The sequence below is a fragment of the Enterococcus sp. DIV1279b genome, from assembly GCF_050531515.1.
Taxonomy (GTDB): domain Bacteria; phylum Bacillota; class Bacilli; order Lactobacillales; family Enterococcaceae; genus Enterococcus_D; species Enterococcus_D casseliflavus.
Window position 1 is genome coordinate 1,622,072 of record NZ_CP172891.1, and the last position, 115,343, is coordinate 1,737,414.

The 115,343-nt window shown below is 41.1% G+C and carries 116 protein-coding genes and 1 tRNA gene (2 of these 117 running past the window's edge); 97 read left to right on the plus strand and 20 right to left on the minus strand.

Features of this window, described 5'->3' with window-relative positions; translation table 11 throughout:
• The 6 genes from nifJ to IGI71_RS07565 all read left to right on the plus strand — a co-directional run.
• On the plus strand, positions 1-3,244 hold the 3' portion of the coding sequence (gene nifJ / locus IGI71_RS07540; RefSeq protein ID WP_430616285.1) for a pyruvate:ferredoxin (flavodoxin) oxidoreductase. Its footprint begins 440 nt before the window's first position; the window shows 3,244 of its 3,684 coding nt (coding positions 441-3,684); its start codon lies beyond the left edge, outside the window; it ends in the stop codon at positions 3,242-3,244.
• Positions 3,245-3,512: 268 nt separating this feature from the next.
• Positions 3,513-4,394 (plus strand): diadenylate cyclase CdaA, encoded by an 882-nt coding sequence (cdaA, locus tag IGI71_RS07545; protein ID WP_005235688.1) that lies wholly within the window; start codon positions 3,513-3,515, stop codon positions 4,392-4,394.
• Positions 4,391-5,482: a CdaR family protein gene (locus IGI71_RS07550; protein WP_005225958.1), complete on the plus strand. Its 1,092-nt coding sequence runs from the start codon at positions 4,391-4,393 to the stop codon at positions 5,480-5,482. The genes cdaA and IGI71_RS07550 overlap by 4 nt, the downstream gene beginning before the upstream one ends.
• A 39-nt stretch (positions 5,483-5,521) precedes the next feature.
• On the plus strand, positions 5,522-6,877 hold the full coding sequence (gene glmM / locus IGI71_RS07555) for a phosphoglucosamine mutase (RefSeq protein WP_005225959.1): 1,356 nt from the start codon (positions 5,522-5,524) through the stop codon (positions 6,875-6,877).
• Between the two features lie 282 nt (positions 6,878-7,159).
• Positions 7,160-7,726, plus strand: coding sequence for a helix-turn-helix domain-containing protein (locus IGI71_RS07560; protein ID WP_016249835.1), 567 nt, complete (start codon positions 7,160-7,162; stop codon positions 7,724-7,726).
• The gene (locus tag IGI71_RS07565) at positions 7,696-8,571 is read left to right on the plus strand and encodes an IS3 family transposase (RefSeq protein WP_430616350.1); all 876 of its coding nucleotides are present in this window, start codon (positions 7,696-7,698) and stop codon (positions 8,569-8,571) included. The genes IGI71_RS07560 and IGI71_RS07565 overlap by 31 nt, the downstream gene beginning before the upstream one ends.
• Before the next feature lie 143 nt (positions 8,572-8,714).
• Here the strand turns inward: IGI71_RS07565 and glmS are convergent, their stop codons facing one another.
• The gene (gene glmS / locus IGI71_RS07570) at positions 8,715-10,526 is read right to left on the minus strand and encodes a glutamine--fructose-6-phosphate transaminase (isomerizing) (RefSeq protein ID WP_074934005.1); all 1,812 of its coding nucleotides are present in this window, start codon (positions 10,524-10,526) and stop codon (positions 8,715-8,717) included.
• 446 nt (positions 10,527-10,972) lie between these two features.
• Between glmS and IGI71_RS07575 the strand changes: the two genes are divergently transcribed.
• The 9 genes from IGI71_RS07575 to IGI71_RS07615 all read left to right on the plus strand — a co-directional run bounded on the left by IGI71_RS07575 (position 10,973) and on the right by IGI71_RS07615 (position 20,287).
• On the plus strand, positions 10,973-11,263 hold the full coding sequence (locus tag IGI71_RS07575) for a hypothetical protein (protein WP_086338272.1): 291 nt from the start codon (positions 10,973-10,975) through the stop codon (positions 11,261-11,263).
• Positions 11,264-11,294: 31 nt separating this feature from the next.
• Positions 11,295-12,326, plus strand: a complete 1,032-nt coding sequence (gene sppA / locus IGI71_RS07580) for a signal peptide peptidase SppA (protein WP_015509610.1) — start codon at positions 11,295-11,297, stop codon at positions 12,324-12,326.
• Between the two features lie 2 nt (positions 12,327-12,328).
• Positions 12,329-13,159: an RDD family protein gene (locus IGI71_RS07585; protein ID WP_086338271.1), complete on the plus strand. Its 831-nt coding sequence runs from the start codon at positions 12,329-12,331 to the stop codon at positions 13,157-13,159.
• 37 nt (positions 13,160-13,196) lie between these two features.
• Positions 13,197-14,144: a hypothetical protein gene (locus IGI71_RS07590; protein ID WP_430616286.1), complete on the plus strand. Its 948-nt coding sequence runs from the start codon at positions 13,197-13,199 to the stop codon at positions 14,142-14,144.
• Between the two features lie 119 nt (positions 14,145-14,263).
• A complete protein-coding gene (gene tig / locus IGI71_RS07595; protein ID WP_086338269.1) occupies positions 14,264-15,547 on the plus strand; it encodes a trigger factor in 1,284 nt (427 codons plus the stop codon).
• 226 nt (positions 15,548-15,773) lie between these two features.
• Positions 15,774-17,018 (plus strand): ATP-dependent Clp protease ATP-binding subunit ClpX, encoded by a 1,245-nt coding sequence (gene clpX / locus IGI71_RS07600; protein WP_010748174.1) that lies wholly within the window; start codon positions 15,774-15,776, stop codon positions 17,016-17,018.
• 69 nt (positions 17,019-17,087) lie between these two features.
• Positions 17,088-17,672, plus strand: coding sequence for a ribosome biogenesis GTP-binding protein YihA/YsxC (yihA, locus tag IGI71_RS07605; protein WP_430616287.1), 585 nt, complete (start codon positions 17,088-17,090; stop codon positions 17,670-17,672).
• A gap of 171 nt (positions 17,673-17,843) precedes the next feature.
• Positions 17,844-18,725, plus strand: coding sequence for a helix-turn-helix transcriptional regulator (locus IGI71_RS07610; protein ID WP_016610131.1), 882 nt, complete (start codon positions 17,844-17,846; stop codon positions 18,723-18,725).
• 260 nt (positions 18,726-18,985) lie between these two features.
• Positions 18,986-20,287, plus strand: a complete 1,302-nt coding sequence (locus IGI71_RS07615) for an ISL3 family transposase (RefSeq protein ID WP_201705159.1) — start codon at positions 18,986-18,988, stop codon at positions 20,285-20,287.
• Positions 20,288-20,350: 63 nt separating this feature from the next.
• Here IGI71_RS07615 and IGI71_RS07620 read toward each other — a convergent pair whose 3' ends face one another.
• The gene (locus IGI71_RS07620; RefSeq protein WP_010748176.1) at positions 20,351-20,527 is read right to left on the minus strand and encodes an SPJ_0845 family protein; all 177 of its coding nucleotides are present in this window, start codon (positions 20,525-20,527) and stop codon (positions 20,351-20,353) included.
• Positions 20,528-20,656: 129 nt separating this feature from the next.
• On the opposite strand from IGI71_RS07620, the gene IGI71_RS07625 reads away from it, so the two are divergent.
• Entirely contained in the window at positions 20,657-21,988 is a 1,332-nt protein-coding gene (locus tag IGI71_RS07625; RefSeq protein ID WP_413153360.1) for a hypothetical protein, read from the plus strand.
• 42 nt (positions 21,989-22,030) lie between these two features.
• Here IGI71_RS07625 and IGI71_RS07630 read toward each other — a convergent pair whose 3' ends face one another.
• The 3 genes from IGI71_RS07630 to IGI71_RS07640 are packed head-to-tail and all read right to left on the minus strand — an operon-like array spanning position 22,031 to position 25,639.
• Positions 22,031-23,956: a PTS fructose transporter subunit IIABC gene (locus IGI71_RS07630; protein ID WP_034857806.1), complete on the minus strand. Its 1,926-nt coding sequence runs from the start codon at positions 23,954-23,956 to the stop codon at positions 22,031-22,033.
• Between the two features lie 13 nt (positions 23,957-23,969).
• Positions 23,970-24,887, minus strand: coding sequence for a 1-phosphofructokinase (gene pfkB / locus IGI71_RS07635; protein ID WP_015509619.1), 918 nt, complete (start codon positions 24,885-24,887; stop codon positions 23,970-23,972).
• On the minus strand, positions 24,884-25,639 hold the full coding sequence (locus IGI71_RS07640) for a DeoR/GlpR family DNA-binding transcription regulator (RefSeq protein ID WP_005225973.1): 756 nt from the start codon (positions 25,637-25,639) through the stop codon (positions 24,884-24,886). Before IGI71_RS07640 ends, pfkB begins: the two co-directional genes overlap by 4 nt.
• Positions 25,640-25,844: 205 nt before the next feature.
• Here IGI71_RS07640 and IGI71_RS07645 point away from each other — a divergent pair, with 205 nt between their 5' ends.
• From IGI71_RS07645 to IGI71_RS07720, 16 genes are all read left to right on the plus strand, one after another.
• Complete coding sequence (locus IGI71_RS07645; protein WP_015509620.1) at positions 25,845-27,311, plus strand: alpha-amylase; 1,467 nt, start codon at positions 25,845-25,847, stop codon at positions 27,309-27,311.
• Positions 27,312-27,522: 211 nt separating this feature from the next.
• Positions 27,523-29,766, plus strand: a complete 2,244-nt coding sequence (gene pcrA / locus IGI71_RS07650; protein WP_034857801.1) for a DNA helicase PcrA — start codon at positions 27,523-27,525, stop codon at positions 29,764-29,766.
• Positions 29,767-29,779: 13 nt separating this feature from the next.
• Positions 29,780-31,810 (plus strand): NAD-dependent DNA ligase LigA, encoded by a 2,031-nt coding sequence (ligA, locus tag IGI71_RS07655; RefSeq protein ID WP_081117063.1) that lies wholly within the window; start codon positions 29,780-29,782, stop codon positions 31,808-31,810.
• A gap of 214 nt (positions 31,811-32,024) precedes the next feature.
• Positions 32,025-32,330 (plus strand): Asp-tRNA(Asn)/Glu-tRNA(Gln) amidotransferase subunit GatC, encoded by a 306-nt coding sequence (gatC, locus tag IGI71_RS07660; protein ID WP_005225977.1) that lies wholly within the window; start codon positions 32,025-32,027, stop codon positions 32,328-32,330.
• Positions 32,330-33,802: an Asp-tRNA(Asn)/Glu-tRNA(Gln) amidotransferase subunit GatA gene (gene gatA, locus IGI71_RS07665; protein WP_010748184.1), complete on the plus strand. Its 1,473-nt coding sequence runs from the start codon at positions 32,330-32,332 to the stop codon at positions 33,800-33,802. The genes gatC and gatA overlap by 1 nt, the downstream gene beginning before the upstream one ends.
• The gene (gene gatB / locus IGI71_RS07670; RefSeq protein WP_005225979.1) at positions 33,799-35,229 is read left to right on the plus strand and encodes an Asp-tRNA(Asn)/Glu-tRNA(Gln) amidotransferase subunit GatB; all 1,431 of its coding nucleotides are present in this window, start codon (positions 33,799-33,801) and stop codon (positions 35,227-35,229) included. The genes gatA and gatB overlap by 4 nt, the downstream gene beginning before the upstream one ends.
• 10 nt (positions 35,230-35,239) lie before the next feature.
• Positions 35,240-36,274, plus strand: coding sequence for a diacylglycerol kinase (locus IGI71_RS07675; protein WP_010748185.1), 1,035 nt, complete (start codon positions 35,240-35,242; stop codon positions 36,272-36,274).
• 370 nt (positions 36,275-36,644) lie between these two features.
• Positions 36,645-36,944, plus strand: a complete 300-nt coding sequence (locus tag IGI71_RS07680) for a YlaN family protein (protein WP_010748186.1) — start codon at positions 36,645-36,647, stop codon at positions 36,942-36,944.
• A gap of 2 nt (positions 36,945-36,946) precedes the next feature.
• Positions 36,947-38,110: an FtsW/RodA/SpoVE family cell cycle protein gene (locus IGI71_RS07685; RefSeq protein WP_430616288.1), complete on the plus strand. Its 1,164-nt coding sequence runs from the start codon at positions 36,947-36,949 to the stop codon at positions 38,108-38,110.
• Between the two features lie 22 nt (positions 38,111-38,132).
• A complete protein-coding gene (locus tag IGI71_RS07690; protein WP_430616289.1) occupies positions 38,133-41,561 on the plus strand; it encodes a pyruvate carboxylase in 3,429 nt (1,142 codons plus the stop codon).
• A gap of 15 nt (positions 41,562-41,576) precedes the next feature.
• Positions 41,577-42,707: a CAP-associated domain-containing protein gene (locus IGI71_RS07695; RefSeq protein WP_015509623.1), complete on the plus strand. Its 1,131-nt coding sequence runs from the start codon at positions 41,577-41,579 to the stop codon at positions 42,705-42,707.
• A complete protein-coding gene (locus IGI71_RS07700; protein WP_005225985.1) occupies positions 42,694-43,122 on the plus strand; it encodes a YlbF family regulator in 429 nt (142 codons plus the stop codon). Before IGI71_RS07695 ends, IGI71_RS07700 begins: the two co-directional genes overlap by 14 nt.
• Positions 43,109-43,453, plus strand: a complete 345-nt coding sequence (locus IGI71_RS07705; protein WP_005225986.1) for a YlbG family protein — start codon at positions 43,109-43,111, stop codon at positions 43,451-43,453. The genes IGI71_RS07700 and IGI71_RS07705 overlap by 14 nt, the downstream gene beginning before the upstream one ends.
• Before the next feature lie 100 nt (positions 43,454-43,553).
• Positions 43,554-44,108, plus strand: coding sequence for a 16S rRNA (guanine(966)-N(2))-methyltransferase RsmD (gene rsmD, locus IGI71_RS07710; RefSeq protein WP_430616290.1), 555 nt, complete (start codon positions 43,554-43,556; stop codon positions 44,106-44,108).
• A gap of 1 nt (position 44,109) precedes the next feature.
• Positions 44,110-44,604, plus strand: a complete 495-nt coding sequence (gene coaD, locus IGI71_RS07715) for a pantetheine-phosphate adenylyltransferase (RefSeq protein ID WP_128488720.1) — start codon at positions 44,110-44,112, stop codon at positions 44,602-44,604.
• A complete protein-coding gene (locus tag IGI71_RS07720) occupies positions 44,594-45,646 on the plus strand; it encodes a SepM family pheromone-processing serine protease (RefSeq protein ID WP_005235759.1) in 1,053 nt (350 codons plus the stop codon). The genes coaD and IGI71_RS07720 overlap by 11 nt, the downstream gene beginning before the upstream one ends.
• Positions 45,647-45,751: 105 nt before the next feature.
• Here the strand turns inward: IGI71_RS07720 and IGI71_RS07725 are convergent, their stop codons facing one another.
• A complete protein-coding gene (locus tag IGI71_RS07725) occupies positions 45,752-47,047 on the minus strand; it encodes an ISL3-like element ISEfa11 family transposase (RefSeq protein ID WP_430616291.1) in 1,296 nt (431 codons plus the stop codon).
• Positions 47,048-47,260: 213 nt separating this feature from the next.
• Here IGI71_RS07725 and IGI71_RS07730 point away from each other — a divergent pair, with 213 nt between their 5' ends.
• The 11 genes from IGI71_RS07730 (at position 47,261) to coaE (ending at position 58,720) form a co-directional block, all read left to right on the plus strand.
• On the plus strand, positions 47,261-47,674 hold the full coding sequence (locus IGI71_RS07730) for a DUF1149 family protein (RefSeq protein ID WP_005225990.1): 414 nt from the start codon (positions 47,261-47,263) through the stop codon (positions 47,672-47,674).
• A gap of 22 nt (positions 47,675-47,696) precedes the next feature.
• Entirely contained in the window at positions 47,697-48,068 is a 372-nt protein-coding gene (locus tag IGI71_RS07735) for a VOC family protein (protein ID WP_015509625.1), read from the plus strand.
• A 165-nt stretch (positions 48,069-48,233) separates the two neighbouring features.
• Positions 48,234-48,968 (plus strand): metallophosphoesterase family protein, encoded by a 735-nt coding sequence (locus tag IGI71_RS07740; protein ID WP_005231330.1) that lies wholly within the window; start codon positions 48,234-48,236, stop codon positions 48,966-48,968.
• Between the two features lie 137 nt (positions 48,969-49,105).
• Entirely contained in the window at positions 49,106-51,292 is a 2,187-nt protein-coding gene (locus IGI71_RS07745) for a Tex family protein (RefSeq protein WP_430616292.1), read from the plus strand.
• Positions 51,289-51,753 carry a SprT family protein gene (locus tag IGI71_RS07750; RefSeq protein ID WP_128431929.1) on the plus strand — a complete coding sequence of 155 codons (465 nt, stop codon included), beginning with the start codon at positions 51,289-51,291 and terminating at the stop codon, positions 51,751-51,753. Before IGI71_RS07745 ends, IGI71_RS07750 begins: the two co-directional genes overlap by 4 nt.
• A 114-nt stretch (positions 51,754-51,867) precedes the next feature.
• Positions 51,868-53,202 (plus strand): UDP-N-acetylmuramate--L-alanine ligase, encoded by a 1,335-nt coding sequence (murC, locus tag IGI71_RS07755; protein WP_430616293.1) that lies wholly within the window; start codon positions 51,868-51,870, stop codon positions 53,200-53,202.
• Positions 53,203-53,343: 141 nt separating this feature from the next.
• The gene (locus IGI71_RS07760; protein ID WP_005225996.1) at positions 53,344-53,817 is read left to right on the plus strand and encodes a MaoC family dehydratase; all 474 of its coding nucleotides are present in this window, start codon (positions 53,344-53,346) and stop codon (positions 53,815-53,817) included.
• Positions 53,810-54,502 carry a Bax inhibitor-1/YccA family protein gene (locus IGI71_RS07765; protein ID WP_010748195.1) on the plus strand — a complete coding sequence of 231 codons (693 nt, stop codon included), beginning with the start codon at positions 53,810-53,812 and terminating at the stop codon, positions 54,500-54,502. The genes IGI71_RS07760 and IGI71_RS07765 overlap by 8 nt, the downstream gene beginning before the upstream one ends.
• Before the next feature lie 124 nt (positions 54,503-54,626).
• Positions 54,627-57,272 (plus strand): DNA polymerase I, encoded by a 2,646-nt coding sequence (gene polA / locus IGI71_RS07770; protein WP_005225998.1) that lies wholly within the window; start codon positions 54,627-54,629, stop codon positions 57,270-57,272.
• Between the two features lie 15 nt (positions 57,273-57,287).
• On the plus strand, positions 57,288-58,130 hold the full coding sequence (gene mutM / locus IGI71_RS07775; protein ID WP_430616294.1) for a DNA-formamidopyrimidine glycosylase: 843 nt from the start codon (positions 57,288-57,290) through the stop codon (positions 58,128-58,130).
• Positions 58,127-58,720 carry a dephospho-CoA kinase gene (gene coaE, locus IGI71_RS07780; protein ID WP_221692991.1) on the plus strand — a complete coding sequence of 198 codons (594 nt, stop codon included), beginning with the start codon at positions 58,127-58,129 and terminating at the stop codon, positions 58,718-58,720. Before mutM ends, coaE begins: the two co-directional genes overlap by 4 nt.
• 174 nt (positions 58,721-58,894) lie before the next feature.
• Here the strand turns inward: coaE and IGI71_RS07785 are convergent, their stop codons facing one another.
• Positions 58,895-59,674 carry an ABC transporter ATP-binding protein gene (locus tag IGI71_RS07785; protein WP_221692990.1) on the minus strand — a complete coding sequence of 260 codons (780 nt, stop codon included), beginning with the start codon at positions 59,672-59,674 and terminating at the stop codon, positions 58,895-58,897.
• Between the two features lie 168 nt (positions 59,675-59,842).
• Between IGI71_RS07785 and IGI71_RS07790 the strand changes: the two genes are divergently transcribed.
• The 12 genes from IGI71_RS07790 to IGI71_RS07845 all read left to right on the plus strand — a co-directional run bounded on the left by IGI71_RS07790 (position 59,843) and on the right by IGI71_RS07845 (position 70,073).
• A complete protein-coding gene (locus IGI71_RS07790; RefSeq protein ID WP_016609515.1) occupies positions 59,843-60,181 on the plus strand; it encodes a hypothetical protein in 339 nt (112 codons plus the stop codon).
• 248 nt (positions 60,182-60,429) lie between these two features.
• Positions 60,430-61,071, plus strand: a complete 642-nt coding sequence (locus IGI71_RS07795) for a FusB/FusC family EF-G-binding protein (protein ID WP_005226003.1) — start codon at positions 60,430-60,432, stop codon at positions 61,069-61,071.
• Between the two features lie 203 nt (positions 61,072-61,274).
• Complete coding sequence (gene nrdR / locus IGI71_RS07800) at positions 61,275-61,745, plus strand: transcriptional regulator NrdR (RefSeq protein ID WP_005226004.1); 471 nt, start codon at positions 61,275-61,277, stop codon at positions 61,743-61,745.
• Positions 61,746-61,758: 13 nt separating this feature from the next.
• Positions 61,759-63,135 (plus strand): replication initiation and membrane attachment family protein, encoded by a 1,377-nt coding sequence (locus tag IGI71_RS07805; RefSeq protein ID WP_430616295.1) that lies wholly within the window; start codon positions 61,759-61,761, stop codon positions 63,133-63,135.
• Positions 63,135-64,064: a primosomal protein DnaI gene (gene dnaI / locus IGI71_RS07810; protein ID WP_005226006.1), complete on the plus strand. Its 930-nt coding sequence runs from the start codon at positions 63,135-63,137 to the stop codon at positions 64,062-64,064. The genes IGI71_RS07805 and dnaI overlap by 1 nt, the downstream gene beginning before the upstream one ends.
• A 24-nt stretch (positions 64,065-64,088) precedes the next feature.
• Entirely contained in the window at positions 64,089-64,550 is a 462-nt protein-coding gene (locus IGI71_RS07815; RefSeq protein ID WP_430616296.1) for a hypothetical protein, read from the plus strand.
• A 95-nt stretch (positions 64,551-64,645) separates the two neighbouring features.
• Positions 64,646-65,341 carry a tRNA (adenine(22)-N(1))-methyltransferase gene (locus IGI71_RS07820; protein WP_430616297.1) on the plus strand — a complete coding sequence of 232 codons (696 nt, stop codon included), beginning with the start codon at positions 64,646-64,648 and terminating at the stop codon, positions 65,339-65,341.
• On the plus strand, positions 65,338-66,456 hold the full coding sequence (locus IGI71_RS07825; protein WP_288722814.1) for a Nif3-like dinuclear metal center hexameric protein: 1,119 nt from the start codon (positions 65,338-65,340) through the stop codon (positions 66,454-66,456). Before IGI71_RS07820 ends, IGI71_RS07825 begins: the two co-directional genes overlap by 4 nt.
• Positions 66,457-66,467: 11 nt before the next feature.
• Positions 66,468-67,700: a peptidase T gene (gene pepT / locus IGI71_RS07830; RefSeq protein ID WP_005226010.1), complete on the plus strand. Its 1,233-nt coding sequence runs from the start codon at positions 66,468-66,470 to the stop codon at positions 67,698-67,700.
• 99 nt (positions 67,701-67,799) lie between these two features.
• Positions 67,800-68,708 carry a diacylglycerol/lipid kinase family protein gene (locus IGI71_RS07835; protein ID WP_430616298.1) on the plus strand — a complete coding sequence of 303 codons (909 nt, stop codon included), beginning with the start codon at positions 67,800-67,802 and terminating at the stop codon, positions 68,706-68,708.
• Between the two features lie 33 nt (positions 68,709-68,741).
• Entirely contained in the window at positions 68,742-69,014 is a 273-nt protein-coding gene (locus IGI71_RS07840; protein ID WP_010748207.1) for a DUF1294 domain-containing protein, read from the plus strand.
• 27 nt (positions 69,015-69,041) lie between these two features.
• Positions 69,042-70,073, plus strand: a complete 1,032-nt coding sequence (locus tag IGI71_RS07845; protein ID WP_005231344.1) for a lysylphosphatidylglycerol synthase transmembrane domain-containing protein — start codon at positions 69,042-69,044, stop codon at positions 70,071-70,073.
• 38 nt (positions 70,074-70,111) lie between these two features.
• On the opposite strand, the gene IGI71_RS07850 is transcribed toward IGI71_RS07845, so the two are convergent.
• Positions 70,112-71,638, minus strand: a complete 1,527-nt coding sequence (locus tag IGI71_RS07850) for an ABC-F family ATP-binding cassette domain-containing protein (protein WP_430616299.1) — start codon at positions 71,636-71,638, stop codon at positions 70,112-70,114.
• Between the two features lie 309 nt (positions 71,639-71,947).
• Here IGI71_RS07850 and clpB point away from each other — a divergent pair, with 309 nt between their 5' ends.
• The 4 genes from clpB to lepB all read left to right on the plus strand — a co-directional run bounded on the left by clpB (position 71,948) and on the right by lepB (position 77,946).
• Positions 71,948-74,551: an ATP-dependent chaperone ClpB gene (clpB, locus tag IGI71_RS07855; protein WP_430616300.1), complete on the plus strand. Its 2,604-nt coding sequence runs from the start codon at positions 71,948-71,950 to the stop codon at positions 74,549-74,551.
• Positions 74,552-74,718: 167 nt separating this feature from the next.
• On the plus strand, positions 74,719-76,260 hold the full coding sequence (locus IGI71_RS07860; protein WP_010748212.1) for an ABC transporter permease/substrate-binding protein: 1,542 nt from the start codon (positions 74,719-74,721) through the stop codon (positions 76,258-76,260).
• A complete protein-coding gene (locus IGI71_RS07865; RefSeq protein ID WP_010748213.1) occupies positions 76,257-77,210 on the plus strand; it encodes an ABC transporter ATP-binding protein in 954 nt (317 codons plus the stop codon). Before IGI71_RS07860 ends, IGI71_RS07865 begins: the two co-directional genes overlap by 4 nt.
• A gap of 166 nt (positions 77,211-77,376) precedes the next feature.
• Positions 77,377-77,946: a signal peptidase I gene (gene lepB / locus IGI71_RS07870; RefSeq protein ID WP_005226018.1), complete on the plus strand. Its 570-nt coding sequence runs from the start codon at positions 77,377-77,379 to the stop codon at positions 77,944-77,946.
• Positions 77,947-78,007: 61 nt separating this feature from the next.
• On the opposite strand, the gene IGI71_RS07875 is transcribed toward lepB, so the two are convergent.
• The 4 genes from IGI71_RS07875 to IGI71_RS07890 all read right to left on the minus strand — a co-directional run bounded on the left by IGI71_RS07875 (position 78,008) and on the right by IGI71_RS07890 (position 80,887).
• Entirely contained in the window at positions 78,008-78,193 is a 186-nt protein-coding gene (locus IGI71_RS07875; protein ID WP_005226019.1) for a hypothetical protein, read from the minus strand.
• 276 nt (positions 78,194-78,469) lie between these two features.
• Positions 78,470-79,135 carry a hypothetical protein gene (locus IGI71_RS07880; protein ID WP_005226020.1) on the minus strand — a complete coding sequence of 222 codons (666 nt, stop codon included), beginning with the start codon at positions 79,133-79,135 and terminating at the stop codon, positions 78,470-78,472.
• The gene (locus IGI71_RS07885; protein WP_010748216.1) at positions 79,136-79,621 is read right to left on the minus strand and encodes a nucleoside 2-deoxyribosyltransferase; all 486 of its coding nucleotides are present in this window, start codon (positions 79,619-79,621) and stop codon (positions 79,136-79,138) included.
• A gap of 51 nt (positions 79,622-79,672) precedes the next feature.
• Positions 79,673-80,887, minus strand: coding sequence for a GNAT family N-acetyltransferase (locus IGI71_RS07890; RefSeq protein WP_005226022.1), 1,215 nt, complete (start codon positions 80,885-80,887; stop codon positions 79,673-79,675).
• Between the two features lie 145 nt (positions 80,888-81,032).
• Here IGI71_RS07890 and lepA point away from each other — a divergent pair, with 145 nt between their 5' ends.
• Positions 81,033-82,868, plus strand: a complete 1,836-nt coding sequence (lepA, locus tag IGI71_RS07895) for a translation elongation factor 4 (RefSeq protein ID WP_074535928.1) — start codon at positions 81,033-81,035, stop codon at positions 82,866-82,868.
• Between the two features lie 109 nt (positions 82,869-82,977).
• Here the strand turns inward: lepA and IGI71_RS07900 are convergent, their stop codons facing one another.
• The 4 genes from IGI71_RS07900 to IGI71_RS07915 form a co-directional block, all read right to left on the minus strand.
• Positions 82,978-84,129 (minus strand): tyrosine-type recombinase/integrase, encoded by a 1,152-nt coding sequence (locus IGI71_RS07900; protein ID WP_430616302.1) that lies wholly within the window; start codon positions 84,127-84,129, stop codon positions 82,978-82,980.
• Positions 84,130-84,228: 99 nt separating this feature from the next.
• Positions 84,229-85,101, minus strand: a complete 873-nt coding sequence (locus tag IGI71_RS07905) for an Ltp family lipoprotein (protein ID WP_430616304.1) — start codon at positions 85,099-85,101, stop codon at positions 84,229-84,231.
• Between the two features lie 11 nt (positions 85,102-85,112).
• Positions 85,113-85,586 carry an ImmA/IrrE family metallo-endopeptidase gene (locus tag IGI71_RS07910; protein ID WP_430616305.1) on the minus strand — a complete coding sequence of 158 codons (474 nt, stop codon included), beginning with the start codon at positions 85,584-85,586 and terminating at the stop codon, positions 85,113-85,115.
• An 8-nt stretch (positions 85,587-85,594) separates the two neighbouring features.
• Positions 85,595-85,963, minus strand: a complete 369-nt coding sequence (locus tag IGI71_RS07915; protein ID WP_231436059.1) for a helix-turn-helix domain-containing protein — start codon at positions 85,961-85,963, stop codon at positions 85,595-85,597.
• Positions 85,964-86,104: 141 nt separating this feature from the next.
• On the opposite strand from IGI71_RS07915, the gene IGI71_RS07920 reads away from it, so the two are divergent.
• From IGI71_RS07920 to IGI71_RS07975, 12 genes are all read left to right on the plus strand, one after another.
• Entirely contained in the window at positions 86,105-86,335 is a 231-nt protein-coding gene (locus tag IGI71_RS07920; protein ID WP_231436057.1) for a helix-turn-helix transcriptional regulator, read from the plus strand.
• Positions 86,332-86,586 (plus strand): hypothetical protein, encoded by a 255-nt coding sequence (locus IGI71_RS07925; protein ID WP_121261465.1) that lies wholly within the window; start codon positions 86,332-86,334, stop codon positions 86,584-86,586. The genes IGI71_RS07920 and IGI71_RS07925 overlap by 4 nt, the downstream gene beginning before the upstream one ends.
• 63 nt (positions 86,587-86,649) lie before the next feature.
• The gene (locus tag IGI71_RS07930) at positions 86,650-87,177 is read left to right on the plus strand and encodes a helix-turn-helix domain-containing protein (protein WP_142967516.1); all 528 of its coding nucleotides are present in this window, start codon (positions 86,650-86,652) and stop codon (positions 87,175-87,177) included.
• 2 nt (positions 87,178-87,179) lie between these two features.
• On the plus strand, positions 87,180-87,428 hold the full coding sequence (locus IGI71_RS07935) for a hypothetical protein (protein ID WP_060792029.1): 249 nt from the start codon (positions 87,180-87,182) through the stop codon (positions 87,426-87,428).
• Positions 87,429-87,430: 2 nt separating this feature from the next.
• Entirely contained in the window at positions 87,431-87,622 is a 192-nt protein-coding gene (locus IGI71_RS07940) for a hypothetical protein (protein WP_060792028.1), read from the plus strand.
• A 151-nt stretch (positions 87,623-87,773) separates the two neighbouring features.
• Positions 87,774-88,715 carry a YqaJ viral recombinase family protein gene (locus tag IGI71_RS07945; protein WP_430616306.1) on the plus strand — a complete coding sequence of 314 codons (942 nt, stop codon included), beginning with the start codon at positions 87,774-87,776 and terminating at the stop codon, positions 88,713-88,715.
• A gap of 1 nt (position 88,716) precedes the next feature.
• Positions 88,717-89,616, plus strand: coding sequence for a recombinase RecT (locus IGI71_RS07950; protein WP_430616307.1), 900 nt, complete (start codon positions 88,717-88,719; stop codon positions 89,614-89,616).
• Positions 89,617-89,654: 38 nt separating this feature from the next.
• The gene (locus IGI71_RS07955) at positions 89,655-90,560 is read left to right on the plus strand and encodes a Lin1244/Lin1753 domain-containing protein (protein WP_430616308.1); all 906 of its coding nucleotides are present in this window, start codon (positions 89,655-89,657) and stop codon (positions 90,558-90,560) included.
• A 14-nt stretch (positions 90,561-90,574) separates the two neighbouring features.
• The gene (locus IGI71_RS07960; RefSeq protein ID WP_430616309.1) at positions 90,575-90,916 is read left to right on the plus strand and encodes a RusA family crossover junction endodeoxyribonuclease; all 342 of its coding nucleotides are present in this window, start codon (positions 90,575-90,577) and stop codon (positions 90,914-90,916) included.
• Between the two features lie 12 nt (positions 90,917-90,928).
• A complete protein-coding gene (locus tag IGI71_RS07965; RefSeq protein ID WP_413159612.1) occupies positions 90,929-91,204 on the plus strand; it encodes a hypothetical protein in 276 nt (91 codons plus the stop codon).
• A gap of 383 nt (positions 91,205-91,587) precedes the next feature.
• Positions 91,588-91,758, plus strand: coding sequence for a hypothetical protein (locus tag IGI71_RS07970; protein ID WP_413159613.1), 171 nt, complete (start codon positions 91,588-91,590; stop codon positions 91,756-91,758).
• A gap of 37 nt (positions 91,759-91,795) precedes the next feature.
• Complete coding sequence (locus IGI71_RS07975) at positions 91,796-92,074, plus strand: hypothetical protein (protein ID WP_194185987.1); 279 nt, start codon at positions 91,796-91,798, stop codon at positions 92,072-92,074.
• 291 nt (positions 92,075-92,365) lie between these two features.
• On the opposite strand, the gene IGI71_RS07980 is transcribed toward IGI71_RS07975, so the two are convergent.
• Together IGI71_RS07980 and IGI71_RS07985 are read right to left on the minus strand one after the other, a co-directional pair.
• Positions 92,366-92,839: a membrane lipoprotein lipid attachment site-containing protein gene (locus tag IGI71_RS07980; protein WP_413159614.1), complete on the minus strand. Its 474-nt coding sequence runs from the start codon at positions 92,837-92,839 to the stop codon at positions 92,366-92,368.
• Positions 92,840-93,003: 164 nt separating this feature from the next.
• On the minus strand, positions 93,004-93,141 hold the full coding sequence (locus IGI71_RS07985; protein WP_155642942.1) for a hypothetical protein: 138 nt from the start codon (positions 93,139-93,141) through the stop codon (positions 93,004-93,006).
• Between the two features lie 44 nt (positions 93,142-93,185).
• Between IGI71_RS07985 and IGI71_RS07990 the strand changes: the two genes are divergently transcribed.
• Positions 93,186-93,362, plus strand: a complete 177-nt coding sequence (locus tag IGI71_RS07990) for a hypothetical protein (RefSeq protein ID WP_155642941.1) — start codon at positions 93,186-93,188, stop codon at positions 93,360-93,362.
• Positions 93,363-93,367: 5 nt separating this feature from the next.
• Here IGI71_RS07990 and IGI71_RS07995 read toward each other — a convergent pair whose 3' ends face one another.
• Entirely contained in the window at positions 93,368-93,988 is a 621-nt protein-coding gene (locus IGI71_RS07995; RefSeq protein ID WP_060792021.1) for a hypothetical protein, read from the minus strand.
• Positions 93,989-94,091: 103 nt separating this feature from the next.
• Between IGI71_RS07995 and IGI71_RS08000 the strand changes: the two genes are divergently transcribed.
• The 10 genes from IGI71_RS08000 to IGI71_RS08045 all read left to right on the plus strand — a co-directional run bounded on the left by IGI71_RS08000 (position 94,092) and on the right by IGI71_RS08045 (position 100,447).
• Positions 94,092-94,274, plus strand: a complete 183-nt coding sequence (locus IGI71_RS08000) for a hypothetical protein (protein WP_413159615.1) — start codon at positions 94,092-94,094, stop codon at positions 94,272-94,274.
• A gap of 2 nt (positions 94,275-94,276) precedes the next feature.
• Complete coding sequence (locus IGI71_RS08005) at positions 94,277-94,528, plus strand: hypothetical protein (protein ID WP_413159616.1); 252 nt, start codon at positions 94,277-94,279, stop codon at positions 94,526-94,528.
• The gene (locus IGI71_RS08010; RefSeq protein WP_413159617.1) at positions 94,525-94,752 is read left to right on the plus strand and encodes a hypothetical protein; all 228 of its coding nucleotides are present in this window, start codon (positions 94,525-94,527) and stop codon (positions 94,750-94,752) included. Before IGI71_RS08005 ends, IGI71_RS08010 begins: the two co-directional genes overlap by 4 nt.
• Positions 94,753-94,860: 108 nt before the next feature.
• Positions 94,861-95,277 (plus strand): ArpU family phage packaging/lysis transcriptional regulator, encoded by a 417-nt coding sequence (locus tag IGI71_RS08015; protein ID WP_430616310.1) that lies wholly within the window; start codon positions 94,861-94,863, stop codon positions 95,275-95,277.
• A gap of 229 nt (positions 95,278-95,506) precedes the next feature.
• Positions 95,507-95,580 (plus strand) — tRNA-Lys (locus tag IGI71_RS08020).
• 144 nt (positions 95,581-95,724) lie between these two features.
• Positions 95,725-96,084, plus strand: a complete 360-nt coding sequence (locus IGI71_RS08025; RefSeq protein WP_413159618.1) for a hypothetical protein — start codon at positions 95,725-95,727, stop codon at positions 96,082-96,084.
• Between the two features lie 66 nt (positions 96,085-96,150).
• Positions 96,151-96,603 (plus strand): terminase small subunit, encoded by a 453-nt coding sequence (locus tag IGI71_RS08030; protein WP_118215323.1) that lies wholly within the window; start codon positions 96,151-96,153, stop codon positions 96,601-96,603.
• On the plus strand, positions 96,566-97,858 hold the full coding sequence (locus IGI71_RS08035; RefSeq protein WP_413159619.1) for a PBSX family phage terminase large subunit: 1,293 nt from the start codon (positions 96,566-96,568) through the stop codon (positions 97,856-97,858). Before IGI71_RS08030 ends, IGI71_RS08035 begins: the two co-directional genes overlap by 38 nt.
• An 11-nt stretch (positions 97,859-97,869) precedes the next feature.
• The gene (locus IGI71_RS08040; RefSeq protein ID WP_081116455.1) at positions 97,870-99,639 is read left to right on the plus strand and encodes a phage portal protein; all 1,770 of its coding nucleotides are present in this window, start codon (positions 97,870-97,872) and stop codon (positions 99,637-99,639) included.
• The gene (locus tag IGI71_RS08045) at positions 99,632-100,447 is read left to right on the plus strand and encodes a phage minor head protein (RefSeq protein ID WP_430616311.1); all 816 of its coding nucleotides are present in this window, start codon (positions 99,632-99,634) and stop codon (positions 100,445-100,447) included. The genes IGI71_RS08040 and IGI71_RS08045 overlap by 8 nt, the downstream gene beginning before the upstream one ends.
• Here IGI71_RS08045 and IGI71_RS08050 read toward each other — a convergent pair whose 3' ends face one another.
• Positions 100,448-100,969, minus strand: coding sequence for a hypothetical protein (locus IGI71_RS08050; RefSeq protein WP_428212056.1), 522 nt, complete (start codon positions 100,967-100,969; stop codon positions 100,448-100,450).
• A gap of 49 nt (positions 100,970-101,018) precedes the next feature.
• Here IGI71_RS08050 and IGI71_RS08055 point away from each other — a divergent pair, with 49 nt between their 5' ends.
• The 14 genes in view from IGI71_RS08055 to IGI71_RS08120 are tightly spaced (at most 50 nt apart) and all read left to right on the plus strand, a layout consistent with a single transcriptional unit that may run on beyond the window.
• The gene (locus IGI71_RS08055) at positions 101,019-102,068 is read left to right on the plus strand and encodes an XkdF-like putative serine protease domain-containing protein (protein WP_430616312.1); all 1,050 of its coding nucleotides are present in this window, start codon (positions 101,019-101,021) and stop codon (positions 102,066-102,068) included.
• A 14-nt stretch (positions 102,069-102,082) separates the two neighbouring features.
• On the plus strand, positions 102,083-103,021 hold the full coding sequence (locus IGI71_RS08060) for a hypothetical protein (protein ID WP_010748247.1): 939 nt from the start codon (positions 102,083-102,085) through the stop codon (positions 103,019-103,021).
• A 20-nt stretch (positions 103,022-103,041) separates the two neighbouring features.
• The gene (locus tag IGI71_RS08065; protein ID WP_086332162.1) at positions 103,042-103,248 is read left to right on the plus strand and encodes a hypothetical protein; all 207 of its coding nucleotides are present in this window, start codon (positions 103,042-103,044) and stop codon (positions 103,246-103,248) included.
• Positions 103,249-103,257: 9 nt separating this feature from the next.
• Positions 103,258-103,665 carry a hypothetical protein gene (locus IGI71_RS08070; protein ID WP_010748249.1) on the plus strand — a complete coding sequence of 136 codons (408 nt, stop codon included), beginning with the start codon at positions 103,258-103,260 and terminating at the stop codon, positions 103,663-103,665.
• Positions 103,655-103,999 carry a putative minor capsid protein gene (locus IGI71_RS08075; RefSeq protein ID WP_010748250.1) on the plus strand — a complete coding sequence of 115 codons (345 nt, stop codon included), beginning with the start codon at positions 103,655-103,657 and terminating at the stop codon, positions 103,997-103,999. Before IGI71_RS08070 ends, IGI71_RS08075 begins: the two co-directional genes overlap by 11 nt.
• Positions 103,996-104,325: a hypothetical protein gene (locus tag IGI71_RS08080; RefSeq protein WP_010748251.1), complete on the plus strand. Its 330-nt coding sequence runs from the start codon at positions 103,996-103,998 to the stop codon at positions 104,323-104,325. The genes IGI71_RS08075 and IGI71_RS08080 overlap by 4 nt, the downstream gene beginning before the upstream one ends.
• Entirely contained in the window at positions 104,325-104,759 is a 435-nt protein-coding gene (locus IGI71_RS08085) for a phage tail terminator protein (protein WP_010748252.1), read from the plus strand. The genes IGI71_RS08080 and IGI71_RS08085 overlap by 1 nt, the downstream gene beginning before the upstream one ends.
• Positions 104,760-104,770: 11 nt before the next feature.
• On the plus strand, positions 104,771-105,268 hold the full coding sequence (locus tag IGI71_RS08090) for a phage tail tube protein (protein ID WP_010748253.1): 498 nt from the start codon (positions 104,771-104,773) through the stop codon (positions 105,266-105,268).
• A gap of 50 nt (positions 105,269-105,318) precedes the next feature.
• On the plus strand, positions 105,319-105,723 hold the full coding sequence (locus tag IGI71_RS08095) for a hypothetical protein (protein ID WP_413159622.1): 405 nt from the start codon (positions 105,319-105,321) through the stop codon (positions 105,721-105,723).
• A 12-nt stretch (positions 105,724-105,735) separates the two neighbouring features.
• The gene (locus tag IGI71_RS08100; RefSeq protein ID WP_192415719.1) at positions 105,736-106,431 is read left to right on the plus strand and encodes a Gp15 family bacteriophage protein; all 696 of its coding nucleotides are present in this window, start codon (positions 105,736-105,738) and stop codon (positions 106,429-106,431) included.
• A complete protein-coding gene (locus IGI71_RS08105) occupies positions 106,424-109,579 on the plus strand; it encodes a phage tail protein (RefSeq protein WP_430616313.1) in 3,156 nt (1,051 codons plus the stop codon). The genes IGI71_RS08100 and IGI71_RS08105 overlap by 8 nt, the downstream gene beginning before the upstream one ends.
• A 2-nt stretch (positions 109,580-109,581) precedes the next feature.
• On the plus strand, positions 109,582-111,048 hold the full coding sequence (locus IGI71_RS08110) for a distal tail protein Dit (protein WP_430616314.1): 1,467 nt from the start codon (positions 109,582-109,584) through the stop codon (positions 111,046-111,048).
• Entirely contained in the window at positions 111,045-115,271 is a 4,227-nt protein-coding gene (locus IGI71_RS08115) for a hypothetical protein (protein WP_430616315.1), read from the plus strand. Before IGI71_RS08110 ends, IGI71_RS08115 begins: the two co-directional genes overlap by 4 nt.
• A 15-nt stretch (positions 115,272-115,286) precedes the next feature.
• Positions 115,287-115,343: the beginning of a hypothetical protein gene (locus tag IGI71_RS08120; protein WP_121261419.1), read on the plus strand. The gene runs 144 nt beyond the window's last position; 57 of the gene's 201 nt are visible here — the first part of the coding sequence; it begins with the start codon at positions 115,287-115,289; the stop codon falls past the right edge of the window.

Here is a 115,343-nt window from a genome sequence, read left to right on the forward strand (position 1 = left end):
AGTAATGGATTTAGCGCCAGTCGCTCATTTAGCAGCTATCGAAGCCAATATCCCATTTTTAAACTTTTTTGATGGGTTTCGAACCAGTCATGAGATTCAAAAAATAGAGGTCTTAGATTATGAGGAATTAGCGCAGTTGGTCAATCATAAAAAATTGGCTACTTTTCGACAAAAAGCCATGAACCCGAATCACCCGACGACGAGTGGAACGAATCAAAATCCTGATATCCATTTTCAACAGCGGGAAACGATCAATCAGCATTATCAAACATTGCCTGAGATCGTTCGTTTTTACATGAAAAAAATCAATGCTTTAAGAGGAACCAACTATGATTTAGTGGATTATTATGGTGCTTCGGACGCCGAAGAAGTCATCGTTTCGATGGGGTCCTCAACGCAAACGATCCAGCAGACGGTGGATCATTTATGCGCTTCAGGCCGCAAGGTGGGGGTCTTGTCGATCCATTTGTATCGACCATTCCCACTAAAAGTCTTCTTAGAAAAACTGCCTGCTACCGTTAAAAGTATCGCTGTATTGGATCGCAGCAAAGAACCTGGTGCCAATGGCGAGTCTTTGCTTTTGGATGTGCAAAGTGCCATGTATGATGCAGCGATTCGGCCGACGATCATTGGTGGACGCTATGGTCTTGGGTCAAAAGATGTGACACCTGATCAAATCGTTGCCGTTTATGACGAATTGCTCAAGCCAAAAGCGAGCCAAAAGAAACGCTTCACCATTGGGATCACGGATGATGTGACGCAATTGTCGTTGCCATCAAAGGGCACGCTAGATCTAACTGATCCATCCACCTTCCAAGCGAAATTCTGGGGATTCGGCTCTGACGGGACCGTCGGGGCAAATAAGTCAGCAATCAAAATCATCGGTGACCATACCGAAAAATATGTACAAGGCTATTTCCATTATGATTCGAAAAAATCTGGTGGTCTAACGGTTTCTCATCTGCGATTTGGGGATACCCCCATTCGTTCTACCTATTTGATCGAACACGCGGATTTCGTTGCGTGTCATACGCCTGCGTATTTGCATACGTATGATTTGCTGAAAGGACTCAAAAAAGGCGGAACCTTTTTATTAAATACGACCTGGTCACAAGAGCAAATCTTAAAAAATTTACCGAAGAAAATGAAACGTTATCTTGCTGAAAACGAGATCCGTTTTTATACCATTAACGCCATGCAGTTGGCAATGGAAGTCGGCTTAGGTGGGCGGATCAATACCGCGATGGAAACAGCCTTCTTTTACTTGGCAAACATCATTCCGACCGAGGAAATCTTGCCGATTTTAAAAGAAGAGGCGCTGAAAAGTTATCGGCACAAATCGATGGCGATCGTTGAAAAGAACCAAGCAGCCATCGATCGCACCATCGAATTATTACAAGAAATCCCTGTTCCAAGCAAGTGGGCAACGATCGAAGTACCGAAGAGGACATCCACTGCTACAACACAATTTGTGCGGGAAATCGTGGAACCCATCAACCGTCAAGAAGGCAACCAACTAAGCGTGGGTACCCTCGTACGAAATCAAATGACTGAAGGGGTGATCCCTGTCGGGACAACAGCGGTTGAGAAGCGGGGCATCGCTGTTGAAGTGCCCGAGTGGCTATCAGATCGCTGTACCATGTGCAATGAGTGTGCTTTTGTCTGTCCTCATGCGGCGATCCGTCCGTTTTTGGCAGATGAAGATGAATTAACCGAAGCACCTGAAGGTTTTATCGTCAGAGAGATGCGAGGCGCGAATGGGCAAAAATATCGAATTCAAGTTTCCGTTGAAGATTGTACAGGTTGCGGCCTTTGTGTGGAAGCATGTCCCGCCAAAGGGAAAGCTTTGACGATGCGTCCTTACGAAGAACAAAAAGAACAAGCTTTAAATTGGGCTTTTGCGATGACTTTACGTCAAAAAGAAAATCCAGCAAAACCAGGAACTGTTTTGGGCTCTCAATTCAATAAACCTTTGTTGGAGTTCTCTGGTGCTTGTGCGGGCTGTGGGGAAACCCCCTATGTGAAACTATTGACCCAAATGTTTGGTGATCGCATGATGATCGCCAATGCGACCGGCTGCTCTTCGATTTGGGGTGGAACCTCACCAGTATCCCCTTATACAACCAATCACTTAGGACAAGGGCCAGCTTGGTCAAACTCGTTGTTTGAAGACAATGCCGAATATGGCTATGGCATGTTCTTAGCCAACCAAACCCGACGGGAGAAATTAGCGGCCCAGCTGCAGTCGTTGAAAGCCAATGTATCAGAAGAATTGCAGGCTTTGATTGATGATTGGGACCTTCATCGAGAAGAAAGTGCTGGGACGCAACAGCGAGCAGCAAAATTGATCGCCGCCTTAGAAGCTGAAGCTGCCACAACACCTCAGCTGAACAAAATCTTGCAGGAGAAAGATTTGTTTGTTAAGCCAAGCCAATGGATGATAGGCGGTGACGGCTGGGCATATGATATTGGGTTTGGCGGTATCGATCATGTTCTCGCTTCTGGTGCAGACGTCAATATTCTCGTGTTAGATAATGAAGTCTATTCTAATACAGGGGGGCAAGTCTCTAAAGCGACACCGACTTCGGCCATTGCTAAATTCGCTGCGAGTGGCAAGTTTGTTTCCAAAAAAGATTTAGGAATGATGGCGATGACCTACGGACATGTCTATGTCGCACAAATCGCATCTGGTGCCAATCAAATGCAAACGATCAAAGCCTTTGAAGAAGCCGAGCGGTTCCCAGGACCGTCAATCATCATTGCCTATACGCCATGCATCACCCACGGTCTTGCAGGCGGAATGCGTCAATCCTTGAAAGAAGCACAAGAAGCAGTTGCATCGGGGTATTGGAGTCTCTACCGCTATAACCCGCTGTTGACAGAAAAAGGGAAACAGCCAATGACACTCGACTTCAAAAAGCCAGCATTTGATCAAATGCCTGCCTTTATGCAGACACAAGTTCGATTTGCATCCTTGCAGTCTGCCAATCCGAATGCGGCGCAAGCATTGTTTGAAAAAACCGTTTCAGATGCGAAAACTCGTTTCTACAACTATGCCCGCTTAGCAGGTCAAGAAGAAAAAATACGAGCAAAGCTTGAAAAAAAGGTAAGTACTGATGCAGAACAACCAACGGCAGTAAAAACGGAGCGTGTACGAAGAGAAAAACGGCCGTTAAGCGAAGAACAGCTCGCTGAAAGAGCAGCACGGCGTGCAGCGCGCGCAAAGCGCCGTCAGCAAGAGTAATCGCTCGCTGAGGAATGACCCTGAAAAACGGTTTGACCCGTTTTTCAGGGTCATTTGTTGTTTTTCCTAAGAAATGAGTGCAAGAAGCTCGTTTAGATGAAATCTTCTAAGACCTTTGACAAACAATGATTTCAGGATAATGGTAAACTAAGTAAAAGAGCTGTTTATTTTTTCAAAACTTTTTCATAAATTTGTTTTTTTTCAAATCTTTGAAGAGGTCCTATGTTATACTATTATCTGAAGTCTTAAGAATAAAGGAAGGCTGTTTATGTTGATAAATTTCAGGGATTTTTTTAATTTAGATTATTGGAGAGAATTGCTCTCATTTGATATATTTTCTTGGTCATTTTTAGTAAATGTTTTAGATGTGATCGTTGTTTGGTACTTGGTTTATAAGCTGATCCAGCTTGTGCGAGGAACAAAAGCGATCCAGTTGTTTAAAGGCGTCGGCCTATTCATTGTTCTAAGGTTTTTGGCAGGTATCGTAGGATTAAAGACGCTATCTTGGTTGATGGATCAAGTCATCACGTATGGGGTGATCGCCGCGATTGTTATTTTCCAACCAGAAATTCGACGAGGGCTGGAGCATCTTGGCCGTAGCTCTTTCTTCAAGACTTCTAAGAATGAAAAACGACGGGATGAAGTGTTGGTCCAAGCGTTGGACAAAGCTGTTCAATATATGGCAAAACGAAAAATTGGTGCATTGATCACGATCGAACGGACGACGGGGTTAGAAGAATATATTGAAACGGGGATTCCTTTAGATGCGGACGTGACGGGCGAATTACTGATCAATATTTTTATTCCCAATACACCGCTACACGATGGTGCAGTCATCTTAAGAGATGATAAGATCGCTGTTGCTAGTGCCTACTTACCATTGTCAGAAAGTCCGCTGATCCCCAAAGAATTTGGGACGCGCCATCGAGCGGCTGTCGGGATTTCAGAAGTTAGTGATGCGTTGACCATTATCGTCTCAGAGGAGACGGGAGACGTCAGTATTACCCTGAATAATCGGATGCTTACTGAGCTTTCGCGACAAGAGTATCTCGACGTGTTGAATCGCGAATTAGTGCCAGAAGAAAAGCCTGGTAAACGCAACTTGCTGCAATCTTTCTTTGAAGGGGTCAACAAAGGAGGAAGAAAATGATCAAGAAAGAACGTCGTCAAAACGTATTTTATGGTATACTAGCGCTGTTCTTTAGTCTGGTTCTGTTTTTCATCGCCAGCGGATCAAGCCTGCAAGTCAACCTTGCAGGAACTTCAAATCCTTACGAGGAAGAGATCGATAATGTACCGATTCAGACCACCTATGACACAGATGAATACTTTATCCAAGGATTTGAAACAACAGTAGACGTGACTTTGTCTAGTCGAAATCGGGTGCAATTGAATGCTGAACGTAGCGAGGAAACGCGGAGCTTTCGAGTAGTTGCTGATTTGACTGGACTCGATGAAGGAACCCATGAGGTCCCTTTAGAAGTGAAAAATCTTAGCTCAAGTGTGACAGCCGAAATCGAACCCAAAACCGTCACTGTGACGATCGAGAAAAAAGTCACCCAAACGTTTACCGTTGAGCCAGTCATCTCGACTGATGGAGCAACGAGTGGTTACGGCGTTGATTCAATGAGTGTTGAACCGCAAGAAGTAGAGATCACTACTGGCGACAAGACACTGGCAGAAATCGACCGAGTGGTAGCGATCGTGAATCCAGATGATATTACTGGCGATTCGATCACGGTGGATGGAACGATCGAGGCTTGGGATAGTGAAAACAATCCTTTAGCGATCATTCCTGAGCCAGATTCGGTCGATGTGGCATTGATGATGGAAGCACCAAGCAAAGAAATTGAATTGTTTGTCACTCAACAGGGGACAACACCAGATGGGATCTCTCATTACATCTACCGGATGAGTAGTATCAGTGCGGTGCTAACAGGACCACAAAGTATTTTGGATGAGACCCAGCAGATCGGTGTCCCAGTGGATGTTAGTGAGATCACAACCACGACCGAACGGACAGTAACGATTCCAGTACCAGAGGGAACAACGATCAATCCAACAGTAGTGACGATCCAAATCACTCCGGTTGCAGAAACAACTACTGAGAATCAATCAAACAATGATGGCGATGAAGCAACGAACAGTGCGAATTCTCAAGCCAATTCTTCGACAGTCGACACGACGCAAGAACAAACAGAGAATTCCGCAAGCAGCACGACGACAAGCAGTTCTTAGTCGTTTGACTGTAGAGAATGAATAAGAGAGGTTATTAAAATGGGAAAATATTTTGGTACTGATGGTGTTAGAGGAGAAGCAAACAAGGAGTTGACACCTGAATTAGCATTTAAATTAGGTCGTTACGGCGGCTATGTATTAAGTCAACATGAAACTGGTGACCGCCGTCCCCGCGTTTTGGTGGGACGGGACACACGGATTTCTGGACAGATGCTAGAAAATGCATTGATTGCTGGACTATTATCTGTCGGGATCGAGGTATTCCAATTAGGTGTTATTTCTACACCGGGTGTTGCGTACTTGACGAAAGTGCAAAAAGCGAGTGCAGGTGTAATGATCTCTGCCTCTCACAATCCTGCACAAGACAATGGCATCAAGTTTTTCGGGAATGATGGCTTTAAATTAGTCGATGAACAAGAAGCTGAAATTGAAGCATTACTTGATGCACCGGAAGATACGCTTCCACGTCCTTCTGCCGATGGCTTAGGAACAGTGGATGAGTTTCCAGAAGGGTTGTTGAAATACTCTCAATTTCTACGTCAAACGATTCCTGATGATTTGGAAGGAATCACGGTGTGTGTTGATGCAGCAAATGGCGCAACAGCAACAAGTGTCAATCGTTTGTTTGCCGATCTAGAAACAGAATTCTTCACAATGGGGACGTCTCCAGACGGGTTGAACATTAATGATGGTGTGGGATCGACTCACCCTGAAGCGTTAGCTGAATTTGTCGTTGAAAAAGGGGCGGATGCTGGTCTTGCGTTTGATGGAGATGGTGATCGGGTCATCGCAGTAGATGAACTAGGAAACATCGTTGATGGCGATAAAATCATGTATATCTGTGCGAAATATTTAGCGGAGCAAAAGCGCTTGAACCAAGGAACGATCGTGACAACAGTCATGAGCAATTTAGGGTTCCATAAAGCAGTGGAAGCAATTGGACTGAAAGATGTCATCACACAAGTCGGTGACCGTTATGTCGTCGAAGAAATGCGTAAAAACGATTATAATTTTGGTGGCGAGCAATCAGGTCACATGATTTTCTTGGATTTCAATACGACAGGTGACGGTTTGCTATCAGGAATTCAACTATTGAATATCATGAAACAAACGGGCAAGAAACTGTCGGAATTAGCAGGAGAGGTAACGATCTATCCACAAAAACTTGTCAACATTCGAGTGACAGATAAAAATGGCGCGATGGATGTTCCAGCTATCCGTAAAATCGTGGAAGAGACAGAAGCAGAAATGAACGGCGAAGGCCGTATCTTGGTTCGCCCTTCAGGAACAGAACCATTGCTTCGGGTGATGGCAGAAGCGCCGACCATTGAAAAAGTCGATTACTATGTTGAAAAAATCGCAGCGGTCGTTCGAGAGGAAATCGGTGCGGAATAAACGAAGAAGTAAGACGATCAAAGATATCCTTTGGTCGTCTTTTTTGTCTACTTACCAGCAAGAAGCCAACTTGCGAATTAGAGAAACTTGTCAACGATTTTGTCGGCAACGCTTAACAGAGGAGACGCAGTGGGCAAGCCTTGCGAAGGATAGTTGCTTTTAAAAGTCTTTTCGGATTTGTTGTGCAGTAGACAAGAAAAAAAGAACCCCTATGAACGATCGAGTTGAAGCGACCCCCAAAAGTTAGACCAAAAAATCTAACTTTTGGGGGTCGTTATTTGTATGGCAAAATATCCTTTTGAATTAAAACTAAAAATCGTTAAAGAATATCTTAGTGGCGTGGGCGGATATCGGTATCTTGCCAACAAATACGGTATTTCAAGCAAGTCTCAAGTAAGTAATTGGGTGAATGCCTATCGTGAATACGGAGAGGAAGGTCTATTGAGAAAGCATCAAAATCAGAAATATTCTGTTCAATTTAAGTTAAATGCGCTAGAGTTATATCAAACAAGTGAGATGTCCTATCGAGAAGTTGCTAGCACTTTAGAAATGAACAACCCTGCGCTTATTGCCAATTGGATGCGTAATTTCAGAGAAGCAGGTATTGAGGGGCTCTCAAAAGAGAAAGGGCGACCACTTACTTTGACTAGAAAAAAAGAAAACAAAAAAGAAAATACAACAACTGAAGAACGCGATCGTATCAAGGCATTAGAAAAGCAAGTCCGATCCCTTCAAATTGAGAATGCCTTTTTAAAAGAGTTGAGGAAGCTGCGAAAACAGGAAGCCCAGCAAAGACGCAAGAATCAATCGCACGAATCATCGCCAGCCTCCGAGGATCATTCAAACTAGTTGAGCTTCTTGAAACATTGAAATTTCCTAAAGCAACCTATATGTATTGGCAGAAACGGTTTGCCAGACCAAACCCAGACCAAGAAATTGAAGAAAAAATGCTTGAAATTCGCAAAGAGCATAAAGACTATGGCTGTTTGCGACTAAAAAAAGAATTAGAGAATCAAGGGATTCATGTCAATAAAAAGAAGATTCAACGTCTGATAAAAAAACTAGGTATCGAAGTAAAGTCTTACACTCGAAAATCTCGACGGTACAATTCTTATCGTGGGAAGGTTGGCACTGTCGCCAAAAATCGTATTCATCGTCGGTTTTATACAAATATTTGTCACCAAAAAATTACAACTGATACCACAGAGTTTAAGTATTATGAAGTAGACACCACAGGTGTCGTTCGTCAGAAAAAGCTGTATTTAGATCCTTTCATGGATTTCTACAATAGTGAAATTCTATCTTATCGGATTTCTGAAAAACCAAACGCACTAGCCATAATGGAAGGGTTAGAAGAAGCAATCCAGATGACAAATGATTGTCCATTTCGTAGAACCTTCCATTCAGATCAAGGATGGGCCTATCAAATGAATGCTTATAAGAATAAATTGAAGCAGCATAAAATCTTCCAGAGTATGTCTCGTAAAGGGAATTGTTTAGATAACTCACCTATGGAAAACTTCTTTGGTTTATTAAAGCAAGAGATTTTTCATGGAGAAGTCTATCGGAGTTTAGATGAATTGAAAACAAAAATTGACCAATATATCTATTATTACAACCATAAACGCATCAAAAAGAAATTAAATTGGCGAAGTCCGGTTCAGTTTCGAGAAGCTGTAAAAACAGCTGTGTAACAGTTAATCTTATCGTACAAAAAAGGAGTGGATTTCTCCACTCCATAAAAGTCTAACTTTTGGGGGTCACTACAAGTCATCGAACGAGGAGTTCTTTTTATTATACAGAAGATAACCAATTCGGTTTCAATCTTTTAAAAAACTTATTCAACGGTAACGGATTTTGCTAAGTTTCTTGGTTTATCAACGTCGAATCCGCGCTGTAAAGTGGCAAAGTAAGCCAGCAGCTGTGTTGGAACGACTGCCACTAAGCTGGTTACCAATGGATGAACATTTGGTAAAATGATTTGATCAGTCGCTTTTGCTAATTCTTGGCTAACGATCACAAGGGTATGAGCCCCACGAGATTCGACTTCTTTCAAATTGCCTCGCGTATGAGAGCCGGTCACTTCTTCCGTGATCACACCGATCACTGGTGTACCTTCTTCGATCAACGCGATGGTGCCGTGTTTTAATTCACCAGCCGCAAAGCCTTCCGCTTGGATATAAGAAATTTCTTTTAATTTCAATGCCGCTTCCATCGATACATAGTAATCATTTCCACGTCCAATGTAAAACGCATTACGGGTTTCGGAAAGGAAATCCTCAGCAAATTGACTGATAACAGCTTTTTCATCCACTAAAGCCTCCATTGCAGAAGCAACGATGCTTAGTTCATGGAAAACATCAAAGTCCAATGCTTCAGGAACAGCTTTTTCATCACCAATGGCTTTTGCTAATAACGTCATCACTGCGATCTGTGCAGTATACGCCTTTGTAGAGGCAACAGCGATTTCTGGACCAGCATGAAGCAATAAGGTATGGTTCGCTTCTCGAGAAAGAGTAGAACCAGCAACGTTGGTAATCGTCAGACTAGGAAGACCTAACTGGTTGATCGTCACTAATACTTGACGGCTATCTGCCGTTTCACCACTTTGTGATAAGAACAAGAAGAAGGGGTTTGCTGACAACAATGGCATGTTGTAGCCAAACTCACTAGATAAATGAACCTCAACAGGGATCTGTGTTAGTTTTTCTAAAATGGCTTTTGCTGCCCAGCCAGCATGATTGCTAGTACCACAAGCAATGATGTAGATCCGATCGCTAGCTAAAAGTTCGTTTTTTAACGCTGGATCGATCACTACTTCACCAGATTCTCCTTGATATTCTTGAATCAAGCGGCGCATCACAGTTGGTTGATCATCGATTTCTTTTAACATGTAGTAAGGGTACGTTCCTTTTTCGATGTCAGTCAGATCTAGTTGTGCTTCATAAGATTCACGGTACACAAGGTTTCCTTTTGGATCTTCGATTTCGATCGCATCGGCTGTTACGGTCACCATTTCGCCATCTTCGATCTCAACAAAATGAGTCGTTTGATCGAGCATTGCTAAGGCATCGCTGCAGATGACATTGAACCCATCTCCCAAACCGATCAATAAAGGACTTTTGTTTTTGGCAACATAAATGGTTTCTGGATCATTTTTTTCTACTAAGGCAAAGGCATAAGAGCCGCGAATCAAGGACAAAGCTTTTTTAAAGGCTGCTTTGGTCGTGCTGTTGTCTTGCTCCTTCAATGCTTCAATCAAATGAACAACGATTTCCGTATCTGTTTGACCTTCAAATTGGTGGTTGCTTAAATATTCTTGATGAAGCTCTTCAAAGTTTTCGATCACACCGTTATGAACCAACACGAGTGCTTGGTTTGCTGAAGTATGAGGATGAGCGTTCATTTCTGATGGCTTGCCGTGGGTCGCCCAACGGGTATGTCCGATACCGATCGTTCCTGTTACTTCAGAAGTCACTTTTTCTTCCAAGTTTTTGATTCTTCCTTGGGCTTTAATTAAGTGATCCGAAGTCCGATCAGCGACATAAAGACCTGCTGAGTCATAGCCGCGATACTCTAAGCGTTCCAATCCGTTCAAAATAATTCGTTCTGCATTTGATTTTCCTACGATTCCTACAATTCCACACATAATGATAATCCTACTTTCAAAAAAATTTAGTTTGGCATTATGTATTTCTATCTGCGTAGCAAGTCTTTGTCATCACCTTACGATGAGATTTGTTCTTGCCTGTAGAGTGCAGTCCCTAGAGTCATCCGCCGAATGTTTCGATAAACTCTTTCCTCGTCATCTGTTTCCAGATCAGGCGCTATCCTTATTGGTCTATCTATCCTCCTTGTGAGATATTTTATAGAAATACAAGCAATATCATAATATTTATTCCGGTTTCTGTCAACTCAAAGTTATATAAAAATAATTGGTATAGTTATTGGTAAGGTTGGTTTGAACCTGTTTAAAGGAAATCAAAACAGCTGACATAGCTTTGTCGATTAAGATTCCCAAGAAATTTCCTCATAAAGCTATGCTTTTTTTTTTAAGTTCGCTACAATAAAAAAGTAAGAAAGTGAGGGAATGAAATGCCAGAATTTGTAAATTGTATGACTTTTTCAGAGCTAAAGAAAATGGTAGCTGCGATAGAAAAAGATCCTAATGTCACAGATGAAACAAAGGTCATGTTGGATACGGGCTGGGACAGCTTGCAAGAAATTTTGCCTGGATCAGTCACCGTGGAAACCGCGCAAACATTCAAAGTCCAGGATGAACTAACAAAGGAATTTTTTGGTGGCTACGTCTTAGCTGAAAAAAGTGAGAAATTTGATGCGGTTGGAGACGAAGAAGCAGTGATCGTCATCAAAAATCTATACTAAAAATGGGAAAGGTGAAAAGTTAGGTGGGAAAATGAATAAAAGAAGATGGATCGCAGCGGCGATCGCAGCAGGGTTATTTATCTGCTCGGGGGTTTTTTCAGTAATCACAAATCGTCCAGAGCAAGAGGAAACTCAAACGCTGCAAGGGTTAAATGCTTTGTTCTACGGAAGTAATGCGATCGAAGAGACAACGTTAGTTGCCGGAGATCAAGACAATCGTATTGTTCGCTTATCTTTAGAAGGAACCATCGCCAGCAGCTCCAGTGGTGGCTTATTCACAACAGAATCTTATGATCATCAGCGATTTTTAGAAGAACTACGGATGATCCAAGAAGATCCAACTATTGGGGGCATCTTGATGGAAGTCAATACGCCAGGAGGCGGCGTCTATGAAAGTGCGGAGATCGCTCGTGAGTTAGCAAAAATCAAAGAGTTAGGGATTCCGATGTATGTCAGTATGAAAAACATGGCAGCCAGTGGTGGTTATTATATCTCGGCTGGTGCTGATAAAATTTTTGCAACGGATGAAACCATTACTGGTTCAATCGGGGTGATCATGTCAGGGTTAAACTATGCTGGCTTATTCGAAAAGCTAGGGATCGAAGACAATACGTATAAAAGCGGCGCACTAAAAGATGTAGGTTCAGCAACGAGAAAACCCACAGAAGCCGACAAAGAAGTCTTGCAGACCTACGTCGACAATGCCTATGGTCGGTTCGTAAAAATCGTAGCAGAAGGACGCGGCATGACAGAAGAAGCCGTTAGAAAGATCGCTGATGGCCGCATCTATGATGGGCAGCAAGCAGTGTCCGTTGGTTTAGTGGATGAAATCGGTTTTCCTGAAGATACATTAGCAGCAATGCAAGCAGATCTAGGCTTGGAAGATGCCGAGATTTTCAGCTATGATGTTTCATCTACTGGATTTGCTTCTACTTGGTTAGGTTCAAGTTTAGCCGAACTACAAGGATTAAAAGAATCAAACACAGAGCGAGTGATCCAATTGATGGAAAGCCTTGGAACCAGCGATGCTCCAAAACCTCTTTATTATTATGGAGGTGAATGACTATGACAGAGAAAAACAAGTATTCCGCTGGCACATCGTCAACGGATGACAATCACACAAGTACGTCAATCGATCAAAGGGAACAGCGGGAAACCTCGACACCGTCAACCAATCATACGGATGTGCCAACTGAGGCACAGGTTTCAGAAACAACCGAACCAGTAAGTGCCAACAAAGCGATGAGGAACGCACAAGTAAATCATCCCGATGATTTTTACCAACAAGTCTTAACGTCTTTTAAGGAAGAAGAGTATACCCAAAGCGAGATCGAGGAAAAACAACAAGCCTGGCAACGGTATGAAGAACCTGAAAAACAGGCAGAAGACAAACGGTTCTTCAATGATTTTCCTAGCTACTTTTTTGCTGGGTTTTGGATTCGTTTCTTTGCTTATCTCGTTGATGTGTTGGTGATCCGAGCGATTACCCAAATAACGATCGGTAGTATCTACAATCTAGCGAATTTAACAGCAACTAATCAGCGGTTTGGCCTTTACAACATCTGTGCCTTAGCAATCTATCTAGGCTATTTTGTTCTAATGACAAAGCTAAATCATGGTCAAACGATTGGAAAAATGCTTTTTGGCATTCGAGTGGTTTCTTTTGTAGAGGAAGAACTCAGCTGGCAAACCGTGTTGATTCGCGAGCTATGCGGACGCTACGTATTACAATTCAATCTTTTCTTTTATCTCGGTTATTTACCAATCGTCTTTAATAAAAATAAGCAGCAGGCTGCGGATTATTTTGCAGAAACCAGTGTGGTGACCATTAATCTGATCAAAGCTTTCAATAAACAGGTGGATGCCAATCACGTAATGATTGGCGCACAAAACTAACTAGCAGATCAAGCAAGTAGTAAAGGAGGGATCGAGAATGGGTGAGACGATTGATTTCCCTGGACCAAATGAACGGCTTCGGCTGGCGGCAGAAAAAGCCTACCAGTCAAAGGAGTTTTTGCAAGCTTTTCGCCTGTACAATGAACTCTATCAAAAAAATGCCAGTTTTGAGATCAATCAATGGCTTGTTGAATGTCTGCAGCAGTTGAATGATTTTGCCAAAGCGTTAGATCTGGCGGAAGACTATTTGGATGATTATCTAAAAGAAACCGACGGGTATTTACAAATTGGTCATCTGCTGATCTTGGATGGTCAGTATTTAAAAGCTCGGCGCTGGCTTACATTAGGTAAAAAAACAAAAATTGCAAGCGGCTATCAGGAACAGTTAGCAAGTGAATTAGCGAAGGTAGAAGAAGTGCAGCAAATTTTAGGACTGGAAGATTTTCATGGGAAACGCAAGCATTTATGTGCATTAGATGAAGCCAATCAACCGGTGAGTGCAACAGAATGGCACGTTTTTACCCAAGCCATTACCAAACCACAATTTGTCACGCTGATGCATGAAACGTTAGCTTCCATCAAAAATCCATATTTACTGCCCAAATTAGTGGATGAGCTCGTGCGTCTTGAAGTGGACGAACCTTTTGAACTGATCGATTACCTTGGGAATATGCATCAAATCGTTCCGAAAGAGTTAAAACTTTTGCAAGAAGATGCCGCTGTTAAAGCGATCCAGAAAGAGATTGACGAAACGATCGCCCAAGAAGATCCGATTTTAGCAGAAAGCGTCTCAGCAGAGATCAATGATCATTTAGCCATCAGCTACCCATTTTTACCTGCAAAAGAGGAGGCAAAAGCATGGGTGGCAAGCTACATTGAAGATTATCGTGGGTTATTTGAAGAAAAAGAACAGCCAAAAGAAGTGAATGAAATAGAAGAACGCAAACGACACCTACGCAATATCCTACGATTGAGCATTCGCTGAAAGAAAAATTCGCAACTTTCATGGTAAAATGTTTACAATTAAACAACGTTAGTGTACTATTTAAAGGTATGCATGAAGCTATTTCATATGTAAATCAATTAATATTCGGAGGGAAATAAATGACTGCAAAATGGGAAAAAACAGGCACCAATGATGGTGTTTTGACATTTACGATCGCTCAAGCAGAAATCCAAAAAGGCTTGACGACTGCATTCAATAAAGTGAAAGGCAATCTTAACGTACCTGGCTTCCGTAAAGGGAAAGTTTCACGCCAAGTATTTAACCGTATGTACGGCGAAGAAGCGTTGTATGAAGATGCATTGAACGCTGTTCTTCCAGAAGCTTATGAAGCTGCTGTAAAAGAAGCAGGGATCGATCCTGTTGCGCAACCAAAAATCGACGTTGACAGCATGGAAAAAGGCCAAGATTGGGTTATCAAAGCAGAAGTTACTGTAAAACCTGAAGTAAAACTTGGTGATTACAAAGAATTAACAGTTGAAAAACAAGACCGCGAAGTAACAGAAGAAGACGTGGATGCACGCATCAAACGTGAACAAGAAGCACAAGCTGAATTAGTTATCAAAGAAGACGAAGCAGCTGAAAATGGCGACACAGTCGTTATCGACTTTGAAGGCTTCTTAGGGGAAGAAACATTTGAAGGTGGCAAAGGTGAAAACTACTCACTTGAACTTGGCTCAAACTCATTCATCCCTGGTTTTGAAGAACAATTAGTAGGAACAAAAGCTGGTGAAAGCAAAGACGTTACCGTTACTTTCCCAGAAGATTATCAAGCAGAAGATTTAGCTGGTAAAGAAGCAGTCTTCAAAGTAACTGTTCACGAAGTAAAAGCAAAAGAACTTCCTGAATTAGATGATGAATTCGCAAAAGACGTTGATGACAGCGTTGAATCATTAGCTGAATTAAAAGAAAAATACCGTGCTGAATTGACTGAAACAAAAGAAAAAGCAGCTGAAGATGCAAAAGATGAAGCTGCGATCCGTCAAGCAGTTGAAAACGCAGAAATCGTTGAATTACCACATTCAATGGTTCATGATGAAGTACACCGTTCAATGGATGAATTCTTGAACAACATGCAACGTCAAGGAATCTCACCAGAAATGTATTATCAATTAACTGGTTCAACTGAAGCAGATCTGCACACACAATTTGAAGGTGAAGCAGAAACCCGCGTGAAAACAAACCTTGTTATTGAAGCAATCGCTAAAGCAGAAGGTTTGGAAGCAACAGAAGAAGATATCGAAAACGAAATCAAAGAACTTTCTGAAGCTTACAACATGCCAGTGGATCAAATCAAACGCGTCTTAACAGAAGACATGTTGAAACATGATATCACGATGAAGAAAGCAGTTGAACTTGTCACAGGTACTGCAAAAGAAGCGTAAGCAAAATGCTTAAAAACGGCGAACATCTAGCGGTGTTTGCCGTTTTTTCTTGGGAGTAAGAGGGGCTAGTTTAACAATTACTAACAAATGATAAGAAAACGTTAGGCAACGTAAAAAGAACTTTTTCTTTCAAAAAAGTTATGATATGATTGTTTAAGACTGCAAAGTTAGTAAACAAAATTCCACTCCTTTAAATAGGTTGGAAAATTTTCAAGGGGTGAACAGTATGTACGATAATACAAACGGTAATGAAGCTGTTCGTTGTTCTTTTTGTGGCAAAACGCAAGAAGAGGTGAAAAAGATCGTTGCAGGTCCTGGGGTCTATATCTGTAATGAATGCATCGATTTGTGCAAAGAAATCATTGATGAAGAGTTTTACGAAGAAGCAATTCGTGAATTTACCGAAGTGCCGAAACCGCAAGAACTACTGAATGTTCTCAATGAATATGTGATTGGACAAGATCGTGCGAAACGGACATTGGCTGTAGCGGTTTACAATCACTACAAACGGGTCAATGTAGAAACGACAGCAGAAGATGTAGAATTACAAAAAAGCAATATTTGCTTGATCGGACCAACAGGTTCTGGGAAAACATTTTTGGCACAAACGTTAGCACGTTCACTAAACGTGCCTTTTGCAATCGCTGATGCAACCAGTTTGACAGAAGCCGGCTATGTCGGTGAAGATGTGGAAAACATTCTTTTGAAACTGTTACAAGCTGCTGATTATAACGTAGAAATGGCAGAAAAAGGAATCATCTATATTGATGAGATCGATAAAATCGCCCGTAAGAGTGAAAATGTATCGATTACTCGTGACGTATCCGGTGAAGGCGTACAGCAAGCATTGCTGAAGATCCTAGAAGGAACGACTGCTAGTGTACCGCCACAAGGTGGACGGAAACATCCACATCAAGAGATGATCCAAATTGATACCACCAATATTCTCTTTATCGTTGGCGGGGCGTTTGACGGAATCGAAACCATCGTTAAAAACCGTTTAGGTGAAAAAACAATTGGTTTTGGCACGAACAATAAGCGTCTTGAAGAAGGCGAAAGTGTGATGCAGCAAATCATTCCTGAAGACTTGCTTAAATTCGGTTTGATTCCTGAATTTATTGGCCGCTTGCCAGTGATGGCTGCCCTAGAGAAATTAACAGTAGATGATTTAGTGCATATTTTGACTGAACCAAAAAATGCGCTGGTCAAACAATACCAAAAGTTAATGGCATTAGATGACACCGAGCTTGAATTTGAGCCAGAGGCTTTGCGTGCCATTGCTGCGCAAGCCATTGAGCGAAATACCGGTGCTCGTGGGTTGCGTTCGATCATCGAGAATATCATGATGGATGTCATGTTCAATGTCCCTTCTGATGAGTCGATCCAAAAAGTTACCATCACGGAAGAAGCGGCAAAAGGACTTGGTGAACCAAAAATCATTTACAATGAAGAGACCAAAAAAGCAGTCTAATCGAGACCAAGTCGGATAGTTTCATTGCTATCCGGCTTTCTTTTTGAAAAAATAGAAAGGAGCGATTCGATGAAAGTACATGATGCTGAAATCGTCATCAGTGCCGTTTCTCCAACACAATATCCAGCTACACCTTTACCGGAGATTGCCTTAGCAGGCCGCTCAAATGTCGGAAAGTCATCCTTCATCAATACATTGATCAATCGTAAAAATTTAGCCCGTACCTCATCAAGACCTGGGAAGACGCAAACGCTGAACTTTTATTTGATTGAAAATACGTTGCATTTTGTCGATGTCCCCGGCTACGGCTATGCAAAAGTATCGAAAACAGAGCGAGCGAAATGGGGGAAAATGATTGAGACATATCTTGAACAAAGAGAGCAGCTGCGTGCAGTCGTATCTCTTGTTGATTTGCGTCATGCCCCCTCACAAGAAGATATTCAAATGTATGAGTTTTTGAAATACTACGAGATTCCAGTGATCGTGGTCGCCACCAAAGCAGACAAAATCCCTCGTGGGAAATGGAACAAGCATGAAAGCATGATCAAAAAAGCATTATCCTTTGATCCAGCAGATACGTTTATCCTCTTTTCTTCCATTACCAAACAAGGAAAAGAAGAAGCGTGGAAAGCGATTGAAGCAGCAATAAAATAATTATCATTTAGGAAACCGAAGCAAGAAAGTCCTTTGCTTCGGTTTTTCTCATTTTACAGTGGAAATCAGCTGATTTAAGCTATTCTACGCAGCGTAGAGTGCTGAATTTGCTCCATTTTAGCGAAAATCTCCTTGTTATTTGTTAAACTTGTAACAAGGAGGTGTGGTCGAATGCATGAATCATTAAGTAAAAAATTAAAAGAGTATCGATCAAGACATAATTTAACACAGAAGGAATTAGCTGCGAGGTTATTTGTTTCTGATAAGGCCATTTCAAAATGGGAACGAGGAAATGGGTTGCCAGACATCGAGACATTGGTCCGTCTAGCCGATTTATTAGGCACACCAGTGGAAGACCTATTAAAAGAAAAGAAAGAAACCTACTATTATGAATACAAAAGTGAACGGACGGTTCTGCGGCTTCCGTTGATGCACATTTTGATTCCCAATTTATTCTTATTACTGAATCAAGTGACGAGTGTTCGAGCGTTTTTTGTGCTGATGAAAGAGCTACCAACTGCCAGCGGCTGGTTTAGCCTTGGTGTCAAAGCCAAAGGGATTATTGCTTTGGGGGTTGTCAGTTTAGGCTTTTTATCGATTGGCTTATTGTCCTTCGGAATGTTGGGAATTGGGACAGTCAGTATCGGTGTCATTGCAATAGGGAATCTCTGCTTTGGCTTATTAGTTGGGATTGGCAATCTTGCGATCGGTTCGATCGTTGTCGGTAATCTTGGCGTTGGCTGGCTCGCTCTAGCAAATGTCGCAATTGCTTGGATTGGGGTCGCAAATTATGGTGTAGGGAGTTTTATGGCTGTTTTGCCCGCAAATTCATCAACGGAAGATTTTAACCAAGCGATTCAACAACTCTTAGTCTCTGAGATCCCTGACTTGATTAAAACCACTATCTTTGAACCAATGATTCGTTTTACGAGCTCACCGATTTTTGTGGTGATCTTCGTGATGACGATCTTAACAACCATCTTTTTTATTCTTTGCTTGTTGACCATTGGCTTGGTGCGATTACGTCAAAGCATGTTGTATGAGGAGCTATAAGAAAACCTCTAGATGATGATTCTGATCGTTGAACTTATGTAGCTTCAGTGGCTCATTTTCTATTTCGACAAGTAAAAAAAGGCAAGGGACTGACGTGTCCTTTGCCTTTTTTATTAGTGGTTCTACAATATTTAGTGTTGGTGGAAAATCTACGGATTTTCTACTGACACTTTTTTTGTAAAAAAAGATAGAAAAAGAGATAGCCTAACTGGTAGAATTTAGTCGACTAAAACAAAACCACACCAAGAAAGGATATCTCCATGGATCATTGTACTAGAAACTTGTTAGGTTTAACAGATGAAAATTTATTCTTCGAAGAAGAATGGTTAGAGACTATAGAAGAAGAGGGGTTTCGCACCAATCTTATCCATGCCAAACTTAGCTATATACCAAGCCATTGCCGTAAATGTGGTATCAAAAATGAAGGACGAATCATCAAGAATGGCTCACATAAAACAAAAGTCCAACTTTTGCCTTATCGAGACATCAAAACAGAATTACGCTTGGTACGTACGCGCTTTTACTGTAAAGAATGTCAGTCGACATTCAACGCTCAGACCAATTTGGTGGATGAAAACTGCTATCTTTCAAAGGAATTAAAGGTTCAAATTGCCTTGGAACTGGCGAAGAATACAACAAGAAAAGAAATTGCCGATCGCTATTTTGTCTCTGACGTAACCGTTCTGCGTGTCCTGCACACCTGTTTAAAAACGTATCATCCTCGTTTTGATACATTACCTTCGGTCCTTTGTTTTGACGAGTTCAAATCGATGAAGTCCTGCAGTGGAAAAATGAGTTTTGTCTTTATGAATGGGCAGACCCAGCAATTAATCGGTGTATTGGAGAATCGTCGCCTGGCTTTCTTAAAACCATATTTCCTTAAATTCACTCGAAAAGCACGAGCGAACGTGAAATACGTCGTGATGGATATGAATGCCCCTTATTTTGAACTTGTAAAGGCGGTCTTCCCAAACGCCAAAATCGTGACCGATCGCTTTCACATTGTCCAACAAATCACTCGTGCGTTAAATCAGTTGCGAATTAAAACAATGAATAGCTTTCAAAAAACGGAACCGACAAAGTATCGACGATTGAAGCGATTCTGGAAATTACTCCTTAAACATGCCTATGATCTGGATAGTTCCAATTATCAATATGATCGATCCTTTCGTAGACCAATGACGCAAAAAGCGATCGTCGATGAGCTTTTGAGTTATGACGAGCAATTAACAAGGGCTTACGAGACCTGTCAGCTCCTCCTCTATCACTTTAAACACAAGGACAGCCAAAGCTTTTTCGATACGATCAACAGCTTAGATCAACGCCTCCCACAATGGTTTTGTAAGAAGCTGACGTTTTTAAATAAATACAAATTAGGGATTCAATATGCTTTAAAAACCAGGTATAGTAATGGTGCATTAGAAGGAACAAACAACAAGATAAAAGTGATAAAACGAGTAGCCTACGGCTATCGAAATTTCCATAACTTTCGAGCAAGAATTTATCTCATTCAAGGCTTGATCTTCCAAGTAAAACAAAAACCAGTTAAGCACTCTGCCTAACTGGTTATGACTAAATTTTCAGTTGTATCTTTCTCTACCAACACTAAATGTCGAAGAGCCTTATTAGTCTGCTTTCTTACTATCTTTAGGTTGTGTTTTTTTCTTTTCATCAGATTCGTTTTTCAAGAAACGCTCAATATCGTTTTCCTGCTTTTTCTTGTCTTTGTCGTTATCGGGAAGAAAGGCAAAATCATCAAACATTTTATCTAGCGAGTCTTCTCGTTGGAATTTTAAGCCCATAGGTTCACCTCCAAGCGCCTTAAGTTTACCATGAACGGTGGTAGATTTCATCAAAAAAAAGCGAAATAGTGTTCAATCGTTTCCCCCTTTACTATAATTAAAGAAAGGGGATAGAAAAGAGGGATAGCGATGATCAAAACTGAAAAAATCTATGGCTTTCTACAATCAACCCAAATGGAAGCAGCACAGTTGCGTTTGTTGATTGAAAATTGGTTCGCTTTGGTTCGTCTTAGCTATCAGCCGACGGAATACTACTACAATCAGCAAGCAAAGAAACCTTATGATTTGGATGAGGTCAGTCAACTGCTGCATAGCGCCCCTGAAGAAATCAATACGGAATTGATTGTGACGGACGGCCAAAATGAGTCCAGTATCCATATCATTCAAGAGGCTGTTTTACAACGGCACCTGTTTACGAAAGACGTATTTTCCACGCAAAAACCCGTGATTTTAAGTTACTTCGATGAAACGATGCAAAGAGAGGGCTTGTTCGGCTATTTGCGTTCATATGATGAGTACTTGATGCATAACGTCGAGGGAATCGAGAAAAGGCAAAATTTTCAATCGATTGCTGAAATCAACGCGTTACCGAAGCGGAAAAATTTTGAACAAGAAATCGTCATCGACTGCAATCAGTTTTCTGGTTACGACGTCTTTTACAATGGCTATACACTGACTTCTTGCTGGCGCATGTACTTTTCGGCATTCTACGCGCATATCATTCCTCAGGTGATCATTACTGATGCGCAGCAGGTGGAGCAAGTGCAGGTAAGAGACCAAGGGGTTGTGATGGTGGAATTGTATCGAGATCCTTTCCAGTGGGATCACGAATTGAATCTATCCTACCAGCGATTGTTTCGCGATCAAACTGGAATCGATCAATTGACTTGGGATAACGGGGTCGGTATTTTGAGAGAACCATATATTGAATATGCCTTTGGTGATCACTTGATCCAAACCATTCAATACCAAAATGATCGACTGCAGCCAACAACAAAACGCCGTGCGACACATTTTGTCACCAGAAGCTTCGACCTCGTGAACGAAGAGTATCAAGAGCGGCGAGTGAAAGGGTATCTGAATGCCCAAGCGTATTTTCCTTGGGTGGATCAAGAGCGGTTGCGCATGATGGATTATATCGTATTAAAGCCAGAACTAACGATAGACGATGGTGTAGAGGCTTATTCATTCTATATTCGTAGCCATCTCGAGATTGAATATTCAGAGGATCGTTTTAAAGACTATACTGCTTGCCTGCAATTTTATTTGCCTGAGACTGCTTTGAAGCACTTACCGCTAGATGCTTTGAAAACGGCCATGCCTGATGTTCATTTTGGCTATCTGCACCGCACGCGCAAATATACATGGGTCAATCTAAAGAAGGATGGGAAAAAACTTCGAGTGTATTTTATGAACACCCAAAAGCTAGTCGAGCAGCAGCTTTTTACCAATCAAGAATGAAAAAGACCCGCAAGATCACGAGGATCTTGTGGGTCTTTTCAATTAGGCTGTTTGCTCAGGCGCTTTTTTCAACAAACCGAATACGACGCCAGAAACGATCGCACCGATCAAGATGAATAGCAAGAATAAAATTGGTTTAGATAATAATAGGACAACGAAGATCCCACCATGTGGCGCCATCAATTGGATATCAAAGGCACCGACAAGTGCACCAGTCAGGGCAGAACCGACGATAAAGCTTGGGATCGCTCGCAGTGGATCTGCTGCTGCAAATGGAATCGCACCTTCTGTGACGAAGGACAGCCCCATGACGATATTTGTCAAACCTGCTTCTTTTTGGTCTTTTGTGAATTTGTTTTTGAACAATAACGTTGCGACAAAGATTGCTAATGGAGGAACCATTCCGCCCGCCATTACAGATGCCATCACGACGCTACCACCTTCAGCAACGGTCGTTGCCAATGTTGCAGTACCAAAAACATAAGCGGCTTTGTTGATTGGGCCGCCTAGATCGGCTGCCATCATCGCTGCTAACAAAGCGCCAAGTAAAGCTGCGTTGGTACCACTTAAGCCAGTCAAGAAGCTGTTCAAACCGTCGTTGATAGCTTTCATTGGCACGTTGATCAGTAACATCAAGAAGCCAGTGATCAATAGGCCGAAAACAGGGTAGAAGAGGATCGTTTTGATTCCTTCTAATGATTTTGGTAAGCCTTTGAATAATGAACGTAAGAACTTGATGACGTAACCAGCTAAGAAACCGCCGATCAAGGCACCTAAGAAACCAGCACCACCTGTATTTGCTAACGCACCTGCTGCGAAACCGACGATCAATCCAGGTCGGTCACTGATACTTGAAGCGATAAATCCAGCTAAGACAGGTAGCATAAAACCAAATGCCGCGCTACCGATTTGATTGAACCAAGAAGCTGCTTGGTTGTAGTTTCCTAATTGACTCAAGGCATCTTGAGGGACACCCATGAACTGGTCCACCATGAAGGAAATAGCGATCATGATTCCACCGGCAATAACAAATGGCAGCATATGAGAAACACCATTCATCAAATCTTTATAGATTCGTTGACCGACTGAACCATCAGCAGAAGCGTCCTCTTTATCAGAAGCTTGGCCGCTACCATGAAAAACAGGAGCAGTTCCGCTCATTGCTTCATTGATTAATTGCTCGGTTTTACGGATCCCATCACTGACAGGACGGTTTACTAAATGTTTGCCGTCAAAGCGATCCATTTCTACTTTTTTATCAGCAGCGACGATTACACCAGTAGCTCGAGCGATATCAGCTTCTGTTAGGCGATTTTTGATTCCTTCTGAACCATTTGTTTCGACTTTGATGTCAACACCCAGCTCTTTGGCTTTCTTTTTCAAAGCATCTTCTGCCATGTAGGTATGGGCGATTCCTGTCGGGCAAGCTGTAACTGCGACGATATAGGGACGTTCGCTAGCGGGTGCTGCTTCTTGGTTTGCCGCTTCTTCTGCTAAAGCATCGGCTTCTTGCTGTGCCTCAGCTTCTGAGAAAAGGTGCTGTACTTGATCAGCAGTCGTCGCTGTTTTTAATTTAGCAACGAAATCCGGATCGATCAACAAGCGAGATAGCGCTGCTAATGCTTGTAAATGAGTATCATTTGCTCCTTCTGGTGCTGCGATCATAAAGAAGAGGTACGTTGGTTGTCCATCTAACGCCTCATAGTCAACACCCGCATTACTTTTTGCGAATAAGACCGTCGCTTCTTTGACCGCACTGTTTTTGGCATGAGGCATTGCGATGCCGTCACCTAGCCCTGTTGATGTTTGAGCTTCTCGGGCAAGAATTCCTTCTTTGTAGACCTCGATATCTGAAATTCGTCCGACAGCATATAATTTTGCTACCATTTCATCAATGGCACCTTTTTTGTCTGTTGCTTGTAAGTCCATGATCATGGCATCTTTCAGCATCAACTCATTGATTTTCATTTTTTCCATCCTCCTATAGATTCACTTGTTCAATTATGACTTCCGGTAGTAATTCTTCGATAAATGACGCCTCAGCTAAATCATCTGAAAACGCAGTGGCACTGCCACAAGCGACTCCCCATTTGAATGCTTCAACCACATCTTTGGTCTTTGCATAACGCCCAATGAATCCAGCAATCATGGAATCTCCAGCGCCGACTGAATTTTTCAAAGGTCGTTTCAACACATTGGATCGATAGATCTCATTGCCAGTAAAGAGCAGGGCGCCATCGCCGCCTAGAGAGACAATGACATTTTTAGCGCCATCCTTTAGCATTCTTTGACCATAAGGCAAAATATCTTCGATTGTTGAAAAAGAAGTTTCATAAAGTTCGGCTAATTCATGATTATTTGGTTTGATCAGCAAAGGCTGATCGGATAAAGCATCAAAAAGTTCCGCGCCGGTCGTATCAATGACAAATTCCGCACCCGCTTCTTTAACGATTTTGATCAATTCTTTATAAAAGTCGGTTGGAAGACCAGCTGGTTTACTTCCTGATAGGATGACGATGTCTTCGGCAGAAAGAGTGGCTAATTGGTGTTTCAATTCAGCAATTTCTTGCTGGCGAATGACTGGGCCAAGACCGTTGATTTCTGTTTCTTCGCCGGATTTTAGTTTGATATTGATTCGTGTGTCCGCAGCGACTTGGGTAAAGTTGCTGTTGATTTCCTCTTTGGTCAGCCACTCTTCAATAAAACGACCAGTAAATCCGCCAACGAAACCAAGGGCAGTCGAGGCGATGCCGATGCGTTTCAAAATCCGTGAGACATTGATTCCTTTGCCGCCAGGTAGTTTAAAGTCTTGTTTCATTCGATTAAGGGCGCCGATTTCCAAATGATCGACATGGACGATAAAGTCGATCGATGGATTGAGTGTTACTGTGTAAATCATTGTATTACCTCCATAATGGTTGTTTTTGCTCTGAATTTCGCTAAATAGTTTTTTGGGCAATAATCGGTGATGATCGTCGCACCTTCGATAAAGGCAACTTGAGCAAAAGTCGTTTGCTGAAATTTGGAATGGTCTAGCAAGACATAGGCTTGTTGACTGTGCTCTAAAGCGATCTGCTTGATCAGGGCTTCTTCAGGATCAGGTGTTGTGAATCCAGCCTCAGAATGAGCCCCGTTCATGCCCATAAAGCAACGATTAAAGCGTAGTTTTCGCAGTTGTTCACCAGCATTGATCCCTAACACAGCGTTCGTCGATATCTTAATGGTTCCCCCTAAAATCATGGTGTCGATCCCGTGATCGATCAATAGGGAAGCGTGTTTGACGGAGTTTGTGACCACCTTAAGGCCTGTGATAGCCGATAGGAAAGGAATCATTTCGAGGGTCGTTGTACCAGCATCTAAGTAAATGACTTCACCATTTTTGATCGTCTGGGCAGCTGCTCTTGCTATCTTTTGCTTTTCCGTTTGAAACTTCGCCGTTTTTTCTGACATGTTTGGTTCGAAGCCTAATTGCTGACTTTTCTTGGCTCCACCGTGAATTCTGACTAAAAATCCTTTGTCTTCCAACTCTTGCAGGTCTCGACGGATCGTTGATTCTGAAGCATCCAACAGTTGAATCAGTTCACTGACCTTGACGATCTCTTCTTGTTCCAATCGTGCCAAAATCGCTTGATGACGCTCCTCTGTAAGCATTTTCATCACCTCTTCACCTGCCATGATACCATATGATTCGTTCAAAATCAATCATAAACAGTAAAAAACATTCAAAATGAAAGCGGGAATAAATAGAATCGGTCATAAACGGTCATGATAACCGTCATTTTGATTTAATAGCTATCCTTATATTTGACAATTTTTACTATTATTTGGCTTAATTAAAGTAAGGGGGGATAAATAAATGAATAACAAAGTCATTTTACAAGGGTTCGAATGGGACCTGCCGGCAGATAGCCAGCACTGGAACAAATTGAAAGAAATGAGTAAAGAAATCAAAGAGTATGGATTTACCGCAATTTGGCTGCCGCCTGCCTATAAAGGGACAGCTGGGTCCGAAGACGTTGGGTATGGTGTCTATGATTATTATGATCTAGGCGAATTCGATCAAAAGGGGTCGGTGCCAACAAAATATGGGACAAAGGATGAATACCTAGAAGCCATCAAAGCACTGCAAGAACAAGGAATAGAGGTTTATGCCGACATCGTTTTCAATCACTTGATTGGTGCCGATGAAAAAGAAGTCGTTCCAGCGGTTAAATACAATACCGAAAACCGTAATGAACCGATCAGTGATGAGGAAGAAATCGAAGCTTGGACCAAGTTCACATTCCCAGGACGTCAGGGGACGTACAATGATTACGTTTGGACGTGGCATAATTTTTCTGGTGTCGATTATGATGACCGCAACAAAGACCACGGGATTTTTAACTTCGCTGATAAGGGCTGGGAAAACCAAGTGGATGATGAGATGGGCAATTACGACTACTTAATGGGTTGTGATTTGGACATGGAAAATCCCGAAACAGTGGAACAACTCAATAAATGGGGCCAATGGTACCAAGAACTGACCGGCGTTGACGGGTATCGACTAGATGCGGTCAAACACATTGAGTTTAACTATTACGCGGATTGGATCTTAAACCGCCGCGAGGAAAAAGGCAAACCACTATTTGTTGTCGGAGAATATTGGTCAGGGGATCTGCCAAAATTAGAAGAGTATTTAGATTCTTCAGGAAATTTGATTTATTTATTTGATGTGCCATTGCACTACAATTTATATGAAGCATCTCACTCAAATGGCGAATACGATATGAGCCAAATTTTTGCAGGGACGTTGACCGCCGCTCGCGAAGATTATGCAGTGACTTTTGTGGATAATCATGACACGCAGGTTGGGCAAAGTTTACAATCTTGGATAGACGGATGGTTCAAAGTCCATGCCTATTCATTGATCCTTTTACGTAAAGCTGGCGTACCAGTAGTTTTCTGGGGGGATTTATTTGGGATTCCCGCGCAAGAAATCGCCCCTGTCGGGGATGCGCTGGTCCATATGCTGAAACTTCGGGAGAAGCTTGCATTCGGGAATCAAGTCGATTATTTCGATGATCCTAATTGCATTGGCTGGGTATTAACTGGCGATTATGAACATGAGCTTTCTGGATTAGCGGTCGTGATGACCAATGCCCAAGGAGCGGAAAAAGAAATGACTATCAGTGCGATCCATGGTGGAGAGACATTCGTGGATATATTGAGAAACAATGAAGCGAAAGTTGTTTTAGATGATACCGGAAAAGGTGTTTTCCCGGTCAATGATGGGCAAGTCTCGATTTATGTAAATGAAAAACTAGTGGAGAAGTACTTTAGTTAACCAAAATCTTCAACGAATAAAAAGGCTGGTAGGTTTACAGCCTTTTTATTATGTAAACAAATCAAGCCTGCTTTCTCTTGAAAAAATCGCATGAATCGTAAGGGAAAAAATCAAAGCGCTTTTAATTAAAAGTTTTCAAAGCGTTCGGTTTTCCCCTTTCCCGGATAATGCTATAATTGAGAAGATTGAGAAAGAAAGGATGTTTAAAATCATGTCATCCAAAAGTGAATTACTTGAACGCATGAACCCACGGCAAAAAGAAGCCGTTATTCATACGGAAGGACCGTTGCTGCTGATGGCAGGTGCAGGAAGCGGGAAGACCCGTGTCCTAACCCACCGAATCGCCTATTTAATAGAAGAAAAAAATGTGAATCCATGGAATATTTTAGCCATCACATTTACCAATAAAGCGGCACGTGAAATGAAGGAACGGGTCAGTCAACTATTAGGATCGGGTGGAGAAGACGTTTGGGTTTCAACCTTCCACTCGATGTGTGTCAGAATCTTGCGCAGGGACGTTGATCGTATTGGCTATTCGAAGAATTTTACCATCATTGACTCTTCTGAGCAAAATACACTGATGAAACGGGTATTAAAAGAATTGAATATCGATCCCAAAAAATATGATCCTCGTTCTATTTTGGGAACGATCTCTCATGCCAAGAACGAGCTGTTGACACCTGAAGCTTACCAAGCCATGGAAGGTAGTCTATTTGAGCAGATCGTAGGTCGTTGTTATGAAAAATATCAAAAAGAGCTGCGCAATAATCAATGCATGGACTTCGATGATTTAATCATGAATACGATCCGCCTCTTCCAAGACAATGAAGATGCGCTGCAATTTTATCAACGGAAATTCCACTATATCCATGTCGATGAATACCAAGATACCAACCACGCCCAATACACACTGGTCAATTTATTGGCCGCTCGTTTTCGAAATCTTTGTGTTGTTGGGGATGCGGACCAAAGTATTTACGGTTGGCGTGGTGCCAACATGCAAAATATTTTAGACTTTGAAAAGGACTATCCAGATGCCGCAACGATTTTGTTAGAGCAAAACTATCGTTCAACGCAAACGATTTTAAATGCGGCAAACCAAGTAATCAAAAATAACCGCAACCGTCCAGATAAAAATCTATGGACAGAAAATCATGATGGGGAAAAGATCACTTATTATCGCGGGGATAGTGAACGAGATGAAGCACGATTTATCGTCAGTGAAATGCAAAAACAAATTGCAGAAAAGAACCGTAAATTCGGTGATTTTGCGATATTGTATCGGACCAATGCCCAGTCACGGATCATTGAAGAAATGCTTTTAAAAGCCAACGTTCCTTATACGATGGTCGGCGGCAGAAAATTCTATGACCGCAAAGAAATCCGTGATATTTTGGCCTATTTATCGGCGATCGCCAATCCGCGAGATTCCATCAGCTTAGAGCGTATCATCAATGTACCAAAACGTGGGATCGGTGCGACATCCGTCGAGAAACTACGAGCGTTTGCGAATCTTCATGAATGGTCATTGTTAGAAGCAGCCATGAACGTCGAGTTAGCGAATATTTCTGGAAAGGCTGGCAAAGAATTAGGAAGCTTTGGGATGATGATGGATGGCTTCGCCCAGATGGTTCCTTACCTATCAGTAACCGAACTGACAAAAGAAATATTAGAAAAAACGGGTTATCGTCAAGAGTTAGTCAACCAGAATAATTTAGAAGCACAAGCTAGACTTGAAAACTTGGAAGAATTTTTATCGGTTACCCAAGAATTCGACAAACGATTTGAGGCGCAAAACGAAGACGATGCAGATGCACCAGATGAGAAGTTGAGTGTTTTCTTAAATGACTTAGCTTTATTGTCAGACGTCGATAGTTATGAAGAAGAAAGTAGTCAAGTGACTTTGATGACCTTGCATGCTGCAAAAGGACTAGAGTTTCCAGTGGTATTTTTGATTGGGTTGGAAGAAAATATCTTCCCGCTTTCTCGTGCCTTAATGGAAGAAAGCGAGCTCGAAGAAGAACGGCGCCTTGCTTACGTGGGAATCACTCGTGCCGAGGAAGAGCTCTTTATGACCAACGCTTTTTCCAGAACATTATACGGTCGGACCCAATACAATCGTCCGTCTCGGTTTATCGAAGAGATCGAACAAGATCTGCTGCAATCATTAGGCGAGCGTTCACAGCCGAAAGCTGCTGCACCGTTTCAACCAAAAGTGTTCAAACCGAGCTATACACAGCCGCGTCAAACGACTGTCGCTTCTAAACAACAGACTTCTGCAGCTGGTAATACATGGCAAGTTGGCGAGAAAGTTCAACATAAAAAATGGGGAATCGGTACCGTCGTTCGGACGACTGGCAGCGCGCAAGATGTTGAATTAGATGTGGCGTTCCCACAACAAGGAGTCAAACGATTGTTGGCGGCCTTTGCGCCGATTGAAAAAGTTGAAAAATAAGGAGGATATTAGGATGGATGTCCCTTCAAAAGAAATCCAATCACGAGCAGAAGAGCTGCGCACACAATTAAATCAGTATGCTTACGAATACTATGTAAAAGATCAGCCTTCCGTGGAAGATTATCTCTATGATCAGCTATATGCAGAACTGGTTGAAATTGAAACCAATTATCCGCAGCTAGTAACCGAAGACTCACCCACCCAACGAGTAGGCGGTATCATTTTACCTGGCTTTGAAAAGGTCACGCATGATATTCCGCTATATAGCCTGAACGATGTCTTTGACAAAGAAGGAATCGTGGCTTTTGATGCCCGTGTTCAAAAAGCACTGGGGAAAGCGGTAGATTATGTCTGCGAGTTAAAGATCGATGGATTGTCAATTTCCTTGAAATATGAAGAAGGGCGCTTTGTTCGTGGAGCAACTCGAGGAGATGGTACGGTAGGTGAAAACATTACAGAAAACCTAAAGACCGTCAAATCGATTCCACTGAAATTAAAAGAACCGATCTCGTTGGAAGTTCGTGGCGAATGCTATATGCCAAAGGCTTCGTTTTTGAAATTGAATCAACAGCGAGAAGAAGAAGGGGCGGAAGTTTTTGCCAATCCTAGAAACGCAGCGGCTGGAAGCTTGCGACAATTAGACACACGGATCGCAGCCCAAAGAAACTTAAGCACCTTCTTGTACACACTAGCTGACTTTGGACCAATTGAAGCCAATGATCAATTTTCAGCATTGAATGAACTGGATCAATTAGGCTTTCGTACAAATCACGAACGCAGAGTGTGTCACACCATCGATGAGGTTTGGGCATATATCGAAGAGTTTCATGACAAGCGCAGTGAGCTTCCCTATGAGATTGACGGCGTAGTCATCAAAGTCAATAATTTCAAAGATCAAGATGCGCTAGGCTTTACCGTAAAAGCACCCCGATGGGCGGCAGCATATAAGTTTCCACCGGAAGAAGCGGAAACAGTGATCGAAACGATCGAATGGACCGTGGGACGGACGGGTGTTGTGACACCGACCGCTGTTATGACCCCTGTTCGTGTTGCTGGAACGACGGTCAGCCGTGCCAGTCTCCATAATGTAGATTTCATTAAAATGAAAGACATCCGCATTGGCGATTCGGTCATCATCTATAAGGCGGGGGACATTATTCCAGAGGTTGCGAAAGTCTTGGAAGAAAAACGAACAGAAGCAAGTCAACCCTTTGAATCGCCTACACATTGTCCCGAATGTGGGAGTGAGCTGATCCATTTAGATGAAGAAGTTGCCTTGCGTTGTATCAATCCAAAGTGTCCAGCACAGATCAAAGAAGGACTCAGCCATTTCGTTTCACGGAATGCTATGAACATTGACGGTTTAGGGCCCCGTGTTTTAGAGCAAATGTTCGATAAATCCTTAGTTAAAGATGTGGCCGACTTGTACTTTTTAACAGAAGAACAATTGTTGACCCTTGATAAAATCAAAGAGAAATCAGCCAATAACCTGTTGCGGGCGATTCATCAAAGTAAAGGAAATTCGGTTGAACGTTTGATTTTTGGGCTAGGCATCCGTCATGTCGGTGCGAAAGCGGCTCGGATTTTAGCAGAACATTTCGGTGATCTGCGGGCGCTCAGCAAAGCCAAGGAAGAAGAAATCATTTCGCTAGAAGCTATCGGCGCAACGATTGCTGAAAGTGTCGTCACGTATTTTGACAATCAAGAAGTTCACGACCTGTTAGATGAACTTGAAAGAGCGGGTGTCAACTTTGCTTATTTGGGGCTTAGAAATGAACAGTTGGAAGACGTCGAATCACCATTTAAAGAGAAAACCGTCGTTTTAACAGGAAAATTAAGTCACTTCACTCGTGAAGAAGCCAAGGAACGAATTGAAAATCTCGGTGGGAAGGTAACAGGGAGTGTATCGAAAAAGACCGATATCGTTGTTGCTGGGGAAGAGGCAGGCAGCAAACTGACCAAAGCACAATCCCTAGGTGTCACCGTTTGGGATGAAGCTCAAATGGTGGCTGCGATCGAAGGCAGTCATTCGGCAGATCAATAACCTTTAAGCATGTCACAGACGAGAAGCAGTTGTTTTTTCTTGTCTAATTGAAATCATTTCTTCCCTGCACTACGAGGAAAGAAATGATTTCTGCTTTTATTTGCAATTATATTTGATAATTTTCAAATTCTATTTCATGATTTGTTAAAAAAATGATACAATACATTGGAAAAACGTAAACGTAGATTACGGATACGAGAAAGAGGAGGATTTTATGGCGATCAGCGAAGAACAAGTCAAACATGTTGCCAAACTAGCAAAACTTTCATTCTCAGACGATGAATTACATGAGTTTACCTCTCAGCTAGGGAAAATTATTGATATGGTTGAAACACTTGAAGAAGTGGACACCACAGGAGTACCATTCACATCGAATGTCGCAGAAACGATTAACGTGATGCGTGAAGATGTAACGACCGGCGGCTGGGACCGTGATGAATTAATGAAAAATGTTCCAGAATCCGAAGAAGGCTTTATCAAAGTGCCTGCAATCATTGATAATGGGGAGGCGGGTGCCTAATGACTGAATTATATAAAAAAAGCTTAGAAGAATTACACAGCTTATTAGTGTCAAAGGAAATTACTGCAACAGACTTAACGAGCGAAACCTTTGCTCGCATTAAAGAAACAGAGCCGAAAGTCGATGCGTTTCTAGCGTTGAATGAAGAAAAAGCGCAGGAATTGGCACAAGCCATCGATCAAAAAGGCATCACTGAAAGCAATGTGTTGGCGGGAATTCCAATTGGAATCAAAGACAACATCGTTACCAAAGATTTGCGGACAACAGCTGCTTCAAAAATCTTAGGTAATTTTGATCCAATTTACGATGCGACCGTTATGGACAAAGTTTACCAAGCGGACATGATTCCAGTTGGTAAGTTAAATATGGATGAATTTGCCATGGGCGCAAGTACCGAAACGTCGTTCTTTAAGAAAACGAAAAACGCTTGGGACGAAACAAAAGTACCTGGTGGTTCATCAGGTGGCTCGGCAGCTGCCGTTGCAGCTGGACAAGTCCCCCTATCATTAGGTAGCGATACGGGTGGTTCGATTCGTCAACCAGCAGCTTTCAATGGGATCGTCGGGATGAAACCAACGTACGGACGGGTTTCTCGTTTTGGTCTGATCGCGTTTGCATCATCTTTAGATCAAATTGGTCCGATGACGCGTGGTGTGAAAGACAATGCCTTTGCATTAAATGCCATCAGTGGGTTTGATGCGAAAGATAGTACGTCAGCAGGCGCTGCTGTTCCTGATTTTACAGCAGGTTTGACGGGTGATATCAAAGGTATGAAAGTCGCTTTGCCAAAAGAATACTTAGGTGAAGGGATCCAAGCAGGCGTTCGAGAAGCAATCTTAAAAGCAGCGGACACTTTCCGTGCGTTAGGAGCGACTGTGGAAGAAGTCAGCTTGCCACACTCAAAATACGGGGTAGCCGTTTACTATATCATCGCTTCTTCTGAAGCAAGTTCTAATTTGCAACGTTTTGACGGTATTCGTTATGGTTTCCGTTCAGAAAATGTCAGCAATCTAGAAGATGTCTATGTCAATTCTCGCAGTGAAGGATTCGGGGAAGAAGTAAAACGCCGGATCATGTTAGGTACGTTTTCACTAAGTGCTGGCTACTACGATGCCTACTTCAAAAAAGCCGGTCAAGTACGGACGTTGATCAAACAAGATTTCGATAAGGTCTTCAGCCAATACGACTTGATCATTGGCCCAGCTTCCCCAACGGTAGCATTTGGTATTGGAGAAAACATCAATGATCCGATCACCATGTACTTGAATGATATTTTAACCATTCCTGTGAACTTAGCAGGACTGCCAGGGATGTCGATCCCAGCAGGTTTTTCTGAAGGACTGCCAGTCGGCTTGCAGATCATTGGGAAACATTTTGATGAAGCAACCATGTATAAAGCGGCTTATGCCTTTGAACAAGCAACTGATTTCCACACGAAAAAACCAGTGATTTTAGGAGGGGATAAGGCATGAACTTCGAAACAGTCATTGGGCTTGAAGTCCACGTAGAATTAAAAACAGAATCAAAGATTTTTTCTCCAGCACCTGCTCACTTTGGCGCTGAACCAAATAGCAACACGAATGTGATCGACTGGGGCTATCCAGGTGTTTTACCAGTAATGAACAAAGCGGCTATCGAATTTGGGATGAAAGCTGCGCTTGCGCTGAATTGTGAAATCTCAAAAGAAACGCATTTCGACCGCAAAAACTATTTCTATCCCGACAATCCAAAAGCGTATCAAATTTCGCAATTCGATCAACCGATCGGTCATGATGGGTGGATCGAGATCGAAGTGGAAGGCAAAAAGAAAAAGATTCGCATCGAGCGAGTTCATTTGGAAGAAGATGCTGGGAAAAACATGCACGGCAAAGGCGGTTATTCTTATGTTGATCTAAATCGTCAAGGAACCCCTTTGATCGAGATCGTTTCCGAAGCGGATATGCGTTCACCAGAAGAAGCATATGCGTATCTAGAAGCGTTGCGTTCAATCATCTTGTTTACAGAAGTATCCGATGTGAAGATGGAAGAAGGTTCCATGCGTTGTGATGCGAATATTTCGTTGCGACCATACGGCCAAGAACAATTCGGAACAAAAACAGAACTGAAAAACTTAAACTCTATGTCCTTCGTGAAAAAAGGGTTGGCATTTGAAGAAAAACGCCAAGCCAAAGTATTGCTTTCTGGAGGCGAGATCCAACAAGAAACTCGACGTTTTGATGAAGCAACCAGCAAAACCTTATTGATGCGTGTCAAAGAAGGTTCTTCTGATTATCGTTACTTCCCAGAACCAGATATCCCACGGTTTGTGATCGATGATGAATGGATCGAACGTGTACGTCAAAGCTTGCCAGAAATGCCGCAAAAACGTCGTGCCCGTTACATCTCTGAATTGGGCTTACCAGAATATGATGCAATGGTCTTGACTTTATCAAAAGAAATGTCCGATTTCTTTGAAAAAACCATCGATGCTGGTGCTGATCCTAAACAAGCTTCTAACTGGTTGATGGGTGAAGTTTCAGCGTATCTGAACAGCGAGAAATTGGAACTGCCAGAAACGAAATTAACCCCAGACAATTTAGCGGGAATGATTCGTTTGATCGCCGATGGCACGATCAGTTCGAAGATTGCGAAAAAAGTCTTCAAAGAGTTGATCACAAACGGCGGCGACGCTGAAGAAGTCGTAAAAGCCAAAGGATTGATCCAATTATCAGATCCTGCGCAATTACTACCAATGATCAATGAAGTATTAGATAATAACCAACAATCCGTCGATGACTTCAAAAACGGAAAAGACCGCGCAGTCGGTTTCTTAGTTGGTCAAATCATGAAAGCAACCAAAGGACAAGCGAATCCAGGCGTTGTGAACAAGCTGTTGCAAGAAGAACTAGCAAAGCGATAAGAGGCAAGCGATGAAAAGAGCAAGAGTAATCTACAACCCGACATCTGGGAAAGAATTGATTCGAAAAAACTTAGCAGATATTTTAGATGTTTTGGAAACTGGCGGTTATGAGGCGAGTGCATTTGCCACGACCGCTGCGCCATTTTCCGCTCGTGATGAAGCAAGAAGAGCCGGCGAAGCTGGTTTTGATTTGGTGGTAGCTGCCGGTGGGGATGGCACGATCAATGAAGTCGTCAATGGGATCGCTCCTTTAGAAAAGCGACCAAAAATGGCGATCATTCCTGGAGGCACGACCAATGACTACGCACGAGCGCTAAAGATTCCCCGTACGGATATCAAAGCAGCTGCGGAAGTGATTTTGAAGCAGCAGACAGTGAAAATGGATGTCGGAAAAACACCCAACACGTATTTTATCAACATTGCTGCTGGTGGGCACTTAACGGAATTGACCTACGATGTTCCTTCTGAACTGAAAAGTGTTTTTGGCTACTTAGCTTATCTAGCAAAAGGAGCGGAATTACTCCCTCGTGTCAAACCAATCAAAATGCATCTAAAGTATGAAGACGGAGAATACATTGGCGGAGCGTCGATGTTCTTTTTAGGGCTGACGAATTCAGTGGGGGGCTTTGAACAGATTGCGCCTGATGCAAAGCTTGACGATGGGAAATTTTCGCTGATCATTGTCAAAACGGCCAATATTTTTGAGATCGTCCACTTAGTTGCTTTAATGATGAATGGTGGAAAACACATCAACGATCGTCGTCTGATTTATACAAAAACATCTTTTCTTGAAGTAGACGCACCAGAACAGGTCAATCGTTTAATGATCAACCTTGATGGCGAATACGGCGGAGATGCTCCTATGCGCTTTGAAAACCTACACAATCATATTGAGTTTTTTGCAAATGTCGATCAAATCCCTGACGATGCGGTCGTTGGTGAGCAAAATTATCAAGAGATGAGCGAAGGTTTTATTAAAGAAGTCGAACGTCTTTCCGATGAGGACATCAATGGGGATGGCAAGATCGGCGACGAAACAAAGTAAACGATTTTTCTTTTCATGCGAGTTGAAAGAACAGGGACTTTTGGACCTGTTCTTTTTTTAAAACGTAATTGTGGAAAAGCAGGCACCGATTTTTTTTCGAATACTTGATAGAATAGCTTTTCTTAAAATTTAGTAAAGGTCGTTTTTTATAAAGTGTTTCACGATTCGTCTTTGTTTCACGAGATCGAGCGCGGATCATATAAATAAAACGAATAAAATTTCCAAAACACGAATGATAATCATCAAAAAGCGAACTTTTCGAATATATGCTCATTAAAGTTCGTTATTTCCGCATTTCTATCCAATCTATGGATGCAAAAGCGAATAAGAATATGCTATAATGGTGAAACGAAGAAATGGGGGGACCGGAATGGAGCAAATCGATTCTACAAAAGCGCTTGATCTGCTGAGAGATGACGCAGAACGAATCAAAAAGCTGATCCGAAACCAAGAAAATAGTTTATGTATCGCACAATGCAAAGCATTTGAAGAAGTGGTTGATACCCAGATGTATGGTCTATCACGACAAGTGGCATTTGCGATCCGCTTGGGGATCGTTGATAATCAAACAGGGCAGCAATTGATGGCGGATCTTGAAAAAGATTTGAACCAATTGTATAGCGAGGTCTACGAGGACCAGCGGACACCTGACATCGGCAAGGAGGCATAAACTTGCCAGAGAAAGTTAAGAAAAGACATTTATTAGATTATAGTATTTTATTACCATATATTGTTATGTGTGTCACGGGCTTGATGATGGTTTATAGTTCCACATCTTACGTTGCGATGACCGCCACACAACCGACCACAGCTGCTTCTTACGTCATCAATCAAACATTATTTTGGTTGGTGAGCCTAATAGCGATCACTGTCATGTATAAAATGAAAACGGATGTTTTTCGGAACAAAAAATTTGTCCAGATCGCCATGATCGTCATCTTGTTTTTATTGATCGCTGCCTTCTTTTTCCCAAGAAGAAATGGGGCACTCGGTTGGTTATCGATTGCTGGCTTTTCCATTCAACCAGCAGAGTATTTAAAGTTTATTGTGATTTGGTTTTTATCGGTGACGCTATCTTATCGTCAAAAAGGTATCCAACAAGAATTTTGGAAAACGGTTTGGCGTCCAATCGGAATCGTTTTTGTCTACACCGGGATCATGGCACTTTATCCCGACTTAGGGAATGCTGTAATCATTATGTTGCTGGCATTTGTCGTGTTATTGTCTAGCGGATTGAATTACCTGTATACCTTAATATTAGGTGTGGCAGGTATTATCGGTAGTATGTTGATCGTCTTGTTTGTGAATCTAACCGGTGGTAAGCTTTTACCCGACTATGTCTATAGTCGTTTTTCATCTTTTTTGAACCCGTTTGCTGATGAATACAATACAGGTCATCAAATGGTGAATGGGTATTACGCAATGTTCAACGGTGGGCTGTTCGGGCGCGGGCTTGGAAATAGTATCCAAAAACGTGGCTTCTTAAACGAAGCGCACACCGATTATATATTTTCGATCGTTATGGAAGAATTAGGGCTGATCCCATCGATCATCATTTTAGGTGTTTTGTTCTATATGGTGGGACGAATCTTTCTTGTCGGTATCCGTTCAAGAGATCCCTTTAATTCCATGATGTGTATAGGGATAGGGACATTATTTATGTCTCAGATTTTTATCAACTTAGGTGGAATCACTGGTTTGATCCCGTTGACGGGAATTACTTTCCCATTTCTAAGTCAAGGTGGATCAAGCTTGCTGATGCTATCGATTTGTATCGGTTTTGTGTTAAATATCAGTGCCGAAGAAAAGAGGAAACAGGTTTATTTGAATTATTGATCAATTGAATGGAGTGGATTAGATGAAGAAAATTCTTGTTGCCAATCGTGGAGAAATCGCGATCCGTGTCTTCCGCGCATGTGCGGAACTTGGGATCAAAACTGTCGGAATTTATGCTGCGGAGGATGAATACTCCGTCCATCGCTTTAAAGCAGACGAAGCGTATTTAGTAGGGAAAGGCAAACGTCCGATCGATGCGTATTTAGACATTGAAGATATCATTCGCACGGCGAAAAAGGCCGGTGCCGAAGGAATCCATCCTGGATACGGCTTTTTATCAGAAAATCTGGGATTTGCTCAACGCTGTGAAGAAGAAGGTTTGATTTTCATCGGACCATCCACCCATCATTTAGATATTTTTGGCGACAAGATCAAAGCAAAAGCAGCAGCGATCGAGGCAGGGATTCAATCGATTCCTGGCTCTGACGGTCCAGTTGCATCGATCGATGACGTTTTAGCTTTTGCAAACGAACATGATTATCCAATCATGATCAAAGCAGCCCTTGGGGGCGGTGGGCGAGGCATGCGTGTCGCTCATGATGAAAAAGAAGCAAGAGACGGCTACGAACGTGCCAAAAGTGAAGCCAAAGCGGCATTTGGTAGCGATGAAGTCTACGTTGAAAAATACATTAGTAATCCAAAACATATTGAAGTCCAAATTTTAGGAGATACGCACGGAAACGTCGTTCACTTATTTGAACGTGATTGCTCGGTTCAGCGCCGCCACCAAAAAGTAGTCGAGGTGGCACCTTGTGTGTCAATGACTGATGAACAACGGGAAAAAATATGCCAAGCAGCCGTTCAACTAATGAAGCATGTCGGCTATATCAATGCTGGAACCGTGGAATTTTTAGTAGAGGGCGACAAATTCTACTTTATCGAAGTAAACCCACGGGTTCAAGTGGAACATACGATCACTGAAATGATCACCAATTTAGACATCGTGACGACACAAATTTTGATTGCACAAGGCAAAGACTTGCATAAAGAAATCGGAATTCCTGAACAAAAAGACATTCGCTTTGAGGGTGTTGCGATCCAATGCCGCGTGACGACAGAAGATCCAGCGAATAATTTTATGCCAGATACTGGTAAGATCGATACCTACCGCTCTCCAGGTGGGTTTGGGGTTCGTTTAGATGTCGGAAATGCTTATGCCGGTGCAGTGGTAACCCCTTATTTCGACTCGCTACTTGTAAAAGTCTGTACGCATGCTGCTTCGTTCGACCAAGCAATTCAAAAAATGATGCGCTGTCTGAAAGAATTCCGAGTACGTGGTGTAAAAACAAACATTCTCTTTATGCGTAATGTTGTTTCTCATCCAGCCTTTCGTTCAGGTGAAGCCAAAACCACCTTTATCGACAATACGCCAGAACTATTCAATTTCCCTCGGATTCGTGACCGTGGAAACAAAACCATGAAGTATATCGGTGAAATCACGATCAATGGATTCCCGGGAATCGAAAAACAAAAGAAACCTTTCTACAATGAACCACGGATGCCACAACACATCCAAGCAACGCCTGATTTTGTCAGCGCCAAAAATATTTTAGATACGAAAGGTGCCGAGGGTGTCGTTGAATGGATCGGTCAACAAAAGAATGTCTTACTGACGGATACAACCTTCCGAGATGCCCATCAAAGTTTGTTGGCAACTCGTGTAAGAACCCATGACTTTAAGAAAATTGCCGCGATGACGGAAGCTGGTCTACCACAATTGTTCTCAAGTGAAATGTGGGGTGGGGCAACCTTTGACGTTGCATACCGTTTCTTAACAGAAGATCCATGGGAAAGATTGCGGATGTTCAGGAAAAAAATGCCGAATACACTCTTACAAATGTTGTTTAGAGGCTCCAACGCTGTCGGGTATTCCAATTATCCAGACAATGTTTTGGAAGAATTCATCAAAGAATCTGCGGCACAAGGAATCGATGTATTCCGAATCTTTGATAGTTTGAACTGGGTCCCACAAATGGAAAAAAGTATCCAAGCTGTTCGTGATACGGGGAAAATTGCAGAAGCGACGATTTGTTATACAGGGGATATCAATGATCCATCCCGCCAAAAATATTCGGTACAATATTACAAAGATATGGCAAAAGAATTGCAAAATCTTGGTGCCCATATTATTGCGATCAAGGATATGGCTGGATTATTAAAACCGCAAGCGGCTTATCGTTTGATCAGTGAGTTAAAAGATACGATCGATGTACCGATCCATCTGCACACGCATGATACCAGCGGGAATGGGATTATCACTTACTCAGCAGCTACCAAAGCTGGCGTTGATATCGTGGATGTCGCTATGTCAGCTATCAGTGGCGCAACGAGTCAGCCAAGTATGAGTAGTTTGTATTATGCTCTTTTAAACGGCGAGCGTTGCCCAGAGATCAATGTGGATAATATCCAACAATTGAATCACTATTGGGAAGATGTCCGCATGTACTACCATTCCTTTGAAAATGGCTTGAACGCCCCTCAAACGGAAGTGTACAAGCATGAGATGCCAGGAGGACAATATACCAATCTCCAGCAGCAAGCCAAAGCCGTTGGTTTAGGCGAAAAATGGGATGAAATCAAAGAAATGTATCATGAAGTCAATATGATGTTTGGAGACATCGTGAAAGTGACACCTTCTTCGAAAGTCGTGGGCGATATGGCGCTCTTCATGGTACAAAATGGCTTGTCAGAAAAAGATATTTTTGAAAAAGGCGATACATTGAGTTTCCCAGAATCAGTGATCACCTTCTTCCAAGGCGAGTTAGGTCAGCCAGTCGGTGGTTTCCCGAAAGAATTGCAACGCATTATCTTAAAAGGACGCCCAGCCTTTACGGAACGTCCAGGAGCCTTTGCCAAACCAGTTGATTTTGCCGTAGTGAAACAAGAACTAGCCGAAAAAATCGGCTATGAACCAAAACACGAAGAAGTCTTGAGCTACTTGATGTATCCGCAAGTCTTCCTTGATTATCGAAAAGCGTATGAGCAGTTTGCCGATGTAAAAGTCCTTGATACACCAACCTTCTTTAATGGTATGCGCTTAGGCGAAACGATCAATGTCGAATTAGAAAAAGGCAAAATCTTGATCATTCGTCTCGATGAAATCGGTGAACCAGATATCGAAGGCAATCGGACCCTCTTCTTTAACTTAAACGGTCAACGACGAGAAATCGTTGTGAAAGATAGTTCGATCATCAGTTCTGTTCAAACAAAACGCAAAGCAGAGCCAACGAACAAAGAACAAATCGGTGCCTCCATGAGTGGTTCAGTTTTAAAAGTATTAGTCAAAAAAGGTGATCGAGTGGCACGTGGACAGACGTTGATGGTCACTGAAGCGATGAAGATGGAAACTTCCGTCGAAGCTCGCTTCTCTGGTGTAGTTGAGCATGTTTACGTAACCGATGGGGAACCAATCCAGTCAGGAGACCTTCTGATTGAAGTCAAAGAAAAATAAGGAGTCGATCAGCAGATGAAGCGAAGGGGATTATTATTTTGCGGCTTATTTGTCCTAGCCCTGATAATCGTGTATTTGCAGCCAGTATTCATGCAAAACGCTTCAGATTCAAGAATGACGATCGAAAACCCAATCAAAGCACCAACGACCATGAATTATGAACCAATCGCAGCCCAAGGATTAGCTGAATTGATTGGGGAGCCTGTTTCTGATTTTGAAGAAATCTACGGGCTTCCAGTTCAAACGTATCGCTCGGGCTACGAGTTTGAAATTCGGGTCTACAATCAATTAGACGATCAGCAATATGTTGAGATCAATACTGATGGTGAGAGTGTGCAGGCAATCAAAGTGATCGGCGCCGGGGGATCTTCCCTAGCGCCCTTTGCAATGGGCATGACCTTGACTGACTTGACTGAGCTGACCATGATTTATCCAAATTTTACCTTGACACAAAATGATCGCACCATCAGTTTTGAATTGATGGAAGAAGATATGAACTACCGACCCTTAGTAGCGTTTGATAATGGGACATTTGCTGTTTTATTCTTTGATCAAGAGACGGCTCAACTGCAGGCGATCACTTATTTGGATCAGACGACCCTGCTTAAGTTAGCGCCCTATCCCTTGACAGAAGGAGAACGACCGCTGTTTCAAGTTTCGCAAACGATTGACCAAGCACAAGCTGATCTTGAAAAAGAGACGTTAGCCTTTGTCATTATTGATAAGCTTCGTAATCAAATCGGTTTAGAAAGCTTTGTACAAGATACCCAGACGCATCAAGATGCGGTCGGACTTTTAGCAGATTTGACGAATAATCTATCGGATCATTTGACCTCTCAACGCATCCATTCCTATCAACGTGCTCTTTCTTCGGAAAAAACGAGTAATTTTGTTTTGACGAACGATGAGTGGCAGGAGTTATTAGCAGCGAAGGAGTTAGAGGCTTCTGCTTCGATTTTTGAAGCGCCTGTCTATGATCCAACCTTTACTATTTTATCTTGGTTCAGTAACCCAAGATTTACTGAACGTTTGACCCATGAACAATCAGAAAAGATAGGAATTGCTTTTTCTGAAGCAAATATGGTAGTCTTAGTGCAAGAAGATGTAGAAGGGACCGAGGATAGTACATCAGATGATTTACGATGAAGCCTTTTTCGAGATTGAAGATCAAATCGATTCACTTGTGACGGCAATCAAAGCGAGTGAAACGTGTAGAAACTATCAAATAGCGAAACAAACCATGCATCAAGATCCTGTTGCTCAGGAATTGATGCGAACGTTTTTAGAAAAAAAGCTGGATTTTGAAAGAATTGAAGCGTACGGCGCATATGCCCCTGATTTCAAAGAGAAAAAGCGTGCGATGCGCACAGCTAAGCGACAGCTGGATCTCAATGAGCAAGTGAGCGAGTACCGCTGGAGTGAAACGCAGCTGCAGCGTTTGCTGGATGAACTGACCGTAGCGATCTCTACGTGTTTTTCACCAACTGTCAAAGTGGATGCTGGAAGTCCTTTTTTTCAATCAAAATCAAGTTGTGGAGGAAATTGTCATGCACGAGGATAAAACGCCTTTTACGATGCAGAAGCGTCGAGGATTGATCGTATGGGTCTACAGCCTACGTCAACTAAAAAATTTGCGTCGTTTTGGCTTCGTTCATTATGTGTCACGCAAAATGAAATACGTGGTCATGTATTTGAACGAAGAAGAATACGAAAGCAAAAAAACAAAAATCGAGCAGTTTCACTTTGTTCGACAAGTTGAAGCTTCCTATCGACCAGATGTCGAAATGGATTTTGCTGAAAAAATTGGTACATCAGCAGCCTATCCAGTGAAAGATGAAGGGTTTGATATCGAAGAAAAAAATACGATGATTCGATTGGCAGAAAACGTGTAATAGAAAAGTGGGGGTGCCTTGAGTCACCGCCATTTTTTTATTGCTATTTATAGAAACAGTGCTATATTTGTATTTACGAAGATCTTGGAGGGAAAAACGCATGCGTGTAGTAGCCGGAGAATATGGTGGCCGCAGATTAAAAAGTCTTGCTGGAGATAACACTCGCCCCACGACAGACAAAGTAAAAGGGGCGATCTTTAACATGTTAGGGCAATATTTAGATGGAGGAGTTGTACTGGATCTGTTTAGTGGGAGCGGGGGCTTAGCGATCGAAGCGGTCTCTCGTGGTGCGGAGCATGCCGTTTGTGTCGACCGTAGTTTTCCAGCTATCAAAGTGATCCGTGAAAATATTGCAATAACCAAAGAACCAGAAAAGTTCACGGTACTAAAAATGGATGCCAATCAAGCCTTACGCCAGTTTGCAGCTGAGGGACAAAGCTTTGACTATCTATTTTTAGATCCACCTTACGCAAAGCAAGAGATCCTGCAACAGCTAGAAGCTATGCTTAAGGATGAATTGATTCGTCCGTTTGCTTATGTGGTTTGCGAAACAGATAAGTCCATCGTCTTGCCAGAAAAGATTGGTTCTTTGCATTTGATGCGCGCCCAAACCTATGGCACATCTGCGGTGACGATCTATAGAAATGAGGGATAACATGAAAAAGATTGCTTTATTTCCAGGAAGTTTTGATCCGCTGACGTCAGGTCATGTGGATCTGATTGAGCGAGGCGCAACGCTTTTTGATGAACTGATCGTGGGTGTTTTTACAAATACCAATAAAAAAAGTTTTTTTACAAGTGAAGAAAAAGTTCATCTAATTGAAGAAGCCCTCGCTCATATTCCAAACGTCAAGATTCTGGCGCAAGAAACGGAGCTGACGGTCACGATCGCGAAAAAACTAGGCGCCAAGTTTCTGCTTAGAGGCATTCGCAGTGTGAAAGATTATGAGTATGAGCGGGACATCATGGAAATGAATCATCACTTAGAACCTTCCCTGGAGACCGTCTTTCTTTTAGCAGATGCAAAGCATAGTTTCATCAGCTCCAGTTTGTTGAAAGAAATCTTAACCTTTAACGGCGATGTTGCGGAATATTTACCACAAAATATCTACGATGCTATAGTAAAGAAGCGTGATACCAATGAATCTTAAATCAACGATCAAATATGTTCTCTTGTTTGTTTTAGCACTGATCATCGCAGCCTGTGCCTTTTTGCCGATTCCTTATTATATCGAGCAACCTGGTGCAACGATCGATTTAAAAGAATTGATTACCGTCAATCAAAAAGAAGACACCTCAGCCGGCTCCTTTTCTTTAACCAGTGTCGGGATACGACAGGCTACCGTGTTTACGGCGATTGGAACAAAATTCAATGAATTTCAAGACTTGATCAGTGAGGAAGAACTTTTAGGCGGTGCGACAGATGAGGAGTACAATCGCATCCAGCGCTATTATATGGAATCCTCGCAAAATAGTGCGATTGAGCAAGCATTAAAGCTGGCAGACTTGCCTTATGAAATGACCTATAAAGGGGTCTATGTCATGGGGATCGATCCAAATTCCAGTTTTGCGGGGAAAATATCCGTTGGAGATACCGTCACCGCTGTCAATGGCAAAGAATTTAAAAGTAGCCAAGACTTTATCGACTATGTACAAAGTCAAACCATTGGTGATGAGATCACCGTAACTTACTTGCAAGATGGTGAAGAAAAAGAAGCAACAGGCAAATTAATTGAACTGGAAAGCAATCAAAAAGCAGGTATCGGTATCTCACTCGTCGATCATACAGAGATCACTTCTGATGAAGAGATCGTGATCGATTCTGGCAATATCGGTGGGCCTTCAGCTGGGTTGATGTTCACCCTTGAAATCTATGAACAGCTAACTGGAGATAACTTGCGTAAAGGCCATAATATTGCTGGAACCGGAACGATCTCAGCTGATGGGACGGTTGGTCGAATCGGTGGGATTGACAAAAAAGTAGCGAGTGCCAGCGAAAGTGGAGCAGAAATCTTTTTTGCTCCGGACGATGAAATCACTGATGAAGAGCGTGAAATAGATCCTTCCATTAAAACGAATTACGAAGAGGCAGTGGCAGCAGCGAAGAAGTTAGACACAGACATGAAAATCGTTCCGATCGCCAATGTCCAAGATGCATTGGACTACCTAGCAACACTAAAAGAAGCAAATTAAAACGGCACTTGCCGTTTTTTTTAGGCTCTTTGTCAATAAGGACTGATGAGTTGTGCAAAATCAAATCTGGGTCAGAATGAACCTCATTCTGGCTCAGATTTTTTGTTATCTTACTTTGATTAATTGATTGATCAAAAAGATTCTAATTCTCATGTTCTCGAATGATTTAAATCCGTAGGATACTCGTTTCATTGTCTTTATGTGGTTATTCTTCGCTTCTATTTTTCCATTGGAATAAGGATAGATCATTGCGTTGGTGATGCCTTCTTCATAGGTCAGAAGGTTTTGAAGCTTTTCCCGAAAGCTGTCATCCAACGTTTCGGGAAGTTCTGCTAATAAGGAGAAAAATAAGTCAGGGTCTTTGTCTCGAAAGGCTTCAACTAATTCATGAAAAAAGGGATACGCCTCCTTTAGGGGCGCAGAAAACTCAAGCAATCGATCAATCATCATTGCTTCAGTAAGAAATGGGTATTTTGGCGCTCGGAAACTTTTCCATGTTTTGTATTCATAATGGTTGATGTTTGCACGATTTTTTAGCAAAAAGCGCCAGTTCTTTTTCAGTTTTTCTGCTTGGCTTTTCTGTCCTGCTTTACGAAGTTCATTCATTTCACGGATACGCAACTCATTGAACGCTTGATTCATGTGTTTGACAATATGAAACCGATCAATCACTACTTTCGCATTTGGCAGAACACGTTTGGTGAGCTGGAAGTAGGCGGCGTTCATGTCTGCCACCAAGAATTCTACTTCTTCCGGATTGGTACAACCTGAGAAATAGCTTGTTAATCGGGGTAATTTACGCGTAGGCAAAACATCTATTAATTTTCCTGTTTCGCCATCTGCGCAAATAAAGCTCATTTTATCTTCTATGGAAGCATGCGAACGAAATTCATCAACCATCAATACTCTTGGGAGAATCTTCTTAGATTGTTTTGGTAAATAGCTTTTAAACTCTTTCAATGTACGAATAACGGTGGTCAAAGATACCTGACAGCTTTTCGCAATAAAAGATAAAGATACTTTTTCAGTCAGTAAAGAAGCAATTTTATATCTAACATGATTTGCGATTGAATGTCTGGGTTGGACAAAATAACTTTGAGCCGTCCAATGGGTGCGGCAGTTTTTACAGGTATAGCGCTGCTTTTTTAGGCGCATAACCAAAGGCATATGATTGTATTGTTCAAAACGGACAATCGTTTCCTTTTTTCCATTTTTCACTATAATTGCTTTCCCGTTTCCATCTACCACAGTAGAACCACAACTTCTACAAGCACGAGGAGTAGGCGAGAGAACAGCATCGACGACCAACGTCTTTTTCTTCTGAAGGGTCTCGTAAGAGACCTCTGTAATCATCAAATCTTTCTCTATTATTCTCAGCATTTTTTTGATAGAATCATTCATATAGCATATCGTCCTCTCAGTTGTTTATTTTGTGGTGATTTAATCATACTAGAGAACGATATGTTTTTTAATACCTAAAATGAAAATGGGGCTGAAGAATCAATTCTGATTCATCAGTCCCATAAATTATAGAGCCTTTTTTTATTGTCTAAAGAATACAGTAGGATCAAAGAAAAGGTTATGCTATACTTTTAAATAAGGAGTGTGAATCTAGTGGAATTAAAAAGACAACAACCGATCGTTGAAGCATATCATTTTGATATGAAACCGAAAGACAAAGAAATGGAAACAAAATTGAATGTCGGCTTTGCGCCGTTAAAAGTCAAAGATGAAGAATATATGGAAAAAAACAGTATTATTGGTGCCCGCTTAGAATTCCAATTGGTGTTCCCTGATTACGTTTTGTCAGGACGTGTCGGACAAGTCAATCATATTTTGAATCGCAAAGTCAATTCTGGAGAGGATTTGACGAAAGCCGAAACTGATCGCTTGGTTGAGCCCTTGTTTGATATCGTCAAACGCTTGACTTATGAAGTGACAGAGATCGTGACCGACAAACCAGGTTTACAATTGAACTTTAATACCAATTCGAACGCTGCGCAAGAAGCGAAGGAAGCAGACGAATAACGAGAAATAGGAGGGATGCCCATTGTTTTCCAATCAAATGCAAGTGATGCTATACGTTGACGATGTGACGAAAGCAGTTGAGTTTTGGCAAGAACTAGGGTTTGTGATCATTGAACAACAAACCGTTGATGGAACATCCGTCGTTGAAATCGCGCCATCAAAAGAGGCGGAGGCACATTTTGTCTTATATGACCGTGAGTTTATCGAAACACATTCACCTGAAGTCGCTTTGAATTCCCCATCGATCATGTTTTTTGCAGAAGATATTACGATACTTTATAAGAAGCTTTTAGAGATGGAAGCAGAAGTGGGTGAATTGATTCAGATGGAAGAACAACTGGTTTTCAATTTTGCCGATCCGGATGGCAATTATTTTGCTGTATCAGGAAAATAGCTTTTGTCGATCGTAACCAATCATTCGTCCTTTTGAACCCGACTTTATGTTGTCGTACTGTTCAGGACAAATGGTTGGTTTTTTCGTTTTATTGCAAGACATTTTACAGGCAAAGGTCTAAAATTGATAACAAGAGAATCAATTGCCTTTAAGGAGGAAATGACTATGCAAAACTATCTATATGCAATCAGTGATATTCATGGAATGGCCGATCTGTTTAAAAAACTTCTTACCGATTATGACCCTAAGCTCCATCAGCTGCTTTTGATTGGTGACTTAAATGATCGGGGGCCGAAGTCAAAAGAGTGTTTTTTTCTGGGAAAAAAGTTAGTCGAAGAATACCAAGCGATTTATTTACGCGGCAATCACGAAGAGTATTTTCTGCAATTTCTAAATGCCCCTGAGGATTGGTTTGCCGCTTACGTACGCAATGGCGGCAAAGAAACGATTGAAAGTCTTTTGCATACAGGCGCTACTGAGGAGTATTCGCCGACGGAAATCGCCTTAATGATCCGCAGTAGCTATCGAGACTTAATAGAGTTTTTGATGGAGCGACCGCTTTATTACGAATGGGGAAAGTATCTCTTTGTTCATGCGGGCGTGGATTTAAGTAAAAAAGATTGGCGTAAGACCGCAGACCATGATTTTATCTGGATTCGCGAGCCGTTTCATAAAGGAAAAAACCGTACAGGAAAAACGATCGTTTTTGGCCATACCATCACGCCCATGCTGCATGGAGATATGCAGACGACGGATCTATGGCAACAAGACGACAAAATCGGCATCGATGGCGGGGCAGTATTTGGTGGATCGGTGCATGGCGTGATTTTTGATGACAAAGGGATCGTTCAGGACATCGAATACCAAAATTTAGCAGGTCCTTGGCAACCAGACTTTTAAAAGTCTTTTTGAGAAAAGACAGAAGCAGCCATAACAAGAGTCGCGAAAGCAACATTGTTTTCGTGCAATCTTGTTCGCTCAATGGCTGTCTTTTTTATGTTAAAATAGCAAAAGCAACAAAGGAAAGGTGAGAACAAATGGCAGAAATGAATCAAGAGGTACTTGATTTAGTAAAACAAGAATTAACCGCTTTTACCCAAAAACAAATCAGTACGGTGTTGCAGTTATTGCAAGAAGGAAATACCGTCCCCTTTATTGCCCGCTACCGTAAAGAAATGACGAATGGACTTGACGAAGTTCAGATTCGAGAAATTGAAGAGCGATACCAGTACTTAGAAAACTTAGAGAAACGCAAGCAAGAGGTTTTGCGTTTGATAGAAGAACAAGAAAAGCTAACGCCTGAACTATCACAGGCGATTTTAGCTGCGACAAAAATGCAGGCCGTCGAAGACCTGTATCGTCCTTATAAACAAAAACGACGCACCAAAGCGACGATCGCCAAAGAGAACGGCTTGGAACCATTTGCTCAGTGGCTGTTAAGCTTCCCAAAAGCAGGTGACGTTCAAGAAAAAGCGGCCGAATTTATCAGTGATGCTGTTCCTACTGTAGAAGATGCCTTAGCAGGCGCGCACGAGATCATTGCAGAAGGCGTTGGTGATACTGCAGAGTTTCGTAGTTGGATCCGCAGCTATTACACAAACAAAGGACTGTATCAAAGCACGGTCAAAAATGCTGAAAAAGATGAAAAAGGCGTTTATGAAATGTATTACGATTTCCAGCATCCTATCAATAAGATGGTATCCCACCGAATTTTAGCCACTAATCGTGGGGAACAAGAAGACATCTTGAAGGTCGCCCTTGTGGCAGATGAAGAAAAAATCATGGATTACCTACGTCGCAAATTGATCACGAATAGGGATTCACCCGCAGCCGGTTTTGTTGAAGCTGCAGCTGCTGATGCGCTGAAACGGTTTATTTCACCAGCCATCGAACGAGAGATCCGCAATGAATTGACAGAAAAAGCTGACGAACAAGCAATTGCGATTTTTGGAGAAAATCTTCGCAATCTGTTGCTGCAGCCGCCATTGAAGGGCAAAGTCGTTTTAGGTTTTGATCCAGCGTATCGTACAGGCTGTAAACTAGCCGTCATTGATGAGACTGGAAAAGTACTAGCGATCGAAGTGATCTATCCTCATAAACCAGCGCCTATGAATAAGCGAGAAGCTGCCGGACCAGCGTTTCGTCGCTTATTACAAACCTATAAAGTCGAGATGGTCGCAATCGGTAATGGGACTGCGAGTCGGGAATCAGAGCAATTCGTCGCTGAACAATTAAAATTGATCGATCAAGAAGTATATTATGTGATCGTGAATGAGGCAGGCGCTTCTGTTTATTCTGCCAGTCCGATCGCTCGTCAAGAATTCCCTGATCTGCAAGTGGAAGAACGCAGCGCTATCAGTATTGGCCGCCGTCTGCAAGATCCCTTGGCAGAATTAGTCAAAATTGATCCACAATCCGTGGGCGTCGGACAATACCAGCATGACGTTTCGCAAAAACGCCTCGCTGAACAATTGGATTTTGTTGTTGAGACTGTTGTCAACCAAGTTGGCGTTGACGTCAATACCGCAAGTGCGGCACTCTTGCAGCATGTAGCTGGTTTAAATAAAACCACTGCTCAAAATATCGTGACTTATCGAGAAGAAAATGGTGTATTTACGCAGCGGAATCAACTGAAAAAAGTCCCTCGCTTAGGACCAAAAGCTTATGAACAGGCGATCGGCTTTATGCGGATACCTGGCGGAAAAGTCATTTTGGACAATACCGGGATCCATCCAGAAAGTTATGACACTGCCAAAGAAATTTTGGCGATCGCGGGTATTTCTTTAGCGGAGCTAGGGAAAGAGCAAATGGAAGAAAATAAAGCGAAACTTGCCCAACTACGCCCAGCGGAGCTTTCCGCAAAATTGTCAGTCGGTAAAGAAACCATCACGGATATCCTAAAGGCGTTAATGCAGCCTGGACGCGATATGCGTGATGAAATGCCAGCGCCATTATTGCGTAAAGATGTGTTGAGTATGGAGGACCTAAAACCGGGAATGGAACTGAAGGGAACGGTTCGAAATGTGATCGACTTTGGTGCTTTCGTCGATATCGGTGTCAAACAAGATGGACTGGTGCATTTGTCGAAGCTGAGCCGTTCGTTTGTAAAGCATCCGAAAGACGTTGTTTCCGTCGGTGTTGTCGTAACCGTTTGGATCGAGCAAGTAGATGTCAAAAAAGGCCGTATCAGTTTAACCATGGTCGATCCGGGAAATGCAAAATGACCCAACAAGAACTGCAGCATTTGGTGGAAGAGCTGTCGCTGTCTGTTTTCAACAAACCATTCACGCATCGAGCGGTGTTTAATTCTCGCTTAAAAACAACCGGTGGCCGCTACCATCTAAGTGATCACCACTTGGATTTCAATCCAACCATGCTCACAGAACACGGGATGGAGGTTTTTATCGGCATTATCATGCATGAATTGTGTCATTATCATTTGCACTTAGCAGGTCTTGGTCACCGTCACCAAGATCCTGCCTTTAAAGCATTGCTGGCAAGAACGGGAGGCTTGCGTTATGCACCTCCTGCCAAAAGGACAGCCAAACATCGCTATCGATGCCAAAATTGCGGCTGCGAGATTCGGCGGCAGCGACGTGTGGATATCAAAAAATATGTTTGTGGAAAATGTCGTGGACGTTTGCTAGAAATAGGAAATGATGAGAAAAGTCAAGTCGAAAAATAAAACTCGTTGCTATTTTTTTCATTTTGTATGATAATGTAGGTCGTGTGACAACCTGATATTTGTCAATACACGCGTTTTTTTACGACGCGGATTTGAGAAAAGAGGATTATAATAATGGAAAATCAAAAAAAAATACATCATTTTGTTGGAATCAAAGGTTCCGGTATGAGTTCATTGGCTTTGATTCTGCACGAAAAAGGCTACCAAGTACAAGGCTCTGATGTGGAAGAATATTTCTTCACTCAACGTGATCTAGAAAAAGCAGCGATCAAATTGTTGCCTTTCGATAAAGCAAACATTCAACCAGAAATGGTCATTATCCAAGGGAATGCTTTCCCTGACACCCACGAAGAAATCGTACGGGCAAAAGAACTTGGTTTAGAAGTTACTCGTTATCATGACTTTATTGGCCAATTCATTCAGCCCTATACGAGTATTGCGGTGACCGGTTCTCACGGGAAAACCAGTACGACAGGATTGCTTTCTCATGTCTTAAGCGGCATCCGTCCAACAAGTTTCTTGATTGGCGATGGGACTGGTCATGGGGAACCTGATGCGGAATTCTTTTCATTTGAAGCCTGTGAATACCGTCGTCATTTCTTAGCGTATTCACCGGATTATGCAATCATGACCAACATCGATTTTGATCACCCAGACTACTTCCACTCGATCGAGGATGTCTTCTCAGCCTTTCAATCGATGGCAAGTCAAGTGAAAAAAGGCATCTTTGCTTTTGGTGATGATGAATACTTGCGTAAACTTGAAGCCGATGTCCCAATCTACTATTACGGCGTCAACGATAACGACGATGTCCAAGCAAAAAATATTGAACGCACCACCCAAGGTTCAGAGTTCGACGTCTTTATCCATGGTGAAAATATTGGCCATTTTGTCTTGCCAGCGTTTGGTCAGCACAACATCAACAACGCATTAAGTGTGATCGCTGTGGCTTACAAAGAAGGATTGGATATGAAAGAAGTTGCTGCTGAGATGATTTCATTTCCTGGAGTGAAACGCCGCTTTAGCGAAAAAATCGTGGCGGATATGACGATCGTGGACGACTACGCCCACCATCCTGCAGAAATCAAAGCAACGATCGATGGCGCTCGTCAAAAATATCCAGAGAAAGAAATTATTGCTGTCTTCCAGCCACATACCTTTACCCGCACGATCGCTTTGATGGATGAATTTGCGGAAGCATTGGATCTCGCAGACCATGTCTATCTATGTGACATTTTTGGATCTGCTCGTGAATCACGAGGAGATGTTAAAATTGAAGATCTAGGCAAGAAAATTCAAAAAGGCGGAACTGTGATCAAAGAAGAGAACGTATCTCCGCTATTGGATCATCAAAACGCTGTCGTGATTTTCATGGGAGCAGGCGATGTGCAAAAATTTGAGACAGCCTATGAAAAACTATTAAGCAATACAACTCGTAACGTATTGTAATCAAAGACTCTTGTGGCGTGTTTGCTGCAAGAGTTTTTTACATCTGAAGTTTTTGCAAAAGCAGCACCGCGAACTTGCACTTTTGTCGGCATCTGATAGAATATACTCAGATGAAACTATTCTTTTTGGAGGAATTAAATTTTGAATATAGGGAAACCGCGAAAAATAGGAAAAAGTATTGAAGATATCGAGGAAGGCGATTCGTTATCCTTAACAGAATCGATCGAAGACAATCAACTGCTGTTATATTTAGGGCTGACTAATGATGCCAATCCTTTGTATATACAACATGACTACACACAAAAAACTGAGTACCAGCGTCCCATCGTACCATCCATTATGTTGATGGGGATCATTACCAGTGCCGTATCGAAACATTTGCCTGGTCCTGGCTCTCATGTAGTCAATTTTTCGGTAAACTTTATTGAACCTGTATATCATTATGAAACGTTGACCTTTGAATTCGAAGTGATCAAAGTGGATAAAATGAAAGACGTGGTAACTATTTCGGTTGAAGCGATCAACACAGAAGATCATCGTATTTTAGATGCTGTGGTCATGGTCCAGCCGCCAAAAGCAGTAGCAGAAAATGAGGAGGAACAACAAGATGAATAATTTAAATAATGAAACCGTCCAAGCCCAAGGCTTAAATCGCTTTTATTCAAAAGTGTATTTATTCTTCGGCGTTGGGCTTGCGATCAGTGCGATCTCAGCCTATATATTTGGGGAAGTCTTTCAAGCGCAAACCCTGCAATTTATTGACAACTTTCCGCTAGGGTTTACTGGTCTTTGGATCTTACAGATCATTCTAGTTATTGTATTAGGGGTGAAGGCGCAGAAAAATCCGTCCTTGACCGTTGCTGGCTTTTTAGTCTATTCGCTCTTGAATGGATTGACCTTGTCTGTGACACTGATGATCTATGACTTTGGATCGATCGTGGGAGCATTTGTTTCAGCAGCTGTCACTTTTGGTGTCATGTCAGCATTTGGGATCATGACCAAACGGGATCTAAGTGTAGTTGGTCGTATCGGCTATGGTCTGTTGATCGGGATCATCATCTCGACGCTCTTGAATGTATTTATTTTACGCAGTCAACCGGTTGACTTTTTCTTATCGATCGTGACCGTCTTTGTCTTTATGGGGATCACCGCCTATGACAATCAGCAAATCCGCAATGTATACTTCGCAACGAATGGTGGCGCAAATACAGGAGTGGCCGTTTTCATGGCATTACAACTATATTTGGACTTTATCAACTTATTCCTTGCGTTATTGCGAATCTTTGGAAAAAACAACTAAAAAAAGGGCGAGGAAACTCGCCTTTTTTTTGTATAAAATGAGAGAGAAAACAAAGCAATTCATCGCTTTTGTGCCCGTTCTTTGATAGAATAAAGAGGAACTTTTTGAGAAAAGGAGTAATCAAATGCCAAAAAATAAATTACTACTCGTTGATGGAAATAGTGTGGCTTTTCGCGCGTTTTTTGCGTTGCATAATTCATTAGAACGGTTTAAAAATGCCAATGGGCTGCACACAAATGCCATCTATGCGTTTCATACTATGTTTGAAAATGTGATGGCAAAAGAACAGCCAACACATGTTTTAGTGGCTTTTGATGCTGGAAAAACCACCTTCAGGACAGCGATGTATGAAGACTATAAAGGCGGACGTTCAAAAACCCCTGGGGAATTTAAAGAACAAATGCCTTACATTCGCGAATTGATCAACGCGTTAGGTGTTCAATATTACGAATTAGATAACTATGAAGCCGATGATATCATTGGCACATTGGCAAATAAAGTCGACAAAGAGCTGTTTGATGTCGTCGTTTTATCTGGCGATCGCGATTTGACCCAGCTGGCAACGGAGCACGTGAAAGTTGACATTACGGTCAAAGGAGTTAGCGAAATTGAAAGTTATACGCCCGCTCATGTGGCTGAAAAATATGACGGCCTAACGCCTTTACAAATCATTGACATGAAAGGACTAGCCGGCGATGCTTCCGATAATATTCCTGGTGTCACCAAAATTGGTGAGAAGACAGCCATCAAGCTATTGAAGGAATATGGCTCCGTTGAGGGGATCTATGAACACATCGATGAAATGAAAAAAAGTAAGATGAAAGAAAACCTGATCAATGACCGTGAGATCGCCTTTCTTTCAAAACAGTTAGCAACCATCGATGTGGATGCGCCCATTGAGGTCGATGTCGACAAACTGAAATATGAAGGCAAAGATTTAGAGAAATTGGTGCCATTCTACCAAGAAATGAACTTTAATAGCTTCTTAGAGAAGTTGCAGATTACAGCTGAACCAGTTGAGATGGAAGACATTTTATTTTCGGTCGTTGAAGAAGTTACAGAAGATATGTTCCAAGGAGACACAGCATTGTATGTCGAGATGATGGGGGATAACTATCATTTGGAAGACATCGTCGGTGTTGCTTGGGGCAATCAAGAAAAAATTTATGTCAGCAATCGTGAAGAATTGTTTGAAAGTCCAGTCTTTACCAATTGGTTAAAAGACGAGGAACGTAAAAAATTCGTCTATGATGCCAAACGCACGTACGTGGCATTAAACCGATACACGACAGCACCAAAAGGAATCGCTTTTGATGTTTTATTGGCAGCTTATCTTTTAGACACGAATGATACGAATAATGACATCGCAGGTGTTGCCGCTCACTATGGCTATGATGCGATCCAATCGGATGAAGCGATTTATGGAAAAGGAGCGAAAAAAGGTCTGCCAGCGGATGAGGAAGACTTCTTTGCTCATTTAGCCCGTAAAGTAGCAGCGATTACGAACCTAACACCAAAGCTTACGGAAGAATTGGCAGCGAAGAATCAAACAGCGCTATTTGAAGAAATGGAATTGCCTTTATCAATGATTTTAGCTGATATGGAGATTACTGGAATCAAAGTGGATGCGTCTCGCTTGCATCAGATGAAGGGCGAATTTGCGCAACGGTTGCATGAAATTGAAGAAAAAATCTATGCCGAAGCTGGTGAAACCTTCAATTTAAACTCACCGAAACAATTGGGTGTGATCTTATTTGAAAAAATGGGCTTACCAGTCATCAAAAAAACCAAAACTGGCTATTCGACAGCAGTCGATGTGTTAGAACAACTAAAAGAGCAAGCACCGATCGTTGAAGACATTTTGACTTATCGTCAAATCGCTAAGATCCAATCAACCTATGTAGAAGGCTTATTAAAAGTGATCCAAGGGGATGGCAAAGTCCATACACGATATGTACAAACCTTGACCCAAACTGGTCGATTAAGTTCTGTCGATCCGAACCTGCAAAACATTCCGATTCGTTTAGAAGAAGGTCGAAAGATCCGTGAAGCCTTTGTGCCACGAGAAGCTGATTGGGTGATCTATTCTTCTGACTACTCTCAAATCGAATTACGAGTGTTGGCACATATTTCAGATGATACCCATTTGAAAGAAGCCTTTATCGAAGGTCAAGATATCCACTCAAGCACAGCGATGCGAGTCTTTGGTATCGAAAAAGCAGAAGATGTGACCCCAAATATGCGTCGTCAAGCCAAAGCGGTCAACTTCGGTATCGTTTATGGTATTTCCGATTATGGCTTATCCCAGAATCTAGGAATCACCAGAAAAGCCGCCCAACAATACATTGATACGTATTTTGAAAAATATCCTGGTGTGAAAACGTATATGGAGGATGTGGTTCGTGAGGCGAAGGACAAAGGGTACGTTGAAACCTTGTATCATCGCCGTCGTTACCTACCTGATATCAATTCGCGCAATTTCAATATTCGGACTTTTGCGGAAAGAACCGCCATCAATACACCGATCCAAGGCAGTGCGGCGGATATCTTAAAGATTGCCATGATCGATTTGGCGAAACGTTTGAAAGAAGAAAAATTAGCAGCAACGATGCTGCTGCAAGTACACGATGAACTAGTCTTTGAAGTACCTGAATCTGAATTGCCTCGTCTTGACGCTTTAGTGAAAGAAGTGATGGAGCAAGCCGTTGCATTGCATGTCCCTTTACTGACAGACAGCAATTGGGGCAAAACATGGTACGATGCAAAATAAATGAGGTGAACAGAGGTGCCTGAATTACCAGAAGTTGAAACGGTCCGCAAAGGACTTGAAAAACTTGTTTTAAATAAAACGATCGAATCGGTCGAGATCCTTTGGCCGCGAATCATCGAAAGTCCTGAAGTGCCGATCTTTTCGGCACTGTTGAAAGGGCAACGGTTTGAAAAATTTGAACGACGTGGAAAATTTTTGATTTTTAAATTGACAGATTATGATCTGATCTCTCATCTACGAATGGAAGGCAAGTACGAGTATTTTGAGTCAGACCCGATTGTCGATAAGCATACGCATGTTATTTTCCATTTTACAGATGGCAGTCAGTTAAATTACCATGATGTAAGAAAATTTGGTCGTATGACTTTAGTGGATAAAGACCAAAGCGCAGCCTATAAAGGCATCATGCAATTAGGTCCTGAGCCTAAGCCTGAATTGTTTTTATTGGAAGCATTTGAACAAGGATTGAAGCGGTCTAAAAAAGCCATCAAACCCCTTTTGTTAGATCAAAAACTTGTGACTGGTTTGGGCAATATTTATGTAGATGAGGCGCTATGGCAAGCGAAGATCCATCCTGAACAACCAGCAGATTCGCTAACTCCAGCAGAAGCCAACGTGTTGCATCAAGCGATCATCGATGTCTTGGAACGCGCCGTTGAAGCAGGGGGGACAACCATTCGGACCTATCTCAATGCGTTGGGCGAAGCAGGAAAATTCCAAATGTCATTAAATGTCTATGGCCAAACGGGCAATCCTTGCGAGCGATGCGGGACACCAATCGTCAAGACCAAAGTTGCCCAACGGGGGACGCACTTTTGTCCTCAGTGCCAAAAATTGCATGTGAGGTCCAGCAAATGAGCTTTGTCTTAGGGGTCACTGGCGGGATCGCCACTGGGAAAAGTACCGCAGTCGCGCATTTTCGCTCACTGGGCTTACCGATTATTGATGCCGATATCATCGCCAGAGAAGTCGTTGAACCGAATACGGAGGGCTTGCAGGCGGTGACGCAAGCCTTTGGTCCGCAGATTTTGACCGATGACGGACACCTGGATCGGCAAACCCTCGGTGCCCTGATATTTAATGATCCAGAAAAACGTCGCTTGCTGAATCAGACGCTGTCGCCATTTATTCGACAAGAGATTTTGTCTCAGATCGAAGAAAAAAAGCAGCAAGTGCCCTTGTTGATCGTTGACATTCCTTTGTTATATGAAGCCGACTACGACCAATACATGGATCAAACCGCAGTCGTTTATGTGCCAGAAGCGCTTCAAAAAGAGCGGTTGATGGCACGTAATCAACTGAGTGAGCAAGAAGCGCAACAACGAATCGACAGTCAGCTTTCCATTGAGAAAAAGAAACAACGGGCCGATATTGTCTTTGATAATCAAGGAACGATCGCCCAACTCAATCAGCAGATCGATGATTGGTTAGCATCCTTAAACAAATAGATAAGACAGCAGGTTCCCTTCAGTAAAAGGGAACCTGCTATTTGTCTTTCAATAGCAAACCTAGCCCTATCATTTCTAAAAAACAACTGGCGCTGAAACATGTCGGAAACTGTTTGGTTTGGAAAGTAAGACGATCGTTTATGAATGGTTAAATATCAAAGTACCAGCCCTGATTTATTTTGGGGTCACGATCACGCGATTGCTGGAAAAGGGGTGAAGAACGATCGGCTGATCATAAAAAGAGGTGAGAACCTCCTCAGTAAAAATCGTCTCTCGTTGACCAGCGGCGTGGACTTTGCCGTTTTTTAACATCAGCAAATGAGTGAAAATCGGTAGTAGCTCTTCCGTATGATGGGTAACATAAAGAAGAGTCGGCGTATTCGGCAGCTGTGAAAAAGCCTGCAGACGGGTTAGCAGTTCTTCTCGCGCAAATAAATCAAGGCCCGTACAAGGTTCGTCCAAAATGAGGATCTCTGGTTGTGCCATCATGGCACGTGCGATCATGACAAATTGTTTTTCCCCTTGCGAAAGGACATGATAGGAACGATGGATCAAATGCGACAAACCTAAGTCAGTCAAAAGCTCCTTTGCTTGGATCAGCTGCTCTTCTTCGTAGGACTCATAAAGACCAATACTGGAATAAAGCCCGGAAAGAACGATCTCTTCGGCAAGATCGCGACCATAAAACTTGCTTTGCAGCGCTGAACTGACCCAACCAATGCGCCGTTGAAGATCGGGCACAGACGTTTTTCCGTAACGCTCACCTAAGACCGTTCGTTGACCAGAAGAAGGCCATAAACTTCCCGTGATCATTTGGAGTAATAAACTTTTGCCAGCACCATTCAGACCTAAAATCGCCCAATGCTCATTTTTTTTCACTTGCCAATTGATCGCTTTTAATAAATAGTTCTTGTCGCGAACGAATGAAACCTGTTGGAAATCGAGGATTGTCATCTATTGTCGAACCTTAAATAGGTTCTTCACCTCCAGTTGTAAGAATATTCAGAAAATAATCGCTCATATTATAGCATAAAGAAAAACATTTTGCTGACTGTTTGGTATCGTATTCATATCTTTTGTCAGAAATCAGAATGCTTGTTATGATGAAAGTATACAGGAGGGATGATAACTATGGGTACTTTTAAAGATGAAAAAGATGTGATCGTTGGCAAAGCCAAAGAAAAAATCGGTGAGTGGACCAACAATGAAGAACTTGCCCACTCTGGGAAAGAACAAGCACAAGAAGGTCAAATCAAGAAAGAGCACGATCAAAAACGAGTCAATGAACTAGATGATCAAAATGATGAGCGTGATGCCCGCAATGATCGAACCACCCCTGAAAATGTCAGCAGCGAAGAACTATTGCGAGCTGAAAATCCCGATGCAAATAAAATTTCTTCGAATGATCGACGGGATGCAGACCAGCTGAAGCATTACACAGGAATTGAAGATAAATTATAAACAAATATGGATGCCTTCGTCTTCTAGACGAGGCATTTTTTGTTAATGAGATCAAAGAGAGATTGAAAGAGAACCACCTGCACAGTTGACAATTTCTCAACCTCTCATTATAATCCATTAAGATCGCATGGAAAGCAGCAAAGAAATTGGGAGGTGGTCATCAAATGCTTATTTATGCATTGTGTACGACTGTCAAGAAAGTAGAACAGCCGCAATAGGAAACGGAAAATTAGAAAGAAGGCTTTTTTATGATCGAACCTTACCAATTTCATTCAATTAAACATCAAGTATACCAATTAGTACGAACGTATCAATCGGTCAATGATCCTCGAACGATCAAAACGGTTGAAACGATGACAAAAGACGCCATAGAACAATTTTTTCCTGAAGAAGAAACAGCGCCACGTGAAATTTTAGCTGCTTTCTTTCAACCAGGGATGACGATCAGTCGCAGCAATGAGCTGTTAACAGAGCTCAAAGAGTACGTCCGACCCTTTCAGGTACCGACAACAAAACAAATTGAAAAAATGTTTCGGAAAGTAAAAAAACTAAAAATACCTGATTTTGCTTCCGTTGATTTAAAAGAGACCACCTATCTTTCTTGGGATGATATCGGTAGTCAAAGCAAGTTTATGATCATTGCCACTGAAGAAGGGTTTACAGGACTTCACGGTCATGTCTCAACCGAGGTCAAGAAAGGAATCTGTCCCTTGTGTCAGCATGAGGGGAATGTCTCGATGTTTCTTTCTTTGACGAAAAGCAATGGCGATGGAACGTATACCAAACGGGGGAACTATATTTGCCGTGATAGCCAACGGTGCAATCAGCAGATGGAACAGCCAGCAAATTTGCATGACTTTGTTTCTTTGCTGCAAATGAAAGATAAATAACGAAATGAAACGGCAGAAAGATTTCTGCCGTTTTTTCAAATTCAAAAAAACAGTAGTTATAACATTATTTAAATTTTGTATTAAATGAACAGAATAAACCACTTTGGCTATTGTACCAACGGATTTCATGTTATAATTAATCATAGAAACCGATGACTTTACGTAAATACGTAAGCGCATAAGAGAGAAAATGAGGTGGAACTATGCAATGTCCAAAATGTCATCATAACAATTCTAGGGTAGTTGATAGTCGACAAGCCGATGATGGACGTGTGATTCGCCGCCGTCGTGAATGCGAAAATTGCGGCTATCGCTTTACAACATTTGAACGTATCGAAGAGGCACCCCTACTTGTCATTAAGAAGAATGGTGCCCGTGAAGAATTCAATCGAGAAAAAATCCTAAGGGGTTTGATTCGTTCTGCTGAAAAACGACCAGTGACAATGGATCAGATGGAAACGATCGTCGATCATGTGGAAAGTCGTGTTCGTGCTCTTGGTGAAAATGAAATTTCTACAACACAGATTGGTGAGTATGTGATGGAAGATTTAGTTGATTTAGACGAGATCGCTTATATCCGTTTTGCCAGTGTCTATCGCCAGTTTAAAGACATGTCAGTTTTCTTGAAAGAACTACAAGACATCGTCGAAAAAGCGAAAGAACCACAAGAATAGAGGGGGACAACAAGTGGGCAATAGTTTACCGAATCAATCGTACAAAGTGTTCAAAAGCCGTCCACTTACAACGGAAGGAAAAGACGCCCTCATTTATTTGTATCAACCAATTATTGAAAGTGATGCTTTAGCGTTGTATTTGACACTCGCAAGCGATGTCCAAGCCCAAAGCTTTTCTGGCGAGGAGTCGATGACGACCGTGCATCTAGATATCTTGAATGCCATGAATGCGGGAATGCCTCGCTTCATAAAAGCCAAGCAAAACTTAGAGGGCATCGGCTTGCTAAAGTCTTATGAGAAAGCAGATGCTCAAAACGGGAGCTCGTATCTGTATTGGTTGCAAGAACCGGTCCATCCAGCAGCGTTTTTTCAAGATGAATTGTATGCCTATCTGTTGTTGGAAAGAGTCGGAGAGCGTAAATTTAATCAGCTGGTCAAGCTGTATCAACCAAAGCAGTGTTCTTTAACCGATTATCAGGAAGTGACTCAATCCTTCTCAGCCGCCTATGGGTTAAATACCGCACGTTTTGCTTCACATGAAGAAACGTTACAGGCAGTCAGTGATTCTTTTCAAGAAACCAAAGAGAACTTGGTGCTTGACGAAAAGCAGTTGGATTGGGACTTTCTTTTATATGAAGCGCAGCGTCGGTATATCCGTGCCGCTAATTTCACGCCAAGTTTTCGACAAAAGTTAGTTCTATACCATTCTTTATATGGCTATGATGTGTTGGAATTGTTGGATTTGATGGCGGACAATGTTTCTTTGACAACAGGCGAGGTCGACCAGAAGAAGCTGGAACAAGCCATCATGAAGAAATCACGACAAACATTCACGAAAACATCAAAAAGAGAAGATCCCCAAGCGGAAAGTCAGTTGCGCCGCTTCAATACCTTAAAACAGAATGGTTTTTCAGAAAATGATGTCTTATTGATTCAAGAAAGTGAGAACAATGCACCGATCGCTTTTCTCAAGGCGATCAAAGCGGAGAAAAACAGTTTTATGACCGATTCAGAACAATGGCTGATCAAGAGCCTTGTCGAACGGTCACCATTGCCAAATAGTGTGATCAATGTGCTGGTTCATTATGTCTTGGTGGTCCAAAACAATGCCGCTTTGTCAGGAAATTATGTGAACAATATCGCCGCCCAGTGGTCAGAATTAAAAATTGGCACGGCAGAAGATGCCATCAAACATGTTCGGAGCCTTGTTCGAAGTGCCAAGGAAAAACGCAGCCGACCACAAACCAGCGGCAAAAAAATCATTCGCGAAGAAAAGCTGCCTTCTTGGGCTGAAAAACCAGTGGAAGAGACAGCATTAACGCCAGAGCGGCAAGCAGAATTAGATAAAAAACTGCAAAACTACTTGCATAAGAAAGCTGGTGACAAGTAATGGAAGATGTAGGGAAAAACTTAGGAAAACTATTGGATAAACGCAATTACCGTGATCAGTTTTCAGCAATGATGGCAGAGGTTTTACAAGATCCTGATGTCAAAGCGTTTATTGCCGAAAATGAAGAGGTATTGACCGAAGCAGATATTCAAAAAAGCTATGCGAAACTGTATGAGTTCGTCCAAGAAAAGCGGAAATTCCGCATCAATGATCCATCCATGATCGCACCGGGTTATGAGCCGCGCTTAGCGTTAAATTTTCATTTTATTGACGTCACCTATGTACCAACGAAAGAACTACTGGCATATCAGAAACAAGAAGAGATCCGCAGTCGCATCAAAGCGATGGATATGCCTAAAGATATACAAGAAGCAAGTTTTGCAGATTATCAGCAAACGCCTGGCCGAATGGAGGCCATCGCAGCTGCCGTTGATTTTATTAGTGAGTTGACAGCCAATCCACAGGAGTTTCATAAAGGACTATACTTTGTGGGGAGTTTTGGGATCGGAAAAACCTATCTGCTTGGCGCGATCGCCAGAGATTTAGCGGAGGCAGGCTACACGACGACATTGGTTCACTTCCCGACATTTGCAGTAGAGATGAAGCAAGCAATCGGCAAAGATCAGGTGGGGGATAAGCTGAACGCAGTGAAAAAAGCCCCAATCTTAATGATGGACGATATCGGTGCAGATGCGATGAGCAGTTGGATTCGTGATGAAGTCTTCGGTGTGATTCTACAATACCGAATGCAAGAGCAACTCCCGACGTTCTTCACCTCGAATTTTACTATGCATGAGTTGGAGCAGCATCTTTCAGTAACGCAACGCGGCGAATCCGAACCATTAAAAGCCAAACGTATTATGGAGCGTATTCGTTACTTGACACAAGAAATCCAAATGACGGGCAAAAATCGACGAAATGATGCCTAAAAAAACCATTACTGGAGGAAGAAGATGATGAAAAAACAAGTGATTCTAGGCTTGTCCTTAGCAGCAGTGCTGCTGTTAACGGCTTGTGGCAGTCCCGAAAACAACAATGCATCAAGTGGCGATAACACGCCTTCTGAATCAAGTGAGAATGCTAGTTCCGTTGCCAATAGTTCTTCAGAGAGCAAAACAGCGACGGTTTTTACTGGCATTATTCAAGAAGATGCCCGAGCAGGTTCAGATGATACCTTTCAATTATTTTTGAAAGACGTAGCGGCAGTTGAAGATGAGGATCAAGTCGTCCAAAGTTTTCAAAATGATGGGGTCATTCTCCACGTCCCTGTTGAGGCCTATTCAGGAGAGATCGAGGAGTTAGCTGAAGGAGACAAGGTCCAAGTGTCGCTGCAAGGCGTCCCGATCATGACGATGTCGATCCCACCGCAAATTCCCGGTAACTCGATTCAAAAGGTTGAATTAGTGAAGGATTAATGCAATGTGCGCCTTGGCAATGGCACCACAGTCAAGACGCACATTTTTTTCTATTTATGGAAAGCGTGTTATACTACGAAAGAAGGAGTGACAATATGAACGAACATGCATTATCGGATCGTTTGGCTTGCGTGGGCGAACAAATTCCCGACCAAGCACGTATCGCCGACATCGGCTCCGACCATGCTTATTTACCTGTGGCATTGATGCTGCAGAACAAAATCACTTATGCTGTAGCTGGAGAAGTCGTTCAAGGACCTTATGATTCTGCCAGTAAACAAGTACGTAAAAACGGGCTAACAGAGAAGATCGTGGTGCGCTTAGCAGACGGATTGGACGCTATTCAGCCAGCAGATAAGATCGACACGGTTGTTGTTGCTGGAATGGGGGGGACTTTGATTCGCTCTATTTTAGAAGAAGGCAGCAAAAAAAATCGCTTAGCGGGGGTCAAACGTTTGGTCTTACAACCGAATGTTGGCGAAAGGACCTTGCGGGAATGGCTCGTTGATCACAATTTTACGATCATTCATGAAGTGCTGTTAGAAGAAAATGACAAAAATTATGAAGTCATCGTTGCGGAAACTGGAAAAGCGACGTACACGACCCAGCAATTATTTTTTGGTCCCTTTTTATTAAAAGAAAAAAATCCAGTTTTTTATAAAAAATGGCAGCATGAATTGAAGCAGCGTCAACGAGTGGTCAAAGAGTTAGAGAAAGCCAAAGAACCACCTGCTGAGAAAATGAATGAATTGAAAGAACAAATCGAATGGATCAAGGAGGTACTGGCATGATTTCTGGTCAAGAATTTATCAAACGCTTTGAAGCATACTGCCCGTTATGGTTGGCAGAAGAAGGCGATCCTGTTGGTCTGCATGTTGGTACATTAAACAAACCCCTCGAGCGAGTCATGATGACCCTTGATGTCCGTCCAGAAGTGGTAACCGAAGCCATCGAGAAAAAGATCGACTTGATCATCGCGAAACATCCACCGATCTTTCGCCCTTTGAACCGCTTGCTGACCGATGATCCGCAACAAAAGATGTTGATGGATCTCGTCAAGCATGATATCGCCGTTTACGCCGCCCACACCAATATGGATATTATTGAAGACGGTTTGAACGATTGGTTTTGTGAACTGCTAGAAGTTGAACCAGATACGTACTTGAAGCAAACCCATCAAGTAAAAATGAAGAAACTAGCTGTATTTACACCTGTTGAATCGGCACCAGCATTGCGAAAGGCATTAGGAAAAGCTGGTGCTGGTCAGCAAGGCAATTACCAGAACACCAGCTATTCATTGATTGGCACCGGTCGCTTTACACCACAGCAAGCGGCGCATCCTGCCATCGGTGAGATCGGAAAAGAAGAACAGGTGCAAGAAGCGAAAATCGAAGTCATTTTTCCAGAAACGATCGAGAAAAAGGTCCTTTCGGCAATGATCGCTGCTCATCCTTACGAAGAGCCAGCTTATGATCTGTATGCCTTAGACAATTTGCCGAAGACCTATGGAATCGGACGGGTTGGCAACCTCGCTGAGCCTCTTTCCATTGATCAGTTTGTCGCACGTGTCAAAGAGCGGTTTGGTTTGACTGCTTTACGGGTTGTCAGTTTTCCTAATGCACCTGAAAAAATTCAGCGAATCGCCATTTGTGGCGGCAGTGGTCAATCGTTTTATTCCGATGCCTTACGCCATCAAGCGGATGTGTACATCACTGGCGATATCAGTTACCATTTCGCCCATGACATGCAAGCCAATGGGTTGATCGCGATCGATCCAGGGCACAACATCGAAAAGGAATGTATTCCTCGGTTTATTGAGAAATTCAATCAGTGGAAAGCAGAAGAGAACTGGGCTGTGACCTTTGTTCCTTCCACCACTTCAACAAATCCATTTGACTATAGATAGGAGAATCTTTTATGTACGAAAATTTATTGCCTCGTTTTTTAAAATATGTCAAGACAGAAACACGTTCGGATGCAACAAGCACCACAACCCCTTCCACCCAAACACAAGTCGCGTTTGCTAAAGAACTGCAAAAAGAACTTGAAGAACTAGGGTTAAGCGATGTTCATTACAATGAATCCAATGGTTTCGTGATCGCAACATTACCAAGTAACGTCGATCATGACGTGCGCTCCATCGGTTTTATCGCCCATATGGATACCGCCGATTTTAATGCAGAAAATGTTGATCCGCAGATCATCGAAAATTACGATGGCGAATCGACCATTAAATTAGATAAAGAAGGAAAATACACATTAAACACAAAAGATTTTCCGAATTTAAAAAATTATGCTGGCGAAACCTTGATCACTACCGATGGTACCACTTTATTAGGTTCTGATGATAAGTCAGGTATTGCAGAAATCATGACAGCCATGGAAATTTTACTGAAAAACCCAACGATCAAGCATGGGGAAATCAAAGTCGCTTTTGGCCCTGATGAAGAAATTGGCGTTGGTGCAGATAAGTTCGATGTGGAAGATTTCAATGTTGATTTTGCCTATACAATGGATGGCGGTCCAGTAGGAGAATTGCAATACGAAACCTTCAATGCGGCGCAAGCTGAAATTACGATCCAAGGAAAAAATGTCCACCCTGGAACAGCCAAAGACACCATGATCAACGCCTTGCAACTAGCAGTCGATTTTCAAAATGCGCTACCTGCTGATGAAGTTCCTGAGAAAACCGAAGGGACAGAAGGGTTCTTCCATTTGATGAGCCTTAGTGGTTCAGTAGAAGAAGCGAAAATGGCATACATTATTCGAGATCATGACCGGAGTCGTTTCGAAGAAAGAAAAGCACAATTATTAGCGGTTCAAGAAAGCTTGAATGCCCGCTTTGATGAACCACGAGTGCACGTACATCTATATGATCAATACTACAACATGAAAGAAATCATCGAAAAAGATATGAGCATCATTGATTTAGCGAAAGATGCGATGAAAGCAGTTGGAATCACACCGATGACAGAACCTGTCCGTGGTGGGACCGATGGCTCGAAAATCTCCTATCTAGGGATTCCAACCCCGAATATCTTTGCTGGTGGAGAAAATATGCATGGACGTTATGAGTTCGTCTCACTACAATCAATGATGAAAGCGACCGATGTGATCGTGAAAATTGCCGAACTGAATGCGCAAGCATAGCAGCAGCTTCTTCATTGAAAGAAAAGAACAACTTTAGGGCTGGGAACTCTTCACGCAGGTCTTGCGTAAGGCCCGGCCTTTTATTAGGATGTGAATAGGATGAAAATTCTCGTATTATACAACGATACAGCGGGGAAAAGTGAAGCAAAAGAAACAGCAGAAAAATTCCAAGCCTATGTGAACGAACAAGGCAATGAGCATCAAGTGTTTTTACAAGCCTCAAATCCCGATGTTGACCCTGAGGATGTTAAAGAGGCAGCCAAGAAACATGCGGTCGATACGATTGTTATTATTGGTGGGGATGGAACGATCCATCATGGGCTGCAAACATTCAAAGAAAAGCTGGATGAGCTGAAGATCGGGATCATTCCTGGAGGAACGGTAAATAACTTCGCTCGAATGTTGGGTATTCCAGTCAAGCCAGAAGAAGCGTTTGAGAATATTTTAACAGGGGTTGAACGTCCGATCGATTATGGGATGGTCAATGATCAAGTAATGATCTCGACGATGACCATTGGTCTTTTAGCAGATACTGCAGCAGCAACTTCCCAAGAAGAAAAACAACAGTACGGTCCGTTGGCGTTTATGAAACGGTTCATTCATCTGTTGATCAAAAAGAAACAATACAAATTGGAAGTCATCGCTGACGAACGGAAATGGCAGGGGAAAAGTCAATTACTGACGATCGTCATGTCGAATTCAGCAGGTGGGTTTAAGAACTTTGATGAAGAAGCAAAACCTGACGATGGCTTGTTCCATGTTATTCTTTTGCCAAAATTGAACATTTTACGGTTTATTTTGTATTTGCCAAGAATTATTCGTGGTAGAATTGCCAAAGTACCAAGTGTTGAATATTTCACTGCCGCAAAGGTCTCGATCAAGGCGAAAGAAAAAACGGTTCATACTCGGACCGACGGCGATCCAACGGATGATCTGCCAATCGAGATGAAAGTCATTAAGCATGGGTTGACGATGTTGGTACCTGAGGAAGCACAAGAATCAAAATAATGGTCCCTACGATCAATCATATGGAGGAAATGGATGGATGCACTGATTTACAATCCATTGTGGTTTTATTTAATTGCAGTCAATCTTTATCTTTTCTGTCTGATGGGTTATGATAAATATCAGGCAGTAAAACAAGGTTGGCGGGTTCCCGAAGCAAATCTCCTTTTTATGGGGGCGATTGGCGGCGGATTAGGCGGTTTGATCGCGCAACGCGTGTTTCGCCACAAAACAAGAAAGAAGAAGTTTTATTTCTTTTTTGCTTTCGGCACCGTTTTTGCTATCCTGCTGATGGTCTTTTTTGCATAAATTCGGTTTAACAAGCAAGGAGTTAATATGAAAACTAAAGTGAAGTTCGCCCTTAATTTACTTTTACTAGTAGGCATTCTGGGTGTGATGTATTTTTTTGTCCGTAACTCGATGATGGAAATTTTAGCGGGGCTAAGAGAGACCAGCTTTCTCGTCGTCTTACTGGTTATGGGGCTTGGCACATTGTACCTAGTGATTGAAGGACGAACAGTCAAAGAGATCGCAGTGACTTTTCAACCGGAATTCACCACCAAGGCGGGGTTTCTAACCGTCTGTTACAGTGGGTTTTATCGGATCGTGACGTTTGGCGCGGGCACCTTGATCTCAGAGGTGAATTTTTATCGTAAAAATGGCTTGCAGTTGTCACAAGGGGTTGGGGTCACCACCTTACACATGGTGATGTATAAGTTTGCCATATTGACTTATGCGATCGCTGGGTTGATCATTCAATTCTCGTTATTCTATGACAATGCGCCGAATATGATTTGGGTGATATTGGCGGGGATCGTACTCGTCTTTTTGATCATTGCCGCTTTATTGGCACTTTCTGTCAGTATCAACATTCAAGTCTTTTTTGTGATCGTCAGCAATAAGCTGTTCAAAAGTGCGACATTAAGAGGAATCGTTGACAAATGCAACACCCAGATCTATTCTTTGCGAGAAACGGTCAATGCGATCATTACCGACCGCACCGCTTTCTTACGCATCTACCTTTGGAATCTTTTGAAGATGCTGCCTTGGTACGTGATCCCTTATGTGATTCTTGTCGTGCAGCACCCAGAGATCGATTTCTTGTTGACGTTATCCTTCATCAGCTTTGCCGTCGTCTTGTCCGGGGTGATTCCAACACCGGCAGGGATCGGTTCCTTTGAATTTATTTATATGCTGCTTTTTGGTCCATTAGTCGGCACAGTCGATGCAGCATCTTCTATGCTGCTGTATCGCTTAGCGACATTCATTTGGCCCTTCATTATTGGCTTTGCATATGTAATGAAAGAAAAGCGCAAAGACATTAGCCAAGAGCTGACAGAGCTTAGAAAAGAAAAAGTGGAAAGTTAAAAAAACGCTTATCTTCGAGTAGAGGATAAGCGTTTTTTTTAGTCTTTCAAATCAATGATCCGATCAACAAAGGATTCATAGAATTCAGCTTCATGGGAAACGATCAGAACGGTTCCGGGAAAAGCTGCCAGGGTTTCTTCCAAATTGTTTTTCGTGTCTTGATCGATATGGTTGGTCGGTTCATCAAGAATCAAAAAGTTGCTTTTGATCAACATCATTTCAGCTAACTTCACTTTTGTCTGCTCGCCACCACTTAATAATTTCAATTCCTCTTGAGCAAGCTGGCTAGGTAATCCCGCACGAGAAAGTTGTCGTCGCAATTCTTTGTTGGTTGCCTTTGGGAAAAGATCCTCGAGGTATTGCAGAGGCGTCTGTAATGGATACTCCCAGTCAAGATCTTGAGAAAAGTAATTAAATTTTGTATGCTGTGGGTAAGAAACGGTTCCTTCAATTGCAGGGATCACACCAAGTATTGTTTTGATCAACGTCGATTTACCGATCCCATTAAATCCCCGAATCGCAATTTTTTCGCCATAGCGGATCGTTAGGTTGATTGGCGATAGTAAAGGCTTTTGGTCATAACCGATCACTAGATTGGTCGTCTCTAATGCCAAGGTCGTAACGATCGGTGCCAAATCAAATCCTAGATGCGGTTTAGGGACATCTTGGGGTGGGGTCAAACGTTCGATTTTTGCCAATTGTTTTTCACGACTCTTTGCCATTGTTGAACGAGAACCAGCTTTGTATTTACGGATATAGCTTTCGGTTTTCTTGATATGCTCTTGTTGTGCTTCGTATTGCTTCATATAACTTTCATTTTGCAGCGTTTTTAGCTTTAATGCTTTGTCTAAATTCCCCGTATACTTAGAAAGCTTGCCAAATTCGATATCAATGATATGGGTCGTGATTTCATTCAAAAATTGACGATCATGAGAAACGACTAAGTAGGTACCAGTAAAGTCCTGTAAAAACTCAACCAGCCATTTGATATGCTCATCATCTAAGTGGTTAGTCGGTTCATCTAAAATCAGCATGTCGGGTTTTTCTAGCAGCATTTTTGCTAAGATCAATTTTGAGCGTTGACCACCACTTAAGGAAGCAAGGGCGGTATCCATGCCGAGAACCGAAATACCTAATCCTTCTGCTAAATCATCGATCAATGTATCCATTTGGTAGAAATTTCCTTGATCCAATTGATTTTGCAATTCACCGGCTTTTTCTAAAAGCTTATCGTCAAGACTTTCGCCATAAGCAGTATAAAGATTTGCGATCTGTTGTTCTTTTTCGAAGTCTTCTGCAAAGGCAGAGCGCAAAAAATCACGGATCGATTGCGTTTCATCAACATTGACATATTGATCCAAATAGCCCATTTTCAAATTTTTCGGAAATTGAACAAAGCCATCGTCTGGGAGAATTTCTCCTGTAATGATTTTGATTAAAGTACTTTTGCCGGCGCCGTTCCGTCCAATCAACCCGACTTTTTCCCCGCGGTTGATTTGAACGGAAACATCTTCGTAAAGCAATTTGTCGCCAAATTGTTGGCTAATATTTGTTAATGTTAACATCGTTTCCTCCATATAAAAAAGCTGTAAACAGTAGACGTTACAGCTAAGTAGATAATCTTACTGAATAACTATCGCCAAAGAGCGATCAAAAGGATCAGGAAAATCGATTGTTCCTGACCAATCAGGACCTAGCATACCATTGCGGCTTCCTATCTGTCAATTTTCATGAAAGAATACTGAAAAAAATCTTGATCTTCGAGGGAAATCTTTTGACCATTACTGACCAATATTGTATAATAGAAGAGTAGAAAAAAGGATGCTGCTTGCAGTGTACTAATTTTTCTGACTACCATTTTGGGAGGGAAAAGTATGAACCCAGAAAAAATGACGACTACATTACAGAGTGCCATCGCGGAAGCACAGCAGATTGCCATAACGCGTCACCACCAAGAAATCGATATTCCGCATTTATGGAAGATTTTATTGCAAGCCAATCAATTCGGCCGCAATTTTTATACGGATACAGGTCTTGATGTCGATGCATTTGAAAAAGAAGTCGACCAGCTACTAGATGAACTGCCTTCGGTTGAAGGAGGAAATGTTCGTTATGGTCAATCCATGAGTCAAAATCTGTTTCATCTTTTGTCTGAGGCAGATCAATTAAAAAATGAATTTCAAGACGAGTATCTTTCCACAGAAATCGTCCTTTATGCGTTGATGAAATTGAAAAATCATCCATTGACGGTGTATTTAAAGAAACAAGGAATCACCGCGAAAGAAATCAAGCAAACGATCGAAACATTAAGAGGAGGGGATCGTGTGACCTCACAAAATCAAGAAGAACAATACAAAGCATTAGAAAAATACGGCGTTGACTTGGTCCAACAAGTCCGCAGCGGAAAAATGGACCCCATTATCGGACGAGACGAAGAAATTCGCGACGTGATTCGCATCCTTTCTCGGAAAACAAAAAACAATCCCGTTTTGATTGGTGAACCGGGGGTTGGTAAAACAGCCATTGTTGAAGGATTGGCTCAACGGATCGTGCGAAAAGACGTCCCAGAAAACCTAAAAGACAAAACGATCTTTTCTCTGGATATGGGTGCCTTGATCGCAGGTGCCAAGTTCCGAGGTGAATTTGAAGAGCGTTTGAAAGCCGTCTTACAAGAAGTGAAAAAAGCCGATGGACGGATCATTCTCTTTATTGATGAGATCCACAATATTGTAGGTGCTGGTAAGACGGAAGGCAGCATGGATGCTGGAAACTTACTAAAACCAATGCTGGCAAGGGGAGAATTGCATACGATTGGCGCAACCACCCTTGATGAATACCGTCAATACATGGAAAAGGACAAAGCCTTGGAACGTCGTTTCCAAAAAGTGTTGGTACAGGAACCAACCGTTCAAGATACGATTTCGATTTTACGTGGCTTGAAAGAACGGTTCGAGATCCATCATGGCGTCAATATCCATGACAATGCGCTTGTTGCTGCTGCGACCTTATCTGATCGGTATATCACGGACCGCTTTTTACCAGACAAAGCCATCGATTTGATCGACGAAGCAAGTGCCACGATTCGGGTAGAAATGAATTCGATGCCTACCGAGCTCGATCAGGTCACTCGACGTTTGATGCAATTGGAGATCGAAGAAGCCGCACTGAAAAAAGAATCTGATGATGCATCGAAAAAACGTTTAGGCATTTTACAAGAAGAATTGGCGGAATTGCGTGAAGAAGTCAATACCATGAAAATGCAGTGGGAAACGGAAAAAGAAGAAGTCAATGCAGTTTCCAATAAACGGGCAGAGATCGATAAAGCCAAGCATGAGTTGGAAGATGCTGAAAATAACTATGATTTGGAACGGGCAGCTGTTCTTCGTCATGGGACGATTCCACAACTGGAAAAAGAACTCGCTGAATTGGAAGAAAAAAACCAAGACGAAGGCATTCGGATGGTTCAAGAGTCAGTGACAGAAAATGAGATCGCCTTAGTCGTGGGCCGCTTGACAGGAATCCCTGTTGCGAAATTAGTGGAGGGCGAACGAGAAAAACTGTTGAAATTAAATGAGACCTTGCATCAACGAGTGATTGGACAAGACGAGGCAGTCGATGCCGTCAGTGACGCAGTCATTCGTTCCCGAGCTGGTCTGCAAGATCCAAATCGACCATTAGGTTCCTTCTTGTTCTTAGGACCGACCGGCGTCGGTAAGACCGAATTAGCGAAAGCGTTAGCGGTCAACCTCTTTGACTCTGAAGAGCATATGGTTCGGATCGATATGAGCGAATACATGGAAAAACATTCGGTGTCTCGTTTGGTCGGTGCCCCTCCAGGCTATGTTGGATTTGAAGAAGGCGGACAATTGACCGAAGCCGTTCGACGCAATCCATACACGATCGTCTTATTGGATGAGATCGAAAAAGCCCATCCAGATGTCTTCAATATCTTATTGCAAGTGCTTGATGATGGCCGTTTGACAGACTCAAAAGGACGCGTCGTTGATTTCAAAAATACCGTCTTGATCATGACTAGCAACATTGGCTCTCAAGTCTTGCTAGATGGCGTGACTGCAGAAGGGACGATCCCAGAAACTGTTGCAGAAACTGTCCGTAATCTCTTGAGAGGCCATTTCAAACCAGAATTCTTAAATCGGATCGACGATACGATTTTATTCACACCGCTTAGTCTAAGCGATGTGACAGGCATCGTCGACAAGATCATCGCACAGCTTTCACAACGACTGGAAGTCCAAGATATACTGTTGACGATCACTGAAGAAGCCAAACGCTGGATCGCTGAAAATGCTTATGAGCCAGCGTATGGTGCGCGACCTCTCCGTCGGTTTATCACAAGAGAAGTCGAAACCCCATTGGCAAAAGAAATCGTTGCTGGCAGAGTCTTACCAAAGACCCAAGTCACGATCGAATTATTGAACGATCAGCTGGTTTTTGAAAATACGCCAATGACCGAGTAATAAAAAGAGAACAAATGAATAAATACAAAACGATGGTTGCCATTTCATTGGCAGCCATCGTTTTTTTGTCTCTCAACATATGACAAAAAAGTTCTCCTTGCTTGTTGTTTGGAGGAAATTCGCACTTCGATTATACTGTTCTTATGGAGTAGGAGAGGAATGAAAAGATGAATACTTTTTTTGAAACGTTGAATGAGCGAAAAGGGGAATTGCTGACAGCTGTCTTTGAACATTTGTCATTGTCGATCATTGCGCTGCTCGTGGCGATCGTTATTGCTGTTCCTTTAGCTATTTGGCTGGTTAATCATAAACGGGCAGCGGAAGTCGGCCTACAAATAACGAGTGTGTTACAGACGATTCCATCACTGGCACTGTTAGGTTTATTGATCCCATTCGTGGGGATCGGAACGCCACCTGCATTGATCGCACTAGTTATTTATGCGTTATTGCCGATCTTTCAAAATACCTATATTGGCCTTTCGGAGATCGATCCATCAATCGAAGAAGCTGCTGCGGCATTTGGTATGTCTCGGATGCGCCGATTGATCAAAGTCGAGTTGCCGATTGCTTTGCCTGTCATAATTTCTGGGATTCGCACGGCGCTGGTCTTGATCATCGGAACAGCGACCTTAGCCGCTTTGATTGGCGCTGGCGGGTTAGGTTCCTTTATTTTGTTAGGGATCGATCGAAATGCGCCTGAGTTAACGTTGATTGGTGCGATCGGGTCTGCCTTGTTGGCGATTGTTTTCAGTACCCTGATCCGTTACCTGCAACATTTAAAACCGCGCTATACCTTGATCACGTTGGCAGCAATCATCTTGCTGATTGGTGGGGTTTCCTTTTCACAAAGCGGATTTTTCGCTCCCAAAACCATTACCATCGCAGGAAAACTAGGATCTGAACCAGATATCTTGATCAACATGTACAAAGAATTGATTGAACAAGAAGACCCTGATGCCCAAGTTGAACTAGAGCCAAATTTTGGAAAAACCTCTTTCTTATTCAGCGCATTGGACAATGGTCAAGTTGATATATATCCAGAGTTTACTGGTACCGTGTTGGAGAGCTTAGTTGAGGTACCAGAAGAGCTTGCGAGTCAAAACCTTGACTCCGACGAAACCTATACCGAAGCAGTCAATCTATTGAAGGATCAGTTTGAGATGACCTTGCTTCAGCCGATGGCGTATCAAAATACCTATGCATTGGCTGTCAAAAAAGAATTTGCTGAGGAAAATGGACTAACCACGATCTCTGATTTGAAGAAAATCGAAAATCAAATCAAAGCTGGCTTCACCCTCGAATTCATTGATCGGACGGACGGATATGCGGGGATCCAAGAACTTTATGGGCTAGATTTTCCAAGTGTCCAAAGTATGGAACCAGCATTGCGTTACCAAGCCATCAATAATGGTGATATCAATCTACTGGATGCCTATTCCACGGACAGTGAATTGCGTCAATATGGCTTAGTTATTCTAGAAGACGATCAGGAACTATTTCCACCTTATCAAGGAGCGCCTTTGATGAAAGAAGCCTTTGCCAAGGAACATCCAGAAGTCGTCCGTGCATTGGAAAAGTTGGCAGGGAAAATCACCGAAGAACAAATGAGTGAAATGAATTATCAGGTCAATGTCGAAGGAAAAAATCCAGCAGAAGTCGCGCGTACCTTCCTGATAGATGAAGGATTAATTAAGGAGGGACAAGAATGACACCAATTATTGAATTTAAAAACGTCAGTAAAAAGTTTGATCAAAAACTAGTGATCGATCAATTAGATCTGAGTATCAATAAAGGAGAAATCTTTGTTTTGGTCGGTCCTTCTGGGAGTGGGAAAACGACGACTTTGAAGATGATCAACGCGTTGTCAGAACCGACCGATGGTGATATTTACTTCAAAGAAAAACGCATCAAAGAATACAATATTCAAAAGATGCGTTGGCAAATGGGGTATGTTCTCCAACAAATCGCTCTGTTTCCGACGATGGATGTCAAACAAAATATCGAAGTGATCCCAGAGATGTTAGGGTGGTCAAAAAAAGATCGCTCAGAAGCCGTGGATCGTTTGCTGACACAGGTCAAACTTGACCCAGAGCAGTACCGTCATCGAATGCCGAAAGAATTGTCTGGTGGAGAACAGCAACGGATCGGGATCTTGCGCGCGTTAGCTGCCAATCCCGAAATCATTCTGATGGACGAACCCTTTAGTGCCCTTGATCCAATTTCTCGTAATTCTTTACAAGAGCTAGTCCTCGATTTGCACCAAGAGCTTGGGACGACGATTATTTTTGTCACGCATAACATGAAAGAAGCGGTAAAACTAGGGACGCGCATCGCTGTGATGAATCAAGGGAAGATCGTTCAATGCGATACACCAGAAGTCATCGTTTCACAACCGAAGACCGCTTTTGTGAAAAGCTTCTTTGAAGAAACCGGGGAAGATGAAGCAAAACTGGTCACAGCAGGAGATTTGATACGGATGAACTTTTTCAGCAATGATATCAATCAAGCTGACCCGAAAATTGCAGCATCTACGCCATTAAATGAGTTGTATACTTTATTTGCGAGTCATGAGACGGTGGTGATCGAAGAAAATCACCAACTGATAGGGAGTCTACGTCGAAAAGATGTGTTTGCTTTCTTGAGTCGTGATCGAACGTAAACGATTCTTTTCTCAACGAGAAATATCATAAATTTTTTAAAATCGATGATTTCTCTTGCTCAAAGCAAAAATTCCACGTAAGATTGAGGAAGATATCTTTTGTCAAAATGGCAGAACAAGCTTTCGCCGATGACAAAAGATGCAGTAAAGGAGCGAAAGAGCAGCTATGGTAAAAATCCTCAAAGAAAATTGGTTACTGCTTTTCTTTATCGTCGCCGTGGTTCTCATCCGTCTGTTTGTCCTGACCCCAGTTCAAGTCAGTGGCCATTCTATGGACCCAACGTTGGCAGATAAACAGCGTTTGATTGCATCAAAAATCTCCTCCTATGACCGACAAGACATCGTGATATGTGTTGAACCAGATGATCCAAGTAAAATCGCTGTCAAGCGGTTGATTGGTTTACCCGGTGATACCATCGAGATGAAAGATGATGTCCTAACGATCAATGGAGAAGTATACGAAGAACCTTATTTAGATGAGTTTAAAGAGAAATTTGCAGACGATCAATTACAAGACGAATATTCTTATCGCGAAATGTTTCAGCAAATCGCCGCTGGTGCGGAACAGTTTACGGAAGATTTCTCAGAAACGGTGCCTGAAGGCAGCTATTTTGTGATGGGAGACAATCGTTTGATCTCTAGAGACAGTCGCAGTTTCGGGGTTGTAACGGAAGATCAAATGGAAGGGAAAGTGCTGCTGCGCTTTTGGCCATTGAATCAAATCAAACTATTTTAATCAAAAGAAAAAACATTCTTGCCAGTGCAGCGAAAACGATCGCAACTGACAAGAATGTTTTTTAGATGACCCAAGCGACAAATGCAACCATTGAAAAGAACATTGTCCAAACCGCAATAATAGCTGATGCAATAAAAATAATTTTGATTGATAAAGGTTGGACAAATTTTCGAGCATCTTTAGAGAACGCATAGGTGATCGATGAAAAAATCAAGCAGCATAAAATAAAAAACACTGTTAGAACCATAAGCCTCTCCTTTACTGACGCAACGTCAAATGAATAATGTAATTATAACAGACCATGGTTTTTTGGGGAAATAAAAATGATTAAACGAGGGAATTTTTTTGTGGTTGTAATCGTTTTATAGGGAAGTGTAAGAAATGTAAAACCTTGATAGACAGCGAATCTATAAAAATAAGATGTGTTATTTAAGTATTTTTATAAATTTTTCTTTATGAATAAAAGAACAAAAGAAAAAAGCTTGTTGAAAAACGATGGTTTCAACAAGCTTTTAAAGGTCGTTTATGATAATTTTTTAATCCGATAACTTTCAAAGTAATCAGGTTTGCCTCGTCCTTGAACATACGCGATCACGCCCATCAAAGCAGCACCAATCGTGTTGGTCAGTAAATCACCCATCGTATCCATCAATGCTTCGCGACCGATAAACGGGGTGCCATCTAAGGTTGCATAACGTTGGAGGTTCATTCCACCAACGGAATCGCAGATAAACTCCCAAAACTCCCAGAAGATACCACACAAGCCGGCAAAAGCAAAGCCCATCAGTAAGAATAACCAGGGAGAGACGTTTGAAACTTTGACTTCTTTCAGTAGCAGACAGATCAATCCATAGCCGACAGCCGTCAAGACCATTGGACTTACCGCATGCAGAATTTTATCCCAGAAAGCAATGGTTTCTATCAAATGTAAGATCGTCCCCATAAATACAGAGATCAGCAAGAAAAACCAATAAAAGTAGACGGTGGCGTTTGGTAGCTGGATTTTCAAGAACTTTTTACTCATTTCTGGGACGAAGATCAATAAAATCCCAAGCAAGGCTTGGGCGAGGAAAATCAATCCTTGTGTTTGCGGATAGACACCACGGAAAAATTCCCACAAAGAAAAACAAAACACGAGAATACCAAAAATAGTGAATACCTTTTGCAGTCGCTGATAATTTTGCCCCATTTAGTTGTCCTCCGAAAGATAGTCGGCTAAGCCAGCTAAAAGGGCTGCTTCAGAGGAGTAAATTTCCCCGTTTAGCTTGATCAAACCCACCGTATAAAGATTGACATAGTGGAACTGATTTTCCGCAACGGTTTGTAATGCTGCCAGCTTTTGCTGATTGTCGGCACCTTGTTGGCGACTATCCGTATAAAGCCCTAAAACAGGAATTCCTTTAGCATAAGCGACACCGATCTCAGAGGCAACCCCAGCATCGATGGTCAAACCATCCAGCAATGCGATCATCAAATCACTTTCCAGCACTTTTTCGGTATCTGCCAAAGCGATCATTTTGCTATCCGCATAGGCGGATTTATCATTGATCGCGGCATTTTCTTGAGGTAAATAAATCTCCAGCTGCGGATACTGCTGACGAATCGACGCAACAAGTTCGGCGTTGTAGCGCAGGTCACTAGCAGCAAACAGGGGAGCAGCAAAATATAGTTTCATTCAAAAACACTCCTTAATCATTCATAGTTGTACATTTTGTTGATTCGTTGTTTAGAAATAATCGCTGAAATAGGCTTCCATATCAGGGATGATCGATTCCAGTAATGCCAGTGTTTCTGAATCGGTATTTAGCCGTTCCACACGCTCTAAGTAAGCCGGACGGCGGTAATTCATCAACAGACACGACAATGTCTGAATATCCAGTTGGACCGCTTTTCCGATAGCTTCTCTTGAAACCACGATCTCCCCGTGATTGTATTGGACACCGAAGATCCCGTTGTTCCAATCGGCAACTGGGTCGGAAACAACAAAGTGAAAGGGTGTTTGGAAGGCTTCAAATGGGAAGTTTTTCAAAAACTGTTCAACATCGACGATCCGCGCCATGTAATAAGGCTCGATGGTTTCTTTGATTTGGCTATCGTCCAAGTAGAAGGACAGGGGTTCATTTGAATAAATGTCTCCTTTGACCCAATAAACCATTGAGAAATGGGCAGAGATAAAATTCCAAAGACCATTGCGGGCTTCTTGATTCAAGTAGAACATTTCCTTTACATGGAAGACTTCTTCGGCTACCCAATAAAAAAGTACACCAGTCGGATGACCACTGGCATTGTAATAGACAGCCGCGGTGCGCTCTTCTTCATTTTCATAACGCCAATACTCTTCCCAGTGAAAAGAGGTCCGCTGCAAGGCACCATGATTGTCGCGGGAGAATTGGTTGTAGACAGTAAAGACATCAGGATCATCCACTTCTTTGCGCTCTACGATCCCAGGGACTTCTTTGGTTTTCGGAAGCTGGGTATCACGAATTTTGAAGGTCAGCTTGTCGGACATGATCTCCCAGCCTTTGCGACGATAGTAGGGCACATTATAAGGGTAAAGGTAGGAGATCCATTGCTGATCTTCCCGCATCGTTTCTAAGGCAAGCTTGATCAAGTCTTTCATCAGGCCATGTCCGGCATATTCTGGGTAGGTCCCAACACCGGTCACTCCGCCCATTTTGATCAATTTGCCGTGTATATTGACTTCACAAGGATAAACGGCGATTTGCGAGATCAACTTGTCTTCATTGAACCAGCCAAAGACCTTGGAAAGCTCTAAGATCGGGCGCTTAGATTTGATCATTTCCCGTTTGCTCTCATAGCCGCTTTCTTCAATATCCGATTCAGTGATCTGAAAAACATAGCTTAACAGTTCGTTGAACTGATCAACGTCTTTTTCTTCCACCGCTCGAATATGTAGATTTTGATGAAAATTATTGTCCATTCTTTCAACTCCAATTTATTTGCTAGCTCTAGTATAGCAAAACCTGAATGAATATGTCTAAATAACGGTTAAGAAAAATACTTTATCTATTGGCGTTTCGTTGGTATAATAGAAAAGCTGACTAAAAGAAATGAGGAACGTATCCATGAACATAGAAGAAATGAAAAAACGACAGGAGAAGATTCGTAATTTCTCCATTATCGCCCATATCGACCATGGGAAATCAACATTGGCGGACCGTATTTTGGAACAAACCCATACGGTGACGTCACGGGAAATGCAAAACCAATTATTAGACTCCATGGATCTTGAACGTGAACGAGGAATCACAATCAAATTAAATGCCGTGGAACTTAACTATACCGCCAAAGACGGAGAAACCTACATCTTCCATTTGATCGACACCCCAGGGCACGTCGATTTCACCTATGAAGTTTCCCGCAGTTTGGCCGCTTGTGAAGGCGCCGTGCTCGTCGTTGATGCGGCGCAAGGGATTGAAGCACAGACATTGGCAAACGTCTACTTGGCGTTAGACAATGATTTAGAGATCCTACCAGTCATTAATAAAATAGACTTGCCAGCTGCCGATCCTGAGCGAGTACGAACAGAGATCGAAGATGTGATCGGTATCGATGCCAGTGAAGCTGTTTTAGCAAGTGCCAAAGCAGGTATTGGGATCGAAGACATTTTGGAACAAATTGTTGAGTATGTCCCAGCTCCCGCAGGTGATATTGAAGCACCGCTAAAAGCGTTGATCTTTGACTCCGTGTACGATTCCTATCGTGGGGTGGTCTTAAACGTCCGCATCATGGACGGGATGGTCAAACCTGGAGATAAAATCAAAATGATGAGCAATGGCAAGACCTTTGATGTTACGGAAGTTGGTGTCTTTTCACCAAAAGCCATTCAACGAGATGCGTTGATGGTGGGCGATGTTGGGTATATCACTGCTGCCATCAAGACCGTTAAAGATACCCAAGTCGGGGATACGGTGACATTAGCCAACAATCCAGCAGAAGAAGCCTTAGCTGGTTATCGTCAAATGAATCCGATGGTTTATTGCGGATTGTACCCAATCGATACTTCACGCTACAACGACCTTCGAGAAGCATTGGAAAAATTACAATTGAATGATGCAGCATTGCAATTTGAACCAGAAACCTCTCAAGCATTAGGATTTGGGTTCCGTTGCGGCTTCTTAGGCCTATTACACATGGATGTCGTGCAAGAACGGCTAGAACGTGAATTTAACCTTGAGTTGATTACGACTGCACCATCCGTAATCTATCACGTCAACAAGACAGATGGCTCAATGGTCGTCGTTGATAACCCGGCAGAATTTCCTGAACCAGTCACGATCGACAACGTACAAGAGCCTTACGTCAAAGCACAAATCATGGTCCCTAATGATTACGTTGGTGCTGTAATGGAATTGTCCCAACGCAAACGGGGAGACTTTGTCACGATGGATTACTTGGATGATTATCGTGTAAACGTCGTTTATGAGATCCCACTATCGGAAATCGTCTTTGATTTCTTTGATAAATTGAAATCCAGCACCAAAGGGTACGCATCACTGGATTATGAAATGTCTGGTTATCGAACTAGCAAGCTAGTGAAGATGGACATCTTGCTGAATACTGAAAAAGTTGATGCGTTAAGCTTTATCGTTCACCGTGACTTTGCTTATGAACGCGGTAAAGCCATCGTTGAAAAACTGAAAAAACTGATCCCACGACAACAATTTGAAGTACCGATCCAAGCAGCCATCGGACAAAAAATCGTTGCGCGTTCCGACATCAAAGCCTTGCGTAAAAACGTATTGGCGAAATGTTACGGCGGTGACGTTTCTCGAAAACGCAAACTCCTAGAGAAACAAAAAGAAGGGAAGAAGCGGATGAAACAAATCGGCTCCGTCGAAGTACCGCAAGAAGCCTTCATGGCTGTTCTGAAAATGGATGAGGATGAACCGAAGAAATAGCAAGGGTTTGTTTGAAAATATTTGATAATAAAATCTAATTTTCATTTTTTATTCGCCCATTTGTCGCCCTAATTTATTTTAGGGCGACATTTTTTATGAAAACTAAATTCTAATTTGATGATCTTCTTAGTCTTTGGGCGAATATATCAACAGCTTCTGTTCTCATTTTTTTCGTTACATGGACGTACTTATCCATGGTAGTTGAAATTCTGGAATGGCCAAGTCTTTCTTGTACTATTTTAGGCTTTACACCATCCTCCAAAAGCATAGTGGCATGTGTGTGTCTAAGGGAATGAAAGTTGAAATCGAATCCTAATTCTTTTTTTACTTTTCCACTATGCCATTTGATTGAATTCGGTGTGACAGGTTCACCGTTTTCCTTAGTGCAAACAAATTGACTATCAAAATAGTATTTTCCATGACGAAGTTTATTCTCAGACTGGCGCTTGCGGACTCTCTTTAATTCTTGGAGCAAAATATCATCTATTGCTATTGTTCGAAAACTAGATTGCGTTTTTGGTGTTCCTAACTGTATGCCATGTTTATCTTGAAGCATGATGCGATCCACAGTCAATGTTTGATCCTCAAATGAAATATCGGACCATTGGAGACCGCAAACCTCACCGCGGCGTAATCCAGTATGAAACCCGATCATTAATGGTAGATGAAAGGGGCTAGAAGGTGGATTGCTATCTAAAATAGCCTGATACTGCTCCATAGTGATTATTTTCATATCGTCACGTGTTTGCTTAGGCTTGTTTTCAAAAGCTGGCATCTCAACGTAGATCATTGGATTGTTATTGATTGCTTGCCAAGGATAGACTGCTCTTTTGAATGCACCTTTTAAAACAGTAAAGATAATTTCAACTGAATGTTTAGATAGTGGGGTATTAAACCCATTAGGTAATTTATTTACCAACTCTTGCAATCTTGCTGGCCCAATAGAGCTGAGATAGTATTTGCCAATTTCTGGTTTTATGTATTTGTTAACCGCATTTTGATAATTTTTCTGAGTGTTGTATTTTAACTTCTTTTCAACATAGTTTTCCATCCAGTAGTCAAAGTAATCAGAAACACTCATTTCCTTAATATCAACTTTTCCTCCATCTTTATAAAGACTTAAGGCCTCTCTTAGTTTTTCTTGTGCCTCTGTTTTTGTATTCCATCCGCCTTTTTGTATACGTTGACGTTTGCCTCCAATTTTTGCCATTTCGATTACGTAATGCCATTTACCGCCAATTTTCCGCACATGTCCATTCATGGCAATCCCTCCTTAAAACCTGTTTTGTATATAAATAAGCTAGAAATATACAAACGTATGTTCTTTTGTATTGAAAAAGAAAAGCCCGAAGGCTATTCTTTAATTTAAATTGTCAATTGCATATTGAGCTTCTTCTGGTGTGAACTTTTCATAGATTAACTGATCATATAAGCCGGAGTCAGAAAAAGAAGAATAGTCAAGGTAGTCTTGAGCCATGTCGAATGCTTTTGATTTCCAATCAACGTCTATATTATCTACAGCATATCGTGCAGCATCATCTGGGTATTGTTCATAAATGAGCTGATCATAAAGTCCTTCTTTTGAAAAAGAAGTGTAATTTAGATAATCAATAGCAGATTGTTTAGCATTAGCATATTCTCTAGGTAAATTTGCTTCTGCCTCAGCTGCCTCGGTTTCTTCTTTTTCTTTAGATGCCGCAGCTTCTTGAGCAGCTTTTTCCTCTTCCTGTTTTTGCGCTAAAACTTTGGCATTGGGTTTTACAGTTATTTTTGCACTAGTATTACCGCCATCAAGTCTAGAATTTATAGTGAGTTCTTCGTCTTTATCACCAGTTAGAGTATGATTTAAAGAAAATTTTCCATCTTTGTCTGCTTCAACTGAGTCACCAATTATGCCCAATCCTACAGAAACCGATGCACCAGGATTTGTTGTTCCAGTGATTACGGCGTTACCTTCTTCGTCAACTTCTAGTTCTTCATTATCTAATTTAAGTTCAATAACTACAGAATCACTACTAGAACTCTCCGATTCTTTGATCGATTCAGTTGTAGTTGTTGCAGTTTCCGCTACTTGTTTATCATCATCTCCTGAACCTAGAATACCCACCAATGCAAATGAAATTGCAGCTAGCCCAATTGCGATATTTCTTTTACTTGAATCTGGTTTTCTTTTAATAAAATACCATATACCAACACAACTTATAATAAAAATTAAACTAAACAACCCTGTCATTTTCCCATCTCCTAAAAATTATTTATAGATTTAAAAACTGCTACAGTCCCATCCGGTTGGAATAGGAGAGTGTAGTTGTTTTCAGTTTTAACGCCTGTGAATCTCCGAGCATAGTATTTAACAGCGTCTTTAAAAGTCTCTTGGCTGACTTCGAGATGAACCGCACAATCCAAAACGGTTCGGCAGCCTTCCTCAAAGCAATTAATAATGTCATAGGGTGTCACAACCAGAGTAGCCCCAATATCTCTGGCTCGGCGTTCTTGTTTCCGCTTCTCATTTGTATCTTGTAGGATAATATTCCCATAAGAGGTGAGGTAGTGACCTAGTTCCTCAGCTAGTGTGCTATTCATTTCATATCGTTCCTGATTGGGATTAAGATAGATCACATCGTTGATCAATAACCCTTTTTGTGAATCGGGCATTGTTGATTCTATCTTATATGTAAGTTCAGGAAACATTGTCATAAGTTCTTCGGACAATTGCAATCGATCACCTACTTCTTATGGTCCCGATTTTTAACAAATTCAATGAAGTTTAAAATTTCATCCATTTGCTGATCGGTAACATTATCATCAATATGCGCTGCTATGGTATCCACTTTATCCGTTTTTTCTTTGTTTGCAGATGGTTTGTCAAGATAGCCCGCTAATTGCATTAAATAATCATAATTAACATCATATGCTTCTGAAAGAATTTTCAACGCTTCAGGGGTGGGGTTGATAGGAGTCCCGCGACGACTGAAACCTTTTTCAAGATCGGAAATATAAGAGTGACTTAATCGACCATCGACTCTTTGAGAAACACTTCTTAAAGATTCAGATCCTCGTAACTCTCTTAAGTATTCGCCTAATTTGTTCGACATGGCTTCCACCTCCTGCAATTATTGTAATTCATATCTTACAAAAAATATATAAATAATTTGTATTTCATGTTTGACAAAGTGTCGTTCATGTACTACAATAGTTTTTGTAAGATATAGCGAACTAGAAAGGAGCTGTAAACCATGATAAACTCGATTCGAATTATGCGTATGTCAAAAGGCCTTACACAAACAGAACTTGCAGATAAAGCAAACATCTCAAGGCCCTACCTGGCAGGTATAGAGAAAGGCGAGAACAATCCTAGTGCTCAAATTGCTCTTGCGATTGCGAAAGCACTAAATACTACTGTAGAGTCTATTTTTTTACTTGACATGTCGTACAAAAACGACAAAGAGAAAGAGGTATCTAAATGAAAGACAAACCACAAATGATCAAAGCGAATGTCGACTCGGGATTTCTACCACGCTATGTAGAAATGATTATTCCTGCAATTAAACGCAAGTTTAGCATTTCAATTGGTATTGAAGGCGAACTGTTCATAAACCCTGGCGGTGTCGAAGAAATCATCATTCGTTTTTTAGCTACCGATGAAGTAGCACAGGACATATATTCCTATATTGACGAAAAATGGCAGTTCGCCTCAACACCAGAACTTGTTGCTTAAGTACATTTTATGGCAGTTCACCTGCTACGAAAATAAATAACTAAATACAAAGGAGATGAAGATATGAGCGTAAATGCCATTGAACAGAACATTGCGGCTATCTATCGAAAGGAGGTAGACAAGCAAGCTCTTAATCAAAGGATGATGGCTCAGGATATAAATATTTCTCCACAATTACTGAGTCATGTTTTGAATGGACGTAGATCCATGGGGATTGAGAAGGTTGTAGATATTGCTGAATACTTACAAGATCCAAATGTTGACTTTGAGGTTGCAGCAACGCTATTCCACACACCTAAACCATTAAACAGAAAAAGAAGAGATAATCACCCTTTATCCAAAATGGTTGGGCAAGACAAGGAAGAAATGGAACGAATTGAAGTTGAGAAAAAATATGAAGTTTGGGATTTGCTTACTATCGAACCGGATGAACTTTCAGATATTGAGATCGATCATCTGAAACTATATTGGTTTGAGCTTAGTGATGAAGTTAGATTGGAATTATCTGTTTTATCATCAATGTGCAATAGATTCGGTTGGGATATGCGAGATATGACTAGGCAGTCAGAAACAAGAGAAAGGAATGATTAGAAATGTTGGTTTACACATTGCCAGAACTAGCCGCTGAGTTTAAGACTAGCAAAGATAATATATACGCTTTAGTAAATCTCGGTGCAATTCAAAGTATTCAATTTAGTACAAATAAAGTGGTCAGCATATATGAAGCTGAAAGGTTCTTAAGGGAAAGTGCTGGAAAGCAGTTTGATCAAGTTATTAAGGAAGCCAAGAGACGAAAAAACTTGGAAAAAATTAGCAATGTAGTAAATCTTAAGGAGGCTTAAACATGAAAAGATCAATCAAAAATACATTCATCGTAACAACTTTATTACTATTTGTAGTAGCATTCTCAGCTATTCACATTGCTGCAGGTTTGACATTAGTTTTCTTATGGGGCTTCGCTAATGTTGTTTATGATTTAGCTGCTAAAGATTACCAAGACAAAGAAAAAAGACTTGCTAGCCGACCAAAGCAATAGCAAGTCCATCAAATATTTAGATAAATATCTTTGTCTCCATTTTAAAACAGAAAAGGAGAAATGACAATGAATTCTTTTGAACAAGCGTTAGACGAGTATTTGACAACTCCCGGATGGGGTCAACCAATTTCAATTGAGGAGATGACAGATGATGAGTAAATCAACTCTTGAAATGACTCATGATGAGTGGTTATTAGATCGTCGGAAGGGTATAGGTGGCTCAGATGTCGCTACAATCCTTGGTTTAAACAAATGGAAGGCGCCTTATCAATTATGGCTAGAAAAGACTGGTCAAATCGAGTTAGAACACACTGAGAGCGAACCAGCGTATTGGGGAAATGTACTAGAGGAAGTTGTTGCTAAAGAATTTCAAGAACGAACAGGCAAAAAAGTTCGCCGACGAAATCAGGTATTCGAGCATCCGTTACATCCGTTCCTGCGAGCGAACATCGACAGAGACGTTGTTGGTGAAAATGCTATTTTGGAATGTAAAACAGCAAATGCTTTCCTTGGTAAAGAATGGGAAGGCGAAGAAGTTCCTCTAAGTTATTTGTGCCAGGTTCAGCATTATATGAATGTCTTAAACAAGGAATATTGTTACATTGCGGTCCTTGTCGGTGGTCAGAAATTCATTTGGAAACGAGTTGATCGTGACCAGGAACTGATCGATACCATTACTGAACTGTTAGTAGATTTTTGGGAAAACAACGTTGTAAAAGGTAACGAACCATTGATAGATGGCAGCGAAGCCACTCAAAAATTTTTAAAAGATCGTTATTCAGAGTTAGAGGAAGTAGAAACGACCTTACCATCTACGTTTGATGATCTTGTTAGTCAAAAACATGAATTAAAAAAAGCAAAGAAAGATATCGAAACATCAATTAGACAGCTTGATAACGAGATTATAAGCGAGTTGGGCAAGCGAAAAGCTAGTATCGGTATCGCACAGAAAAATATTATATCTTGGAAACTGGTATCTACACGACGTATGAACAGCAAAAAACTTGCTGAGAAATACCCTGAAGTAGCCAATGATGAAGAAATTTACAATGTTACTGAATCTCGAAGACTTACAGAAAAGGAGATCAAATGATATGGCAACTAATGATACTTTAAAGAATCAGTTAGCAGAGAAAAACACCCAGTTAGTCGATCCTTCGAAATTAGGATTCAAAGCACTGATGAGCACGCCTCAAATGAAGAAGAAGTTTACAGATATACTTCACGAAAAATCAGATTCATTCATGGGATCACTCATGACACTTGTTGGTGGTGATAATTATCTCTCTCAAGCGGAACCAATGACAATTATTGCATCAGCGCTAAAGGCAGCTACTATGGACCTGCCGATTGATAAGAACCTTGGTTATGCATATGTAGTTCCGTTTAATCGCTATGAGAAAAAAGGCAAGAATTGGATCACGCACAACGAAGCCCAATTCATTCTTGGATACAAAGGATATATTCAGCTAGCACAAAGAAGTGGTCAATACAAAGCATTGAATGCTTTGGCAATTTATGAAGGTCAACTAATTGACTGGAATCCGCTTACCGAAGAATTTACCTTTGAGTATAAAGGTAAGGTATCCGATGAAGTTATAGGTTATGTAGGATTCTTTGAATTACTGAACGGCTTTAAAAAGACAGTTTACTGGACCAAGCAAGAAATTGAGAGTCATCGTATTAAGAATTCAAAAAATAAGGACAAAGAGAAATTAAGCGGGGCATGGGTTGATAATTACGACTCAATGGCCATTAAAACAGTTCTTAGAAATATGCTCTCCAAGTGGGGCTTGTTGTCTGTTGAAATGCAAGCAGCAATAACTTCAGATGAGAAAGTTTTTCGAGTAGACGAAAACAACGATTTGATTGAAGAAACTGATTTATCAGATATGGAGCCATTGAAGCAAGATCTAAAGGAAGCTGAACGAGTTGAAGAATCTGAAAACATCGAAACATTGTTCGATACATCAAATCCACCGATAGAAAAATAATGAGGGAGTTTAACTCCCTCTGATTAGGAGGAATAAGCGTGGCAAGACCAACGAAGAAAGGTCTTGATTATTTTCCTCTGGATGTCGATTTTTTATCAGATTTAAAAGTTCGAAGAATTATTAAAGCATGCGGTAAAGAAGCCGTTCATATACTGGTCGCCCTGCTGGCTAATATTTATCGAGATGAGGGGTATTACGTTTTGTGGGATGACGACCTTGCGTTCTTAGTGGCTGACGAAGTTGGTACGAAGGAGGGCACAGTTGAAGAACTGGTTAGAAAAGCCGTGCAAGTAAAATTCTTTGATAAAGATATTTTTGATAAATACTCCGTATTAACTTCTAAAGGAATTCAAAACAGATACATTCTAGCCACTAAGGAACGTAAAAAAGTTGAGCTTGAATTTAAATATTTGCTGACAAATGAAGTTAATCGGTCGAATATCTCGATTAATGGGCGGAATAACTCAGATAATCAGGGGAATAATCAACAAAGTAAAGTAAAGGAAAGTAAAGAAAAGGAAATAAAAGAAGACGCTACTGCGAGCGAGAGTGCGTCCCTAGAAACTTTCCAAAAATTATGGCTCTTTCCAAATGTTGTACAGGTTGAAGATCTGCTTAATCTGGTGAATATCTATGGCGATGAACTTGTAGAAGCTGCCATTAAACTTGCTGGGAGTAAAGACGTCCCTAAGAATAGAGCTATTAGCTTTTTAACGGCATCTTTGCAGGAATGGGCAGATGCTAACGTTAAAACGATCGATCAAGCGAGGGATTATCAACGAACTAGAGGCGCTAAGAAACAAGGCTATAATCAAAAGCCACTACGTGAGGAAAAACTACCTGATTGGGCTGTAAACGAACAGGGGGAAGAACAGTTATCACCTGAGCGCCAAGCGGAGCTTGATGCAAAATTAGCAGCATATCTAAACAAAACGAAGCATTGAAAGGAGCAGATGGCTTGAAAATCGTCATACCGATCACACCAAAGCCCCAATCAAGGCCTAGGTTCACCAAGCATCGTAAGACTCCCTATGAGGAATCAGCGATGAAAGCATATAAAGATGCAGTCAAATTCGTGTATCCACCAGCTTATATCTCAAAAGTAAAGAAAAACAGGACTTTGCTTGAGGACGAGACAATGTACTGCGATAAAAAGCCAGACATTGATAATTATTTCAAAGCAGTGACGGACGCGGTAAACGGCATTTTGTATAAAGACGATGGCCAGATAGCAGTTAGCATCTGCCGTAAAGTATACAGCTTCAATCCTCGAACAGAAATTGAAATTAATCCACTTTAGGAGGGACCATCAATGAGAAGCAGAAGCATTAAAGCGCCATTCAAAGATTTTGGAGAATATGAATCAGCAAATGTTCAAGAAAAAGGATCTGTAAAAGTTGGTGAAAGCTACATCTGCACTCCGGGAAGACCTTTTTCAGGTCAGATAAGAGCGCAAGTAAGTCGTATCTACAAGAATTCAGCACGAGTAAGGATCCTCAGTTGCATTGAAGAAAAAGATGATGAAATACAACTAAATCTTAACGATGTGACTGTAGTAAGTCTTAAGAAAATCCACGAAGTCTGCTAGAAACTCAGAAATTTGTTGGTTAAGAATCGGAAGAAATAAAAAACTAGGAGGAAAGGATGCTCAAGTTAATCACGTTAGAGAAAATTGGTTTTAACAACTCTATAAAACTAAATGATCTTTTTGATTATGAAGAGGACTCGTGGATTGTACGAGCTATTTCTGGCAACCGCATTAAAGGTTGATTTATTAATACTGGTGGTATTAAAGGATTTCAGCATGACCTAATCGAAGCAACTGTAGTAGCGCAAAAAATCGGTACGTTTGATAAAAATAACAGAGTTTCCAGTGAAACAGAAATCATAAGCACAGCTAAAATGGCTTCGATTAATTCTCTTTCGTCTCACGAAAAGCGGCGCACTGTAAGGGTCGGGGATGTGTGCGAATTGGGAGACAATGAATTTTATATCGCAAGAGAAGTAACAGAAATCAAGTACAGCTTTGTTGATGTAGTAACCAAGTTAAAAGGTTATAGCGTGACTGAATTAACACCGCTAGAAATTAAAAAATTTAAAAATCAAAGACGATTAAACGAATTAGGTTGGTCAGTCTGTTAGTGACAGAAATACACAACTAAGAAAAGAGGAATAAGAAATGTTTAAATACGAGAATAAAGAGTTCCGAGCTAATTCTCTATCTCATGCCTATACGAAATTTTTAGATGAATCTTGGGGATCGCACTACGTTGATTACCTAAAACAAAATAATCTTGAACATGAAAAAATTTATGCGACAGAAGATATTGAGGAAGTTGAAAACCTTGTTGATGGATACTACCGATTGAAGCAAAAGTTAGAAAATGGTGCTGTTTTCCAAATCGAGGTTTGGGAAAACGGAGATGGGTCATATGATGGGCTTGCTCAGGTGGTTTAGTTGATAATCCACCAAAATTGTGGAAATAAAAAAACTACCCTAAAAGAGTAGCAACAGAATCATAAATTATTTTTTTTGGAATCTGAAATTCCGTGTTTAACTGCCAATCTGATGATTCCATAAAGCATAAATCCTATAAAAATATACCAAATAAAAGCTAAAAAAGTTCCCAAAGCAATACCTCCTTTTAGGTATTGTAACATATTTTACATTTTAACAAGTCAGTTATCCGACGAAATAAAAAAACTAGTTCGAAAACTAGTTTAAGTTTCATAAGGACTATTTACAACGTTATTGATCATCTACAACTTTTTTCAAAGCGTTCATAATAATTGTTTCATCTGATGGATTATTCATTACCAATTCAGTTGCTTTGGCATTAGCAGCAGCAAAAGGAGTTTGTAAAGATTGTTTTACTTTTGGGTCAGTGACAGAGTCTATATAATCTTTCTCTTTTTGCCAAGCATCTTTAATTTGTTGATAGTATTCATCTTCTTTATTTGTCATAGGGACTGAAGTTTCTTGGTTGCTAGAGTTTTCAATAAAACTACTTTCTAGAGTGTTATCTTGTGATTCCGATATGGATTGATATTTATCGAGAGAATCTTCAGTAGTATTTTCGTGTGATTCTGTTGCAGAAGAAACCATTGTTGTCGAAGATGTTTTTAAAGTATCAGACGAATCGGAAGCAGTGCTGACGGACGTTTTGTTAGAACATCCAGATAGTACCAGAACACAGCCTAAAATAAAAAATGACTTTTTCATAAGTTTATTCTCCTCATATAAAAGCTTTTATGTTGAATTAAGGATAGCATAATGAAATAACTTGGTAAATAATTAGCGCTAGAAACGGTAAATAAAGTGAATTGTCATTTCATTAAACACAGTAAAGAATAGTCAGCGATAACGAAAAAAAGATACCTAAGTATCTAATCTTTTAGGAAAGCAACTAATAAAAATAAAACAGCTGGAATCCAATAGAACTTTGAGCCTAGTCCTAGTATAAAAAAAGCTACAGCTATACCAAGGTAAGTTTTATCTGCATCATTATAATTATGAAATTTCATACGATCGCCTCCTATGGCGATTATATCATGAACGGAGGGATAAGATGGAAACTGATTCAAAAAAGGAGCAAGATCGGAAGAAAAATTCGCTCCAAAGTACTTGCGGTAAGAAGGAGCGAAAATGTGTAGTGTGCAAATCAAGTGCCGAACTAGAATTAGAAGATGGAATCTTTATTTGTGAGAATTGTGCTCAAATTCAAGGGGAGCTGTCTGAAATGTAGTGCTATCAGACCCGGTTCCAAGTTGTTACAAAGTTTTGAGCATCAACTTCTAGTTCAAGAACATCTTCACTTTTCAATGGACCAGCTTCGATAATTTTACCATTTTGCAAATTTAGAACAGCAAAATTCGAATCTGGTTCCATTTGAAAATCTTTTTCTGCCAGTTGCATTAATGTGAGTGATGATTGTATGTTACGTTTTGTCAGTTTTGCATCAGAAGATTTTTTCTTGTAATAAACCTTAACGTAAAGTTTTTTACCGTTAACTATAAGGCCTAATTCAGGTGAGGCACCTACAAATAAATCATCAGTAAGTTTCCAAAAAGATTTACCAGTTTTGAAGTAAGCTACATCGTTCTTTTTAATAAATTGAATGTAGGTATTTATGGCACCGGTGTAATTTTTAACTTTTTTCTCATTAATGCTGAGTAAGAGATTATTCAAGTTTTCAATTGGTAGATTATTTTCGTGTAACCTTTTAATCTCATCTCTTAAAGGCTTCCAATAATCAATCGATGGATGATAGCCAGGCGAATTTTTAATATCTCTCACAGCCTTTATTTTGGCGCTTGTACTCACTTTTGATGTGTATGTTAAGAATTGAGTTAATGAAACATTAATAGACATGGGTGTGCTCCTTTCATTTATTTCAGCGGACCACTCGCTGATAAGAAAATTATATCAAAATAAATAAAAAAGTAATCAGCAAATTTATGGAGGTGTCAGAGAAATGATGATAAAAGCATGTTTTATATTCGTTTTGTCTGTTTTAGCTATTTCATCATCCTATACAATTGTGGACCAGCAACGGCAGATTGAGCAGTTACAAGAACAGCTGCAGCATGAGCAGATGAAGTACAAGATTATTATCAACGATCCGTTGGTCAGGGATGCGATGGAAGCGGGAGGGTAAAGATGGTAAGTGAATACGAAAGGATAATTCAAGAAAGTTTTCATAAACTCGGATATGCACAAGATCGTTTATCAAGCCGTGGTATTCATGGAAGGGTTTTACGTTTCGAAATGAGTAAGGAGACGTATGAAGCTTTAAAAAATAGAAGTCGAATAGACATAGATCCTTCGAGAGCAACCTTGTTTGGCAATAAAATTTTGATCAATGATGATTTGCCTAGAGGGCAAGTTAATGTGTTAGGAGTTGAAGCGTGACAGTTGCAGTGTTAGTAGCTGTGGCACTTTTTGCCACAGTATTCGCAAGTGTGATTTTCGGGAAAGAATTAGATGAAAAGGAGAAGCAAGCCATTGCCGAAGAAAAAGTTAGATTGAGCAAAACGTCTGAAGTAAAGGAGCGAAACTATGAAGGAGGCTATTTTATGGAACAAGATGGCTTTGATAGTGGAAATTATACTGATGGAACAAATAAAAGAAATTGAAAAAGAAACAAAATAAAAAGCATTAAGCAATCGCCCAATGCCCCCAAAATAATGATTTTGTCCCCGCCAAGGTAACTTCATTATACCAAATAAAGGGGCGATTGAGCAATGATGCTATTACTAAGAGAAGTTGATTTCTCGCAAACGAGAAAGAATGCACGATATGTTTTGAAGAACTACCGTCGGTTGGAGCGGATTGCAGGTCGTTCAAAGATCGATGTCCGCTCACCGATTATTACTGATATGCCTAGAACACCTAGTAATGGAAACAAGTCCGAAGATGCTTTTATTCAAAGACTGGATGCAGAGGCAGAAAGAGATGCAATCATTGCAGCGCTTATGGCTTTGAAGCTAACAAGCAGACAGATACTTCATTATAGCTTCTGCTTACAAGATCAGTATTCTAATCTACGGATCGCAGATGAGATGGGCTATTCAGTTCGGCAAATTGAGCGAATGAAATCAGATGCATTGGTTGAATTTGCTGAAAGTTATCGTCGTGGCAAACTTGTCGCTTATCGCTGAAAAATGGCGGTTTTTTGGCGGTATAATGGCGGTTTAGTACCAATAATCAATAGTAAGATAGTATTATCAATTATTGTAAATAACAGGGCGCACTCCTTTAAGATGCGTTGGCAGACCTACTTTCTGAAAATTATTCCCAGCGCCCTGTATTTAACTAAGACGGCGACAAAAAATCTATTATGAATGGAGTTGAACACACTCCTTATCTTCATTCGCTAGCCGTCTTTTTCAGGAATTGGCTCAGTTTGGTAGAGCATCAGATTTTTAATCTGAAAGTCGTAGGTTCAAGTCCTACATTCCTGATTGGGAGTTGTCAATTAGATTACTCACATGATCTTTGGTGATTCCTACTAAACAGTCCTTCGGGGCTGTTTTTTGTTTTGGTAAAGTAGCAAAACTCCAATATATAAGGTATGATAACGGTATCTTAGTAAAGGAGTGAGTGGAATGGATTTAAGCGAACAGATTAAAGAAAATGAGCTTGTTGATTTGAGGAATAAATTGGACAAAATTTTTACAATAGTAACTGATGCAAATCCTGATTTTAAAGAAATAACTGATTATCCAACGTTAAATTTACTTGATCAAAGTGAACAATTAGGTGAATATTATGATGTTTTCAATGACATTTTAAATTGCGCACCTGTTTCAAATAGCGCAACTTATAGATATTACAAAAAGAGCCTTGAAGATATAGAGAATAGTAAAAAAATTGTTGATGGCAAGATAGATGAAATTAGGAAGAAAAATCTGGAAGAAGTTCAAACTATTGAGAGTATAATCGAGTATTTAGACAAGCAATTATAGACCTCCACTGGGGGTCTTTTTTAAACATAGAATTACAAAACAAACACAGATTGCGAGGTGAGAGTAGTGAAATTAACTGAAAAACAACGTAGATTTGCGGATGAGTACATTATCAGCGGTAATGCTACTCAAGCCGCTATTTCTGCTGGGTATAGTAAACGAACTGCTAAGTCTGTAGGTAGTGAGAACCTGACAAAACCTGACATTAGACAATATATAGACGAAAGACTTGAACAGCTGCAATCAGAAAAAATTGCTAATCAAGAAGAGGTCCTGGAATATTTGAGTAAGGTTATGCGAGGAGAAGAAACAGATCAAACGGTAGTCTTTCAAGGATCTGAATATGGCTCAACGATAGAAGATGTGCAAGTAGCTAATAAAGATCGTATAAGAGCAGCTGAACTTCTTGGCAAAAGGTATAGCCTATGGACTGACAAAGTGGAGCTAGATGGCAATATGGATCTGAAGGTGGTGGTTGATTATGGTGATGGCGAAAACGAAGCGCCAAATGATAGTTAAGGTACAATTTAACCGGAATTTCCAAACCTATAACACCACTAGGAAAAGATATCGATTAGCTAAAGGATCGGCTGGTTCTGGTAAATCAGTAAATACTGCGCAAGATTTTATCATAAAACTTGGAGATCCAAAGTATAAAGGAGCAAATCTTCTTTGTGTTCGTAAAGTCGCTGAGTCAAATAAAGATAGTACGTATGCTGAATTGAAATCAGCTATTTATAAAATCTACGGATCTGATTACCACAAATATTGGTCGATTAAATCATCGCCTATGATGCTTGAATCAAAAATTACTGGCAATCAAGTGATATTTCGTGGAATGAAAGATGACGGACAGCGAGAAAAAGTAAAATCTATTACTTTTGACCGTGGTAAACTCACCTGGATATGGATTGAGGAAGCGACAGAATTTTATGAAGCCGATGTAGATATTCTTGATGACCGTTTACGTGGTAATTTGGATTTTAACCCATATCTTTACTATCAAATGACTTTTACTTTTAACCCGGTATCTGCTACTCACTGGATTAAGGCAAAGTATTTTGATGTAACACATCCAGACATCTTTACTCATCAATCCACATATCTACAGAATCGATTCATAGATGAAGCCTATCACCGGCGGATGATGATGCGGAAAGAGCGTGATCCTGATGGATATCAAATCTATGGGCTCGGCGAATGGGGTGAGTCTGGTGGACTTATCCTTACTAATTACATTGTAGAAAACTTTAACACAGATCCAGAACGATTTGACTACATGGTTAACGCTCAAGACTTTGGATTCAATCATGCCAATGCTATTGGTGAAATTGGATTTAAAGATGGTGAGCTTTTTTTGTGCCGAGAAATCTACGAGTTCGAAAAAGATACGAGTGAACTTATTGCGATCGCTAATGAGAAACAGATCAATAAAAAGCTTGTGATGTGGTGTGATTCTGCAGAACCGGACAGAATCAAAATGTGGCGTAAAGCCGGATATAATGCCGGACCTGTAAAAAAGGAACCTGGCAGTGTGTCAGCGCAAATCGATTATTTGAAGCAGATGCGCATCCATATCCATCCAAGTTGTACAAATACAATCAAAGAAATACAACAATGGAAGTGGAGAAAGGACGAGAAATCCAATACTTTTACAGATGATCCGGTAAATTTCTTTGATGATGCAATGGCCATGTTAAGATACTCTATTGAGATGGAGAGAAGAAAACGTACTGTTACTAAAAAAAGAAGAGAACGTAAAACAGCATTTTAGGAGGTGGTTTCATGACATCGAAAATAATTAGTGGTGGAATGGCGGGTTCTGTTCCTAAAGAATATATCAAAAAGAACGTGAGCATTGAGAAGAAAAGAACTCTAAAGTTTAAGTCTGCAGGTGGTTTGGATCAAAGTAGGGATTTAACTCAATTATCTCCACCATATGACATTGCTATTTTAAGATCAATTACCGATATCTCTGACATTTTAAATCAATCAATTGAAGCTTATGTAACCAACGTGGCTGGGTTTGGTTTTGGTATACGTTACAAGGTTGACGATACCGAGGAAACAGCAGAAATGAAGGCAGAATGGAATCAATTGGATAACCTTCTCAAAGAATTATCCTTTGAACGTCCGCCGAAAGAAGTGATTGAGGAAGTCATTCGCCATGTTGAAGAATGTGGGAATGGCTATATTGAAGTTATTCGTAATCTTAAAGGTGATGTTGTAGGGATTGATTCTGTCAAACCTGAGTACATGACTGTGACCAAACTAAATAGAGTAATAAATGCGGACGGATCAGAAATTAAGGTCCGCTATTTTGTTTTTCGTGATTCTATGGATGATTCTGTTAAAGAATCTGGAACGTGGTATAAAACCTACGGGGACCCTACTCCGTTGAATTCAAATGGAAGTGTGGGTTCTGAGGGACAAGGCACGGCTACTGAAATCATTCACCTTAAAAATGGAGACTTTCAAGATCCTTATGGCAAGCCTCGCTGGGTAGGTCCATTGATTAAAATACTTGGAAATCGTAAAGCCGACGAACTGAACTATCGATATTTTACTCAGGGAAGACATATTCCATTAGCTATCCTATTAGAAAATGCTCAACTTACAGAAGCCAGCGAAAACTCCTTGCAAAATTACGCTAATGGAATCGGATCAGAAAGTGGAAATCAACATAAGTTCTTAGTAATTGAATCAGAAAAGCTAGGTGCGTCTGGCGAGATGACATTCGATGAAACAAAAGATAAACCATCTGTGAAACTAGAAAAGTTATCTGACATTTTGCAAAAGGATGCGCTATTTCTCGAATACGATGAAAATGTTATTGAAGCTGTTTTGGGTGCATTTCGATTGCCTCCTATTTATGTGGCTAGATCAAATGATTATACAAGAGCAACAGCTGAGACCGCCAAAGAGCTCACAGAAGAGCAAGTATTTCAACCTATGCGAGAATCTTATGATTGGCGTATTAATTCATTGTTTAGAGAATATGATTTCAAATATGTAGAAGTATTCTTGAAATCATCCAATCTTGTAAACATGGAGGATGTGAAAGCGATTCTCACACCAGCTATCCAAGCAAATGCAGTCGCTCCTAATGATTTGAGAGATATCCTTTCTAAAGCTCTCAACAAGCCGCTAGAAGCTTTTGAAGATGACAAGTACAATTTACCTATGACACTTTCTGCTGGAGGGGTGACAAGCCAAAGCGATAGCCATAATGGAAATATTGATTCAACCGAACCTTTAGAAGCCGGTGAAACAAACGAGACGGGTCAAACAGTGCAGCAAGTCTCCCTAAATGGTGCTCAAATTACGTCATTAGTTAACATTGTTCAGGCTGTTGCTGGAGGTACTCTATCAAGAGACAGTGCCATACAGATGATAACGGCCGCATTTCCATTTGACGAAGATAAAGCAAAATCTATCTTAGGTGATCCTAAGTTCGTGCTGTCCGAAGAAGTGGCGAAAGCATATGGATACACCGAGGAAGGGGAGTTATCTGGCATGATTAGAAGAATTATTAGGAGGGCAAAAAATGGATGACGAGACCCTTATTAATAAAGCCCTTCAAATAAAAAAAGAAGAAGATGATGAACTGGCTAAGCTTCTAGAAAAAGCAGGCTTTTTATTTGTTCCAATTTTGCTTACGTTCATCTTAAATTCAGAGGATAAGATGGATGACACCTTGCAAATTGATTACGAGGAAGTATGGGAAAAGGTAAAGAAATTCGTAGAGAATCGAAAAAAGAAACCGACCAAATTATCTATAAAAGTTATGCTCCGTGGACGATCATTCAAATCAAACATGGAAGAAAGTGTTATCCCAGAACTGAGAAAAGCTTTCTTTGGGTTGTTTGATGAATTTAATGCCAAGTATGATGGATCTGAAGGCTTTGATTATCAGACGAAACACTACCGAGACATCGAAAAATGGCTTAGGACGCTGCCAAAGTTAATGAACATCACTACAGAGAACGCTCTTGTAGGAGTGATTCAAGAATCTTTTGATGAAGGCAAAGGAATCCGATGGTTAGAAAGTAAACTGTCTTCACTTCCTGAATTTTCTCGCAATCGTGCCAGGACAACTGCAATCACTGAGGGATTAAGGATGTACTCTGGCAGCCAGTATGAAGCATTTATGCAAAATGATGCTGTTATAGGTATGACTTGGCGCCACACTCATGGCATAAAAGAACCGAGAAAAGGTCACGAGGCAATGGACGGTCAGTCAATCTCTAAAGGCGAGTATTTCATCGTCAATGGCGAAAGCTGCCGTTATCCTCGTGACCCTATGTTATCTGCTAAAGAGTCGATACATTGTCATTGTTTTGTGGTGCCACAAATTGAATAATCATTTTTTCTCATTTTTACTATCTTTTTCTTTTAGTTCTATTTTCCTTAATCGGATCTCTAGATCATTTCGCTTTATTTGTTGAACATCCATTAATGCTTTGGTTGTAAAATTAAATGTTTTACCTAAAGATGACGCAATAGATCGGATGATGATAAACCATAATATAAAAGTATCGATTGATTCAGGGAATATTTCTCTTACATAATCAATAGGTCCTCCAACTGGTTTCAAATAGCTTAAATCTTTTTCGAACTTGATAAGTGAGATTTTATCCTGTTCATTCAATGTAGAATCTTGTTCTAACGCTTCAGAAAGGGTAACTTCATTGTTTTTAAGAAATTGAAGAATAGACATATTAGCAGCAACGATCGCTGCAAGATAAGGTTTTATATCGCTTGTTTTATCGATAGAATTAGATAAAAAAACTTTTAATTGTTCTTGGCGAAAATAAAAATCGGATGTCTTAGGTGATTCGAGTAATTCACTTAGATATTCACTGTTATAGTATTCTTGCTCCATAAAATCAGTCCTTTTATTAACAATTATAACATTGAAAGGTGGTGAGAAAATGCGAAAACTAGAAAACGTTCTTGTAACACATGTTTCATACGTGGATAAGGCAGCAAATAAGAAATCATTCTTTCTTACTAAGTCTGCCGAAGACCTAAAACCAAATTTTGAAACCGAAGTTAAGTTGGTTACTAAATCAGATGATCCACAAAAACTTGTATATGGTGTTGTTTATGAGCCTGATGTTGAAGATGTTCATGGAGATTTCATGGATGCTGACACAATCGAGAAGGCTGCACATGGATTCATGGCGGATTATCAACAGATTGACAAACAGCACGATTTCACCACGAATGCTGGAAAAGTAGTAGAGAGTTACGTTGCCCCTGTTGATATGACTATCGGCGAAACCACAATCACAAAAGGAACGTGGGTACTTGTCACTAAAGCTACTGATGAAATGTGGGAGTCAATCCAGAAAGGTGAGTTCACAGGTTATTCATTAGCAGGAACCGCTCAAGTGGAAGATGTCAAAAAGCAAACAGCTGATAATTTTAACAACAGCAAAACTTATCGGGATATTAATGCAGCTTTAGACGCTTTTCGTTCTGCTTCATGGTCTATTTTAGATAATTACACAGCAAACGACGCTGACAAGATAGCTAGTATTCAATCTGAAATTAACGAGTTATCCACATTGATCAGTACTATTGATACAAATAAATCAGTTACCAAACAAGGACTAATCGAAACGGTTAAGTCCTTTTTTAGTACAAACAAATCCGAGGAGGATGAGGAAATGACAGAAGAACAGTTAAAAAAAGCGCTCGGAGAAGCGCTGAAACCTGTAAATGATCGTTTAACAGCTTTGGAAAAAGGCGAAAAATCAGATGAAAAACCAGAAACAGCGAATTCAGAAGCTAGCGTCGTTTTAGATGCTGATGCTATTGCTAAGGCTGTTTCAGAAGCCGTAGCACCTTTGAATGCTAAGATCGAGAATCTCGAAAAATCTCGAATCAGCAATAATAACGAACCAAATTACACAGGAGCGGTTGAGAAATCGGTTGTACCATCTTATGTGGACGCTGCTTTCCCAATTTCTGAATAAAGGGGGAAACACAAATGACAAACGTTTTATCGAACGAAACATTGATCAAACAAATGAACGCAATCTTGAAAGCTGGTAACAATGTTACCTTACGTGAAGACAATGCTCGAGCGTTCTTCTTAGATGCAGTTGCAACTGCAGGAACTATCGGGAAATTATTTGTCCATTTTGCCAAATCAGGGACAGGATCTTTGGATAAATTAGGTGTTAAAAAGCGTACATTGAAAAAACATCTAGGTATTAACACTGAAGATACTGGCACGGATATCAAAGAAGAAGACACAGTACCATTCTCTCTTGTTCCGGTTTACTTGGATACATGGATCGAGAACAGCAATACATTTTATACCGCTCGTACTCGTGGGCAAGATGTCCGTCAAGCGTTACTTTCACTAATGCAAGCTCAGTATGCAGCGGATTTGCAAGATCTAGCATTTAATGGGGATGAATCTTCATCTGATGCATTCGTGAAGTTAAATGATGGTTACATCAAAATGGCTAAAGCATCTGCTGAAGTTAAAGTAGAAGGTGCAAAATTGCCAACGATTCAAGAGCTAACAGCTGCAACTGCTAGAATTGAACCAAAATATTTGCGTCAAGGAACATTTAAGTTCTTTATGTCTCAAGCGACAGCAACAAACTATGTTGTTGAATTACAAAATCGAAATACTGCTTTGGGTGATGCAGTGCTCGTGGATGGTGCTCTACGCAATATTGGCGGATTTGGCGTCGAAGTTGTCGAGTCTATGGAAAACAACGTAATTCTGTTTACTCCATACGAAAACCTTGCTGTAGTTTCTGGTTTAACTGTTACATTGACAACTGCTGCTCAAGACAGTCGTGCCGTTGCAAAACAGGCAACATATCACTTCATGCTTGATGATATTGACTTCATCATTCGTGAACCTAAAGCACTAGCTTACTTCGGTATTGACGCTACTCCAGAAGGATAAGAAAGGTAACGGTGAAAAACATGGCAAAATACAACGTTTTAAAAAAATTCCGTGATAAAGAAACTAAAGAAGTTTATGAAGCAGGGACGGTCATTGATATGACCGTTAAACGTGCTGAAGAAGTTGCTGTAAATCTAGATGATTCTTTCTTAGAACGTGCTGAAGAAAAGAAAGATGACAAGAAAGCCGGCAAAGACGACCAGAAGGAAGACAAAAAAGAAAAGTAGGTGAAGATCATGTCTGAACCTTATGTTGATGAAGTCTTTTATAAGGATGATTACGAGGGAACGCCTGTTGAAGCTGGGAACTTCTCTCGTCTATCCAAAAGGGCTTCGGACATTATTGACTCTTTGACAGATTATCAAGTGCCTAAAATCGGTTTGGATAAATTTTCCGAACATGTACAGCTGCTGATAAAAAAAGCTTGTTGTGCTCAAATTGAATACTATCAAGTTGAAGGTATAGATCTTGATGTTACAGGAAATACTTTGAGCGGTCAAAGCGCTTCTATCGGCGGGTTTAGCTATTCTAGCGCAACAACGTCAACGAGTAAGCAAGCCAATCGGGTCGCTCCAAATTGTCTTTCATATCTAGAGGGAACCGGTCTTTTGAGAAAAAGGAGTGTGAGGATCGGTGTCATTTAAGCCAATACCTAAACACTTGTTGATTCATGAGGTTATCTATCAGGCTCCAAAGCCTGATGATGATGGCTCAATGGGAAGTGGTGAACTACCTAACCCACAGAAGATTGAACATGTGAGGTTTACTCCTAAGCGAAAAAGAATTATAAAAACGGATAATACAGAGGTTTTGACTAACGGCATTTTGTACGTCGATGCTGTTAATTCAAAACCTTTTGTAAATCCTAGCGAGGATGGAACAATTACATTTCAAAACCGCAAACTAAAAATCGTTGAATGCTATGAGGTTTTCACGGACCAGTTAGATCCACATCATATTGAGGTGATGTTGCAATGAGCGGGAGATTTGAAGGTAATTTCGATCGTATTGAGAGAGCTATCGAATCCGCTCTCAATCCGACCGCAATCGCATTTGCTAAAGCGGCTAATCAGTATGTTAAAAAAGACACTGGGGCAACCGAAGCTAGTGTTTGGGTTGATAGTGATTTCCCAAAAGGAAAACTGGTATGGGGTACAGAGTATGCTGGGTACGCATATTATAGGGGAACTCCATCTAAAAACCACAATCCTCAAGCATCCATACGGTGGGCTGAGGTTGCGAAAGCTCAAGATATGGATGAAGTACTGAATGTGGCAGAAAAAGCAATTAAGGAGGCTCTGTGATGGATTTATTTGCACGAATTGCTGATCACTTACGCTTATTAGAACTTGAAACACCAAGAGTAACAAGCACTGGGAAGCAAATCATTCAAGAAGACAAACCTCCTCAGCACAATGAACGAGATTTATCTATACAAGGGATTGCATCCGGACAAGGACAGCAGGACTTGGCTAGAAACAGGCAAATTCCGTTCATGGTTCAAATCATTATCAAAAACACAAACCAATCACAAGCTTTTAATGATGCTTGGAAGATTGCAGATAGCTTTGATAAATTGCCAAGAAAAGAAAATGGTGAATGGGTCACACTTCGCTCGAGTGATGGCTCATTTTTGTTTGATTCGAGTGAAGTTTACACACAGCCTAGAAATTTAGGAATTCAAGAACATGATGCATATCTTTATGTACTAACTGTTCGATTAAATATAAGTAAATAGGAGGAAATTTCATGAAAATGAATTTACAGTATTTTGCAGCTGGTGAAGGCTATTCACCTAACTGGATGAACAAATATGAAATCGGTGTAGCTGCAACGGTTGGTGAAAACGGAAAACTTGTGCCACCTACGACCGTTCACGAGCTAGCAGATGGTATTCAGGAAGCAACACCTTCACAAGATGAATCATCTGAAACATATGAATATTACGGTGATAAAGGTGGATCAAACACCGATATCACAAGAGTTACCGGTGTTTATGCTTTTACTGGTCACCGAAAATATGCCACTGATGCAGCTCAAGAATTTGTACGCGATCGTTTAAATAAAGCTGGACAAGATCGAATTGTATTTTTCCGTCACACTGAACCAGATGGCCGAGTAATTCAAGGTAATGCTACCTTGTCAGGTATCGTCCATACCGGCGGGGGACCAAACAACCGTGGTAACTTTGAAATGCAAGTATCTTTCAATGGTGTTCCAGAGGACACCAAACTCCCAGAAGGCTAGTCATTGTACTAGCCTTTTTCTTTTACATAAAAAAATAGGAGGAATAACAAATGTCAAAAAACAATTTAATCGAAGTAGGTTTTAAAAAGCAGGTTCAACCAGTAAGAATTGCGGGTTTAGATTTCGGAATCAAAACAGGTAAGAAATATCGTGATCAGTATTTGTCAGAATTACCCAAAATGCTTGAAGTTATTCAAGAGCAAGAAAAGGTTATTAAAACAGCTTCTGAATCAGGTGATTACGAAGCAGTCGTTGAAGCTAATGATAAAGTTGAGTCCGTTGTTAAAGACGTTATTGATTTAGTGCTGGGTGAAGGATCGTTCGATAAACTGATGGATGCTGCAGATGATGAAATTGATTTAGTTGTCGGGGCATTCCTTGAAGTTTCCGATCAATACAAAAAGCTTCAAACGAAACAAAAAGCACAATCCTATATCGACGGTAAAAAGAAATAGAGGTGATGCTTTATGGCATTATCTCTTGCTTGGGGTATTGATGATTCGGTCGTAATCAATGAAAACACTTATGAATTAAATCTAGAATTTTCTCGTGTTCTCCGATGGTACGAAATGTGGAAAGATCCCGAATTATCTAAAGAAGGAAAAGTACTATATTCCATTATCCTAATTTTATCCCATGATTGGGCGGAAGCACTTCCCGAAACAATCGAAGAACTAGCAGACATTATTCCACAGGATGATTTAATTCCATTATCAAACGCTATTATCAAAAGGATTGCTGGGGATCAATTTGAAAGCACAACAGTCAAACGTGATTTAAAAGGAAATATTTTAGAGGACGAGGAAAAGAAGTGGTATGAATTCGAACAGGATTCTGGCTACATCTATTCCTCTTTTTTGATGGATTATGGGATGGATTTGATGGTGGAAAGAAGCAAGGGAACACTGCATTGGGATAAGTTTAACCATTTATTAGCTGGTTTGTCTGAGAATACCAAGTTTAAAAATGTCATCAAGATTCGCATGATGGAATACCCAGAAAAAGCCACACCAGATGAAATTGAAGAAATAAGAAAAGCAAAATTAGCGGTGGCTTTGAAAGAAGATCGAGCAAACTTGGAATTTGAAATGATGGATCTTAAGCAAAAACGTGAATACATGTTGAAAAAACAAGAAGAAAGAGGTGAGGTGAAGGATGAATGATGGTTCCGTAATCATTGATGTCGAATTTAATACCGACAAAGCACGAAAGCAGTATCAAGATTTTGGTAATGAAGCGGCTCAACAGTTAGACAACAAGATTGGAAAGTCCAAAGCCTTCAACTCACTTTCTGAACAATCTGTTGAGTTTGCCAAAAAAGCTAGCTTGAGCATTTTAGCTGTCGGTACTGCTGTCGCTGGATTCTCAATTAAGGCTGCTGGCGATATGCAAGCGATGGATGCGCAATTTTCACAGGTTTTCGGTAATTTAGAAAAGGATGCTCAAAGTAGTATTGATTCAATTTCGAAAGAAACAAATATCCTACCTAACCGCTTGAAACCAGCCTTCACTTCTATGGCTGCATTTGCAAAGACGAGCGGTATGGATACAGCAGAATCTCTGGATTTGACTACAAGAGCAACAAAAGCCGCGGCTGATAGCGCTGCATTTTATGATAAGTCAATTGGTGAAGTTTCTGAAAGTCTACAGCAATATTTAAAAGGAAACTACGAAAACGATGCAGCACTTGGTATTTCATCTACTGAAACAACACGAAATGCAGCTGCAAATAAGCTTTACGGTAAATCATTTAACGACTTATCCGAAGCCCAGAAGCAGTTAACGCTTTTACAAATGGTTGAGGATGGTAACAAATTATCAGGAGCTTTAGGGCAAGCTGCACGTGAAGGCGGTGGTCTTGAGAACGTTATCGGAAATATGAAACAAGCCATCACGGATTTAGGGGCAGCTTTTGGTGCGCCGTTGCTTGATCCATTTCTTGCAATTGTTCAAAAAATTAGTGGAGCGATGGCAAAACTAGCAGAAGTGTTTAGAGAAAATCCTGCGCTTGTTTATGTCGTAGTAGGTGCCATAACTACTTTAGCTGCAGCATTTGGGGCTGTTTGGTTAAAAGCAGTTGGCTTTGCCAAGATCGGTTCGATGATAAGCACTGCTTTATCCGTTTTAGAGAGCCCGATATTTCTTGTTATTGCAGCTATAGGAGCATTGGTAACTGCTTTTATCTATTTTTACAACACGAGTGATACCTTTAGAGAGAAGGTTAATGGGGCGGTCAAGACCTTACAATCTTTTATGGCTCCTGTTGGAGATGTTATCGAAGGCATTAAGTTGCTGGCACAAGCTTTTAAAGCGATTGTTTTCAACGACTTCAGTGTTAGTCTTTCTGATTTACATGATCAGTTCGTCAAACTATTCCCTGAATCTCTATGGAACGGCATGACATCATTCGCACAAAGCACTAAAGGATTAGTGCAAGGAATTTCAACTCTTGCTAAAGCTTTCAAAGCAATAGCACTTGATGATTTCTCGGTAAGTGTAACCAATTTAAAGGCAGATTTTTTAGAGGTATTTCCTGAAAGCTTATGGAACGGAATGACCAAAATCGCTTTAGGAATTCGCTCATTGATTAACGGATTCAAAAGTGGTGAAAAATCAATAGATCCGTTTGGAATTGCTCTAAAAATACTGCAGTCAGTTTTTCTTGGATTGCTTGGACCTATAGGGTTGTTTATCAAAGCGTTTGAATTAATTGCAAAGGCTCTAGGAGGCGGAGATGTTTCTAAAGGAATCGATAAAATTATCGATGCTTTTGATTCTCTCGCATCGGGTCTAGAAAGTAATGGACCAAAAGTGGGAAGTTCTGCTGGCAAAGCAATTGAGGGTATTCTCGCTGCTATTGCTTCTGCATTACCTGGTATTATCTCAGGAGGATTGCAAATAGTTGCTGCTATTGTATCTGGTATTGCACAAGGTCTACCTTCACTAGCAATGTCTGCCAGTCAACTAATTATGGCGTTCACCGCAGCTATGCTTATTCTAGTACCGCAAATCGCTTTATCAGCAACAGCAATCATTGTGGCTTTATTAGCAGCTTTAACAGCAGGGCTACCACAAATCATTGTTGCTGGTGGAGCATTGATTCTGGCCTTACTAGATGGCATCACTGAGCAACTACCAGCCTTGATAGAATCGGCAGCGACTTTGATAGTAACATGGTTAACTGCATTGACAGAGCACGTTCCAGAAATAGTTGTAGCTGGGATGTCTCTAATAATTGCTATTCTTGATGGTATTGCCCAAAAGCTTCCTGATCTAGTAGCTGCTGTTGGCACACTGATCGTGACGTTCCTTACGGCATTATCAGGACAGTTGCCAAGTATTGTAACTGCAGGAGCGGACCTTTTAATTAATTTCTTGAATGGTTTAGCTTCCAAGATGCCTGATATCGTTTCTGCAGCTCTAAATTTAATTGTTCAGTTCATAAATGGATTGGCTTCAAAAGCAGGAGATGTTGTTACTGCAGGGGTTAATCTTATTGTTCAAATTTTAAAAGGTATCGCTAATAACATTGAACGAATCGTTAGTGCAGGCATGGATATTGTAGATGCCACTGTTAGAGGGATCCTAAGAGCACAGGATCGATTATTTAAAGCCGGTATTACATTGGTAAATGGGCTAGCTAATAATATTCGTAATAACCAATCAGCTATGAGAGAGGCAGGTGCCAATCTATTAAACGCTTTAATTGGCGCATTACCAGGTGGTGCATTGATTAACAATGGTATTGCGTTGGTTGATGGTTTACTAAGTGGATTGATGTCTGGATTTGAGAATGTAAAAAGAACTGTGTCCGGATGGGCGGATACGATAGCAAGTTTAAAAGGACCTATTCCATACGATAAAAAAGTATTAATAGAAAATGGACTGGCTTTGGTATCAGGGCTTAGAGAAGGATTGTTGAATGGATTCTCAGAAGTAAAATCGAATGTCGCAACATGGGCAAACGAATTGCAAGAAGGAATCGAATCTGAATTTGATTCAAACTATTTTAACGATTTAGTAGCAAATATACCTAGTAAAATACCAGCAATGGATGCATTGATTAATGGAAGATTGGCACCAGAACTTGCTTCAGGTGTTTCAAAAGCCAATGCAATTGATCCTGCAAACCAAATCATTAAAAATATATTTAACAAACAAGACACACAAAATTCAACACCCGATTACATTGTATTAAAAAATACTATCGAAACAGATGGAAAAGCTTGGGCAGAACAAACTGCTGTTTTCACCAAGGAAGAATTAGATCAGCAATCCTATATTCAGAGAGTCGCAAGGAGGTATGAGTAATTATGCTACAAGTTTTTTTTGATGGTTATGATATCACCGAGTATTTATCAGTTTTGAACGATTTTCAAAGAAATCTAGGTGCTGAGAGAGAAGTCAAACTCGCAAAAACTGGAGATGGTGTGAAGGGAAAAGAATATTTAACTACTTCATACAATGAAAATACTATACCAATGCCGTTTATTTTAAGATATGACTTAATCTCAAAAAGACGAGCACTTGCGGGAATCCTTAACGTAAAAGAACCCAAAAAGCTTGTTTTCATGGATGAACCAAACAAATATTATTGGGCTTTACCTTCAGGGGACACAAAAGTATCTGAAAAATCTTTTATCGGTAAGGGGACAATTAACTGGATTGTCCCCGATGGTATTTCCCACTCATCAACAATTAAGCCTATTAATGCAGAATTGAATGATGAGGGAGTTTGGGAATTTGAAATCAATAATGAAGGAACAGAAGAAGTAGCTGTTGACTATCACATCAAACTAAAAAAAGAGAGTGGTTTCATTGGCCTAATCTCTGAACATGGGGTGATGCAGTTCGGAAAGATTGAGGAGATAGACGGTTATGACGATACTAAAACGAAGGAAATTTTAAGTTCTGCTCCTTCATTTTCAAATTGGACGCGAACGATACAAAAAAATCTGGAAAACCCAATCAATGCGATCAATGGTTCTCTAAGATTCAGCACCTATAACGGAAAACAGATAATCACACTTGATAAAGTCGGCTCTGGATTAAATTGGCACGGAGGAGTGTTAGACGTTCGCTTTGCAGCTGATTCTAATGGTGAACTTGGGTCAGACAATTGGTATCTGTACTCAGAAATCGGGTTTGAAGCTTTCTTGTACGATCAATCAGGAGCAATCACACTTTGCTTTTTTGATGAAAATGAAGAAGCAGTTTTTTCTTTCGTGGTTTGGAAAAATACAGTCACGAGTTACACTTCTATTGCGAGTTGGGGAGTACCTGGCAAAGCAATGGGATCAACATCGTTCATAGCAAGCAGTGATGCAGTCAACCCTTTTCGTCAAGATAAAGGGTATTTTTCGATCACCAAAATTGGAAGTTCTATTGAGGTATTTTTACTAGGGAAAAAATTTAGATCTGAAAACACCGACCTGCTCAACAAAAAAGTGGTGGGGTGCCAAGTTTTTATTGGCCAACATGGCAATCGAATTATTAATGAGAAATACGTATCGATGCTGTTTCTCAAGAAATTTGTTTTTCAGAAACTAAATATCGTTAAATGGATTGATCTTGTCAATCGTTATGCAGCCAACTCAGATATTTATATCAACGGGACTGAAACGAAACTTTATGTAGATAATCTCCCGCAAGGGAAAGATGAAGTGAAAGGTACGAAATGGTTCAAAGTTCCGCCTGGCAAAACAAAAGTTCAACTCGCATTATCTAGTTTTGCCGAATTGGAATCCGCAACAGCAGAAATAAGGGAGGCTTGGGTATGACAACTGAAAACGTGCGTATTGCAGTAAGAGATGCCCATGACAGTGAAACCCTAACCTATATGGACAATTCTGCTGTCGGAGCCATTCACTTTGATAAAGCTGACCTGACAAGATTTTTCGAGGGAGATACGACAGCGTTAGTCATGCGTATAAACAACAAACATCCTGAAGCCTCGTTTGTTACCGTTGGGAATAAACTTTCCTTTGTATATAAAAACCGTGATTATTGGCTGAATATCAGCCAAACAGGCAGAGATGGTTATTATAAAGAACTTGTCGCTTTTTCACTTACATGGGAGCTATACAAAGAAAAAATGCCCGCTTATACTTCGCCAAAAGCGATGACGATTGCGGAAATAATCAAAGTAATTGATTCCGAAGGAACTCTTGAAATCGGGATTAACGAAATGCCAGATAAAAAGATGGTTTTTAGCTGGGATGGCATTCAGAATAAAAAAGATCGCTTATATTCAGCTGCTAATCAGATTGGCGCAGAACTTGGTTTAGTTACTGAGACAAACGATGATTATTCTCTAAAACGTCATGTGATCAATATTTATAAAGAACACACTGATACCCATCAAGGATTAGGTCAAGATAAACGTGATACAACTCTACGAGTAGGAAAAGAGTTAAAAGTAATCAATCAAAAAGATTCTGCTGACGAGTTTTATACAGCCATTCGTGCTACTGGAAAAGATGGGCTTTCAATCGTAAATCTCGAATTTGAAGAACTTGATGATGATGGAAACATTCTGTATTTCAGTAAAAAAGGCGATAACGGTATCCGAGCTTTGCAGGCAAGAAATAAAATCCCGTCAAACACTAACAAAAAAGATGATGGGTATTTATTTGATGATCGAGGAGAAACAGAATATACCACCGTTGAAGCTTTAAAAGGGTACATGCTTTCTGAGTTAAAAAAAATAAGCCAGATCAAGGTTGATTATGAAACACAAGGATATTTTGACAGTGATCCAGGAGATACGTTCTCATTAGAAGACTCAGTTTACTATAATCCACCCCTTTATCTTGAAGCCAGGGTTTATGAGCAGACCGAGTCTCTTGTATTAGGTGTGACATCTAGTGATCGGACAACGTTTACTAACTTTGTTCAAAAAGAATCCGAAATCAGTAATGATTTGCTTGCTCGAATGCGAAAACTAATCGAAGCAAATAAAGTCTTTACGTATGAAATCATCACTAGTGATGGAGTTACTTTCAAAAATGGATTCGGCAGTACCACATTAACTGCTCGTGTTAGAGATGGTATCAAGGATATAACAGATACCTTTAGTCTGAAATGGTATAAAGATGGCCCTTTGTTTTCAAATACCAAGACAGTGACGATCAATGCTGCAGATATCGAAGAAAAGGCAGTCTTTCGTTTTGAAGTAGCAGACGATTCGGGGAACGTGCGTGGTGGCGCTGAGGTGACAGTCACGAATATTGATGATGGTAAAAAAGGGGAACCCGGTGAAACCTACTATCCACATCGTGGATATTTGATGGCAGACGGTACCTTTACCAAGATTTATCCGAATGAGAATTTAATAGTTGGTAGTATATCACCTTTATCGCTAGTTGGAACAAACTCAGCTAATCAAGGTATGTATCCATATCGCTTTTCTTTCGGTGCTCTTAAAAATATTCCTGCCAAACTGGGAGATGCTGTGGTTATTGCTTATGATTGGGAAGTTCTAGGAGATGACGTTGCAGGCACCTTCCTTCCTCAATTTGGAAATACACCATACTCTATCGCGAATAGAGAATCTTTTACTGTGACGAATACTAATAAAAAAGGAACTTCATCTTTTATAACCTCGGTTGCAGCTTCTTGGTTGGCGAGTACGGCAGTAGCTGTAAATCTTGGCTTTAGGGCTGATAATTTGAAAGGCACTCTAAAAATCACTAATTTCAGATTTTTGATATCCGATGTTGATTCAGGTTGGCTTCCATCTCCATCCGAAGACTACGAAAATGCCTATCCTAAATATGAAGGATTCTATTCAGATACGAATGTAGAAGGCTCAGACAATCCTGACGATTACAAACCATGGAAACCATTCATGGGACCACAAGGAAAAGACGGTTATACACCGGTAAAAAATGTTGATTATTTTGACGGACAACCCGGTCAAAATGGGAAGAGTGCTTATCTATGGATAAGATACTCTCAGAATGCCGATGGATCAGGAATGACTACAGATCCAGCAAATGCTAAATATACTGGTTATGCTACAACGGAAACGAACGTTGCACCTACTAGTCCAAGCGTTTATAAGTGGCAACAAACGAAAGGCGATTCTGGTATTGGTATTCCCGGAGAACCAGGACCAGACGGAAAGACGTCATATCTGCATATCAAATATTCGAATGATGGCGGATTGACTTTTACGGGAAATGGCGGAGAAGACGGTGGGGATTATATTGGGCAGTATGTTGATTTTACGGAAGCAGATAGTAAAAAGCCAAGTGATTATACGTGGTCATTGACGAAAGGTTCCAAAGGTGATAAAGGTGATCCTGCACCACTCATTTCTTTATCAGGAACAACACAAGCGATCACAGTTGATAAAGATGGAAAGATCACTCCAGCTTCTAGTTTTGCTGTGACCGGAACTGCAGTGAACACCGCTATCTCAAATTGGACGTATAGTCTAAACGGTGGGAATTTTGGTTCAGCTGTGCCGACTGGTGTTACTCGATCAGGTAATACGGTTACGATTAATCCAGTTACTGCGACATTTGATACATTCACCATCAAGGCGGCTGATTCGACTGTGAGCGATGTATTCACCATTTCTAGAATCAAAGACGGTGGAGAAGGACCTCCTGGCGCAGATGCTTATACTGTGTTTCTTACGAACGAATCCTACACCTTTGCGGGATCAACAACTTCAGCATTAGCTGGATCAACAACAACAGAAGTGATCGTATATAAAGGCATCAATAAAATTACGCCTAGTAGCATTACTGTAGGAACTAAGCCGACAGGACTCTCCTCTAGTGTGAGTGGATCAATAATCACATTATCAGCTACAACTGCACTAGTATCGAAGAGCGGAACTGTGCCGATCACAATCACAGCAGATGGTAAAACATTCACGAAGCAGTTTGCCTATTCGATTTCTTTTCAAGGTGGAAAAGGTGACAAAGGAGACAAGGGAAACACAGGGGATAAAGGCGATAAAGGTGATACAGGAGATACTGGTAAAGGGGTTTCTGTCGAAGAAATCAGCTATGCTATTTCTCAAGATGGAACAACTCCGCCAACGTCTGGATGGTCAGGGACAAGACCCACACCTAAAGCGGGCTGGTATATGTGGACAAGAACAAGGTTCAAATATACGGATAATACCTACAGTGCTTATTTCTATCTTGTCGCTCAACAAGGGAAAGATGCGATCATCATTTCTGCCACAGCACCAACTAATCCAGCAAAAGAAGACTTGTGGCAAGATCCAAATGACAAAACAAGTACAGTGTACAAATGGGACGGCACAAAATGGATACATTGGGGGATTTCAATTGATAACTTGATTGCAAGTAATGTGCAAATTGAAAATGGCGTGTTTAAACGTGTGGAAGGTGCGCTGATTGTTGGTTCAGAGTTTTCAAATCCCTACACACGGAGATACGATGATGGAACAATAAAAATTGGTGAACTAACCATCAAAGACGCAGAAACCAGAAATGCTGGAGTCATTCGTAATTCATCTGGTGTAATCATTCAATCATACGAACAAGTGATCAGTGATCAATTTATCCATATGTCCAGATATGAAGGAAATTCAATTGGAGACCAAACAAAACTTATCGCATCAGCTTCCATGACTTTTGATTTGATTCAATTGAACAATCGAGAGGCAGGGTTTGCTGGATCTTTGTCTGCTGAAATGCTCTATGATACTGGATGGCTTAAAGTGACCAGATTGAAAGGGACTGCTGGTGATATCTATTTAAAACGTTACATGAACAGGATTCTAATTCGATTTGATCAATTTGTTTGGAATGGTTCAGCCAATGGCGCAAGCACCAGCAACGCTGTTGCCATTCTTCCAGACAAGGTAAGAGAAGGGTTTCCACAAATGTTTACCGTTCCAGTCTGGATTGAAGGGAATGCGACTGAAAAATTCCAAGTTGAAAACGGGCGTTTGTATAAGCTATCGAATAACAGCGGAAACAGTCGGATCACAGCAGTAGGTGAGGTATATATCTAGGAAGGAGGAATATAGATGGTTATTTCGTCAATCTCGTTTATTTATGACAATGTGGGCAATGTTTCTGGTTAT

What these genes read in the sequence shown, in the direction of transcription:
- cdaA (WP_005235688.1), top strand. Translation starts at nt 3,513, where the DNA reads ATGTTGATAAATTTCAGGGATTTTTTTAATTTAGATTATTGGAGAGAA.
- IGI71_RS07550 (WP_005225958.1), top strand. Translation starts at nt 4,391, where the DNA reads ATGATCAAGAAAGAACGTCGTCAAAACGTATTTTATGGTATACTAGCG.
- glmM (WP_005225959.1), top strand. Translation starts at nt 5,522, where the DNA reads ATGGGAAAATATTTTGGTACTGATGGTGTTAGAGGAGAAGCAAACAAG.
- IGI71_RS07560 (WP_016249835.1), top strand. Translation starts at nt 7,160, where the DNA reads ATGGCAAAATATCCTTTTGAATTAAAACTAAAAATCGTTAAAGAATAT.
- glmS (WP_074934005.1), bottom strand. Translation starts at nt 10,526, where the DNA reads ATGTGTGGAATTGTAGGAATCGTAGGAAAATCAAATGCAGAACGAATT.
- IGI71_RS07575 (WP_086338272.1), top strand. Translation starts at nt 10,973, where the DNA reads ATGCCAGAATTTGTAAATTGTATGACTTTTTCAGAGCTAAAGAAAATG.
- sppA (WP_015509610.1), top strand. Translation starts at nt 11,295, where the DNA reads ATGAATAAAAGAAGATGGATCGCAGCGGCGATCGCAGCAGGGTTATTT.
- IGI71_RS07585 (WP_086338271.1), top strand. Translation starts at nt 12,329, where the DNA reads ATGACAGAGAAAAACAAGTATTCCGCTGGCACATCGTCAACGGATGAC.
- IGI71_RS07590 (WP_430616286.1), top strand. Translation starts at nt 13,197, where the DNA reads ATGGGTGAGACGATTGATTTCCCTGGACCAAATGAACGGCTTCGGCTG.
- tig (WP_086338269.1), top strand. Translation starts at nt 14,264, where the DNA reads ATGACTGCAAAATGGGAAAAAACAGGCACCAATGATGGTGTTTTGACA.
- clpX (WP_010748174.1), top strand. Translation starts at nt 15,774, where the DNA reads ATGTACGATAATACAAACGGTAATGAAGCTGTTCGTTGTTCTTTTTGT.
- yihA (WP_430616287.1), top strand. Translation starts at nt 17,088, where the DNA reads ATGAAAGTACATGATGCTGAAATCGTCATCAGTGCCGTTTCTCCAACA.
- IGI71_RS07610 (WP_016610131.1), top strand. Translation starts at nt 17,844, where the DNA reads ATGCATGAATCATTAAGTAAAAAATTAAAAGAGTATCGATCAAGACAT.
- IGI71_RS07615 (WP_201705159.1), top strand. Translation starts at nt 18,986, where the DNA reads ATGGATCATTGTACTAGAAACTTGTTAGGTTTAACAGATGAAAATTTA.
- IGI71_RS07620 (WP_010748176.1), bottom strand. Translation starts at nt 20,527, where the DNA reads ATGGGCTTAAAATTCCAACGAGAAGACTCGCTAGATAAAATGTTTGAT.
- IGI71_RS07625 (WP_413153360.1), top strand. Translation starts at nt 20,657, where the DNA reads ATGATCAAAACTGAAAAAATCTATGGCTTTCTACAATCAACCCAAATG.
- IGI71_RS07630 (WP_034857806.1), bottom strand. Translation starts at nt 23,956, where the DNA reads ATGAAAATCAATGAGTTGATGCTGAAAGATGCCATGATCATGGACTTA.
- pfkB (WP_015509619.1), bottom strand. Translation starts at nt 24,887, where the DNA reads ATGATTTACACAGTAACACTCAATCCATCGATCGACTTTATCGTCCAT.
- IGI71_RS07640 (WP_005225973.1), bottom strand. Translation starts at nt 25,639, where the DNA reads ATGCTTACAGAGGAGCGTCATCAAGCGATTTTGGCACGATTGGAACAA.
- IGI71_RS07645 (WP_015509620.1), top strand. Translation starts at nt 25,845, where the DNA reads ATGAATAACAAAGTCATTTTACAAGGGTTCGAATGGGACCTGCCGGCA.
- pcrA (WP_034857801.1), top strand. Translation starts at nt 27,523, where the DNA reads ATGTCATCCAAAAGTGAATTACTTGAACGCATGAACCCACGGCAAAAA.
- ligA (WP_081117063.1), top strand. Translation starts at nt 29,780, where the DNA reads ATGGATGTCCCTTCAAAAGAAATCCAATCACGAGCAGAAGAGCTGCGC.
- gatC (WP_005225977.1), top strand. Translation starts at nt 32,025, where the DNA reads ATGGCGATCAGCGAAGAACAAGTCAAACATGTTGCCAAACTAGCAAAA.
- gatA (WP_010748184.1), top strand. Translation starts at nt 32,330, where the DNA reads ATGACTGAATTATATAAAAAAAGCTTAGAAGAATTACACAGCTTATTA.
- gatB (WP_005225979.1), top strand. Translation starts at nt 33,799, where the DNA reads ATGAACTTCGAAACAGTCATTGGGCTTGAAGTCCACGTAGAATTAAAA.
- IGI71_RS07675 (WP_010748185.1), top strand. Translation starts at nt 35,240, where the DNA reads ATGAAAAGAGCAAGAGTAATCTACAACCCGACATCTGGGAAAGAATTG.
- IGI71_RS07680 (WP_010748186.1), top strand. Translation starts at nt 36,645, where the DNA reads ATGGAGCAAATCGATTCTACAAAAGCGCTTGATCTGCTGAGAGATGAC.
- IGI71_RS07690 (WP_430616289.1), top strand. Translation starts at nt 38,133, where the DNA reads ATGAAGAAAATTCTTGTTGCCAATCGTGGAGAAATCGCGATCCGTGTC.
- IGI71_RS07695 (WP_015509623.1), top strand. Translation starts at nt 41,577, where the DNA reads ATGAAGCGAAGGGGATTATTATTTTGCGGCTTATTTGTCCTAGCCCTG.
- IGI71_RS07700 (WP_005225985.1), top strand. Translation starts at nt 42,694, where the DNA reads ATGATTTACGATGAAGCCTTTTTCGAGATTGAAGATCAAATCGATTCA.
- IGI71_RS07705 (WP_005225986.1), top strand. Translation starts at nt 43,109, where the DNA reads ATGCACGAGGATAAAACGCCTTTTACGATGCAGAAGCGTCGAGGATTG.
- rsmD (WP_430616290.1), top strand. Translation starts at nt 43,554, where the DNA reads ATGCGTGTAGTAGCCGGAGAATATGGTGGCCGCAGATTAAAAAGTCTT.
- coaD (WP_128488720.1), top strand. Translation starts at nt 44,110, where the DNA reads ATGAAAAAGATTGCTTTATTTCCAGGAAGTTTTGATCCGCTGACGTCA.
- IGI71_RS07720 (WP_005235759.1), top strand. Translation starts at nt 44,594, where the DNA reads ATGAATCTTAAATCAACGATCAAATATGTTCTCTTGTTTGTTTTAGCA.
- IGI71_RS07725 (WP_430616291.1), bottom strand. Translation starts at nt 47,047, where the DNA reads ATGAATGATTCTATCAAAAAAATGCTGAGAATAATAGAGAAAGATTTG.
- IGI71_RS07740 (WP_005231330.1), top strand. Translation starts at nt 48,234, where the DNA reads ATGCAAAACTATCTATATGCAATCAGTGATATTCATGGAATGGCCGAT.
- IGI71_RS07745 (WP_430616292.1), top strand. Translation starts at nt 49,106, where the DNA reads ATGGCAGAAATGAATCAAGAGGTACTTGATTTAGTAAAACAAGAATTA.
- IGI71_RS07750 (WP_128431929.1), top strand. Translation starts at nt 51,289, where the DNA reads ATGACCCAACAAGAACTGCAGCATTTGGTGGAAGAGCTGTCGCTGTCT.
- murC (WP_430616293.1), top strand. Translation starts at nt 51,868, where the DNA reads ATGGAAAATCAAAAAAAAATACATCATTTTGTTGGAATCAAAGGTTCC.
- IGI71_RS07765 (WP_010748195.1), top strand. Translation starts at nt 53,810, where the DNA reads ATGAATAATTTAAATAATGAAACCGTCCAAGCCCAAGGCTTAAATCGC.
- polA (WP_005225998.1), top strand. Translation starts at nt 54,627, where the DNA reads ATGCCAAAAAATAAATTACTACTCGTTGATGGAAATAGTGTGGCTTTT.
- coaE (WP_221692991.1), top strand. Translation starts at nt 58,127, where the DNA reads ATGAGCTTTGTCTTAGGGGTCACTGGCGGGATCGCCACTGGGAAAAGT.
- IGI71_RS07785 (WP_221692990.1), bottom strand. Translation starts at nt 59,674, where the DNA reads ATGACAATCCTCGATTTCCAACAGGTTTCATTCGTTCGCGACAAGAAC.
- IGI71_RS07790 (WP_016609515.1), top strand. Translation starts at nt 59,843, where the DNA reads ATGATAACTATGGGTACTTTTAAAGATGAAAAAGATGTGATCGTTGGC.
- IGI71_RS07795 (WP_005226003.1), top strand. Translation starts at nt 60,430, where the DNA reads ATGATCGAACCTTACCAATTTCATTCAATTAAACATCAAGTATACCAA.
- nrdR (WP_005226004.1), top strand. Translation starts at nt 61,275, where the DNA reads ATGCAATGTCCAAAATGTCATCATAACAATTCTAGGGTAGTTGATAGT.
- dnaI (WP_005226006.1), top strand. Translation starts at nt 63,135, where the DNA reads ATGGAAGATGTAGGGAAAAACTTAGGAAAACTATTGGATAAACGCAAT.
- IGI71_RS07815 (WP_430616296.1), top strand. Translation starts at nt 64,089, where the DNA reads ATGATGAAAAAACAAGTGATTCTAGGCTTGTCCTTAGCAGCAGTGCTG.
- IGI71_RS07820 (WP_430616297.1), top strand. Translation starts at nt 64,646, where the DNA reads ATGAACGAACATGCATTATCGGATCGTTTGGCTTGCGTGGGCGAACAA.
- IGI71_RS07825 (WP_288722814.1), top strand. Translation starts at nt 65,338, where the DNA reads ATGATTTCTGGTCAAGAATTTATCAAACGCTTTGAAGCATACTGCCCG.
- pepT (WP_005226010.1), top strand. Translation starts at nt 66,468, where the DNA reads ATGTACGAAAATTTATTGCCTCGTTTTTTAAAATATGTCAAGACAGAA.
- IGI71_RS07835 (WP_430616298.1), top strand. Translation starts at nt 67,800, where the DNA reads ATGAAAATTCTCGTATTATACAACGATACAGCGGGGAAAAGTGAAGCA.
- IGI71_RS07840 (WP_010748207.1), top strand. Translation starts at nt 68,742, where the DNA reads ATGGATGCACTGATTTACAATCCATTGTGGTTTTATTTAATTGCAGTC.
- IGI71_RS07845 (WP_005231344.1), top strand. Translation starts at nt 69,042, where the DNA reads ATGAAAACTAAAGTGAAGTTCGCCCTTAATTTACTTTTACTAGTAGGC.
- IGI71_RS07850 (WP_430616299.1), bottom strand. Translation starts at nt 71,638, where the DNA reads ATGTTAACATTAACAAATATTAGCCAACAATTTGGCGACAAATTGCTT.
- clpB (WP_430616300.1), top strand. Translation starts at nt 71,948, where the DNA reads ATGAACCCAGAAAAAATGACGACTACATTACAGAGTGCCATCGCGGAA.
- IGI71_RS07860 (WP_010748212.1), top strand. Translation starts at nt 74,719, where the DNA reads ATGAATACTTTTTTTGAAACGTTGAATGAGCGAAAAGGGGAATTGCTG.
- IGI71_RS07865 (WP_010748213.1), top strand. Translation starts at nt 76,257, where the DNA reads ATGACACCAATTATTGAATTTAAAAACGTCAGTAAAAAGTTTGATCAA.
- lepB (WP_005226018.1), top strand. Translation starts at nt 77,377, where the DNA reads ATGGTAAAAATCCTCAAAGAAAATTGGTTACTGCTTTTCTTTATCGTC.
- IGI71_RS07875 (WP_005226019.1), bottom strand. Translation starts at nt 78,193, where the DNA reads ATGGTTCTAACAGTGTTTTTTATTTTATGCTGCTTGATTTTTTCATCG.
- IGI71_RS07880 (WP_005226020.1), bottom strand. Translation starts at nt 79,135, where the DNA reads ATGGGGCAAAATTATCAGCGACTGCAAAAGGTATTCACTATTTTTGGT.
- IGI71_RS07885 (WP_010748216.1), bottom strand. Translation starts at nt 79,621, where the DNA reads ATGAAACTATATTTTGCTGCTCCCCTGTTTGCTGCTAGTGACCTGCGC.
- IGI71_RS07890 (WP_005226022.1), bottom strand. Translation starts at nt 80,887, where the DNA reads ATGGACAATAATTTTCATCAAAATCTACATATTCGAGCGGTGGAAGAA.
- lepA (WP_074535928.1), top strand. Translation starts at nt 81,033, where the DNA reads ATGAACATAGAAGAAATGAAAAAACGACAGGAGAAGATTCGTAATTTC.
- IGI71_RS07900 (WP_430616302.1), bottom strand. Translation starts at nt 84,129, where the DNA reads ATGAATGGACATGTGCGGAAAATTGGCGGTAAATGGCATTACGTAATC.
- IGI71_RS07905 (WP_430616304.1), bottom strand. Translation starts at nt 85,101, where the DNA reads ATGACAGGGTTGTTTAGTTTAATTTTTATTATAAGTTGTGTTGGTATA.
- IGI71_RS07915 (WP_231436059.1), bottom strand. Translation starts at nt 85,963, where the DNA reads ATGTCGAACAAATTAGGCGAATACTTAAGAGAGTTACGAGGATCTGAA.
- IGI71_RS07920 (WP_231436057.1), top strand. Translation starts at nt 86,105, where the DNA reads ATGATAAACTCGATTCGAATTATGCGTATGTCAAAAGGCCTTACACAA.
- IGI71_RS07925 (WP_121261465.1), top strand. Translation starts at nt 86,332, where the DNA reads ATGAAAGACAAACCACAAATGATCAAAGCGAATGTCGACTCGGGATTT.
- IGI71_RS07930 (WP_142967516.1), top strand. Translation starts at nt 86,650, where the DNA reads ATGAGCGTAAATGCCATTGAACAGAACATTGCGGCTATCTATCGAAAG.
- IGI71_RS07935 (WP_060792029.1), top strand. Translation starts at nt 87,180, where the DNA reads ATGTTGGTTTACACATTGCCAGAACTAGCCGCTGAGTTTAAGACTAGC.
- IGI71_RS07940 (WP_060792028.1), top strand. Translation starts at nt 87,431, where the DNA reads ATGAAAAGATCAATCAAAAATACATTCATCGTAACAACTTTATTACTA.
- IGI71_RS07945 (WP_430616306.1), top strand. Translation starts at nt 87,774, where the DNA reads ATGAGTAAATCAACTCTTGAAATGACTCATGATGAGTGGTTATTAGAT.
- IGI71_RS07950 (WP_430616307.1), top strand. Translation starts at nt 88,717, where the DNA reads ATGGCAACTAATGATACTTTAAAGAATCAGTTAGCAGAGAAAAACACC.
- IGI71_RS07965 (WP_413159612.1), top strand. Translation starts at nt 90,929, where the DNA reads ATGAGAAGCAGAAGCATTAAAGCGCCATTCAAAGATTTTGGAGAATAT.
- IGI71_RS07975 (WP_194185987.1), top strand. Translation starts at nt 91,796, where the DNA reads ATGTTTAAATACGAGAATAAAGAGTTCCGAGCTAATTCTCTATCTCAT.
- IGI71_RS07980 (WP_413159614.1), bottom strand. Translation starts at nt 92,839, where the DNA reads ATGAAAAAGTCATTTTTTATTTTAGGCTGTGTTCTGGTACTATCTGGA.
- IGI71_RS07985 (WP_155642942.1), bottom strand. Translation starts at nt 93,141, where the DNA reads ATGAAATTTCATAATTATAATGATGCAGATAAAACTTACCTTGGTATA.
- IGI71_RS07990 (WP_155642941.1), top strand. Translation starts at nt 93,186, where the DNA reads ATGGAAACTGATTCAAAAAAGGAGCAAGATCGGAAGAAAAATTCGCTC.
- IGI71_RS07995 (WP_060792021.1), bottom strand. Translation starts at nt 93,988, where the DNA reads ATGTCTATTAATGTTTCATTAACTCAATTCTTAACATACACATCAAAA.
- IGI71_RS08000 (WP_413159615.1), top strand. Translation starts at nt 94,092, where the DNA reads ATGATGATAAAAGCATGTTTTATATTCGTTTTGTCTGTTTTAGCTATT.
- IGI71_RS08005 (WP_413159616.1), top strand. Translation starts at nt 94,277, where the DNA reads ATGGTAAGTGAATACGAAAGGATAATTCAAGAAAGTTTTCATAAACTC.
- IGI71_RS08015 (WP_430616310.1), top strand. Translation starts at nt 94,861, where the DNA reads ATGATGCTATTACTAAGAGAAGTTGATTTCTCGCAAACGAGAAAGAAT.
- IGI71_RS08025 (WP_413159618.1), top strand. Translation starts at nt 95,725, where the DNA reads ATGGATTTAAGCGAACAGATTAAAGAAAATGAGCTTGTTGATTTGAGG.
- IGI71_RS08035 (WP_413159619.1), top strand. Translation starts at nt 96,566, where the DNA reads ATGGTGATGGCGAAAACGAAGCGCCAAATGATAGTTAAGGTACAATTT.
- IGI71_RS08040 (WP_081116455.1), top strand. Translation starts at nt 97,870, where the DNA reads ATGACATCGAAAATAATTAGTGGTGGAATGGCGGGTTCTGTTCCTAAA.
- IGI71_RS08045 (WP_430616311.1), top strand. Translation starts at nt 99,632, where the DNA reads ATGGATGACGAGACCCTTATTAATAAAGCCCTTCAAATAAAAAAAGAA.
- IGI71_RS08050 (WP_428212056.1), bottom strand. Translation starts at nt 100,969, where the DNA reads ATGGAGCAAGAATACTATAACAGTGAATATCTAAGTGAATTACTCGAA.
- IGI71_RS08055 (WP_430616312.1), top strand. Translation starts at nt 101,019, where the DNA reads ATGCGAAAACTAGAAAACGTTCTTGTAACACATGTTTCATACGTGGAT.
- IGI71_RS08060 (WP_010748247.1), top strand. Translation starts at nt 102,083, where the DNA reads ATGACAAACGTTTTATCGAACGAAACATTGATCAAACAAATGAACGCA.
- IGI71_RS08065 (WP_086332162.1), top strand. Translation starts at nt 103,042, where the DNA reads ATGGCAAAATACAACGTTTTAAAAAAATTCCGTGATAAAGAAACTAAA.
- IGI71_RS08070 (WP_010748249.1), top strand. Translation starts at nt 103,258, where the DNA reads ATGTCTGAACCTTATGTTGATGAAGTCTTTTATAAGGATGATTACGAG.
- IGI71_RS08080 (WP_010748251.1), top strand. Translation starts at nt 103,996, where the DNA reads ATGAGCGGGAGATTTGAAGGTAATTTCGATCGTATTGAGAGAGCTATC.
- IGI71_RS08085 (WP_010748252.1), top strand. Translation starts at nt 104,325, where the DNA reads ATGGATTTATTTGCACGAATTGCTGATCACTTACGCTTATTAGAACTT.
- IGI71_RS08090 (WP_010748253.1), top strand. Translation starts at nt 104,771, where the DNA reads ATGAAAATGAATTTACAGTATTTTGCAGCTGGTGAAGGCTATTCACCT.
- IGI71_RS08095 (WP_413159622.1), top strand. Translation starts at nt 105,319, where the DNA reads ATGTCAAAAAACAATTTAATCGAAGTAGGTTTTAAAAAGCAGGTTCAA.
- IGI71_RS08100 (WP_192415719.1), top strand. Translation starts at nt 105,736, where the DNA reads ATGGCATTATCTCTTGCTTGGGGTATTGATGATTCGGTCGTAATCAAT.
- IGI71_RS08105 (WP_430616313.1), top strand. Translation starts at nt 106,424, where the DNA reads ATGAATGATGGTTCCGTAATCATTGATGTCGAATTTAATACCGACAAA.
- IGI71_RS08110 (WP_430616314.1), top strand. Translation starts at nt 109,582, where the DNA reads ATGCTACAAGTTTTTTTTGATGGTTATGATATCACCGAGTATTTATCA.
- IGI71_RS08115 (WP_430616315.1), top strand. Translation starts at nt 111,045, where the DNA reads ATGACAACTGAAAACGTGCGTATTGCAGTAAGAGATGCCCATGACAGT.